General features: G+C 56.1%; 102 protein-coding genes, 1 pseudogene and 1 riboswitch. Of the genes and pseudogenes, 45 read left to right on the top strand and 58 right to left on the bottom strand.

What is annotated here, in order from left to right; all coding sequences use genetic code 11:
• Positions 1-33: 33 nt before the first annotated feature.
• Positions 34-1,449 (bottom strand): APC family permease, encoded by a 1,416-nt coding sequence (locus ACW17M_RS13680; RefSeq protein ID WP_041158713.1) that lies wholly within the window; start codon positions 1,447-1,449, stop codon positions 34-36.
• Positions 1,450-1,727: 278 nt separating this feature from the next.
• Here ACW17M_RS13680 and ACW17M_RS13675 point away from each other — a divergent pair, with 278 nt between their 5' ends.
• The 3 genes from ACW17M_RS13675 to ACW17M_RS13665 all read left to right on the top strand — a co-directional run bounded on the left by ACW17M_RS13675 (position 1,728) and on the right by ACW17M_RS13665 (position 4,666).
• Positions 1,728-3,146: an aminotransferase-like domain-containing protein gene (locus ACW17M_RS13675; RefSeq protein WP_041158714.1), complete on the top strand. Its 1,419-nt coding sequence runs from the start codon at positions 1,728-1,730 to the stop codon at positions 3,144-3,146.
• Between the two features lie 87 nt (positions 3,147-3,233).
• Positions 3,234-3,914, top strand: coding sequence for a transglycosylase SLT domain-containing protein (locus ACW17M_RS13670; protein WP_027957079.1), 681 nt, complete (start codon positions 3,234-3,236; stop codon positions 3,912-3,914).
• Between the two features lie 11 nt (positions 3,915-3,925).
• The gene (locus ACW17M_RS13665) at positions 3,926-4,666 is read left to right on the top strand and encodes a TSUP family transporter (protein WP_457547626.1); all 741 of its coding nucleotides are present in this window, start codon (positions 3,926-3,928) and stop codon (positions 4,664-4,666) included.
• Positions 4,667-4,737: 71 nt separating this feature from the next.
• Here the strand turns inward: ACW17M_RS13665 and ACW17M_RS13660 are convergent, their stop codons facing one another.
• The 5 genes from ACW17M_RS13660 to ACW17M_RS13640 form a co-directional block, all read right to left on the bottom strand.
• Positions 4,738-5,289 carry a cupin domain-containing protein gene (locus tag ACW17M_RS13660; protein ID WP_041158716.1) on the bottom strand — a complete coding sequence of 184 codons (552 nt, stop codon included), beginning with the start codon at positions 5,287-5,289 and terminating at the stop codon, positions 4,738-4,740.
• 163 nt (positions 5,290-5,452) lie between these two features.
• Positions 5,453-6,907 carry a Na+/H+ antiporter NhaC gene (gene nhaC / locus ACW17M_RS13655; protein ID WP_027957082.1) on the bottom strand — a complete coding sequence of 485 codons (1,455 nt, stop codon included), beginning with the start codon at positions 6,905-6,907 and terminating at the stop codon, positions 5,453-5,455.
• 222 nt (positions 6,908-7,129) lie between these two features.
• Entirely contained in the window at positions 7,130-8,629 is a 1,500-nt protein-coding gene (locus ACW17M_RS13650; RefSeq protein WP_457547625.1) for an aldehyde dehydrogenase, read from the bottom strand.
• Positions 8,629-10,005 carry an aspartate aminotransferase family protein gene (locus tag ACW17M_RS13645; protein ID WP_457547624.1) on the bottom strand — a complete coding sequence of 459 codons (1,377 nt, stop codon included), beginning with the start codon at positions 10,003-10,005 and terminating at the stop codon, positions 8,629-8,631. The genes ACW17M_RS13650 and ACW17M_RS13645 overlap by 1 nt, the downstream gene beginning before the upstream one ends.
• A 35-nt stretch (positions 10,006-10,040) precedes the next feature.
• Positions 10,041-10,847, bottom strand: a complete 807-nt coding sequence (locus ACW17M_RS13640) for a gamma-glutamyl-gamma-aminobutyrate hydrolase family protein (protein ID WP_041158720.1) — start codon at positions 10,845-10,847, stop codon at positions 10,041-10,043.
• A 266-nt stretch (positions 10,848-11,113) separates the two neighbouring features.
• Between ACW17M_RS13640 and ACW17M_RS13635 the strand changes: the two genes are divergently transcribed.
• Positions 11,114-12,502 carry a glutamine synthetase family protein gene (locus ACW17M_RS13635; RefSeq protein ID WP_457547623.1) on the top strand — a complete coding sequence of 463 codons (1,389 nt, stop codon included), beginning with the start codon at positions 11,114-11,116 and terminating at the stop codon, positions 12,500-12,502.
• A 209-nt stretch (positions 12,503-12,711) separates the two neighbouring features.
• On the opposite strand, the gene ACW17M_RS13630 is transcribed toward ACW17M_RS13635, so the two are convergent.
• On the bottom strand, positions 12,712-14,004 hold the full coding sequence (locus ACW17M_RS13630; protein WP_457547622.1) for an NAD(P)/FAD-dependent oxidoreductase: 1,293 nt from the start codon (positions 14,002-14,004) through the stop codon (positions 12,712-12,714).
• 354 nt (positions 14,005-14,358) lie between these two features.
• Between ACW17M_RS13630 and ACW17M_RS13625 the strand changes: the two genes are divergently transcribed.
• The 5 genes from ACW17M_RS13625 to ACW17M_RS13605 all read left to right on the top strand — a co-directional run bounded on the left by ACW17M_RS13625 (position 14,359) and on the right by ACW17M_RS13605 (position 19,679).
• Complete coding sequence (locus ACW17M_RS13625) at positions 14,359-15,546, top strand: M24 family metallopeptidase (RefSeq protein WP_457547621.1); 1,188 nt, start codon at positions 14,359-14,361, stop codon at positions 15,544-15,546.
• A gap of 161 nt (positions 15,547-15,707) precedes the next feature.
• Entirely contained in the window at positions 15,708-16,079 is a 372-nt protein-coding gene (locus tag ACW17M_RS13620) for a hypothetical protein (RefSeq protein WP_190374518.1), read from the top strand.
• A 172-nt stretch (positions 16,080-16,251) separates the two neighbouring features.
• Entirely contained in the window at positions 16,252-17,646 is a 1,395-nt protein-coding gene (locus tag ACW17M_RS13615) for a YfcC family protein (RefSeq protein ID WP_457547620.1), read from the top strand.
• 18 nt (positions 17,647-17,664) lie between these two features.
• The gene (locus ACW17M_RS13610) at positions 17,665-18,366 is read left to right on the top strand and encodes a DUF1028 domain-containing protein (protein ID WP_457547619.1); all 702 of its coding nucleotides are present in this window, start codon (positions 17,665-17,667) and stop codon (positions 18,364-18,366) included.
• A 53-nt stretch (positions 18,367-18,419) separates the two neighbouring features.
• The gene (locus ACW17M_RS13605) at positions 18,420-19,679 is read left to right on the top strand and encodes an allantoate amidohydrolase (protein WP_457547618.1); all 1,260 of its coding nucleotides are present in this window, start codon (positions 18,420-18,422) and stop codon (positions 19,677-19,679) included.
• Between the two features lie 20 nt (positions 19,680-19,699).
• On the opposite strand, the gene ACW17M_RS13600 is transcribed toward ACW17M_RS13605, so the two are convergent.
• A complete protein-coding gene (locus tag ACW17M_RS13600) occupies positions 19,700-20,455 on the bottom strand; it encodes a FadR/GntR family transcriptional regulator (protein ID WP_027957091.1) in 756 nt (251 codons plus the stop codon).
• Between the two features lie 182 nt (positions 20,456-20,637).
• Between ACW17M_RS13600 and ACW17M_RS13595 the strand changes: the two genes are divergently transcribed.
• On the top strand, positions 20,638-21,756 hold the full coding sequence (locus tag ACW17M_RS13595; protein ID WP_457547617.1) for an alkene reductase: 1,119 nt from the start codon (positions 20,638-20,640) through the stop codon (positions 21,754-21,756).
• Positions 21,757-21,826: 70 nt separating this feature from the next.
• Here ACW17M_RS13595 and aguA read toward each other — a convergent pair whose 3' ends face one another.
• The 3 genes from aguA to ACW17M_RS13580 all read right to left on the bottom strand — a co-directional run bounded on the left by aguA (position 21,827) and on the right by ACW17M_RS13580 (position 25,782).
• Positions 21,827-22,957: an agmatine deiminase gene (gene aguA, locus ACW17M_RS13590; protein ID WP_457547616.1), complete on the bottom strand. Its 1,131-nt coding sequence runs from the start codon at positions 22,955-22,957 to the stop codon at positions 21,827-21,829.
• The gene (locus ACW17M_RS13585) at positions 22,954-24,300 is read right to left on the bottom strand and encodes a Na+/H+ antiporter NhaC family protein (RefSeq protein WP_457547615.1); all 1,347 of its coding nucleotides are present in this window, start codon (positions 24,298-24,300) and stop codon (positions 22,954-22,956) included. Before ACW17M_RS13585 ends, aguA begins: the two co-directional genes overlap by 4 nt.
• Before the next feature lie 75 nt (positions 24,301-24,375).
• Positions 24,376-25,782, bottom strand: coding sequence for an aminotransferase (locus ACW17M_RS13580; protein ID WP_457547614.1), 1,407 nt, complete (start codon positions 25,780-25,782; stop codon positions 24,376-24,378).
• Positions 25,783-25,936: 154 nt separating this feature from the next.
• On the opposite strand from ACW17M_RS13580, the gene ACW17M_RS13575 reads away from it, so the two are divergent.
• Both ACW17M_RS13575 and ACW17M_RS13570 read left to right on the top strand, forming a co-directional pair.
• Positions 25,937-27,184 carry a M20 family metallo-hydrolase gene (locus ACW17M_RS13575; protein WP_457547613.1) on the top strand — a complete coding sequence of 416 codons (1,248 nt, stop codon included), beginning with the start codon at positions 25,937-25,939 and terminating at the stop codon, positions 27,182-27,184.
• Positions 27,181-28,680 carry an aldehyde dehydrogenase gene (locus ACW17M_RS13570; RefSeq protein ID WP_457547612.1) on the top strand — a complete coding sequence of 500 codons (1,500 nt, stop codon included), beginning with the start codon at positions 27,181-27,183 and terminating at the stop codon, positions 28,678-28,680. Before ACW17M_RS13575 ends, ACW17M_RS13570 begins: the two co-directional genes overlap by 4 nt.
• 4 nt (positions 28,681-28,684) lie before the next feature.
• Here the strand turns inward: ACW17M_RS13570 and ACW17M_RS13565 are convergent, their stop codons facing one another.
• A complete protein-coding gene (locus ACW17M_RS13565) occupies positions 28,685-29,530 on the bottom strand; it encodes a helix-turn-helix transcriptional regulator (RefSeq protein ID WP_022521658.1) in 846 nt (281 codons plus the stop codon).
• 216 nt (positions 29,531-29,746) lie between these two features.
• On the opposite strand from ACW17M_RS13565, the gene ACW17M_RS13560 reads away from it, so the two are divergent.
• Positions 29,747-30,010: a TspO/MBR family protein gene (locus ACW17M_RS13560; RefSeq protein ID WP_230803362.1), complete on the top strand. Its 264-nt coding sequence runs from the start codon at positions 29,747-29,749 to the stop codon at positions 30,008-30,010.
• Between the two features lie 40 nt (positions 30,011-30,050).
• On the top strand, positions 30,051-30,653 hold the full coding sequence (locus ACW17M_RS13555) for a cell division protein ZipA C-terminal FtsZ-binding domain-containing protein (RefSeq protein ID WP_039857361.1): 603 nt from the start codon (positions 30,051-30,053) through the stop codon (positions 30,651-30,653).
• Between the two features lie 30 nt (positions 30,654-30,683).
• Here the strand turns inward: ACW17M_RS13555 and ACW17M_RS13550 are convergent, their stop codons facing one another.
• Positions 30,684-32,273, bottom strand: coding sequence for an ABC-F family ATPase (locus ACW17M_RS13550; protein WP_022521655.1), 1,590 nt, complete (start codon positions 32,271-32,273; stop codon positions 30,684-30,686).
• Positions 32,274-32,387: 114 nt separating this feature from the next.
• A complete protein-coding gene (locus ACW17M_RS13545; RefSeq protein WP_230803360.1) occupies positions 32,388-33,242 on the bottom strand; it encodes a sirohydrochlorin chelatase in 855 nt (284 codons plus the stop codon).
• A gap of 130 nt (positions 33,243-33,372) precedes the next feature.
• On the opposite strand from ACW17M_RS13545, the gene ACW17M_RS13540 reads away from it, so the two are divergent.
• Positions 33,373-33,945 carry a gamma-glutamylcyclotransferase gene (locus ACW17M_RS13540; RefSeq protein WP_009285951.1) on the top strand — a complete coding sequence of 191 codons (573 nt, stop codon included), beginning with the start codon at positions 33,373-33,375 and terminating at the stop codon, positions 33,943-33,945.
• 2 nt (positions 33,946-33,947) lie between these two features.
• Here ACW17M_RS13540 and ACW17M_RS13535 read toward each other — a convergent pair whose 3' ends face one another.
• The 3 genes from ACW17M_RS13535 to ACW17M_RS13525 form a co-directional block, all read right to left on the bottom strand.
• Positions 33,948-34,475, bottom strand: a complete 528-nt coding sequence (locus ACW17M_RS13535) for an HPP family protein (protein WP_022521653.1) — start codon at positions 34,473-34,475, stop codon at positions 33,948-33,950.
• A gap of 203 nt (positions 34,476-34,678) precedes the next feature.
• Positions 34,679-34,975, bottom strand: coding sequence for a YciI family protein (locus ACW17M_RS13530; RefSeq protein ID WP_022521652.1), 297 nt, complete (start codon positions 34,973-34,975; stop codon positions 34,679-34,681).
• 21 nt (positions 34,976-34,996) lie between these two features.
• Complete coding sequence (locus ACW17M_RS13525) at positions 34,997-35,290, bottom strand: hypothetical protein (protein ID WP_027957100.1); 294 nt, start codon at positions 35,288-35,290, stop codon at positions 34,997-34,999.
• A gap of 244 nt (positions 35,291-35,534) precedes the next feature.
• Here ACW17M_RS13525 and ACW17M_RS13520 point away from each other — a divergent pair, with 244 nt between their 5' ends.
• From ACW17M_RS13520 to ACW17M_RS13490, 7 genes are all read left to right on the top strand, one after another.
• Entirely contained in the window at positions 35,535-37,208 is a 1,674-nt protein-coding gene (locus ACW17M_RS13520) for an isovaleryl-CoA dehydrogenase (protein WP_039857365.1), read from the top strand.
• A gap of 116 nt (positions 37,209-37,324) precedes the next feature.
• Positions 37,325-37,426: riboswitch (glycine riboswitch) on the top strand.
• 161 nt (positions 37,427-37,587) lie between these two features.
• Complete coding sequence (locus ACW17M_RS13515; protein ID WP_027957102.1) at positions 37,588-38,850, top strand: D-amino acid dehydrogenase; 1,263 nt, start codon at positions 37,588-37,590, stop codon at positions 38,848-38,850.
• Between the two features lie 67 nt (positions 38,851-38,917).
• The gene (locus tag ACW17M_RS13510; RefSeq protein ID WP_009285954.1) at positions 38,918-39,844 is read left to right on the top strand and encodes a LysR family transcriptional regulator; all 927 of its coding nucleotides are present in this window, start codon (positions 38,918-38,920) and stop codon (positions 39,842-39,844) included.
• Between the two features lie 126 nt (positions 39,845-39,970).
• Complete coding sequence (gene dctP / locus ACW17M_RS13505; RefSeq protein ID WP_009285955.1) at positions 39,971-41,005, top strand: TRAP transporter substrate-binding protein DctP; 1,035 nt, start codon at positions 39,971-39,973, stop codon at positions 41,003-41,005.
• 122 nt (positions 41,006-41,127) lie between these two features.
• Entirely contained in the window at positions 41,128-41,643 is a 516-nt protein-coding gene (locus ACW17M_RS13500) for a TRAP transporter small permease (RefSeq protein WP_035538735.1), read from the top strand.
• On the top strand, positions 41,640-42,914 hold the full coding sequence (locus ACW17M_RS13495) for a TRAP transporter large permease (protein WP_022521647.1): 1,275 nt from the start codon (positions 41,640-41,642) through the stop codon (positions 42,912-42,914). The genes ACW17M_RS13500 and ACW17M_RS13495 overlap by 4 nt, the downstream gene beginning before the upstream one ends.
• 49 nt (positions 42,915-42,963) lie before the next feature.
• Positions 42,964-43,725: a M15 family metallopeptidase gene (locus tag ACW17M_RS13490; protein WP_197029743.1), complete on the top strand. Its 762-nt coding sequence runs from the start codon at positions 42,964-42,966 to the stop codon at positions 43,723-43,725.
• A 29-nt stretch (positions 43,726-43,754) separates the two neighbouring features.
• On the opposite strand, the gene ACW17M_RS13485 is transcribed toward ACW17M_RS13490, so the two are convergent.
• The 4 genes from ACW17M_RS13485 to ACW17M_RS13470 all read right to left on the bottom strand — a co-directional run bounded on the left by ACW17M_RS13485 (position 43,755) and on the right by ACW17M_RS13470 (position 46,768).
• Entirely contained in the window at positions 43,755-44,522 is a 768-nt protein-coding gene (locus ACW17M_RS13485) for an amino acid ABC transporter ATP-binding protein (protein ID WP_022521645.1), read from the bottom strand.
• Positions 44,515-45,180 (bottom strand): amino acid ABC transporter permease, encoded by a 666-nt coding sequence (locus ACW17M_RS13480; protein WP_022521644.1) that lies wholly within the window; start codon positions 45,178-45,180, stop codon positions 44,515-44,517. The genes ACW17M_RS13485 and ACW17M_RS13480 overlap by 8 nt, the downstream gene beginning before the upstream one ends.
• A 23-nt stretch (positions 45,181-45,203) precedes the next feature.
• Positions 45,204-45,845, bottom strand: coding sequence for an amino acid ABC transporter permease (locus ACW17M_RS13475; protein WP_022521643.1), 642 nt, complete (start codon positions 45,843-45,845; stop codon positions 45,204-45,206).
• Positions 45,846-45,910: 65 nt separating this feature from the next.
• Complete coding sequence (locus ACW17M_RS13470; protein WP_027957105.1) at positions 45,911-46,768, bottom strand: transporter substrate-binding domain-containing protein; 858 nt, start codon at positions 46,766-46,768, stop codon at positions 45,911-45,913.
• Between the two features lie 301 nt (positions 46,769-47,069).
• On the opposite strand from ACW17M_RS13470, the gene pdxR reads away from it, so the two are divergent.
• A complete protein-coding gene (gene pdxR, locus ACW17M_RS13465) occupies positions 47,070-48,572 on the top strand; it encodes a MocR-like pyridoxine biosynthesis transcription factor PdxR (RefSeq protein ID WP_035538833.1) in 1,503 nt (500 codons plus the stop codon).
• A 21-nt stretch (positions 48,573-48,593) separates the two neighbouring features.
• Here the strand turns inward: pdxR and ACW17M_RS13460 are convergent, their stop codons facing one another.
• The gene (locus ACW17M_RS13460) at positions 48,594-49,940 is read right to left on the bottom strand and encodes an aspartate aminotransferase family protein (protein ID WP_202606157.1); all 1,347 of its coding nucleotides are present in this window, start codon (positions 49,938-49,940) and stop codon (positions 48,594-48,596) included.
• A 223-nt stretch (positions 49,941-50,163) separates the two neighbouring features.
• Between ACW17M_RS13460 and ACW17M_RS13455 the strand changes: the two genes are divergently transcribed.
• Positions 50,164-50,925, top strand: a complete 762-nt coding sequence (locus tag ACW17M_RS13455; protein ID WP_022521639.1) for an SDR family NAD(P)-dependent oxidoreductase — start codon at positions 50,164-50,166, stop codon at positions 50,923-50,925.
• Positions 50,926-51,054: 129 nt separating this feature from the next.
• Here the strand turns inward: ACW17M_RS13455 and ACW17M_RS13450 are convergent, their stop codons facing one another.
• Together ACW17M_RS13450 and ACW17M_RS13445 are read right to left on the bottom strand one after the other, a co-directional pair.
• Entirely contained in the window at positions 51,055-54,162 is a 3,108-nt protein-coding gene (locus ACW17M_RS13450) for an efflux RND transporter permease subunit (protein WP_457547611.1), read from the bottom strand.
• Complete coding sequence (locus tag ACW17M_RS13445; protein ID WP_009285962.1) at positions 54,149-55,309, bottom strand: efflux RND transporter periplasmic adaptor subunit; 1,161 nt, start codon at positions 55,307-55,309, stop codon at positions 54,149-54,151. Before ACW17M_RS13445 ends, ACW17M_RS13450 begins: the two co-directional genes overlap by 14 nt.
• 100 nt (positions 55,310-55,409) lie before the next feature.
• Between ACW17M_RS13445 and ACW17M_RS13440 the strand changes: the two genes are divergently transcribed.
• Positions 55,410-56,078, top strand: a complete 669-nt coding sequence (locus tag ACW17M_RS13440) for a TetR/AcrR family transcriptional regulator (protein ID WP_457547610.1) — start codon at positions 55,410-55,412, stop codon at positions 56,076-56,078.
• A gap of 13 nt (positions 56,079-56,091) precedes the next feature.
• Here the strand turns inward: ACW17M_RS13440 and ACW17M_RS13435 are convergent, their stop codons facing one another.
• The 10 genes from ACW17M_RS13435 to ltnD all read right to left on the bottom strand — a co-directional run bounded on the left by ACW17M_RS13435 (position 56,092) and on the right by ltnD (position 66,308).
• Positions 56,092-56,964 carry an NAD(P)-dependent oxidoreductase gene (locus ACW17M_RS13435; protein ID WP_041158739.1) on the bottom strand — a complete coding sequence of 291 codons (873 nt, stop codon included), beginning with the start codon at positions 56,962-56,964 and terminating at the stop codon, positions 56,092-56,094.
• Positions 56,965-56,992: 28 nt separating this feature from the next.
• Complete coding sequence (locus tag ACW17M_RS13430) at positions 56,993-58,450, bottom strand: aldehyde dehydrogenase family protein (protein WP_342584066.1); 1,458 nt, start codon at positions 58,448-58,450, stop codon at positions 56,993-56,995.
• A gap of 63 nt (positions 58,451-58,513) precedes the next feature.
• Positions 58,514-59,791: a TRAP transporter large permease gene (locus tag ACW17M_RS13425; RefSeq protein ID WP_027957114.1), complete on the bottom strand. Its 1,278-nt coding sequence runs from the start codon at positions 59,789-59,791 to the stop codon at positions 58,514-58,516.
• Complete coding sequence (locus ACW17M_RS13420) at positions 59,788-60,351, bottom strand: TRAP transporter small permease (RefSeq protein ID WP_009285964.1); 564 nt, start codon at positions 60,349-60,351, stop codon at positions 59,788-59,790. Before ACW17M_RS13420 ends, ACW17M_RS13425 begins: the two co-directional genes overlap by 4 nt.
• Positions 60,352-60,411: 60 nt before the next feature.
• Positions 60,412-61,431, bottom strand: coding sequence for a TRAP transporter substrate-binding protein (locus ACW17M_RS13415; RefSeq protein ID WP_051430582.1), 1,020 nt, complete (start codon positions 61,429-61,431; stop codon positions 60,412-60,414).
• A 104-nt stretch (positions 61,432-61,535) separates the two neighbouring features.
• Positions 61,536-62,498, bottom strand: coding sequence for a D-erythronate dehydrogenase (gene denD / locus ACW17M_RS13410; RefSeq protein WP_457547609.1), 963 nt, complete (start codon positions 62,496-62,498; stop codon positions 61,536-61,538).
• 77 nt (positions 62,499-62,575) lie between these two features.
• On the bottom strand, positions 62,576-63,373 hold the full coding sequence (gene otnI, locus ACW17M_RS13405; protein WP_457547608.1) for a 2-oxo-tetronate isomerase: 798 nt from the start codon (positions 63,371-63,373) through the stop codon (positions 62,576-62,578).
• A gap of 43 nt (positions 63,374-63,416) precedes the next feature.
• The gene (gene otnC, locus ACW17M_RS13400; protein WP_027957118.1) at positions 63,417-64,076 is read right to left on the bottom strand and encodes a 3-oxo-tetronate 4-phosphate decarboxylase; all 660 of its coding nucleotides are present in this window, start codon (positions 64,074-64,076) and stop codon (positions 63,417-63,419) included.
• A complete protein-coding gene (gene otnK, locus ACW17M_RS13395; protein ID WP_027957119.1) occupies positions 64,073-65,371 on the bottom strand; it encodes a 3-oxo-tetronate kinase in 1,299 nt (432 codons plus the stop codon). Before otnK ends, otnC begins: the two co-directional genes overlap by 4 nt.
• Before the next feature lie 4 nt (positions 65,372-65,375).
• Complete coding sequence (ltnD, locus tag ACW17M_RS13390) at positions 65,376-66,308, bottom strand: L-threonate dehydrogenase (RefSeq protein WP_027957120.1); 933 nt, start codon at positions 66,306-66,308, stop codon at positions 65,376-65,378.
• 182 nt (positions 66,309-66,490) lie between these two features.
• On the opposite strand from ltnD, the gene ACW17M_RS13385 reads away from it, so the two are divergent.
• Positions 66,491-67,540 (top strand): LacI family DNA-binding transcriptional regulator, encoded by a 1,050-nt coding sequence (locus tag ACW17M_RS13385; protein WP_027957121.1) that lies wholly within the window; start codon positions 66,491-66,493, stop codon positions 67,538-67,540.
• Positions 67,541-67,553: 13 nt separating this feature from the next.
• On the opposite strand, the gene ACW17M_RS13380 is transcribed toward ACW17M_RS13385, so the two are convergent.
• The 6 genes from ACW17M_RS13380 to ACW17M_RS13355 all read right to left on the bottom strand — a co-directional run bounded on the left by ACW17M_RS13380 (position 67,554) and on the right by ACW17M_RS13355 (position 73,434).
• Positions 67,554-68,954 (bottom strand): amidase, encoded by a 1,401-nt coding sequence (locus tag ACW17M_RS13380; RefSeq protein WP_027957122.1) that lies wholly within the window; start codon positions 68,952-68,954, stop codon positions 67,554-67,556.
• Positions 68,955-68,977: 23 nt separating this feature from the next.
• Positions 68,978-69,445 carry a RidA family protein gene (locus ACW17M_RS13375; protein ID WP_027957123.1) on the bottom strand — a complete coding sequence of 156 codons (468 nt, stop codon included), beginning with the start codon at positions 69,443-69,445 and terminating at the stop codon, positions 68,978-68,980.
• Positions 69,446-69,485: 40 nt separating this feature from the next.
• The gene (locus ACW17M_RS13370) at positions 69,486-70,760 is read right to left on the bottom strand and encodes a TRAP transporter large permease (protein ID WP_027957124.1); all 1,275 of its coding nucleotides are present in this window, start codon (positions 70,758-70,760) and stop codon (positions 69,486-69,488) included.
• A gap of 15 nt (positions 70,761-70,775) precedes the next feature.
• Positions 70,776-71,297, bottom strand: coding sequence for a TRAP transporter small permease (locus tag ACW17M_RS13365; protein WP_022521622.1), 522 nt, complete (start codon positions 71,295-71,297; stop codon positions 70,776-70,778).
• A 62-nt stretch (positions 71,298-71,359) separates the two neighbouring features.
• Positions 71,360-72,361, bottom strand: a complete 1,002-nt coding sequence (locus ACW17M_RS13360) for a TRAP transporter substrate-binding protein (protein ID WP_138799256.1) — start codon at positions 72,359-72,361, stop codon at positions 71,360-71,362.
• Positions 72,362-72,438: 77 nt separating this feature from the next.
• On the bottom strand, positions 72,439-73,434 hold the full coding sequence (locus tag ACW17M_RS13355; RefSeq protein ID WP_342584062.1) for an asparaginase: 996 nt from the start codon (positions 73,432-73,434) through the stop codon (positions 72,439-72,441).
• Positions 73,435-73,710: 276 nt separating this feature from the next.
• Here ACW17M_RS13355 and ACW17M_RS13350 point away from each other — a divergent pair, with 276 nt between their 5' ends.
• Positions 73,711-74,409: a FadR/GntR family transcriptional regulator gene (locus ACW17M_RS13350; RefSeq protein WP_249362061.1), complete on the top strand. Its 699-nt coding sequence runs from the start codon at positions 73,711-73,713 to the stop codon at positions 74,407-74,409.
• Here the strand turns inward: ACW17M_RS13350 and ACW17M_RS13345 are convergent.
• A complete protein-coding gene (locus tag ACW17M_RS13345) occupies positions 74,406-75,311 on the bottom strand; it encodes a LysR family transcriptional regulator (protein ID WP_342584061.1) in 906 nt (301 codons plus the stop codon). The genes ACW17M_RS13350 and ACW17M_RS13345 overlap by 4 nt on opposite strands.
• Before the next feature lie 110 nt (positions 75,312-75,421).
• Between ACW17M_RS13345 and ACW17M_RS13340 the strand changes: the two genes are divergently transcribed.
• The gene (locus ACW17M_RS13340; protein ID WP_041158746.1) at positions 75,422-76,060 is read left to right on the top strand and encodes an NAD(P)-dependent oxidoreductase; all 639 of its coding nucleotides are present in this window, start codon (positions 75,422-75,424) and stop codon (positions 76,058-76,060) included.
• 458 nt (positions 76,061-76,518) lie between these two features.
• Positions 76,519-77,364: an alpha/beta fold hydrolase gene (locus ACW17M_RS13335; RefSeq protein WP_190374487.1), complete on the top strand. Its 846-nt coding sequence runs from the start codon at positions 76,519-76,521 to the stop codon at positions 77,362-77,364.
• 117 nt (positions 77,365-77,481) lie between these two features.
• Here ACW17M_RS13335 and ACW17M_RS13330 read toward each other — a convergent pair whose 3' ends face one another.
• Complete coding sequence (locus tag ACW17M_RS13330) at positions 77,482-78,375, bottom strand: LysR substrate-binding domain-containing protein (RefSeq protein ID WP_027957129.1); 894 nt, start codon at positions 78,373-78,375, stop codon at positions 77,482-77,484.
• A gap of 186 nt (positions 78,376-78,561) precedes the next feature.
• Between ACW17M_RS13330 and ACW17M_RS13325 the strand changes: the two genes are divergently transcribed.
• Positions 78,562-78,894 (top strand): hypothetical protein, encoded by a 333-nt coding sequence (locus ACW17M_RS13325; RefSeq protein WP_233975042.1) that lies wholly within the window; start codon positions 78,562-78,564, stop codon positions 78,892-78,894.
• An 87-nt stretch (positions 78,895-78,981) separates the two neighbouring features.
• Here ACW17M_RS13325 and ACW17M_RS13320 read toward each other — a convergent pair whose 3' ends face one another.
• Positions 78,982-81,117 carry a PhoX family protein gene (locus ACW17M_RS13320; RefSeq protein WP_141440564.1) on the bottom strand — a complete coding sequence of 712 codons (2,136 nt, stop codon included), beginning with the start codon at positions 81,115-81,117 and terminating at the stop codon, positions 78,982-78,984.
• Positions 81,118-81,309: 192 nt separating this feature from the next.
• Here ACW17M_RS13320 and hemP point away from each other — a divergent pair, with 192 nt between their 5' ends.
• From hemP to ACW17M_RS13280, 8 genes and pseudogenes are all read left to right on the top strand, one after another.
• On the top strand, positions 81,310-81,492 hold the full coding sequence (hemP, locus tag ACW17M_RS13315) for a hemin uptake protein HemP (protein ID WP_141440563.1): 183 nt from the start codon (positions 81,310-81,312) through the stop codon (positions 81,490-81,492).
• A 119-nt stretch (positions 81,493-81,611) separates the two neighbouring features.
• The gene (locus tag ACW17M_RS13310) at positions 81,612-83,588 is read left to right on the top strand and encodes a TonB-dependent receptor domain-containing protein (RefSeq protein WP_457547607.1); all 1,977 of its coding nucleotides are present in this window, start codon (positions 81,612-81,614) and stop codon (positions 83,586-83,588) included.
• Between the two features lie 31 nt (positions 83,589-83,619).
• A complete protein-coding gene (locus ACW17M_RS13305; protein ID WP_233975040.1) occupies positions 83,620-84,675 on the top strand; it encodes a ChuX/HutX family heme-like substrate-binding protein in 1,056 nt (351 codons plus the stop codon).
• On the top strand, positions 84,672-85,598 hold the full coding sequence (locus ACW17M_RS13300) for a heme/hemin ABC transporter substrate-binding protein (protein WP_342584059.1): 927 nt from the start codon (positions 84,672-84,674) through the stop codon (positions 85,596-85,598). Before ACW17M_RS13305 ends, ACW17M_RS13300 begins: the two co-directional genes overlap by 4 nt.
• The gene (locus ACW17M_RS13295) at positions 85,582-86,160 is read left to right on the top strand and encodes a FecCD family ABC transporter permease (RefSeq protein ID WP_457547606.1); all 579 of its coding nucleotides are present in this window, start codon (positions 85,582-85,584) and stop codon (positions 86,158-86,160) included. The genes ACW17M_RS13300 and ACW17M_RS13295 overlap by 17 nt, the downstream gene beginning before the upstream one ends.
• Positions 86,138-86,623 carry a FecCD family ABC transporter permease gene (locus ACW17M_RS13290; RefSeq protein ID WP_457547605.1) on the top strand — a complete coding sequence of 162 codons (486 nt, stop codon included), beginning with the start codon at positions 86,138-86,140 and terminating at the stop codon, positions 86,621-86,623. The genes ACW17M_RS13295 and ACW17M_RS13290 overlap by 23 nt, the downstream gene beginning before the upstream one ends.
• Positions 86,624-86,676: 53 nt before the next feature.
• A pseudogene (locus tag ACW17M_RS13285) lies at positions 86,677-87,378 on the top strand (ATP-binding cassette domain-containing protein); the annotation flags it as partial.
• Between the two features lie 111 nt (positions 87,379-87,489).
• Complete coding sequence (locus ACW17M_RS13280; protein ID WP_233975036.1) at positions 87,490-87,867, top strand: YbaN family protein; 378 nt, start codon at positions 87,490-87,492, stop codon at positions 87,865-87,867.
• 82 nt (positions 87,868-87,949) lie between these two features.
• Here the strand turns inward: ACW17M_RS13280 and ACW17M_RS13275 are convergent, their stop codons facing one another.
• Genes ACW17M_RS13275 through ACW17M_RS13255 form a run of 5 tightly spaced genes read right to left on the bottom strand, consistent with a single transcriptional unit; the run spans position 87,950 to position 93,892 of the window.
• Positions 87,950-89,752 carry an alkaline phosphatase family protein gene (locus ACW17M_RS13275; RefSeq protein WP_233975035.1) on the bottom strand — a complete coding sequence of 601 codons (1,803 nt, stop codon included), beginning with the start codon at positions 89,750-89,752 and terminating at the stop codon, positions 87,950-87,952.
• Between the two features lie 31 nt (positions 89,753-89,783).
• The gene (locus ACW17M_RS13270) at positions 89,784-90,929 is read right to left on the bottom strand and encodes a mandelate racemase/muconate lactonizing enzyme family protein (RefSeq protein WP_240550006.1); all 1,146 of its coding nucleotides are present in this window, start codon (positions 90,927-90,929) and stop codon (positions 89,784-89,786) included.
• Positions 90,930-90,962: 33 nt separating this feature from the next.
• Positions 90,963-92,483, bottom strand: a complete 1,521-nt coding sequence (locus tag ACW17M_RS13265) for a tripartite tricarboxylate transporter permease (protein ID WP_233975033.1) — start codon at positions 92,481-92,483, stop codon at positions 90,963-90,965.
• A gap of 1 nt (position 92,484) precedes the next feature.
• Positions 92,485-92,922 carry a tripartite tricarboxylate transporter TctB family protein gene (locus tag ACW17M_RS13260; RefSeq protein WP_233975032.1) on the bottom strand — a complete coding sequence of 146 codons (438 nt, stop codon included), beginning with the start codon at positions 92,920-92,922 and terminating at the stop codon, positions 92,485-92,487.
• Between the two features lie 37 nt (positions 92,923-92,959).
• Positions 92,960-93,892, bottom strand: coding sequence for a Bug family tripartite tricarboxylate transporter substrate binding protein (locus ACW17M_RS13255; protein ID WP_233975031.1), 933 nt, complete (start codon positions 93,890-93,892; stop codon positions 92,960-92,962).
• 355 nt (positions 93,893-94,247) lie between these two features.
• Here ACW17M_RS13255 and ACW17M_RS13250 point away from each other — a divergent pair, with 355 nt between their 5' ends.
• Positions 94,248-95,234, top strand: a complete 987-nt coding sequence (locus tag ACW17M_RS13250; RefSeq protein ID WP_052475657.1) for a LacI family DNA-binding transcriptional regulator — start codon at positions 94,248-94,250, stop codon at positions 95,232-95,234.
• A gap of 124 nt (positions 95,235-95,358) precedes the next feature.
• Here ACW17M_RS13250 and ACW17M_RS13245 read toward each other — a convergent pair whose 3' ends face one another.
• Positions 95,359-95,865, bottom strand: coding sequence for an Lrp/AsnC family transcriptional regulator (locus ACW17M_RS13245; protein WP_427769521.1), 507 nt, complete (start codon positions 95,863-95,865; stop codon positions 95,359-95,361).
• A gap of 203 nt (positions 95,866-96,068) precedes the next feature.
• On the opposite strand from ACW17M_RS13245, the gene ACW17M_RS13240 reads away from it, so the two are divergent.
• Together ACW17M_RS13240 and mgtE are read left to right on the top strand one after the other, a co-directional pair.
• Positions 96,069-97,085, top strand: a complete 1,017-nt coding sequence (locus tag ACW17M_RS13240; RefSeq protein ID WP_230803307.1) for a 1-aminocyclopropane-1-carboxylate deaminase — start codon at positions 96,069-96,071, stop codon at positions 97,083-97,085.
• 389 nt (positions 97,086-97,474) lie between these two features.
• Positions 97,475-98,830 carry a magnesium transporter gene (gene mgtE / locus ACW17M_RS13235; protein WP_230803305.1) on the top strand — a complete coding sequence of 452 codons (1,356 nt, stop codon included), beginning with the start codon at positions 97,475-97,477 and terminating at the stop codon, positions 98,828-98,830.
• A 64-nt stretch (positions 98,831-98,894) separates the two neighbouring features.
• On the opposite strand, the gene ACW17M_RS13230 is transcribed toward mgtE, so the two are convergent.
• The 9 genes from ACW17M_RS13230 to ACW17M_RS13190 form a co-directional block, all read right to left on the bottom strand.
• On the bottom strand, positions 98,895-100,019 hold the full coding sequence (locus tag ACW17M_RS13230; RefSeq protein ID WP_457547604.1) for a Gfo/Idh/MocA family protein: 1,125 nt from the start codon (positions 100,017-100,019) through the stop codon (positions 98,895-98,897).
• 75 nt (positions 100,020-100,094) lie between these two features.
• Positions 100,095-101,597 carry a CoA-acylating methylmalonate-semialdehyde dehydrogenase gene (locus ACW17M_RS13225; RefSeq protein ID WP_230803301.1) on the bottom strand — a complete coding sequence of 501 codons (1,503 nt, stop codon included), beginning with the start codon at positions 101,595-101,597 and terminating at the stop codon, positions 100,095-100,097.
• Between the two features lie 41 nt (positions 101,598-101,638).
• Complete coding sequence (gene iolE, locus ACW17M_RS13220) at positions 101,639-102,541, bottom strand: myo-inosose-2 dehydratase (protein ID WP_230803299.1); 903 nt, start codon at positions 102,539-102,541, stop codon at positions 101,639-101,641.
• Positions 102,542-102,572: 31 nt separating this feature from the next.
• Positions 102,573-104,420: a 3D-(3,5/4)-trihydroxycyclohexane-1,2-dione acylhydrolase (decyclizing) gene (gene iolD / locus ACW17M_RS13215; RefSeq protein ID WP_457547603.1), complete on the bottom strand. Its 1,848-nt coding sequence runs from the start codon at positions 104,418-104,420 to the stop codon at positions 102,573-102,575.
• Between the two features lies 1 nt (position 104,421).
• Complete coding sequence (locus ACW17M_RS13210; protein ID WP_457547602.1) at positions 104,422-106,380, bottom strand: bifunctional 5-dehydro-2-deoxygluconokinase/5-dehydro-2-deoxyphosphogluconate aldolase; 1,959 nt, start codon at positions 106,378-106,380, stop codon at positions 104,422-104,424.
• Between the two features lie 100 nt (positions 106,381-106,480).
• Positions 106,481-107,278, bottom strand: a complete 798-nt coding sequence (locus tag ACW17M_RS13205; protein ID WP_457547601.1) for a TIM barrel protein — start codon at positions 107,276-107,278, stop codon at positions 106,481-106,483.
• A 9-nt stretch (positions 107,279-107,287) separates the two neighbouring features.
• On the bottom strand, positions 107,288-108,178 hold the full coding sequence (locus ACW17M_RS13200) for an ATP-binding cassette domain-containing protein (protein ID WP_457547600.1): 891 nt from the start codon (positions 108,176-108,178) through the stop codon (positions 107,288-107,290).
• 1 nt (position 108,179) lies between these two features.
• Positions 108,180-109,310, bottom strand: coding sequence for an ABC transporter permease (locus ACW17M_RS13195; protein ID WP_009285992.1), 1,131 nt, complete (start codon positions 109,308-109,310; stop codon positions 108,180-108,182).
• Positions 109,311-109,367: 57 nt separating this feature from the next.
• Entirely contained in the window at positions 109,368-110,318 is a 951-nt protein-coding gene (locus ACW17M_RS13190) for a sugar ABC transporter substrate-binding protein (protein ID WP_138799222.1), read from the bottom strand.
• A gap of 238 nt (positions 110,319-110,556) precedes the next feature.
• On the opposite strand from ACW17M_RS13190, the gene ACW17M_RS13185 reads away from it, so the two are divergent.
• From ACW17M_RS13185 to ACW17M_RS13170, 4 genes are all read left to right on the top strand, one after another.
• Positions 110,557-111,420 carry a MurR/RpiR family transcriptional regulator gene (locus ACW17M_RS13185; RefSeq protein ID WP_190374469.1) on the top strand — a complete coding sequence of 288 codons (864 nt, stop codon included), beginning with the start codon at positions 110,557-110,559 and terminating at the stop codon, positions 111,418-111,420.
• Between the two features lie 43 nt (positions 111,421-111,463).
• The gene (gene iolG, locus ACW17M_RS13180; RefSeq protein WP_457547599.1) at positions 111,464-112,459 is read left to right on the top strand and encodes an inositol 2-dehydrogenase; all 996 of its coding nucleotides are present in this window, start codon (positions 111,464-111,466) and stop codon (positions 112,457-112,459) included.
• Between the two features lie 86 nt (positions 112,460-112,545).
• Positions 112,546-113,352, top strand: a complete 807-nt coding sequence (iolB, locus tag ACW17M_RS13175) for a 5-deoxy-glucuronate isomerase (protein ID WP_457547598.1) — start codon at positions 112,546-112,548, stop codon at positions 113,350-113,352.
• Positions 113,353-113,406: 54 nt separating this feature from the next.
• On the top strand, positions 113,407-114,198 hold the full coding sequence (locus tag ACW17M_RS13170) for a sulfite exporter TauE/SafE family protein (RefSeq protein WP_457547597.1): 792 nt from the start codon (positions 113,407-113,409) through the stop codon (positions 114,196-114,198).
• Positions 114,199-114,543: the final 345 nt, after the last annotated feature.

Genomic DNA, 114,543 nt, shown 5'->3' with positions numbered 1-114,543 from the left:
AAAAGCTTAAGTCCAGAAATCTCGTAGGACGGCTTACAGGTCCACTTGCATATGGCGATCGCTGTAGTCACGCCCGTAGGTGCGCAGCGCATGCACGTAAAGCACGATGCCCAGCACCGCCCAGCCAGCAAAGATAGTCCACTCCGCGACGCTCAGTGCCGCCGGGCTACCGGGCAGGTAGAGGCACGCCATACCGAAAGAAAGAATGATAGCGAGGGTGCCGCACAGCTTGCCGTTACTTACCTTGAATGGGCGGGGCATATCCGGCTCGCGCACCCGTAGCACCACAAAGGAGATCGCCACAAACAGGTAGGCCAATACGATGCCCAAGCCACCCGCATTAACGATCCACACCAATGCTGGGCGGCCAAAGAAGGGCGCCAAACAGGAGAGAAAGCCCATCATAAAGATGGCATTAGTAGGGGTTCTGTAGCGAGGATGCAGCTTGGCAAACGGCGCAGGTAGCATGCCTGCTTTAGCGAGGGCATAGATTGCCCGAGAGCCGCCGATATAGAAGGCGTTCCAACTAGTAATAATGCCCGCAATACCCGCCATGACCATTAAGTTGCTGGCCCACGCGGCGTTAAACAGGCTTCCCATGGCGTCCGGCACACTCAGTGAACTGGCCGCCAGTTCAGTGCTGTTGAGCGCCAGGCTGGTCGCCAGAATAATCAGCGCATACCACACCACCGCCAGAATCACCGACATCATCAGCACTTTGCCGATGGCCTTATAGGGCAGATTGATCTCTTCAGCGGCCTGGGGGATAACGTCAAACCCCACAAACAGAAACGGCACCATGACCAGCACCGCTACAATGCCTGCGAACACGCCGGTGTCGGCCTGGGTGAAGAGCGGCATCATATTGATGGTTTCGCCTTCAAACAGCGAACCGGTGACAAACATGACCCCCACCAGCAGAATTAACCCAGTCACTACCTTTTGCAGCAGCGCAGCGGTGGTCACACCGAAGTAATTGATGATCATCATGACCAACGAGCCACCTACACCTACCGCTACCCAGGTGGCTTTAACTTCCCAGCCGGCAATCGTCCACAGATGACCGACGGCATAGTTGGGCGCCAGATGTTCAATCACTGTGGGAAGTGCTACCGCTTCAAAGGCCACCACGCTTAGGTAGCCTAGAATAATCGCCCAGGTGCACAAGAAAGAAGGTAAGTGGCCCAAGGCGCGGTAGCTGTAGACGTGCTCGCCACCGACTTTGGGCATCGCAGCGGCAAGTTCAGCATAGGTAAGGCCAACCAAGACAATCGCTAAACCGCCGATAATAAACGCTATAATGGCGCCTAGGCTGCCAGCGGATTGAATGGCGGTACCGGTGAGTACAATCCAGCCCCAACCGATCATGGCACCGAAGGCCAGCGCTAATACATCGCCACGGGCGAGTACCCGGACGAGCCCTTCCTGTTCTGATGAGGATGTGGTCATTTGAAATTGTCCTGCGAGTTATTGGATGTTGTCGTAGGCGCTCAGGGGCGCAGTATCCTGATCCTGTTTTAACAGCCTTTCTTTGAATAGGCATGTTTTTAACGGTTTCGCCAAACAGGATGGCCACACGCTAGCAGGCGGGAGAGAAAACGCGAACGCACCACTTTTGCGTTCGACTAGACCACTTTTCATGCGCACCGAAAGGGTGCACTATTTTCATACGGCTTTCGTCTAAGTGCCCGCCGTTAGCGGGTTAAGCGGGATTAAGGGGTGTTCAAATGGATCGTAAGGAGGTCGTGCACCAACTTGTACAGCTTTATGCACTCCAACCGGAACGGTTGAGTAAGCAGGTGCGTATTGAGCAGGCATTGCGACAAGCCATTACCCAGCAGTGGCCTGCCGGGCTGCGGCTGCCCTCCCATCGCCAGTTGGCGGATGCCCTTGGCGTTGCCCGCCAAACCCTGGCGCTGGCGATCCATACGCTACTCGAGGAGGCACTGCTTAAGACCGCCCACGGCCAAGGCACCTGGACGTGTCGGCCCGTTACGCCCAGCCTTTCCTTGCATGGCAATGCACAGCTCTCATCACGCGCCCAGCGGGTGCTGGATGGCCCAGGCGCTAGCATGATCCAAAGCGGCGCCTTCGTGCCCGGCATTCCCGATATCGCCCAATTCCCGATGCGTAAATGGCGGCAGCTCTACGCCAGCGTAACGGTGCCGCAAAACGCCCTGCTGCTCTCCTACTCCACCGGTGGCTACGGCCCATTAAAGCGCGCGATACGCGATTTTCTGGCGCGCTGGCGCAATATTAGTTGCGACACGGAACAGATCATCATCACTGACGGTACCCATAACGGCATTGAGCTATGCGCCGTGGCGTTGGCTGATGTGGGCAACACTGTTGCCATGGAGTCGCCCTGCTACTGGGGAGCGCGCAACGTCTTTACCGCCGCAGGTTTGGAAATCGAACCGGTGGCGTGGCTGCCAGGTCAGGGGCACATGCTTCCGCCTGCTCCTGGCCCGGTCAAGCTGGCCTACTTGACCGGCTCGCACCATTACCCGCTCAGCGTGCCTACCAGTGCGGTGGATAAACAGCGCTTATGCGATGCCCTAGCGCCCGCGTATATTGTCGAAGATGATTACGAGTTTAACCGCGACGACCACTCCAATCTGCTCTTTGACCCGCACTCGGAGCGCCACTTGCTGGTGGGCTCGTTTTCCAAGATGATGTTTCCAGGACTGCGCTTAGGCTATTTAGTGGTACCGCGTCATTTAGCGGGGCCAATGAACCGCTTGCGCAGTGAACTATTCCGCGAAGGACGCATGCTGGATCAGGCCGTACTAGCACAATTTATTTTTGATGGTGATTTGGATGCCTGGTGTCGGCGCATTCAACGCGACTACCTAGGGCGCCAACAGGTGCTGCATGATCAACTACATTCGCTGCCGCAGGTGCGCAGCGTTTCGCCACCGAGCAGTGCTATTAGCCTTTGCGTCGAGTTTGAGCCGGGCGTTAACGATGTGGGAATCGCTCAGTCACTGCTGAAAGAGCATTTAATTGTGCGTCCATTAAGCCCAGTGTGTGCACCAACCGATCCGCGCGTCGGCTTAGTAATGGGCGTCGGCATGCTATCAGGGGAAACGCTGGTGCGTGAAGCACAGCGCCTGCGTCGCAGCCTGGAAGCACTGCTGCGCTAGGCGTTATTAATAGTGCACAGGTAAGGAAGGAAGTGTTTCTCAACACCTTATCCACAAGCTTTGAACGGTTTATACACAAGGACTTTTATGCGTCACCCTGTTGATAATTTCATCGTCGCCTCTTCGGCTGCTTTCGCTAGGCTTCGCCTCTGGGCATCACTAAGTCTTGTGCTCCTGCTCTCGGGCTGCGCCACCTTTGCGCCCAACCCGCCTCAGGATCAAAGCAATATCTGCGAGATCTTCCGCGAGCAGCCCAGTTGGTACGACTACGCCCAGGAATCAGAGGAGAAGTGGGGCACACCGATCGCCACCCAGATGGCGTTTATTCAGCAGGAGTCTTCGTTTCGTAGCCATATCCGCCCGGATCGCAAGTACTATCTAGGCTTTATCCCCGGCCCCCGGCCCTCTTCTGCCAAAGGCTACGCCCAGGCCCAAGACCCCGTTTGGGGGGAGTATGAGGATCAAGCGGGCAGCCTGTTTGCCCGGCGTACTCATATGAAACACGCCACGGACTTTATTGGCTGGTACAACCGTCGTTCCCAGCAGCAGGCGGGCATATCGCTCAGTAATCCCGAGCACCTCTACTACGCCTATCACGAAGGCGCGGGGGGCTACCAGCGGGGTTCTTACCGCGGCAAACCACAGGTATTGAGTGCGGGGAGACAAGTAGCTGCTCGCGCTAACCGTTACCAAGCCCAGCTCAATGCTTGCGAAGCGGAGTTTCAATGCCGCAAGTTTTACCAGATCTGGCCATTCTGTCGTAGTTAAGGAAGCTGACGATGTCACTATGGATGGGTGCTGCCCTGGTTAGCGTGGTGTTTTTTACCTCGATGCTCTCCGGGGTGTTTGGTATGGCGGGCGGATTGGTACTGCTATGGTTTCTGCTGCTGATCTTTCCCGCCGGCACGGCGATGGCCGTTCACGGGGTTATTCAACTCACGTCTAACGGTTCGCGGGCGTGGCTGTCACGGCGCTATATTGTCTGGCGCATTGTCGCTTTTATGACGCTGGGTGTACTAAGCGCCGCGGGCCTGCTTCTGCTGTTCAGCTACAGCCCCAATGCCGCCAGCGTCTCTATATTGATTGGCCTAATGCCGATTTTGGTATGGCTGCCCAAGCGCTGGTTTCACCTGGATGCCAACCGCGCCAGCCACGCACTGTGCTGCGGCATCGCCTCTGGCGGTTTGACGATTGCCGCAGGGGTTTCCGGGCCGCTAATCGATATCTTCTTTGTCCGCTCACGTATGGATCGCCGCCAAGTCGTGGCGACCAAGGCAATGATTCAGGTAGTGGCTCACAGCATTAAAATCATCTTCTATCTCGGCGCCGCCATGGCGCTTAGTACCGGCGAATGGGGCATTGTGCTGCTAGCGGCGCCGTTTGCGATCTTTGGCACCCACACCGGCAACCGCATTTTACACCGCCTCACCGATGCCAACTTCCGCACCTGGACGCGCTGGATCGTGACCGGTATTGGGGTTTTCTATTTCATTCAGGGAATATTCCTACTCACCCGCTAGCGTTGAGGCAGTGCCCAAACGATTTGCACGACATCAATGCGACAATTGCCGCACAATACAAACCAGTAATATCAGAACGCCTTACCTGGCGTAGCGCAGCTAATTATCTTGCAGGGAACATCGCCAATGTTTCTGAAACGGTGCGGAGTGCTTGTCTTGAAATAGTATGATTCACCTGGCCCTAAGCGCCTCGTATTACTTCCAACAATGATTTCAATCTCACCTTCCACGACAAAACCAGCCTCTTCACCATAGTGAGTAATCATGGCTTGCCCAGTATCAGCACCCGGTAAATATCGCTCAACCATAAAAGCCAAGGCACGGTTAGGACGATTTGCCCCGACAAGCTTGAAGGAAATATCACCGGAAGCAATATCAACTAAATCATCCGCCGAATAGAAAACCTGCTCCTGACTATCAAGATCCATCGTAAAAAAATCACCGACGCTCATAGAGAATGCGTTTAGGATTTTCTTCAGGGAACTGACGGATGGGCTAACTTTTCCTTGCTCTATTAGCGAAAGACTTGAGTGGGTAACCCCACACAACTTTGCTAGTTCTCGCTGCGAAATCCCTCGCTGCTTGCGCAGGGAGCGCAAGCTCGCACCCACGTCATCCGACATGCTTTTTTTCACTCCCTATCAATAAGTAAATTACGTTGTTGGTCTATTGACGGGCACATAATAGCGCAAAAAAAACCCCACGGCTGTGGGGCAAAAACTTAATTAAATGATCGCTTTCTACAAAAGATAATTCGCTTAGTCGGTGTGCATCGTCGTGGTCAGCTCAAGTACTTCGAGCATCAGCCAATCCCACGACCACTTCAGCCTCTTGCGGCTCGTCTTCGTAAGCAATTCGGAAGCCGGTAAAGCCGTAAAGAATGGCAAATAACGGACTAAGCAGCGCTAGAAAGGCATAAGGCGCGTAACTGAAAGCACTGACGCCCAGCGTGGCAAACATAAAGGCACCACAGGTATTCCAAGGCACCAGAGGCGACGTCATGGTGCCAGCATCTTCTACCGTGCGAGACAGGTTTTTCAGTTTCAGCGAGCGACGCTTGTACTCGCTGGCATACATGCGGGCAGGAAGAATAATACTTAGATACTGATCGCAACCCACTACGTTAGCAGCCATCGATGTCGCCACTGTAGTAGCAATCAGGCTGCCAGTGGTCTTGGCCAGTTTGAGCAGACTTTCCACGATGGTACGAAAGAACCCCGCCGACTCAAGAATCCCGCCAAAGCTCATCGCGATAATGATCAGCGAAACAGTCCACATCATGGCGCTAACACCGCCGTTGGTCAGCAGGTCGTCCACCGTGGCGTTTCCAGTGTCTACCGCGTAGCCTTCCACAAAAATAGTAAAGCTATCACCTAGAGGTACGCCCTGAACCACAATCGCGCAAACAATACCCATCAACGAACCAACAGAAAGGGCAGGAATGGCCGGCACCTTCTTGACCATCATCACGATAACTGCCGCAGGCACCAGCAGCAGCCAGGGACTGATCATAAACAGTTCATCTAGACTCTGCTGCAACTCGGCTACTTGTGCCGCACCATCACCTGAAGGCGTCATGTTCAGGCCAATAATGGTGTAAAGCACTAGCGCCACCGCGAGCGCCGGAACCGTGGTGTAGAGCATATAGCGAATGTGTTCAAACAGGTCGACACTGACCACACCTGGCGCCATGTTGGTAGTTTCGGAAAGCGGAGAAATCTTGTCGCCAAAATAAACCCCAGAGATCACAGCACCTGCTACCATCGCCGGATTAAGGCCTAGCCCTTCACCGACGCCCATCAGGGCGATACCAATAGTGCCTGCCGCCGTCCAGGCGTTACCACCAGCCAACGATACCAAACAGCAGATCAAGCACGCCGCAACCAAAAAGTAGTCTGGTGCCAAAATGCTCAGCCCGTAATAGATCATGGTGGGCACAATCCCACCGGCAATCCAGTAGCCAATAATGGTGCCGATAATGATTAGAATCACAATCGCCTGTGTGGTCAGGCCTATGGAACGTAAAATACCCGCTTCGAGATGCTTCCAGCGGCTACCCGTCGCAATAGCCACTATCGTCGCTACAATCGCACTCAAAAAAAGTGGCAAGTGCGGATCCGTCTCGAAGTAACCAATAAATACGCCCAATGATGCCGCCATAAACACAATCGGTATCATGGTCGCTTTTAAACTTGGGCGGGGAGTTTCTTGGTCTTCCTTAGCAGTGTGGTCAGTCGACATAATGTTCTCACTTAATGTTTGATTATTGGTCGTCGTATTTCCGTTAGGAAATCATTGCAGTGATGGCGACTCCGATCATTGTTATGCTTGTTTTTATTGTTTTTTCAGGCACAAGGCCCCCTCGGCGAGGGGGCACGGCATTTGCCGTGACACCTAGCGCTATTGAATCGAATCAATAAAGGGTGAAGTACCCAGGCGAAGCTCGTTACGAACTTCGATGGTTCAAACGCTTAGCGACATCCACACCGTCTTCACTTCGCAGTATTTCTCCTGCGCGTGAAGCGATTTATCGCGCCCATTGCCCGACTGCTTCACGCCGCCGAAAGGCACTGTCTGATCGATACCCGCCCAGTTATTCACGTATACCTGACCGGATTGCAGACGCCGCGAGACCCGTATAATGCGGTCAATATCCTGGCTCCAAACGCCGGCAGCGAGGCCAAAGTCACTATCATTCGCCAGTGCAATCGCTTGCTCTTCGCTGTCGAAACCGAACACACTCAGCACGGGCCCAAAGATCTCTTCGCGGCCAATGCGCATATCGGGGGTTACGTCATCGAAAATCGTCGGAGACAGGAAATATCCCTGGGTGTGATTGGCTTCGCCCTCTAGCGTCAGGGTGGCGCCTTCGCTCTTTCCTTGGCGAATATAATCAAGTACCCGCAGGTACTGCGCTTCATCGACCATGGCGCCCATAAAGCTATCCGGGTCGAGCGGGTCTCCTGGCTGCATGCGCTCAGCAGCTTTCACCACGCGGGCCACAAAATCCTTGCGAATACTGTTTTCCACCAACAGTCGCGAACCGGCAATACAGACTTCGCCTTGGTTGTGGAAAATAGCTTCCGCAGCGCTTTGGGCGACGGCATCGAGATATTGGCAGTCAGCGAAAACGATATTAGGGCTTTTGCCACCGCACTCTAGAAACACGCGTTTCAGGTTGGATTGTCCAGCGTACTGCATGAGCTGTTTACCCACAGCCGTGGAGCCGGTAAACGCCAGACAATCTACCTGCATGGAGAGCGCCAGAGCTTTGCCCACCGTATGGCCGTAACCGGGTAAAACCTGAAATACGCCGTCAGGAATACCGGCTTCCTGGGCAAGATGCGCCAAGCGCAGCGCTGATAAAGGCGATTTTTCCGACGGTTTGAGAATGACGCTATTGCCCGCGGCCAGTGCTGGGGCAATCTTCCAGGACGTCATCATCAGTGGAAAATTCCATGGCACAATGGCCGCCACGACCCCCATGGGCTCGCGTAACACTAACCCAAGTGCGCTATCTCCCGTGGGGGCCACTTCGCCATAAAGCTTGTCGATACACTCCGCCTGATAGCGTAAGCAAGCGACAGTGCCTGCCAAATCCCCTAGTGAGCTGGAAATCGGCTTACCCATATCGAGCGTATCGAGTAACGCCAATTCATCGCGGTGTGCCTCGACCAAATCGGCCAGGCGCAGCAGCACGCGTTTGCGCTGACTCGGGTGGCAACGTGACCAGACACCACTTTCAAAGGTTGCACGGGCTGCTTGCGTTGCACGCTCAGCATCTAGCGCATCGCAGCTGGCCACTTCCGCAAGCACGCTTCCGGTAGCAGGATTGATACTGGTTAGTGTGCTGCCAGCGACGGCGGCCACAAACTCGCCATTGATAAAAGCGCGCGTTTCAAAGCTCAGTGACGCTGCTTTTGCTTGCCAGTCGGCTAGGATTTTCGTGTTATCTACCGCCATTATGCACTCTCCATGGGGTGTGTTATCGCCAGCTTTTCGGCTGTTTTGTCCAGTGCCAAACGCGCTTTGCTCACCAGTTCATCAATTTCACTGTGCGTGATGATGAGCGGCGGGGATATCACCATGGTGTCGCCCACTGAGCGCATCACTAGCCCGCTTTCGAAACACAAATCACGGCACAGATTGCCTACGGAAAGGGATTTATCGAAGCGCTCGCCAGTGCTCTTGTCAGCGACTAGTTCCAGTGCGCCGATCAAGCCTAACGAACGCACCTCACCCACCAGCGGATGTTCAGCCAGTTCCTGCCAGCGTTTAGCCAGATAAGGGCCCAGGTCATTGCGAACGTTGTCGACCACTTGCTCACTTTCCATCAGTTCGAGGTTTTTAAGCGCAACAGCCGCACAGACCGGGTGGCCGGAGTAAGTAAAGCCGTGGAAGAACTCACCGCCCTCTTCTATCAATGTATCGGCCACGCGATCTCCCACCAGCACCGCGCCAATGGGCAGATAGCCCGACGACAGCCCCTTGGCAATCGGCATCAGGTCAGGTGTTAGCCCATAGTGAGTACTGCCAAACCACTCGCCTAAACGCCCAAAGCCGCAAATGACTTCGTCGGCAATCAGCAAAATATCGTACTTAGCCAGAACTTCTTTCACCGCAGGCCAATAGCTGTCCGGCGGAATGATCGCACCACCTGCGCCCTGCACCGGCTCGGCAATAAAAGCCGCTACGTTGTCTTCACCTAATAACAGGATTTTCTCTTCTAACGCTTGGGCACACTGCTTGCCGAAGGCCTCCTGACTCATGTCGCGACCATCCCCAAACCAGTAAGGCTGGCAAATATGGGTAATTCCCGGCACACAAGGGCCACCTTGATCATGCATCGGCGCCATGCCGCCAAGGCTCATACCCGCCACGGTAGAACCGTGATAACCATTTTCACGCGAGATGATCCACTGCTTTTCCGGCTTGCCTTTGATTGCCCAATAGCGGCGCACCATGCGCAGCACGGTATCGTTGGCTTCGGAACCGGATCCGGTGAAGAACACATGATTGATATGCTCGGGTGCCAGCTCACTTAGCTTGGCGGCCAGCTTCACTGCCGGTGGGTGGGTGGTTTTAAAGAAGTTGTTGTAATACGGCAACTGCTGCATCTGCTCGGAGGCAGCCGCAACCAACTCCTGACGCCCGTAACCGAGATTTACGCACCAAAGTCCCGCCATACCATCAAGAATGCGATTGCCCTGGCTATCGTAAATGTATACCCCTTCGGCATGAGTGATGATGCGGCTTCCCTCTTCACCGAGGGATTTAAAGTCGGTGAAGGGATGAAGATGGTGCTGGCGATCCAACGCCTGGTAATCCTGGGTCTGCATAAATCAGTTCCTGCTCAAATCGTTGCAACAAGCGTTCAGCCGACAGCAAGCTGGGCGGCACGTTGGGTACGACGCTGACGGCAGGCCGTCGCAAATCCCTGGAACAGTGCGTCATAGAAAGGATGTTCTTTAGGGCGCCACTCTGGATGCCACTGAACAGCCAGTGCAAACGCGGCGGCGCCGCGCACGGAGACCGCTTCGACTAACCCATCCGGTGCCCAGGCTTCTGCTTCCAGCCCCGGCGCAAGCCGATCGATCCCCTGCTGGTGCAGTGAATTTACCTCAGCATGTTCATCGCTATAGAGCGCAGCCAAGGCCCCATTAGCGCGAATTTTTACCGCGTGGGAGGGTGCATAATGGCCCGCCATGTCGTCAGCAGGCGGCTCACGGTGGTCGAGCATGCCTGGTAGCGTTTGTACGGCTTGGTGAAGCGTGCCCCCAAGGGCGACGTTCATTTCCTGAAAGCCACGACAAATGCCAAATAAAGGTAACGCCTGGCGTAACGCCTCATGCACCCAGCAAAGCGCCGCTTCGTCACGCCGTGCGTCGTCACGGGTATTCTCCGGGGCGCGTTCAGCGCCATAGCGATCAGGCGAGACATTGGTGTAACTGCCGGTGAGCATCAAGCCATCCAGGCTGCCCAACAGATCGACAGCCTGCTCTGCGCGCTGCTCGGGCGACGCTATATCAGCCACCAGCACCGGGAGAACCACCGGCGTAACGCCATAGTGATAGAGCGCCTGAAGAAATTTATCGGTCACCATTTGGGCAGGATGACCTTCCACCTCTCGGCAGCAGGCGATAACCCCCACCAGGGGGCGCGGAGAATGCGTTGCTTGCATAGTCAAACCACTTTGTCGGTTGTTATGTTTTATTCAACACTCAATTCAACATAGCGTGACTCATTTTATTTTCCAAGCGCAAAATGCCTTTTTTGCCAAAAAACACACCAAGCAACTGAAAAACAACGGATTAAGAAACAAATTTATAATGAAGGATAATTTTTTATATGCTTTTTGTTATTAAATAATTGACAGAAACGATCGACACCGCAAGGATACTGTTAGTAGAAACACAACTAACACGGCATAAAAATAAGGTACAACGTATGTCCTCTGCCAATGACACAGACGCTCAAAACGTAGCCTCGGACTTTCTCGACCAGCACCCAGACATCACCACCATTGACCTGTTGATCAGTGACCTTAACGGTGTCATCCGAGGAAAGCGCATTCCTTGCGACAACCTCGCCAAAGTGTTTGAAAAAGGCATTTATTTGCCGGCTTCGGTCTTTGCGTTGGACATCAATGGCAACACCGTGGAAGAGACCGGACTTGGGCTTTCCAGCGGTGACGGTGACCGCGTCTGTCGCGCCATTCCCGGCACACTTAACCCGGTCACATGGATGGATAACAACCAGTATGGCCAGCTGTTAATGACCATGGAGGAAATGGATGGCTCGCCGTTTTTTGCCGACCCTCGCCAAATACTCCGGCGCATTCTTAAGCAGTTCTCCGACCGTGGCTTAACCCCCGTCGTCGCCCTTGAGCTAGAGTTTTATCTGGTCGACCGCGTACGTGACGAAGAAAACTTAATTCAGCCACCTCAGTCCCCCTCCAGCGGCGAGCGGGCCACTCAAAGCCAGCTATATTCGGTGCTGGAATTAGATGAGTACGCTGAATTTATCAATGACTTGCAGTGTGCCGCCCAGGCGCAAGGTTTGCCGCTGGATACGGTATTGAAAGAGTGCGCACCAGGTCAATTTGAAGCCAACCTGATTCATACAGATGATGCGTTAAGCGCCTGCGACCACTCGGTACTGCTCAAGCGCCTCATCAAGGGCGTTGCATTAAAGCATGGCTTTGAAGCTACCTTTATGGCCAAGCCATACGGTTCAGAAGCCGGTAGCGGTACCCATGTTCACGTCAGTCTGATAGATAGCAACGGACATAACATCTTTGCCGAAAACGGCGACGACCCGTTGCAGAGCGCAGCACTACAACACGCTGTAGGAGGGTTGCTGGAACTGATGCCAGACTCCATGGCACTGCTGGCCCCTAACCTCAATTCGTTTCGCCGTTTTCAGGAAGGGCTCTATGTGCCCATGGCACCTGCCTGGGGGTACGACAACCGCTCCGTGGCAATACGCGTACCCGCTGGCCCGAAAGAAGCACGACGAATAGAGCATCGCGTAGCGGGTGCCGACGTAAACCCCTACCTTTTACTGGCTACCGTGCTGGCATCCATCCACCATGGCCTAACCCAGCAGATTGCACCTGCCGAACCCATCATCGGCAACGCCTATGAGCAAATTGCACCTCAGCTGACTAACAGCTGGGCACACGCGCTGCACTTGCTAGGTAACAACCACGTACTCGGCGAACAACTTGGCGAAGACTTTCTTGAAGTGTTCATTGCCAACCGTCAAGCAGAGCGCGCCGACACCATGCGCGAAGTCAGCTCCATGGAATACGATTGGTACCTGCGCCACGTATGAGTGGTTAGATCGTTGATAGAACAGGTTGATAAAACAGAGAGAGGCGCTGCTCGCCGTCTCTCTCTTTACTTATGCCTGCCTTACCCTGCTATCCCGTCCTTCTATTAGCTTTTTATGCCGTGTTCTCCGTGAGCATCCGTGGCAAATAAAAACGGGCTGACGAACGTATTCGCCAGCCCGTTTTCAAGCCATCATCAAACTAATCAGCACTAGACTGCCAGCCGGTCACGCATCGCGTAGAACCACGCACCCATTGCGGAAAGCGGCACACGTAACAGACGCCCACCGGGCATGGGCAGGTGGGAAATCTGCGCAAAGGCTTCGAAACGCGCTTCTTCACCGCTAATCGTTTCTGCCACTAACTTGCCAGCCAGATGGGAGCACGTTACCCCATGGCCAGAGTACCCCTGGGCGTAGTAAACGTTGCTATTAATGCGGCCAAATTGCGGCAGGCGGTTGAGTGTTAGCAAGAAGTTACCGCTCCAGGCGTAATCGACACGAACATCGCCAAGCTCAGGGAAGGTAGACAGCATTTTTGGTCGAATAGCTGCCTCAATACTGGTGGGCTCTTGCCCGCCATAGTTCACGCCTCCGCCATACAGCAAACGGTTATCGGCGGTTAAGCGATAGTAATCCAAGAGGTAATTACAATCCTCGACCGCTTTATCGTTAGGCAGTAATCGCGTGGCTAACACGGCAGACAGCGGCTCAGTGGTAATGATCTGGGTGCCGCAAGGCATCGCTTTGCTTTCCAGCTTGGGTAGCAACCCTTGCAAATAGGCATTGCCAGCCATGATCACTCGCTGAGCGGTCACTCGGCCCTTGGGGGTATGCAGTATTACCGGTTCGCCGTGTTCCACGTTTGTCACGGGGGAATGTTCAAAAATCTTTCCACCCAACGACTCCAGCGCCGCCGCCTGCCCCAGCACCAGATTGAGGGGATGCAAATGCCCACCAGAGTGATCCACCAAGGCGCCCACATAGCGTTCGCTGCCTATCTCTCGCTTGACCTCTTCGCCTTCCAGCAGCTCAAGCTGCTGATGGCCATAGCGTTCCCATAAGCTTTTTTGATCCTTTAAGCCTTCCCACTGTTTCTTATTACAGGCGGCAAAAAGGTTGCCATCTTTTAGGTCGCAGTTGATCTGATACTTTTCAATGCGCTGACGGATAATTTGGTTACCCTCGAATGCCATAGCCCCCAGCGCTCGGGCGGTTTCAGCGCCGTTTTGTTTTTCGATAACATCCATATCACGGCTATAGCTATTAACGATCTGCCCGCCATTGCGACCGGAAGCTCCGAAGCCTATCGCAACACTTTCCAGCACCACCACTCGGTGACCGCGTTCCGCCAAATGCAGCGCTGCTGAGATACCTGTAAATCCAGCCCCCACGACACAGACATCACACTCCACATCCCCCTCCAGCATGGGCCTTTGTGACGTGGAGTTTGACGATGCCGCATAGTAGGAAGCCACATGACCAGAAGAAGTTTGAGGTTGCATTTACCACCTTCCTTTTGTTGATTATTTTAACCAATATGATCATATAGATCGCTGACATAATGCGCAAGCATCAGCATATACAGGGCTTGCAGAGGAAAAACACTTTTCACCCCACAAGAAAATGTTATTAATAAAGCAACACTGACTCTTAAAAAAGACGCGACCATTACACTGGAAAAAGTTACCTCTCGTTTTTATATACAGCCCTTATGAAGGCGAGCTTTCAAGCTAACCGGTTGCGCCGTTTTCTACTTTTCGCAGGAAACTTTCCCGTTCACCCGCTAGCGTTGAGTGAGATAAAAGCGAGCTTAAAGCAAGTGCCTATACTGACCTTACCTATTGATGGAGGTCGCTATGGATTACCACCACTACCGCACAGCCCTTGCGGAAACGCTCGCCCAGAGTGAACTGCCCTTTCCCGCTGCCGAATACCAAGCGCGCATGGATAAGGTGCGCAATGCCATGACAGAGCATGGATTAGATGCGCTGCTGCTGACCGACCCCGCCGATATCAATTACCTCACCGGCTACCACACTTTTGAAGTCTCGGTGCACGCTTGCCTAGTCTGCACCCAAGCGCGGCTAGTGCTACAAGTCGCCTCGATTGAAACCGGTGCGGCAGTAGTTACCGCTCGGGTCGATGAGATCATCGGTTACCGCTGGGAAAATTTGGATGAAATCATCACGCCGCTGGCAGACCTGCTTTCTCCTTGCCAGCTAATTGGTATTGATGGCTGGAGCAGCGGGCTGCGCTTTGGGGTGATTGATGCGCTGATGCAGACTATCGGCCGTGAGCGTTTTAGCGAAGCAGGCGTGGTGGTTGATGCGATTAGGATTGTCAAAAGTCCTGCCGAACTTGAGATGCTGCAAGAGAGCGCACGAATCACCGCTCTCGGGTTAGAGACCGCGATACAGAGTATTTGCCCCGGCATGACCGACAACGATATTGCCGCCGTGGGCGTCAAAGCGCTGCTCGAAAACGGCAGCGAGTTTATGAGCCTCCAGCCAATTGTGACCAGTGGGCACCGTATTGGTGTGATTCACGTCAACCATAAGCGGCGTGTCATACAGCCTAACGAACCGGTTTTCCTAGAGTTCGGTGCCGCTTACCAACGCTATACGGCACCCATGATGCGGACTGCCGTGACGGGTGCTCCAAACCCGGCTCTCTCCGCCACTCGGGATCTTTGCCGCTCACTGTTTGAAGCGCTCTGCGACGCCATGCGTCCAGGCAATACCTTTGATGCCGCGGCCCAGGCGGCTGATGCCCTACTCGCTCCCCAGCGTGACCAGTATTTTTTCTCCGGTGTCTTTGGCTACGCCGTGGGCGCTCAGTTTCCGCCTAGCTGGGTGGAGGGCACCGGCTTTATCGCCAAAGGGCAGGCCCGCACTTTTGAAACCAACATGGTGTTTCACCTGCCACTCTGCCTGCGGGTGACCGGCCAGTGGGGCGTTGGCATAAGCGACACCGTGGTGGTGACTGAAAATGGAGCAAAACCACTGACCAATAACGACTGGCAGCTGTTTGAGGCGGGCTCATAAGCTACTGCGCCTTATAGCCATAGCATTGACAGGTCGATGGAGTAGCGCTATCGTCAACAAAGATGCAAATGAGAAACACTCTCTTTACTTCAAATAGTAGATGGTCGGGTCTATGCCCACATTATGCCCACAGGAAGCAACCAGTGTGAGGGAGCAGTGGAATGACTAGCGAGCAGCGGCAACTTCGCCAAACGGTCATATTTTTGCGCACCTCTTTTGAAGCGGTACAGCACTCTATTGCCGGCCGCCTGGAAGACCCGCTGCCCTGCTGGATGGATACCAGCATGCTTTCCATGCTGTCGCGGGAGCTCACTCGCTGCTGCCAGCAGTCCAAGCCGCTGTTTGCCCCAGCCGTCACCGAACAGCTCTATATCGCCTCACAACAGTGCGAGCTGCTACTCAAACAGTGCCCAGGGGTACTCAGCAGCGCGGTCTGCTATCGCCAGTTGGGAGCCATTATGCTGCCACTCTCTAGTGCGCTCCAGCAGATCGACACTCCTGCCAAACGGCGCTGGCCTTGGCAACGACGTTAATTCCCTTTTCCACAAACAAGCGTGCGATTAAGGCCTCCAAATCGGTCTAATCGGCGCGTTCCTGGCGTTTGAAAATTCAGCCTTGCTTGACCCTGCTATTTATCATGATAAATTCAAGATAAGGCGCCAACGAGCGTCAACGCTGAGACACATCACAAGACAGGGTATCCTCATGGCTGAACAACAAACCGCGGCAGCCTCTGGCTCGCGTAAAAAGTGGTATCAGGCGGTTCCCGACCCCATGGTGCTAATCTTTATTATTCTGGTTGCTACCTATTTTCTGACCTTCATTATCCCCGCCGGTGAATTTGAACGAGTTACCCAAGATGGCCGAACGGTGGTGGTGCCGGGCTCTTTTGACTATTTAGAAGACGTTGCCAACATCCCACTCTTCAATATTTTTGTGGCGATTCCTGAAGGGCTTATCTCCGCCTCGCAGTATCTATTTATCGTCTTTATCGCCGGAGGTCTGTTTCATATTCTGCAAAAGACCGGCGCGTTAGAGAACGCGATCGGCGTAGCGGTTAATCGTGTTGGCGTTGAGCGGCGTAACGTGATTATTGTCGTCGGTACCTTTATCTACGGCTTTTTTGGTGTCGCCGTCGGGTTTGAAAACAACATTGCATTAGTCCCCATTGCGGTTCTCATCGCCAGCGCCATTGGCTGCTCCAGTTTGGTGGGTACTGCTATGGCCGTTGGTGGTATTGGGATTGGTTTTGCGCTCTCGCCCATCAATCCCTATACCGTGGGGGTTGCTCAAGGGATCGCGGAACTGCCGACCTTCTCTGGCGCTTGGCTACGTACGTTGCTGGTGCTTTCGTCACTTGCACTGCTCTCGCTGTATATCTGCAAACGCGTCGTCAAAATGGAGTTTGAAGAGCCGGATAACGCGGAAGCACTGAGCAAGCCGCTTAGCGAATACTCTCTCACCAAACGCAACATTCTTACGATGGTCGTGTTTGTGGGTGGACTAGTCGCTATGCTCATTGGCGTGTTCACTCGCGGTTGGTATATCAATGAAATTGCAGGCACGTTCCTGCTGCTGGCGATCATCATTGGCGCCTTAAACGGCCTATCGGCGAACGGCATTGTTAAACAGATGATGGAGGGCGCAGCCAGCGTGACCGCAGGCGCGCTGGTGATCGGGGTGGCAGCCTCTATTCAGGTCATCCTTGAGCAAGCAGTGATTATTGACACCATCGTTAACTCGCTGAGCGCTATGATCGACGGCATTCCGTCAATATTTTCCGCGATTATGGCCAGTGTGGTGCAGGGTATTATCAACCTCTTTATCCCTTCCGGTTCTGGTCAGGCACTGGTGACAATGCCCATTCTGATTCCAGTGGCGGATCTTGTGGGTATGAGCCGTCAACTGATGATCACTGCATTCCAAGTCGGTGACGGCTTAACGAACCTGATTGTTCCCACGTCTGGCGGCACACTCGCCATGCTGGCGTTGGGGCGCGTCTCATACGCCCAGTGGTTGAAGGCGATTATGCCCTTTATGGCGTTGGTGTATGTATTAGCCTGGGTAGGGTTGGTGATTGGCCATCTCGTGGGTTACTGAACAACATAGGAAACCGCGATGACGCTTTCACTTGTTCATTGCAATCCTGACACGGGCACCGTCGCTACCATCACCGCTACAGGCGGAGTGGCGGTGGGAGGCTATGTACATCACTGTTGGCGAGGCATTGGGGCATGCGCCACCCAAGGGCGCTTTACCAACCCGTGGTACCCAGCTCGGATATACGAAGCACTTGCCGCGGGCGCCAGCGCCCGGCAGGCGCTTAGAGCCGCCGTAAGCGAGGACAACGACTCGGGATCGCGCCAATGTTTGGTGATGGATTCTCAGGGCCGCACATCAGCACATTCAGGTGCAGAGAATGTGCCGGAAGTGGCTGAAACCTGCTTCCCTAGCGTCGCTGCCGCTGGGAATATGCTGCAGAGCACCGAGGTCGTGAGGATTTTTGCAGAGCAATTTTTACGCCTTAGCGCCACTAATAGCAGCGCTGCCATTCAGCGCGACGAGTCGCCCCGCTTCCCTATTCATCACGACCAACATCTGCTTACGCATCTGATTGATGCTCTTGATGCTGCTCTATCAGCGGGTGGCGATAAGCGCGGTGTACGCTCGGCCGCACTGCGTATCGAGTCGTTTCATCAAGCGCCTATCGATTTGCGCATCGACTGGTCGGAGGACGTCGTCGGCGCATTGCGGGCGTTAGTCGATGAGTTTATGGCCGAGAACTTTCAAGCCTTTTGGCATCAACTGCCGCTGCGCTAAAAGAACGCCTATTCTGTTGCTGGCACCCCGTGCCAGCGCCTATTGGAGAGTTTATGACCAACACGGTTGCTCACACTGCTTTTAATCAAGGCGAGCTGGGAAAGGCATTAATTGATCGCCTGGACGAAGCTGCCCAATACTCTGAGCCAGGCCCCGGTGTCACGCGACTGTTCTGCTCCCAGGCGCATCGTCAGGTACTGCCGTTAATCAGTCGCTGGATGGAACACGCGGGGCTTACTCCCCAACTGGATGCCGCAGGCAATCTTGTGGGTCGCTGCCCCAAGGCTCAAGCGGGTGAGAAAACCTTCATTATGGGATCTCATCAAGATTCAGTGATAGAAGGCGGCAAATACGACGGCATGCTGGGCGTGGCCCTACCGCTATTGGCCTTGGAGGCACTTAAACGCGAAGGCGTGACGCTGCCATTCGGGATAGAAGTGGTCGCGTTTGGCGACGAAGAGGGCGTTCGCTTCCCTACCACGCTGGTCGGCAGTAAAGCGCTGGCTGGGAGCGTGACACCTGACCAACTGGAAGCCCAGGATGCCGAGGGAATCTCTCTGCGAGAGGCATTAATAGCCTTCGGTTGCACACCTGAGGATATCCCCGCTACCGCCCGCGACCCTGCCAACACCTTGGGATTTTTAGAAGTACATATTGAACAAGGGCCAATCCTGGAACAGCGCGATCATGCCGTGGGGATCGTTACGGCTTTAACAGGCATTGAACGCCACCAAATCACGCTAAGCGGCAAGGCCGGACACGCAGGCACTACACCGATGGGCATACGTCATGACGCGCTAGTCGGCGCGGCGGAAATGGTGCTTGCCATCGATAGCGTACTGCAGAATACCGATGAGTTGGTCGGCGTGGTGGGCAGGCTCGATGTCCACCCCAATGCGGTCAACGTTATACCTGCTCAGGTAACGTTCACGATAGAGCTGCGCTCACCCAAAGCGAGCATTCGCCATCAAGGGCGAGACGTCGTAACAGCCGCCTTAACGGAAGTCGCCACTCGCCGCGGATTAACCATTAATATTGAAAACACTTACAGCGCCGATGCGGTGGCCTGTGCAGACTGGATGATGACCGCCCTCGAACAGGCGTGCACCCAGGTTGGCCAACCGGCAGAGCGAATGTTTAGCGGCGCTGGGCATGATGGCTTAGCGATGCAGGCATTAACCGATATCGGCATGCTGTTTGTACGCTGTAAAGATGGGCTTAGCCACCACCCAGACGAAGCTATTACCGCCGAAGACGGCGAAGTCGCGACGCGAGTGATCATGGCATTTTTACAGCAGCTGCCACGTCCATAGCGTTTTCCGCCCTCAGCCCGTTACGCTAGTGGCTCAGGTAAAAAGCCTCGGCGTACCTGAGCCTCCTGCTGATTCATCACTTGTTGGGCATCAAGCATATGCTCGCGCATGATGTTATAGGCGCTTTCGGCATCGCCAAGCTCAATGGCATCCAAAATTTCTGCATGATAACGACAGCCAGTCTGTCCTAAATCGTGGGTAACTGGCTCATAGAGACGGTGATAAATCGTCAGATCTGAGAGCACCTGTATGGTGAAGCGGATAATAAATGTCAGCAGTTGATTGCCACCGGCCAGTTCAGCGAGCATTAGGTGGAAATGCAGCGAATCAAGATGTTGCTGACGCTCAGTCTCACTATCGTCCGCAGGGTCTGCGTAACTATGCAGGCTTTCACGTAAACGCACCATATCACTGGCAGCCACTTTACCGGCTAACGAAGCGGCTAGTTCAGGCTCTAACGCCAAGCGTATCTGGTAGATATCCTTGATTGATATCTCTTTGAAAAACAGGTAATTACTTAATAGCGATACCGCTTTGGCCTCGCTCATCTCACGCACAAAAGCGCCGCCTCCGGGCCCTGTGCGAGTTTCGACCAACCCCTGGGCTTCCAGTACTCGCGTACTCTCGCGCACTGTCCCTTTCGACACCTGCAGGGTCTCCATCAGTTCCGACTCGCTAGGTAGCCGGTCACCCGGCTTTAGGTGCCTGTCCACGATCCAGCATTTAATGGTTTCCGCCACCTGATAAGGGCGGCGCTGAGGGGCGTTTTTTAACATGCTATCAACAACATCCTTGGTAATAAGCAGCAAGAGTACCAGAGAGATCGCGAGTTTGGATGCCACATAAAAGGTTATCTAGCGCATAAATACGTTTAAAAATATCTGGCTGGCACTAACTAGTAAACTGGTCTATTTTTGTGCGTACTATTTCATCGAAGCATTCAAAAGGAGCTTAATTAATGGCTTTCGCAACACTGTTTACTCCCCTCCAACTGGGCAGCCTATCGATTCCTAACCGGGTTGTTATGGCGCCGCTGACACGGGCGCGTACACCCGATAGCGTACCGGGTGAACTTCAGGAAGCTTACTATGGCCAGCGCACAGGAGCGGGGCTAATCATCAGCGAAGCCACCAACATATCTCCCACTGCCCGTGGCTACGTGTATACACCCGGTATTTGGACGGATGAGCAGAAAACAGGCTGGAAAGGCGTTGTTGACGCAGTACACGCCAAAGGTGGCCGTATTGCTCTGCAACTGTGGCACGTTGGGCGAGTTTCTCACGAAATGGTTCAACCTGACGGCCAACAGCCGGTAGCACCGAGTGCCTTGAAAGGCGAAGGCGCCCAGTGTTTCGTAGAGTTTGAAGATGGCACCGCGGGTCAGCACCCCACCAGCACACCACGTGCGCTGGAAACCGACGAGATCCCTGGCATTGTTGCCGACTATCGCCAAGCGGCCGAACGCGCCAAGCGTGCCGGCTTCGACATGGTCGAAGTCCACGCCGCGAACGCCTACTTGCTTAACCAGTTCCTGGCGACGGGCACCAACAAGCGTACCGACCAGTATGGCGGATCGCTGGAAAACCGGGCTCGCTTCCCGCTGGAAGTGGTTGATGCGGTGATTGACGTTTACGGGGCTGACCGGGTCGGCATCCGTATGACGCCATTTATCGAGTTGTTTGGTTTGACCGACGATGAGCCGGAAGCGATGGCATTTTACATGGCCGAGCAGCTTTCCAAGCGCGGCCTTGCCTACCTGCACCTGAACGAACCCAACTGGGCCGGTGGCGATATCACCTTCCCCGATGGTTTCCGCGAGCAGATGCGCGAACGCTTTAGCGGCAGCCTGATCTACTGCGGCAACTACGACGCCGAGCGCGCCGATAAACGCATCAGCGAAAACACCACTGATGCCGTGGCCTTTGGCCGCCCCTACATCGCCAACCCCGACTTGCCGGAGCGCTTCCGAGTTAACGCACCACTCACCGAGCCGAACCACGAAACGTTCTATGGCGGTGATGAGAAGGGATACACCGACTATCCATTTATGAATAATGGCTATGACCGTATTCAGTAACAGCCAAAGGTAGCTTTACCCCGCGCCCTGTTCAGCCTGTGACTGAACAGGGCGTTTTTCCTGCGAAACGCTACACGCGTGGTTGCTGCTGTGTGATGCAGTGAATGTTCCCGCCGCCAAGCAGTATTTCCCTTGCCGTAACGCCGATCACCCTCTTCGTGGGAAATAACCGGGATAGAATGCCTTTGGCCTGTTCATCGTAACGAGGATCCAGCAAGGGCATCACAATGGCCGAGTTACTAATATAAAAGTTGACGTAAGACCCCGCCATTCGATCCCCAGGTAACCGGGGATGCGAGCTGTTGAGGCGGTCAAGTCCACTGGCTTCATCGTCGGCAATATAAAGTGGGCCTGGCTGCGGCAGCTTATGGATAGTGAGCCGCCTGCCTTGAGCATCCGTAGCGGTTTCCAGCACACGCAATGCTTCACGACAAATAGCGCCCTGAGGATCTTGCTCATCCTCACACCACGTTAGCGCCACATGGCCTGGCGCAATAAAGCAGCACAGGTTGTCTACGTGACCATCGGTCTCGTCTAGATAACAGCCACGCGGTAACCATATGATATGACTGACGCCTAAATACTCCTGCAGCCAGTGTTCGATCGTGGCGCGGCTCATCTCCGGATTACGGTTAGGATTCAGCAAGCACTCTTCCGTGGTGATCAGCGTACCTTCACCATCCACGTGAATGGCTCCGCCCTCTAGTACGAGCGGGGCCTCGAAGCGTTGGATACCCAGCATTTCACTGATTTTACAACGAATCCGTTTGTCTTTGTCCCATGGGAAGTAGAGCCCCTCCTTCAACCCGCCCCAGGCATTGAACTCCCAGTCCACCATGGCGAGTCGCCCATCGGGATGGGTAATGAAGGTGGGGCCGACATCGCGCATCCAAGCATCATTGCTGGACAACTCAACCACCCGAATATGCGCAGGCAACTGGTTGCGGGCATTTTCATACTGCTCATCGTTAACCCCCACGAAGACCGTCTCGCTCTCAGCAATCGCCACAGCCACATCCACAAAGGCTTGCTGAGCGGGCTTCGCACCGTAGCGCCATGTATCGGGGCGCTGGGGCCACAGCATCCAGCAGGCAGAATGGGGGGCAAACTCCGCCGGCATCGAAAAGCCTAGTGCACTGGGTGTTGGCTCACCTGTCAGAGGTTCGGTGGCCGTTGTAGGAAAGGTCGTCGCGTGTTTCATATATTCCCCACCACTATAAAGAAGCCCGTTGCCACGACAGCGGCTATTAAGACATAGGGAAGTTGCGTTAACGCATGAGCCATTGGCGTACACCCCGCCCCTTGGGCAGAAAGGACGGTAGAATCACCGTAAAAGCAGGCGTGGCTGCCAAAGGCACTGGCGGAGATTAAAGCCCCCACCACGAGCGGCATATGCGCATCCATACTACTGGCAAGCGGTAATACGATAGGCATCGCCACGGCAAACAGTCCCCAGAAGGAGGCGGTCGCAAAAGCGAGAAAGGCCATGGTGACGAAGACAACCGCCGGTAGCATACCCGCGGTCATTAAAGGCTGAACGCTCTCGATCACATAGTTGGTTAAGCCAAGCAGGTCATTCACCTCCTTAAGCACAAACCCAGCCACCAACGTGCCGAGTGGCATAATCATGGCTTTGAAGCCATCCAGCGCGGTGTCAAACGTATCGTTGAAGCTTAACAGCCGCTGCACAGCGATAAGCACTAGCGTCACTGCAAGCGCCACCATCACCCCGCGCAGCACATCAATCTCAAAATACCAGGTGAAGAAAATCAGCGTCGCAATGGGAAGCAGAAAATTGAGCAGATGAGGGCGTTTTTTGCCTGTATCTTCTATTTCCAGCGCGCTGTCATCAGCGCCATCGGGCTGCGGCTGGCCAGCTTCAGCGCGGGCTTCCGCTGCTCGCATCGGGCCAAGATTGGGGATAATGCCCAGTGCCACCAGGGGCACCAGCGCCGCCGCTATCCAGGCGTAAAACATAAACGGTATGGCTTGGATGTACAGCGCCATGCCGTTACCAGCGACATTGTTCTCTTCCAGCAAACCTGCAAAGAACACAGCCCAGGTGGAAAACGGTACGAGAATACAGATCGGCGCTGCAGTGGAGTCAACGATATAGGCCAACTTCTCACGGGATATGTTAAAGCGATCAGTGATTTTCTTCATGGAAGCGCTTATGGTCAGCGCATTGAGATAGTCATCGACAAAGATTATTAGCCCCAGCCCCCAGGTAGCTAACAAGCTTTGTCGACGGGTATGGATGCGTCGGGTAACGGCATCACCAAAACTTAACACACCGCCCGTTTTTACCAGCAAGGCAATCAAACTACCAAATAGACCGCACACCAGAACAATCCACGTCACCGTGTCATTACCCAATACCGATAGCAGTATATCCGACCCTTGGGTAATGACATTGAGAGGTTGAAACATTAATAAGCCTACCAGCGCGCCTGCCAGAAGAGACTCAATCGTGCGTTTGGTAATAATCGCCATGACTAACACCACTAACGTGGGTATAAGGCTTAAAATCCCATACTCTTCCATTGGTTATTCCCCTTTTTTCGTTGTCGTAGGTCACTACTGAAGACGGGCGCTAACGCCCGTCCCGAATAGCAGTGTTTATAGGTAACCATCCGCTTTAAGTGAGCGTGTGGTGGCGGCAAACGCTTCGTCGAGAATAGCAACGACGTCGTCGACTACTTGACGCGTCCAGATCAGGGGCGGCGAGATGATATTGAGATGACCAACCGGCCGAATAATCAAACCACGTTTCTGTGCTTCAGCGGCCACGCGGTCACCTACGCGCGCGTCAACGGGGAGTAATTCTTTGGTTGTTTTATTAGCCACATTTTCAATCGCCATCATGAAATGACTGCCACGTATATCACCTACCGTTTCATGAGAGGCGAGCGTTTTGAGCTTGGATTCAAGATAGGGGCCAACTTCGCGAACATTCTCACAAATGCCTTCATGCTCAATGATTTCGATATTTTTAAGCGCTGCAGCACAGCTCACGGGATGCCCGGAATAGGTGAAGCCGGTGCTCAATACCCCGCCGGGGCCTTGAGGAGTACTTAGTACCGCATACAGGGCGTCAGATATCAGCGTTGCACCTAATGGGGCATACCCAGATGAAAGCCCTTTCGCCACATTGATAATATCGGGCTGGGTTTCAAACACGGCTTCTGAGGCAAAGAAGTGCCCTAAACGTCCAAAGCCTGTCACCACTTCATCAGCAATGAACAGAATATCGTTGGCACGGCATATGGCCTGCACGCGGGAATGGTAGCCCTGTGGTGCCACCAATACGCCCCCCGCGCCCATGATTGGCTCAGCAATAAAGGCCGCTATGTTATCCGCCCCTAGCCGGTCAATGGTTTGCTCGAGTTCATCGACCAGGTGATCACAATACTCGGCCTCACTCATCCCCTCTGGGCGGCGATAGCAGTTGGCTTCGCTCAGATGGGTCACCAGATCAAGTGTATCGAACTGCCAGTTATTGCTGGCGATACCGGTCAGGCTCGCCGCCATGTAGGTGGTGCCGTGGTAGGCATTGGTGCGCGACAAGATCCGCTTTTTCGAAGGCTTGCCCAAGCGATTGAAGTAGTAATGCACAAGCCGGATGGTGGCATCGTTTGCCGTTGACCCGCCGCAGCTATAAAACACATGGTTCAAGTGGGCAGGCGCAAGCTCTGAGAGCTTGGCCGCCAGCTCGGTGGCCGGGGCATTGGAGAGATTGTTAAAAGTGGAAAAGTAGGCCATGCGTGTGGCTTGCTCGGCCATCGCCTGGCCAATTTCGGCACGGCCGTGGCCCACATTGACACACCACAGGCCGGCAATCCCATCGATAAAGCGGTTGCCGTGTGCATCTTCGACATAGATACCATCACTGTCGGTAATTAAGTCACAGCCATTTTCGTGGAACACACTGAAGTCGGTAAAGGGATGGATAAAGTGATTTTTATCTTTTTGCCAAAGGTCTTGCGCGTCGTAAGAGCCTTTCGCCTGCTGTTGAGTCATCGTCATACCCTCGCTTATTAGGAAGCCGTTGTTGAGGTGACTTCACAGGCTAGCGGGGAAAACAGTGTCGGGAATATATCCCCATTGGGGTATATCGGCTGCGCGAAAGGCCTCCTATGGTGGATCTCCTTAACCCAACAAACACAACAGGAGACACGCCATGCAAGTGTCCATTGATGGCCAGCGATTGTGGTCAAGTTTAATGGCCATGGCAGAGATCGGCGCTACCACCAACGGCGGCAGCAACCGCTTGGCACTGACCCCCGAAGATACCGCCGGTCGGCAGCAGTTGATCGAGTGGTGCGCCGATATTGGCTGCCATGTTCGCAGTGATGCCGTGGGGAACCTTTTTTTCCGCCGCCCCGGTACACGTGACGACCTTGAGCCCGCCGCTGTCGGCAGCCACCTGGATACACAGCCCAAAGGCGGTCGTTTCGACGGCGTGCTGGGGGTTCTCGCGGGTCTGGAAGTGTTTCGCACCCTACACGACCAGCAAATCGTTACCGAACGACCTCTGGAACTGATCGTTTGGACGAACGAGGAAGGCAGCCGTTTTGCCCCCGCGATGATGGCTTCCGGCACCTATGCGGGGGTGTTTACGGTGGATGAGACCCTGGCTCGGCAGGACGAAAAAGGGATCAGTTTTGGACAGGCCCTTGAGGAGACAGGCATGAAGGGCAGCCTGCCCATTGGCGAGCCTCGGTTAGCCAGTTTTCTGGAACTGCATATCGAACAGGGGCCGGTACTTGAAGAGGAGGGCTTAGATATCGGTGTGGTCACCGGTGTGCAAGGGATGCGCTGGTTTGACCTGACGATTGAAGGCAGCGCTGCCCATGCGGGCACCACCCCCATGGCATATCGTCACGACGCCCTGGCCGCTGCCGCCCGGCTCATTGATCGGCTATACGCCATCGCCGCCACCGACACCAGCGGTGACAGCAAGGTGACCTTTGGCTGCCTGGAGATCGATACGCCTTCTCGCAACGTGATTCCTGCCCGGGTCACCCTGACTGTCGACCTTCGTCATGTGCACGACGATCAGCTAGACACGCTGGAGGCCCGCTTCTATAGCGAGCTGGATGCCTTGGTAGAGACCTTTGGTGTCGTGGTAACGCCGCAACACCTCTGGAACTCCCCGGTGGTGGCATTTAACGACCAATGCATTGCATCCATCGAACAGGCCACAAAGGCACGCGGCATCGCTTACCGCCGAATGCTCAGTGGGGCGGGCCATGATGCGGTTTATGTAGCACGGGAGGCACCCACCGCGATGATCTTTATTCCCTGCCGCGATGGCATTAGCCATAACGAAGCCGAGTACGCAACGCCGGAGCAATGTGCACTTGGCACCCAAGTGCTTTGCGACGCGCTACTGCACAACGCTAACGATCTTGAGGTTACCCAATGAGTACAACTGCCCCAACGAACCAGGCCGAGTGGCAATCACTGGCAGACACACTCTCCTTTGAAACCCGCGCCTATATCAACGACACCTTTGTCGATGCACAGCGTGGAGCTACACTTACCACGGTGAACCCAGCCACCGGCGAGGTGTTAGCCAAGGTCTCCAGCTGTGATGACGCTGATGCCGAGCTCGCTACCCGCGCAGCTCGGCAGGCCTTTGATCAGGGAGAGTGGTCGCGCCGCGCGCCCGGTCAGCGCAAAACCACGCTGCTTGACCTGGCGGCGTTAATGCAGGCCCATAGGCACGAGCTTGCCCTGTTGGACACTCTGGATATGGGGAAACCGATTACCAGTGCGCTGGGAGATATTGACGGCGCCATCGGCTGCCTGCGCTATACCGCCGAAAGTATCGATAAGCTCTACGGTGAGGTGGCCCCGACGGGAGACCAACACCTGGGCTTGATCGTGCGCGAGCCACTCGGGGTGGTGGTATCCATCGTCCCCTGGAACTTCCCACTCATGATGACCGCCTGGAAGATTGCACCGGCATTGGCGGCAGGTAACAGCGTTATTCTCAAACCGTCAGAAAAATCGCCGTTATCGGCGCTACGCCTTGCCCAACTAAGCCAACAAGCGGGCCTGCCCGCCGGGGTGTTTCAAGTACTCCCCGGCTATGGCCATACCGTGGGTAAAGCGCTAGCCCTGTCGATGGAGGTCGACTGCCTCTCCTTTACCGGCTCCACTCCCGTGGGCAAACAGCTTATGCAGTACGCAGGCCAATCCAATTTGAAACGCGTTTATCTGGAGTGCGGTGGCAAAAGCCCCAACATCATCTTTGCCGACTGCAAAAATCTAGACGCCGCAGCTCAGCACGCGGCCGCGGCGATTTTTCATAACCAAGGTGAAGTCTGTATCGCTGGCTCGCGGCTATTGGTGGAAAACAGCATTCGCTACGCTTTCGTCGAGAAAGTGGTGGACGCTGCGGCTGCCATGCAACCAGGCGATCCACTCGACCCGCAAAGCTTTATGGGGGCGATGGTGGATGACACTCAATACCAACGAGTGCTTGATTATATCCGTCAGGGGCAGGAAGAGGGCGCCACGCTACGCTCGGGCGGGCAGCCGTTAGATGGCCCTGGACTCTTTATTCCCCCTACCGTGTTTGACGATGTCACCCCAGCCATGACGATAGGTCGCGAAGAGATCTTCGGGCCGGTGCTGTCTGTCTTTGGCTTCGATACCGAAGAAGAGGCCTTGGCACTTGCCAACGACAGCGACTACGGCTTGGCTGCCGCCGTCTGGAGCCAGGACATTGATCGTATTATGCGCGTCTCACGCAAGCTGCACTCCGGGCAAGTCTACGTTAACAACTGGGCAGGCCCGGACATGACAGTGCCGTTCGGTGGGGTTAAGCAATCCGGTAATGGGCGGGATAAATCGCTTCACTCGCTTGACGAGTATACCGAGATCAAAACCATCTGGATGGCGCTACAAACCTAGCACCTTAGCCTCTCAACTGCCGGGAAATGAGGGCCACGTGTTCAAGAAATAGCTGGAACAACTGCGATTGACTGGAGACATCCAGACGCTGGTAAATATGCTTGCGGTGTACCTTCACAGTGCCATCGCTGATATCCAGTTCCCGGGCCGCCGATTTGGTGGAGTGCCCTGCGAGCAACAGACGAACGATTTCCTGTTCACGTGCCGTTAAAACCTCTCGGCCAAAGCTTACGAAGGCAGCTTCCACCGGGGCGTCCTTTTCCAAGGTCGGCTGGAAGAGGACGCCCTGCCATTTCCAGAACTCCATCAACAAGGTTTCGATCATCGGCACCACATTCTTCAACACCTGCAATGCACGTCGTTTCAAGGGAGCTTCTGCCTGAAAGCCCAGCGATACCACCATCAAGACATCATCCCCCACACGTGCGAAGAGACCCACCTCATCCGCTAATCCTAACGCACGATAATAGTGAGCATAGTAATCACTGGATTCAAAACGATCAGGGGCTAGCTCCCGCAACCGGTGCACACCGCTATCCAGGCCACCACTCATGGCGGTAAAAAAAGGATCCAATAAATACGCACCGCTGAGGTAGCGATCTATCGCTTGAGGGCGATTTTCTGACGGGTAATCGTCGTGAATCAGTAGTGGTCTATGACGCCCTTTGTAGGTATTGATCAGAATCGTATCGAAACCGGTTAGCGCGCGCAGCACTTGCTCCAGACGAACGGGGAAATCGCGCTGTCCCGATGAGCGTACCAAGCTCGCCATATGCCGATGCCAAGCTGCACTTCCCGCACTTGCCAGAAAGGTACTATCGATATCATCGGTTGTTGAGCAGTATTTCATGAGTAGCGCTTCATTAGGTTGTTTGACAAAACAATACTGCCTTGCGCGAACACGGTAAACTCAGGCAATACAATTGACTCATTACGGCTCGTGATTACTTTGTGTTGAGCCTCTTGGATAAACGCTGCTAGGCTATTGATTCTTTCGTTTGAACATACAGGTAATGAATGCTTGCTTCGCTATTAGCGCTGCTGGTGTCTCTACTGCTCGTCGGCCTTGCCGCCACGACTGGGTGCGCACTTTCGGCCTGATGGTTGGTTCCGCGAACTAAGTAAGCCAAGCTGGACACCACCGAATATCGCTTTCCCCTTCGCTTGGGGCATACTGTATTTGTTGATGGCTATCGTCGCTTGGCGTATTTATATGGCGGATGACTCAGTATGGCGCTCAGCAAGCTTAGCGGCTTACGCGCTGCAGCTTATGGTCAATGCCGCGTGGTCGTGGCTGTTCTTTGGGCGTAAACAAACTGTCGTCGGCTAAATAAAGCCTGAGCGCTGATTAAAAAAAGGATTCTGAGAGTATGGATCGCACCACTACTATAATAGTACTCGCCTTCGCATCGCTGGTATTAGGCGCAATGGCAACAGCGATATTTATATATGTCATTGTGCCCTGGCGCCGCCGACGGCGCGCAGCGAAAGCGAAAGCCGCTGCGCCTCGTCCGGTACAAGCAGACAACTCTGAAAAAGCTCAAGAACCTGACACCCCTGCACCCTCAAAGCAAACTAAAAAAGTTAAGCAGCATTCGCTTTTTATAATCTTTGATCAACCCAGTGAAGATTCAGACGAGCGCCTTACCCAGTGGCTGCGGGAGAAAGACGCTCACTACGACGCGCTTAAGAAGATATTTTTAATCGACGGCCAACAGCCTTCCAACCCAGTCACTATCGCCAACGCCTTTCCACCGGGGGAAATGCCTGACCTGCTGCGCGGGGAAACCCATGAGCCCATCAAGGGTATTAGCTTATTAGTGAAACCACCGCTACGTAAGCGACGTAATCAACAAATGCATGTCTACGTAGAACTCGCCAAAGAGATGCAGACGGTGTTTAGCGGCAAAATGCTCAATGACGAGCGCGAACTCGCCACCGACAGCACCTTTGAGCAAATTATCGGCGAATAGATTTACAGAGCTATGCTGACAAAAACAACGTCACACGACCCCCTGGCTGCGCAGGTAGTCATCGTAGCTGCCGCTGAAATCGACAATGCCTTCCGGCTGCATATCAATAATGCGCGTGGCCAGTGACGAGACGAACTCACGGTCGTGGCTCACAAACATCAGCGTGCCGGGGTAGTTCTCCAGGGCCAGGTTCAACGCCTCGATAGACTCCATATCCAGGTGGTTAGTCGGCTCATCCATCAGCATTACGTTGGGCTGAGTAAGGATTAACTTACCAAACAGCATGCGCCCCTGCTCGCCACCGGAAATGACCTTCACCGATTTTCCAATATCGTCGCTGGAAAACAGCATCCGCCCCAGAGCACCGCGAACCACCTGCTCGCCACCTTGAGTCCATGCTGACATCCACTCAAACAACGTGGCATCGACGGCAAAGTCGTCGCTGTGATCCTGAGCAAAAACCCCCACTTCAGCGGCTTCGGTCCACTTCACTTCGCCCGCGTCCGGGTGTAACTCGCCCGCCAGGGTTTTCAGCAGCGTGGTTTTGCCGATGCCGTTGGGGCCGATAATAGCAATGCGCTCACCGGCTTCCACAGTCATGGAAAGACGCTCGAACAGCGGCTTGTCGCCCTCATAGCTCTTGGTAATGCCGTCCACGTTGACGGCATTACGGTGGATTTTCTTCGCCTGATCAAAGCGGATAAAGGGGCTTACGCGGCTGGAAGGCTTGATATCTTCCAGTTTGATTTTATCGATTTGACGCGCTCTAGACGTAGCCTGCTTAGCTTTCGAGGCGTTAGCGGAGAAGCGGCTCACGAACTGCTGCAGCTCGGCAATCTGGGCCTTTTTCTTGGCGTTATCCGAGTGCTGACGCTCGCGAACAGCGGTGGCGGCGGTCATGTAATCATCGTAGTTACCCGGGAACAGGGTGATTTCACCGTAATCCAGATCCGCCATATGCGTACACACGCTGTTCAGGAAGTGGCGGTCGTGGGAGATGATGATCATGGTGCTGCTGCGCGCTTTAAGAATATCTTCCAGCCAGCGGATGGTGTTGATATCCAGGTGGTTGGTCGGCTCATCCAGCAACAGTACATCCGGGTCAGCGAATAGCGCCTGGGCGAGCAGCACGCGCAGCTTCCAGCCGGGAGAGACTTCGCTCATCGGGCCCGTGTGTTGCTCAATGGGAATGCCCAGGCCTAGCAGCAGTTCGCCTGCGCGGGGCTCAGCGGTGTAGCCGTCCAGCTCGGCGAAGCGCACTTCCAGGTCAGCGACGGCCATGCCGTCCTCTTCGCTCATCTCTGCCAGGGAGTAAATGCGTTCACGCTCAGCGGCGACCGACCAGAGCTCTACATTGCCCATGATGACGGTATCGATCACCCGCTCATTTTCAAACGCAAACTGATCCTGACGCAACTTACCCAGCCGTGTACTGCTATCCAGCATCACCTGGCCGGAAGTGGGCTCCAAATCGCCACCGAGAATTTTCATAAAGGTGGATTTGCCGCAGCCGTTCGCGCCAATCAGGCCGTAACGGTTGCCGTTATTGAATTTAACGGAGACATTTTCAAACAGGGGCTTGGCCCCAAACTGCATGGTGATATTGGCGGTAGCGATCACAAAAGGAGCCCTGGTTAGCGCATTGTCAGTAACGACGACAGCTTACAACGAATAGAAAGGCTCGCGATTCTACGCGCTATTAGGCGTGTATTCACCCATCAAACCCTAGTGGCGTCAGGCGCTTGCCGGGATATCGAGTAGAAAGCGTTCATCATCAAGCGCTTGGCGCAGCCGCGAGTGCAATATATCAACGATCCCTTGATGCTCCCCCACCAGCTTCGTCGTGGTAACGGAAAGCCCTGGATACTGCTGTTCAGCCGCTGCACAAATCTCGGCAATATCGCCGCCCTCCCCGGCGTGGCGCCCCGGCGAAAGAAACAGCATCGCCAGGATCACCGAGCCTATCTTAAACTCGGGTAGCGCCAGCAAGTTTTCCAGCAGTGGCTCATTAAAGCGGTACTCATCGCCCTCGCGCCGCTCCATGGAGGCAGCGGCAACACACGCTACGTCATCGGCTAGCAGCACGCTGAGCTGCCCCGCCAGGCGGTTGCGTACGGCGGTAACCTCAGGAATCGGGCTGCCGTGATCCACCAGCGCCACATGCGGTTTAGTACCTGGGCGAAGCTTGTCGCGCACGTTATCGGCCAGCAGATGGGCTAAACGCAGGTCGTTATCGCCGAACTCATCCACTAAGGGCTGGGCTACCCGCACCTTAACGTGGGGAAAGCGCTCCTGCAGCGTGGCCATGCGCTCGGGGAGATAACCCGTCAGCGCTTTGCTGGGGCCAAAAAAGAACGGCAGCACGATAATCTCCGTTGCCCCCTGTTCGGCACTGCATTCAGCGGCGGGGCCAAGGGTAGTGGCGGGAATACCTCCCACCTCATCCGCAGGAATCTTATTGGAGTGCAGCAGCGAGGCCGCCTGCACGGTTTCGCCTACAAGCCCGCTAAGCGAAGCCGCCACGCGGCGTAAATTCAGCGTTGCCTGCGCTCGTAGCGAGCCGTTATCCACCAGAAAAATCGCGCGCATGGCTGCCTCCAGTCGTGGTCTTGGCAATCGTGTGGGTGATCAACCGTGACATGTTAAGATGGTGGTTTTACACCGTCGTTGGCCCCCATGTTACTTGAAAAATGTGCCTTAAAAACGCTGCCTGATACCGATGCTTGATACCACTGCACTTAACCAGCAAAGAAACTTCTTCGAAGGCCATGCGGCGATATGGCTATTCGGCTACGGCTCACTGATTTGGAAGGCTGACTTTGCCTACCTGGAGCGCCGCCCGGCGTATATACACGGCTGGGAGCGGCGATTTTGGCAGGGCTCCCATGATCACCGCGGCACGCCTGAAGCGCCTGGGCGGGTGGCAACGCTGATCCGCGCCAAAGATTCGATTTGCCACGGCATGGCCTACCGCATTGCCCCGGAAGTGCTCGCGCCGTTGGATGTGCGGGAGAAGAACGGCTATTTGCGGGAAAAAGTACCGCTGACGTTTATGGACGAGAAAGGCAACGGAACCGAACAGAGCGAAGGGCTTATTTATCTGGCCAGCGATGACAATCCGGCCTTTTTGGGCGACGCGCCGCTTGATGAGATCGCCCAGCAAATTGCCAACGCCCATGGGCCCAGCGGCCCCAACCGCGACTACTTGGTCAACCTCGCCGTGGCGCTGCGGGAACTAGGCGCCAAAGATGCCCATATCTTTGCTCTGGAACAACAGCTGAGTCAATTTTAACATTACCAGTAGCGCGGATAACGGCGGTGACGGGCAAGGTTATTGACCAATATGGCGATTACCAGCATCACTATACTGCCCGCTCCGATTGGCAAAAGAGGATACCACCACCCCAGTTGATGAACGCTGGCACCCCCGCCTACCGCAATCAGAGCCGCCGCGGCTCCTGGTGGGTGAACCGTATGGGTTAGCTGCATACCCAGCACCGACAGTGATACGGCCAGAGCCATTGAGAGGGGGGTCGCTCCCAGCAGTTGGTAGCAAGCAACGCCAATACCCGCGGAGAGCACGCTGCCAAAGAGTACATGGCTGGGCTGGGCAAAAGGGCTTTCAGGTGCTGCGTAGATGAGCACCGAGGTTGCGCCGAAGGAGCCTACGATGAGCAGTTGTTGTGACAGCCACGCCGAGCTTAACCAGCAAATGACCGCCATACCGGTAAAGGCCCCGACCCATGACCAAAAAGCATCCTGCCAGCCTACCCGGGCACGCTTGACTGGCTGCCCCCGCATCTTGCCAAGATAAGTTTTCATTACACTCGCTTTGCACAAAATGAGTGCAAATGATGCCAAAATGCACCAAATAAGCAAATGACAATCTATCATGCCCCTGATGAAACTGACTCAAGGGCAACGCGATTGCTCATCATCAGTGTATGGGGTGTTAACCAAGGAGAGAAACGGGGGCATTATTTTATGACATTTTTTATAAACAATACCCGAGCTCGTTCGTCATACTATATAGAGGGATCAAACAGCTTAACTTCGCGTATATCGACCTGCTCCCAGACACGCTCAGTCATATAAGGCTCTTGCGCCAGCCAAGCCTCTAAATCTTCTCGAGTAGCAAATCTGAAATGTGCATTTGAACCGATCATTTTACCTTCATCGTTCAGCACTACCCCACCACTTACGAAATTACCCGACCGATAGAGATTACGCAGTCCTTCCAGGTGCAGCTCGCGACAAGCCAGGCGGCGGTTTAAGGCCCCCTCATCGGTGTAATCATAGGCGATCAACGCAAACTGCTTCATCTACTCCTCCTCTCAGTGTGTCTACATCATCAACCACGAAAGAATAAACAGCCCCAATACGGTACGTACAATACCGCCGATTATCGAGCCTCGCAGAAAAGCGCGCAAACCGCCCCACAGAATCAGCAGCCCAATCACTAAGACAGCAATGCTGAAAAAGGAATCACTGATTCCCAGCGAACGCGTCAGGCCATCGATGAAATCGCCGAACGCACCGAAGAAGTTGGTGAAAATGCCCAGCAGAAACTCCACCACCACGCGGATGGCTTCACCGATAGTTTCGCCAATTTCGTCAAAAAAGCCGTTTGTCTGCATCGCGTTTGCTTGCATCGATAGTACCCGTGACTGAGAAGGATAAGCGGCATTGTCGGTTAAATACGCTGACTGAGCAAAGCAGGATCCATCCCTCCCCCTCTTCGCCTTCCGTTTTTAGCGACTTTTCCGTCCAGCAACTACTCCGTCCAGCAACTATGCTCTCATAAACGCTCCAAAATATATGAGCCGTAAAACGTTCGTTTAAACAATCACCCTTATCGTCGTTACGCGCTAGGTGCCTGCCATGAACCATCATTACCCCCTGGCCGATCAACTCCAAGCTAGCACTCACCAGGTAGAAAACCAGCCGCCACCGCTGGAAAGCTACAATAGCTACACAGCTGATCGCGTTCTTCAGGAAGGCGTTAACCGTGAAAGCGGGTCTGACGACGATGCCCCACTCAAGACGTTTGGCCAGTGGGCGGGCTCTGCTGAGGCGATTGCCTTGGGGGTTGAGGCCAACCGTTACTCCCCCCAGTTAGTGACCCACGACCAGCAAGGCCATCGGGTCGATTTGATCGAGTTTCATCCCGCCTATCATCAGCTTATGCAAACGGCGATAGAGCACGGCTTGCATGCTAGCCCCTGGCGAACCCCTCGGCCCGGTGCGCATGTTTATCGGGCCGCCAACTACTTTTTACAGGCCCAGGTAGAAGCGGGCCACGGCTGTCCGATTACCATGACCTTTGCAGCCCTGCCCGCACTGCGCCATCAACCCAGCCTGCTTGAGAGCTGGGGCGATAAAATCACCGCCCCACATTACGACCCGCGCAACGTCCCCTATTTCGAGAAACAGGGCCTCACTCTGGGCATGGCAATGACCGAAAAGCAGGGCGGCTCCGATGTGCGTTTGAACACCACCCGCGCCTACCCGATTGATCAAGGCGGGCCGGGGGAAGCTTTTGAGCTGGTGGGGCATAAATGGTTTGTCTCCGCGCCAATGTGCGATGCATTTCTGGTACTCGCCCAGGCGCCCAGTGGCTTGAGCTGTTTCTTGCTGCCACGCTGGCGGCCCGACGGCAGTAAGAACCCGCTTCATATACAGCAGCTAAAACGTAAAATGGGCAATGTATCGAATGCTTCCAGCGAGACCGAGCTGCGGGGCGCCTTTGCCTGGATGGTGGGCGATGAAGGCCGCGGTGTGCGCACCATCATCGAGATGGTCGCCATGACCCGCTACGACTGCATGATTGGTTCAGCTGCCGGAATGCGCCAAGCCACCGCCCAGGCCATTCATCACGCCTCTCATCGGCATGCCTTTGGGAAGCGGCTCAGCGAGCAGCCGCTGATGCAAAATGTGCTCGCTGACTTGGCTATTGAGAGCGAAGCCGCCACCACCTTAATGCTGCGTATGGCCCGCGCCATGGATCATCAGGACAACGAGCATGAGCGCCTGCTTTCGCGAATCGCCACCCCTGTGGGCAAGTACTGGATATGTAAACGCACGCCCCACCACGCATACGAGGCAATGGAGGTGATTGGTGGAAGCGGCGTCATGGAGACCCACATAATGGCGCGCCTGTTTCGCGAGTCGCCCATCAACGCCATTTGGGAAGGCAGCGGAAATGTGCAGTGCTTGGATATCCTGCGCGCGATTGAAAAACAGCCCGAAGTACTCGACGCCTACTTCGCCGAACTCGGCCTTTCACAGGGCGCCAATGGGCATCTTGACCGTTTTATCCACCAATTACAGCGGCAGATGCAGGATACTCAAACGCTCCAGTACCGCGCCCGCCAACTGGCGGACGGCATGGCCCTAGCGTTACAGGGCGCCCTGCTGGTTCAGCACGCCCCCGCTTATGTGGCCGATGCATTCTGCGCTGGTCGGCTTGCCGACCGCAGTGGCCTCAATACAGGCACGCTACCTACTGGTCTGGATTGCGCGGCAATCATCCAGCGTGCCCGGCCCGTGGAATAAAACCCTTGGAGTGAGTCCTTGGAATAAGCGTTCACGACTATGGTCGTCTTCCATGCTAAAACTGATCGCGTAAAACTAATCACATTAAAAAACTATTTACATTAAAAGCCAGCAACAACGTGATAGTGGGAGAGCTTGGTGCATCACTCGTCGATGACGCCAGCGCCGAAGGAGCAACAGCCCCGGAAACTCTCAGGCAACCGGACCGCTATTACCTTAACTTTCCGAAGAGCGGCTGATGACTGCGTCACTCAGCCCACCGAAGGAGCAAGCGCACCCAACGGATGCGTGAATCTCTCAGGTTCCATGACGGAAGGGGTACGCCAACAGCTACGCCGTTAGGTGGTATTCCCGACGCTCATACAACCTGGAGAGAGTTATGCAACGTATTGCCGTTATCGGTGGTGGTATCACCGGCATTACCAGCGCCTACGCCCTGGCCAAACGTGGCTATGACGTCACCGTCTTTGAAAAGCATCGTTACGCCGCCATGGAGACCTCATTCGCCAACGGCGGTCAGCTCTCGGCCTCCAACGCCGAAGTGTGGAACCACTGGCCAACCGTGATCAAGGGCCTGCGCTGGATGCTCAGAAACGACGCCCCGCTACTGGTTAACCCCCGCCCAAGCTGGCACAAGCTCAGTTGGTTTGGCGAATTTATCGCCTCGATACCCCGCTACGCTGCCAACACCACCGAGACCACGCGGCTGGCCATTGCGGCCAGAGAGCACCTGTTTCAGTGGGCAAAAGACGAGCAGATCGGCTTTGACCTCAAGCAGAAAGGCATTCTGCATATCTACCGCGACAAAGCGGGTTATGACCACGCCGCCAAGGTCTCCAAGCTGCTCAGCAAAGGCGGCCTGGAGCGCCGAGCAGTCACCCCTGACGAGATGCGCACCATCGAACCGACGATGGCGGGCAACTACTACGGCGGCTTCTATACCGAAAGCGACGCCACCGGCGATATTCATAAGTTTACCCACGGCTTGGCTCAAGCCGCCGAGCGCCGCGGCGTAACGCTTAAATATGGTCACAGCGTCCAGGATATCGGCGCCGATCAACAGCACGCCTGGATCACCGCCACGCTTGAAGGCGAGGCTGACGGTGACCCGGTGCGCGAAACCTTTGATAGCGTGGTGGTATGCGCCGGGGTGGGCAGCCGTGCTCTGGCTGCCAAGCTAGGCGATCGGGTCAATATCTACCCGGTCAAAGGCTACTCGATCACCGTGCAGCTCGATGACGCTGCCTCCCAACAGGCAGCGCCCACCGTTAGCCTGCTCGATGATGAGACCAAGTTAGTGACCAGCCGCCTGGGCGATGACCGCTTCCGTATTGCGGGCACCGCTGAGTTTAACGGCTATAACCGCGATATCCGCGACAACCGTATCCGCCCGCTAATCCGCTGGGTGGAAGAGTGCTTCCCCGGCGTCAGCACTCGCCGCGTAGTACCTTGGGCAGGCCTGCGCCCGATGCTCCCTAACATGTTGCCCAAAGTCGGCCGCGGAAAATTACCCACAGTGTTTTACAACACCGGTCACGGCCACCTGGGCTGGACCCTCTCTGCCATCACCGCGGATATGCTCGCAGATGCGGTAGAGGATAAAAACGCCCACTCTCAGCAAGCCACCCAACCGCTAATCTAATCCCAACCGTGACATGTCCGGGCAGGCTTCCGGTAAGATATAAAACACTCCACCACAGGCGTGTTTTATGCTTAACCAGCGTGCATTAACCTACCTCAATGAAGTGATTCGCCGCGGCTCGCTCAGGCGTGCCGCGGCCCACCTGAATGTCGATGCTTCTGCCGTTAGCCGCCAACTAAAAGCACTAGAAGAAGAGTTGGATACCCAGCTATGCGAGCGGCACGGAAGAGGGATGCGCGCAACCGCAGCGGGCCAGCTCCTGGTGCACCATTTTCATGCCCAGCGGGCTTCAGAAGAAGCGGTGCTCTCCCAGCTAATGGCACTTCAAAGCCTAACGAAAGGGGAAGTTCGTATTGCCGTGGGAGAAGGGTTTATCGCTGACCTGATCGCCGCACCGTTAGGCACTTTTATGTCAGCGTTTTCCGGTATCAATGTCGAAATTCGCATGGCGGGTGTCAACGAAGCGATGTCGTTACTCAAAGATCGTGAAGTGGATATAGCGCTACTTTATGCACCGCCGGTAGACCCGCAACTTTTCTGCCACGTGGAAACGCGCCAGCCGCTCGATGTGATTGTGCCCCCCAATCACCCACTAAGTGATCTTAACCGCCCGGTAACCCTGCATGACTTAAAGGGGTGGCCCCTGGCGTTAATGGACAATCCTTTTGGTATGCGGCAAATGGTCAATATGGTGGCCCACCAGGAGCGCATTCATCTTGAAGCACGCCTGCACACCAACTCTGTTTCGGTGTTAAAGAATTTCGTCCGCTCAGGCATCGGCGTTACGTTTATGCCCGAACTCACCGTAGCGGATGAGATTGAGCGCGGTGAGATCTTCACACTACCCATGCAGTACCCGGTGATGAACGGTACGCGGGCACAAATTGTTAGCCTGAAAGGGCAGGAACTCCCGGTCGCCTCAATCACTTGCATCGATCATTTGCACAAAGGCATGCGCTTTTTCTCCGCCGATGCACCACGACTGTTGCAATAAAAGCCACAGTTTAGGTATTGCATAGTCAACACCTCAATACATAGTCTTCTAGTAAGCACTCCTTATAAATCCAATAACGCGCCCTTAGCGCCTCATAGCTCACGACAATAAACCAGGAGACTTACGATGTTTACTCAGCACTTTTCACCCAAACGACTCATCTCGGCTTGCCTGATTGGCTCTGCCATGATGGCAGGAAACACTCTTGCAGCCACCACCATTAATCTGAGTTACAACGGTGCCCCAGATCCCGAAAAGAATGCTGTCCACGTCTTTGCAGAGAACCTTAAAACGTTGGTAGACGAAAAAACTGACGGTGAGATACAGCTTGAGCTCTACCCGAATAGCATGCTGGGTGATGAAGAGGAGCGCATGGAACAAACCATGAATACTCCCATGCTCAACGTGGCGTCATTTGCAGGCGTCTCTCCTCTCGTTGATGAGATCTTCGTCAGCGCTATTCCGTTTCTGTTCGACGACTTTGCGGCGGCGCGTAGCTTCTTCGATGAAGGAGAGTATTGGCAGGAAGTCAGCAATGCTCTGCAGGAGCGTGCCGGTATCGATATGCTGGCGGTCGTCGAAGAGGGGGGCTTCCTGGCATTCACCAACAATGAACGGCCTATCAGCCACCCGGACGACTTCGAAGGGCTGCGTTTCCGGGCCATGGATCCCAGCCAGGTAGCCCTCTATGAATCCTTCGGTGCCTCCGGTACTCCCATTCCCTGGACAGAGACCTACATGGGACTGCGTACAGGAGTGGCCGACGGCCAGATGAACCCGCCGATGTATATCATCCTGGGCAGCCTCTACGAAGTGCAGGACTACCTGACCCTAGCCAATATCCAATACTCCGATCAGTTCCTGGTGGGCAATAGCGACATGATCGCAGGTTGGGACGATGAGCTTCGCAGCACCTTTATGGAGGCCGTCTCCGAAGCTAATCACAATGCCCGTGAGCACAACGAGGAACAGGTTGAGGCACGTATCGCCTACCTGGAAGAGCAAGGTATGGAAGTGATTCGCCCTTCTGAAGAGGAGCTCACCGCTTTCCGCGACATTGGCCAGCCCGCCTATCTTGAGTGGCTCGAAGAACGTGATATCGAGCAACGCTGGATCGATATGGCGCTGGAAGATGCAGGCATGAGCGAACTGCTCGACTAACGGCTGTTAACACCGTTGCAAAACAGGGGCTGGAACCTTACCGGCCCCCTATTTCCAGTACTTAATATCCCAGTACTGAATGTTCTAGTGCTTAACGTTTCTGTGCTTCCTGGAAGGCTGCCATGTTTAATACGCTTCGATCCCGTCTATTGGCGATCAGCCGCCCGGTGTCCCTAACCCTGGCGGGCGCGCTGCTATCCCTCAATGTTGCGGCCATATTGTATGGGGTGTTTGCCCGCTACATCGCCGGTGGTGCCCCCATTTGGACAGATGAGATATCGCGATTTTTGATTATCGCCACCGTGATGCTCGCGGCTGGCACCGTCTGGTCGGAAGGGGGTCACATGCGCGTTGGTCTGTTGGAGAAGCTACTGCCACCCCCTCTCGCGCGTTTGCTGAATGTATACCAGTGGCTACTCACCCTACTGATTGCAGCGGGGGGGGCTTGGGTCAGCTATCGCTATGCACTCTCGGTCAGCATGTTTACCACCTCAGGGCTTGGCATTAGCCGCACGGTGCCCCTCCTCTCGCTACCCGTTGGCTTTTTATTACTGGCTTGGCATGCGCTTCTCTATGGCCCCGCGCCACTTAAAACTGTCGAGGACTCTCCATCCACAACCGTTGAGGACTCCTTATGATTGTGACGATGCTGGTGGTTTTCCTCGGCCACGTTTTGCTTGGGCTTCCTCTGTTCATCGCGCTACTGACCACGGCGATAGTAGGCTTTCTGTTTGTCGACCCCTCGATGATTCCACGTATGCTGCCCCAGCAATTCTTTGGCGGTATCAATGTGTTCTCCTTGATGGCTATTCCGTTATTCATCTTCGCTGGCAACCTGATGAACGTCAGCGGCTTAACCGAGCGCCTGATGGGGTTCGCCCGCCTGATAGTGGGGCACTTGCGGGGCGGTATGGGCCACGTCAACGTGGTGTCGAGCGTTTTCTTCGCAGGCGTCAATGGCTCAGCGGTGGCGGATACCTCGGCACTGGGGTCGCTGTTAGTACCTGCCATGGAGAAGGAGGGCTACTCAAGGGCTTTTGCCGCTGGGTTGACCGCCGGTAGCTCGCTGATCGGCCCGATTATTCCACCCAGTATCTTTATGATCCTCTACGCCTCACTGACCAACACCTCAGTAGGCGATCTATTTCTGGCGGGCGTAGTACCAGGTCTGCTGCTGGGGGTTGCCTTTATGGGCATGAACGCCTGGTATGCCTGGCGCCACCGATTACCCAAAAGTGGCCAGTTGCCCTCAATCGGCCAACTTGGCATAGCCTTCGCGGCCGCTCTGCCCGCGCTTATCGCTCCCTTTATTATTGTTGCTGGCATCGTGCTGGGCTTTGTGACGCCTACAGAATCGGGCGCGTTGACAGCGCTGTATGTGGCCTTATGTGGCTTTGTGCTGGGAGGGTTACGCTTTAAAGAGTGCTGGCAAGCCATCCTTGATACGGCACGCTTAACCTCGGCGATTTTTCTCATCATGGCGGCCTCGGCGACGATTAGCTGGCTGCTCTCCTATGCGCAAGTACCTGCGCAGTTTGTATCCCTGCTATCACCCTACGTGGACAATAGCGTGGTTATTTTATTACTGCTTAGTGCAATCACCTTCATCACGGGCATGTTTATGGAGGAGGTGTCGGCATTGATGCTACTGACGCCGATCTTTGCGCCGGTGGCTATGATGGCGGGTATAGACCCCATTCATCTGGGCGTCATCATCACACTGAACATTACCATTGCATTGATCACGCCACCGCTGGGCGCCTGTGTGTTCGTGGCCGCCGCGGTTAGTCGGCTTGAGATAGTGTCGCTATTTAGAACCATTTGGCCCTTTGTGCTGACGGCGATTGCGGTGCTTATTCTATTAATCCTTTTTCCATCGCTGACGCTGTGGCTGCCTACTCAGTTTTGACAACTAGTTTTAATAACCAGCTTGGATAACACTCTGCTTGGATAACATAATGCCTTTGAGCACACTATTGAAGGCCTTGCCGCCTATACCCAGCCATTCAGCTCCCTGCTGGGAACAGCTGCGCCGCGCGCCTATTGAAGATAACGGCGAGCGCTTGGTACCGATGAGCCTCGCCCCGGCACCGGTCAGCGTGTTCCCCGCCTATGCTCGGCTGGGTATTCCGGGTGCGGTGCCGGAGTGTTTCGTTCGTGAGGGGGTTTATCGGGCGCTGCTCGCTGCGGCACGTAGCTTACCCGAGGGCATCGGGTTGATCGTACTGGATGGCTGGCGGCCATGGCGGGTGCAGCAGTACTTGTTTGATACCCTGCATGAAGCCATCCACCACCACCATCCAGACCTCAGCGAAGCGGAGCTATTGGAGCGTACAAGAGAGTTCGTATCGGTACCCAGTCGCGACCCTTTAGCCCCCAGCCCGCACCTCACCGGCGGCGCCGTCGATGTCACGCTTTGTGATGCCGATGGCCTGCCACTGGATATGGGCACCCTGTTTGACGAGGCGCTTCCCGCCTCCCATAGCGACTATTTCGAAAAGCTGGAAATGCTTACCCCGCAGCAACATAAGGCGCGGGATAACCGCCGCCTGCTCTATCACACCCTGCAACAACAAGGCTTCACCAACCTGCCCAGCGAGTGGTGGCACTTCGATTATGGCGATCAATTATGGGCCTACTACGGGCCGCATGATCATGCGCACTACGGCCCGGCAGAGCTGGATACCATAGAGAACCGCTGGCGCAGGCAGTTGGGGTAATGATCTAGCCAGCGCCAGATTCAGTGTGCTCACACCGCAGGCGCTTCAAGTTCCAGAAAGCGCCGTACTCGGTCGGTTTTAGGGTTCTCAAAGAACTCGCTGGGGTGGGATTTTTCAATGATGATGCCTTTGTCGAGAAAGACCACTTGATCGGAGACTGCCCGGGCAAACTCCATTTCGTGGGTCACCAGCACCATGGTGTAGCCTTCTTTGGAGAGGTCTTTGATCACCCCAAGCACTTCCCCCACCAGCTCGGGGTCGAGGGCTGAAGTGGGCTCATCGAACAGCATCACCTTAGGCTGCATGGCGAGTGCCCGCGCAATCGCTACCCGCTGTTTCTGACCACCAGAGAGTGTGTAGGGATATTGTTCACGCTTGTCGGCCATGCCGACTTTTTCGAGCAGCGCCATGGCCCGCGCGTCAGCCTCGGTTTTGCTTAGCCCCTGAACATGAATAGGCGCCTCGGTGACATTGCGCAGCACGCTTAAATGAGGCCAGAGGTTAAAGCCTTGGAACACCATGCCCAAGCGCGCGCGCATGCCTGCCAGCTCACGGCGCGACATGTGTTTTCCAGTGTCACTCACGCCAATGCGATCACCAGCAATACGGATGTCGCCCCGGTCGGGTTGCTCAAGCCAGTTAATGCAGCGTAGCAGGGTAGATTTACCCGAACCCGATGAGCCCAAAATACTCACCACTTCGCCGGGCTGAACTTCCAGCGATACATCCCGCAGCACTTCGGTGCCATCGAAGCTTTTGGAAAGGTTACGAATACTAACAGCGGCGGTCTCAGGCATTTTCGAATCCTCGCTTGGCGCCAAAACGGCCAATCATTTTGATAAATAGTTCTAAACCAATACTGATCAGCCAGTAGAAGCCGATCACCACGATGAACGCTTCCATGGGAATGAAGTAGGTGCTCGACAGGCTGCTCGCCGCCGCGGTGAGTTCGCGCACGGTGATGATCACCAGAAAGGCGGTGTCTTTGAGTAGGATAATCAACTGATTACCCAATAAGCCGCGGGTTTTCAAAATCAGCTGCGGCAAGATAATGCGCATAAACATTTGGGGCTGCGAGAACCCTTGGGCGATTGCTGCCTCTACCTGCCCTTGGGCGAAGGTAGCGCGGCAGCCGCGCAGAATCTCCGCGAAGTATGCGCCATGGTAGATCACCAGGGCGATAATCCCGGCCGTCCAGGCACTCATGCGGATGCCTGCACTAGGTAAGCCGTAATACAGCAGGTAGGCCAGGATCAAAAATGGCAGCATACGCATGCCATCGATAAAAATCCGCAGCGGAACCTTTAACCGTGGGCGGGAACCCTCCAATAAAAACACCATGGCGCTGCCCATTAAAAAAGCCAAGACAGCGGATAAACCAAATAGCTTTAAGGTGTTATAAAAACCACTTAAAAACACATCGTAAGATGACCAAAGAATTTCCCAGTTGCTCATAGAGACTCCCTAAAACGACCACCTTAAACGGCCAGCCGGCTGGCTTTACGCTCAGCCACACGTTGAAACCACACCAACAGACTGATAATCAGCATATACAGCGCCGCAGCCGCTAAAATGGGTGGCAGTGGGTCGTAGGTCACCGCCGAAATACGGTTGGTCACACGGGTCAGGTCGACGACGCCGATGACCGCAATAGCGGGGCTGCCTTTAATCAGAAATGACATTTCATTCACCAAGCCCGGCAGGCTGGTAATGGTGATTTGTGGCAGCATAATACGGCGGAAATAGACCCACGGTGTCATACCGATGGCCAGGGCCGCTTCACGCTGCTCTTTGGAGAAGTTGTTAAAGGCAGAGCGCCAGATTTCAGCGTTAAAAGCAGTGGTATTGAGGGTTAACGCGATAATACCGGCCACATTGCGGTTGAGGTTAACGCCCATGGTCGGCGCGGTTAAGAAGATAAACAGCACCAGCGTCACCAGCGGCGTTGCCCGCGCCAAGCTAATGTAGACGCCTAGCAATTGATGCAAAACGGGAATTTTGGCCACCCTAAGCAATGCAATCAAAAGCCCCATTACCACACCGATGGCAATGGAGATGCCGGATATCCAAAGCGTTGTCCAGGCGCCCTGGATGAGAAGCCCCCATGCGCTACTGTCCATGCTCACCCCCTAATTCGCGATAAGAAAACCGCCGCCCAGCCTGGGCGGCAGGCGAATGTGATGGCTTACATACCGGCCATTTCGTGGAACTCTTCCACTGAGGTGATAGGGGTTGTCGGCAGGTCATCAAAGGACTCGCCAAACCACTTTTCCTGCAGCTCGGCCAGGCGGCCAGAATCACGCAGGTGGCTCATAAAGTCGGTGATATAGGCCAGCAGTTGTGGGCTGTCTTTAGGCATCGGCCAGGCAACATAGCCAGGACCGGAGACCGCTTGACCGGCTTCAAATACGTCAGGGCGTTCACTGATCAGGTCATTAACCGGCACGATGGAGTTAATCACGTAATCGACACGACCGTTGGCCAGGTCAGCGTAGATTTCTGGATAGGCCTCATACTGCATTACGTCGCCCAGCTCGCCACCACTCTCTTCCAGCATGACCTCCAACTCTGGCAGGCGCGATAGCAGTGCACTGCCCGCCTGAACACCCAGCGTCATACCACTTAAGTCTTCAATGCTGTTGATACGGTCATCACCTGCCCGCTTAATGTAAAAGTGCTGTGCCGATGCAAACGGCGGCGCGTAGTTAAACACCCGCAGGCGTTCGTCGGTCACCGACGCGCCGGTAAGTGCCATGTCGTATTGGCCCGATGAAACCGAGGCCAAAAGCCCCGTCCAAGGCAAAATATCCTGGCGGACTTCAAAGTCAGCGTACTCCTCAAGCTCAATCAAGATGTCTTTGATAAATCCATCGGGGTCGCTGCCACTCATAAAGTTAAACGGCGCGTAGTTATCTTCGGTGGCCACGCTCATATAGCCACGGCTCTCTATTTCATCTAAATCCGCAGCGGAAACGGTCAGTGACGCACTTAAAGCAAGTGCGCCGATGCTTATTGCGGAGGCTAAGGCAGTTACTTTTTTCATCGTCTGATATCCCCTAGGTTTTCAAAAATACGCTTTTAAAAAATACGTTTTAGAAAAAGCAGTCAAAACATCGCTCGCCTTTGCGTTTGCAGCGGGTCTGCAAACAGTTGGGCGATATGCAGAAGCTGACTTCACCCTAGATTTTTATCCTCTCTGCGATTAGAGCCAGTTAGCGCAAATTAAAAGGACAGTTACCGATAGCCGCTGCCGACAACAGAACTGGCACGAAAGATGCTTTTGTTTAAGGAGAGATGCTTGAGTGAATGGGCTAGACGGCCAGGGTTTTGAAGAGGAGATGTGCATGACATCGCTGTGTCTTGAGGTCGACCCTAACGCTGGCGCCTGCCTTCAAGAACAACTACGCAAAACGCTGCTGGAAGCGATTCGTATGGGCAGTTTACCCAGCGAGGACGCGCTGCCCTCCTGCCGCAAGCTTTCACAACAGCTGGGTATTTCGCGTAATACGGTGGCGATTGTTTACGAAAAGCTGGTCGAGGATGGCTATTTAATAAGTCGCCCTCGTAGCGGCTACTATTTACACCCTGATTATAGCGACCCTCAATCAACGCTTAGTTCATCACTAACAGCGTTAACCGAAACCAATAACGGCGCAATAAGCGCACCAAACTGGCACAAACGCATTGCTCAGCGCCCTACTAACTACCAAGGAATCCTCAAGCCCGGCAATTGGTCGGAATATGCCTACCCGTTTATTTACGGCCAGTTAGATACGCGACTTTTTCCGTTAGCCCAGTGGCGAGATGTTTCTCGGCGCTTATTAAGTTCGCAACGCGATAAACCCTGGCTGCGCGACCGTATTGACCAGGACGACCCGCTTCTGATTGAGCAATTGCGCAAACGTATTTTGCCGCGCCGGGGAATTTTTGCTCGCTCAGAAGAAATTCTGATCACCATGGGAACGCAAAATGCACTCTATTTGATTGCCCAGTTGCTCTGCCATCGGGGCACCCGAGTGGCCCTGGAATCTCCCGGTTACCGCGAGGCAATGAATGTGTTTGCTCAGCGCCGAGCCAGTCTGCAGTTGCAAACCGTGGATACGGAAGGCATGCGTCTTGAGGGGTCTCAGCAGTGTGACTATCTGTACGTCATGCCCAGTCATCAGGTGCCCACGGGCGTCACCATGAGCCGCGAGCGACGCGAGACTTTGCTGGCCCAGCTACCCCATCGCGACCAAATCGTGATTGAGGATGACTACGACGCCGAGATTCATGGCGACCAGTTCGCACTGCCAGCCCTCAAAGCCAGTGCGCAGAGCGCGCGAATTATCTACATGGGCAGCTTATCCAAAGCGCTCTCGCCTGGGCTGCGCATGGGTTATGTCGTGGCCGATGCTGAAGTGATTGACGAGCTGCGAGCGCTGCGCCGCATGATGTACCGTCACCCACCCGCCGCGTTACAGCACCAGCTGGCACAGTTTATTTCACAAGGCTATTACGAACGCTACCTCAAGCTCCATGTGGAGGAGATCGACCGGCGGCGCGACACGATGCGGCTCGCTATTGATCAGGCATTGCCCGGCTGCCTCAGCCACAGCAGCAGTCGTTCCAGCGCCTTCTGGATGGAAGCGGATGCGGGCATCGACACTCAGCGGCTAGCCTGGCATGCCGCCCAGCGGGGTGTGCTCATTGAACCCGGCTTCCAGCACTTCTTCGATGCCGCCCCGCCGCGGCGCTTTTTCCGGCTAGGGTTTGGCGCCATCGAGAGGGAGCGTATCGACCCAGGCATACAGCGCCTGGGCCTCGCCTACGATAACGCCCTGAGTACTTTAACAACGGGCACTTAAAACGGGCATTTAAAAACCAATCTAGCGTGATGCCGTATAGTTTTTCAACACGCGATCCAAGATGGCTAAACCCTCCTCTACTTCAGCGGCCGTTACGATACACGGCGGAACCACATGGATGCGGTTCTCAACGGTAAAGACCAGCAGTCCGTTTTCCATTAATTGCTGCTTGAGTTGCAACACTGCCGCCCCTGGCAGTGGTGTTTTGTAAACCGGGTCGCTGACGAGCTCTAAAGCGTGAAACACTCCAACGCCCCGCCAATCTCCAATGATGGCGTATCGCTCGGCAAGCTGTTGCAACCCTGCGGCTAACGGGCCATTACCCACCGCGTCAGCGTTTTTAACCACGCCCTCTGCTTCCATCGCATCCAGGGTCGCGACTATCGCCGCCATTGCCAGCGGGTGGCCGGAATACGTCAGACCGCCGACAAAGAAGTGGTCATCGAAATAGCGTGAGATGGATTCAGAGATAATCACGCCCCCGGCAGGCACATAGCCCGAGTTCACCCCTTTGGCGAAGACGATTAAGTCCGGCGCCATGTCGTAGTGTTCAAAAGCGAACCAGCGCCCTGTGCGACCAAAGCCAGCCATCACTTCATCTAGAATCAGTACAATACCGAACTCATCGGCGAGTTTTCTAACGCCCTGAAGATACGCCTTCGGAGGTAACAGTACGCCAGCCGTACCGGGAATGGTTTCCAGCAGGATGGCCGCGACCGCATTAGCACCTTCGCACTCAATTACCCGGCGCAGGTGTTGCAACGCCCGCTCACACTCCTCCTCTTCATTGCGCGCCCAAAACTCACTGCGATAAAGGTAAGGGTTGAAGAAGTGCACATGGCCGCTGGCATACTCATTGGGCACCCGCCGCCAATCACCGGTGGCAGCAATCGCTGAACCGGTGTTGCCGTGATAGGAGCGGTAGGCGGATAGTATTTTGCTTCGCCCGGTATAAAGACGCGCCATACGAATGGCATTTTCATTGGCATCCGCGCCCGCATTGGTGAAAAACACCTTACTAAACCCAGCGGGCGCTTTGGCGATAATGCGCTTGGCCGCTTCGCCCCTAGCCAAGTTGGCATGGGCGGGGGCAATGGTACATAGGCTCGCGGCCTGGGCTTGAATCGCGCTCACCACTTTGGGGTGCTGATGGCCGATATTGGTATTGACTAACTGGCTACTAAAATCCAGATACGAGCGCCCCACATAGTCCCATACGCGACACCCTTCAGCCCCTGCAATCACCATGGGGTCTAAACTGCCTTGCTGTGCCCAGGAGTGGAACACATACTGGCGATCTAAGGTGTGTACATAAGTATTATCCACACCGCTTTCGGGTGGATGTGAAGCGGCAATATTGGTATTCATAGCAAGCACCTTAAGTAATCCGTTAAGAAATAGCGTGCTTGCCAGCCTAGTGAGTCAACCGTTTAGGCTGTAGGGCCAGTCGTTACATACCAGAGGGACAGACGAGTGATGTCACAGTAACGGGCACGAACTGGCTCTAAAGGCTTGAACCAGCGTTGCTTACAGTGATGTCAGAACTCGCCCCATCGCCTTTTAATCATTTAAATAACGTGGAGAGATTGCAATGCCTAGCGTACTTATTACCGGAGCGACGTCAGGGTTTGGTAAAGCGGCTGCCCAGCGCTTTGCCAAAGCGGGCTGGTCATTGATTTTAACCGGGCGACGCGTAGAGCGCCTCAAAGCACTTGAAGAGGAGCTTTCCAAGCAGGTTCCCGTGCTAACGCTGGCGCTGGATGTCCGCGATAGTGACGCGGTGACTGACGCCATTAGCAACTTACCGGAAACGTTTCTGCCGCTGACGTGTTTAATCAATAATGCGGGGTTAGCCCTGGCACCGGAACCGGCGCAAAAGGTGGCGCTGGAGGATTGGCACACCATGATCGACACCAATATCACGGGGTTGGTCAATGTGACACACGCGGCGCTGCCGCTGCTGCTGAAAACCGGTAAAGGCGCGAGTATTCTCAATCTCGGTTCCGTAGCGGGACAGTGGCCCTATCCAGGCGGGCATGTGTATGGCGCGTCGAAAGCCTTTGTTCAGCAGTTCAGCTACAACCTACGCTGCGATCTGTTAGGTACTGGCGTGCGAGTCACTGACCTGGCGCCCGGCATGGCAGAAACCGAGTTCACGCTGGTCAGAACTAAAGGCGACCAGGCCGCTTCGGATGCACTTTACCGGGGTACGACGCCACTTCAAGCAGAAGATATCGCCGAGCAGCTTTACTACTTGGCCACGCTGCCCGCCCATATCAACATCAATCGCTTGGAAATTATGACCGTTCGTCAGGCATGGTCAGCGTTTGCGGTTGATCGCGACCCGGCTTAAGCCTGCTGCGCCGATTTTAATAGGCCACCCGTTGAAACGCGATACCGCCCTTGCTCTTTGACTAGATAAAGGGCGTTATCCACTCGCTTCATTACGCTTTTGACCGATTGTTGATACATTCTATTTTACTCATCCTTGTAAAATAGTCGTGCGGTCATGAGGCTCAACGTCAGCCGATCTCGATACCCACAGCCGATAAAGCGCAGGGGTAAAGAAAAACGACACTAGCGTCGCTAAGAGCAGTCCAAAACCAACGGTTTGCGCGAATGGTGGCCATAGCCCACCGGTAGCCAACATCAGCGGAATTAAGCCTGCAAAGGTAGTGACCGTGGTCGAAACAATATGCCGACTGGTGGGGCCACTGATCACCGCCAGCATGGCATCGATATCGCCTCGGCGGGCGGCTTCATCGTCATCAAAGGCAGCAATAATGATAATAGTGGCATTAATCGCTACCCCTACCAGCCCCATAATGCCGACGATAATCACAAAGCCAAACGCATGCCCGCTTAGTAGCAGCGCCACAATGCCCATGCCCATCGCCTGGGCGCCGGCAATAAACACGATGGCGGCCCGCCGAAAGGAGTTAAATGCCAATACCACGGTGGCCACCATGGCTATGACCAGCAGCACCACCGAGGCAAGCAACTTGCCCACGGCATCATCTCGCTCGGCGGCTTCACCACCGGTTTCGATTCGGTAACCAGGGGGCAATTGAAACGCCCCCGACGCCAACGCTGCCTGAAGCTTGGCATCCAACTGAGCCATGGAGACCGCCGGAAGAGCGTCGGCCACCAGGTACCCTTGTACCAACTGCATCCGTTCAGCGTTACGGCGGGTAATCACGCTCCAGGCAGGCGTGAGTGACACCTCTGCCACCGCCGCCAGTGGCAGTCCCTCAGCTACTTGATCGCTGACCAGGCGCAGCGCCGCCAGCTGTTCGGCGTTAGTGCGCCACTCATCGGCGTAGCGCACCCGCACCGGTAGTTGCTGGGTGTCCTCCAGCAACATGCCTGCCGATTGCCCCGAGAGCGCGGCCCCTACTTGTTCCGCTAGCCGCTGCGGCGCTAGCCCCGCATCACTCAGTGCGGTGTGGTCGATATCCAGGGTTAACCTGGGCAAATCACGCTGCATGCCAGCGCGCACATGGGTCACCTGAGGCAGTTGATGCATTAAGCCCGCTAGCTCAAGTCCCAGCGATGACAGCACTGATAGATCATCACCATAGACACGTAGCTCAATCGGGGCTTTAAACGGCGGCCCCTGCTCATACTTGCGCACTACGCTTTGGGCCTGGGGGAAATGCCGATCAAGCGCCTGCTGTAAGGCGGGCACCCGTTCATTAGTGATTTGTAAAGACGCTGTGTCCACGATTAGGTGCAAAAATGCCGGGTTGTTATCCTCATTGGTAAGCACGTTGTAGTACATCATTGGTGCGCTTTCACCGACAAACGCCGAGACGCGGGTGATGCCCGGCAGCTCACGAATCATGGCATCGACTTCATGGGCCAGTGCTTCGGTGTTGGCCATACTGCTGGCGGGGGGCAGGCGCACCTCGATGTGAAACTGGTCGCGGTCTGCGGGAGGAAAAAACGCCACGTCCAGCGTGGGCATCAACGCCATGCCACCCACGGGCACACACAGGGTGATGATCATGGCGGCCCAGGGGTGACGCAGCGCGCTGCGTACCGTACGGCGGAAGCCGCGCTTGAGCATCCCACTGACGCCGTTATTTCGAGGCGTTGGAGGTTTATCAGCGACCCTGGCTAACAGCATGGGTGACAGCGCAGGCACCAGCAGCAGCGAAACCAGATAAGAACTTACCAGTGCGACCATCACCGCCATGGCCAGGGGCCCCACGAACTCCCCCGCAGGGCCTGGCATCAACACAATCGGCATAAACGCCAATATGGTGGTTAAGGTGCTGGCCAGCAGCGGCACCGCTAAGTGGCGTAATGTGTCCCGGGTAGCGGCAAGCGCTGAATCACCTTTCAAAAAGCGCTCGCGCAGGGCGTTGGTCATCACAATGGCATTGTCGACCATCAGCCCCAGCGCCACGATAATACCGGTAATGCTCATCTGGTGAATATCGATACCCAGCGGCTTGAAGAACGCCAGGGTGAGCAGAGCCGTGGCGGGGATCGCCAACCCCACCGTCACCGCCGAGCGCCAGCCCATGGTGATGAACAGGATCGCTACCACCAGCGCTAACCCCATCAGCAGACTGCCAGCCACGTCACTTAAACGCTGGTTGGTGTAACTGGCCTGTTCGAAAACCTCTTCAACCGCGATACCGACAGGCAGCTCATCGGCGAACACCGCCAACTGCTCTTGTGCTTTTTCCACCCAGCTATCAATTCGCTGGCCGGGCGCCATGCGTGCGCCGACATACACCGCTCGTTCGCCGTTAAGCAGTGCCACTGCGGCGGGCGGGTCTTGCACGCCCCGGCGTAGCTCAGCCAACTCGCCAAGTCTTACGGTGTGCCCCTGCCGAGTCGTCACTTCTATCTCGCGTAGCCTATCGAGCGCATCAAACTCACCGCTTAGCCCCACTGTCAGCCGGTGGCCGTCGGTGACCACTTCACCAGCGGTACGTCGTCCATCGCTTGCCTCAATAGTGGCCGCTAATTGCCCGACGGAGAGCCCCAAGGCGTTCAGTTCAAGCGGGTTAACCCTCACCTCAACCTGCTCCCCCGCCACGCCAAAGCGGTGGGTATACTCTGTGCCAGGGACGTTTCTAAACGCTGCTTCCAAACGCTCGGCGTAGCGCTCCATCAGTTGGGGATTGGGCGGGGTATCCAGTGTCCAGCGCAATGCGGCCACGATGCTAAATGCGTAGCCCCGATCATCCAGCAGTTCCGGCGTTTGCACGCCGTCAGGCAGGGTAGGGGCGACATCGGCCAGCTTGTCGCGCACGCGGCTCCACACCGGCGTTACATTGGTCACGGCATCCTCAAGCTCAAGGCTAATCACCGCAATGCCCTGGCGTGAGGTGGATTCCAGCACGTTAATCTCAGCGATGGTGCGTAGCTCATCCTCAATGGGACGCGCCACTAAAGCTTCGACCTGCTCGGGGGTGGCGCCAGGAAAAGGCGCAAGCACGGTGGCCATGCGCGCCACCAAATGGGGGTCTTCCGCGCGTGGCAGCGTTTGAATGGCCGACAGCCCGGCGACAACGAGAAGGCCCAGGGCTAGCGCTAACAGTCGACGGTTAAATAACCACTCAAGGCGCTTCATAGGCCACTTCCTCGCTTAGCGTGACCTGCTGACCTGGCGTTACACGGTGGGTGCCACCGGTAATCAGCCGCATGCCCGACGCCAGCGTGCCGCGTACAAAGGCCTGGTCTCCTTCGCTATGCAATAGCTCCACGCTGGCCTGGGCCACACGGTAGTGATCGTTCTCTAACGGCTCGGCCACCAATACGTTCCACAGGCCACGGTCGGCGGCTTGCAGGGAATCCAACGGCACCCAGTATCCGTTTGCGGGCTCTGTGATCTTGTAGCGCAGCTCTGCCAGATCGCCGGGCACGGCATGGTCTGGGGTTTCCAGCGACACCACCAGCGTCTGGGTGCGACTGTCGCTATCAACCTGGGGGAGCCGAGCACGTACCTTACCGCTGACTTCCTCACCATTCACCATCAGCTCAACGGCTTCACCTGGCGTAAACGTCGCGGCCAGCGCTGCGGGTAGGCCAAGATGCGCTTCTAACTGCTCGACATCGATAAGATCGAAAGCGGTAGTGCCGCTACTCACCAAGCTGCCGACACTGACATGGCGCTCGATCACTCGTCCGCCGAAGGGCGCTTTTAACGTGCTGTCATCCAAATCGGCGGTAAGGCTATCGCGCTCGGCTGCCAGCGCCGCCAGGCGAGCCTGGAGGGTCAGTCGATCTGTCCGGGCCTGATCCAGCGCCGTGCGGCTGGCAAAGTTATTCTGGTTTAGCTGCGCTTCACGCTCCTCCTGGCGCTGAGCCAGGGCGAGGCTGGCACGGGCTTCTTCACTGCGTGCAGCTACCTCTGCTAAGCGGCTTTCCAATCGACGGGTATCCAGCGTGGCAAGCACATCCCCCTGTTCAACAGCATCGCCTCTGTCTGCTGACACAGCACTGACCCGCCCCGCGGGTTCGAACGCCAGCGATACCGACTGGCGCGCCACCACACGTCCGGTTAAGCGCACATCGCGTTGCAGTTGCTCGGCTTGCTCCAGGGCCTTGGTCGACACCTGTAACAGGGCGTTATCAGCGCCTTGCTGGCGGGTCTGTTGAGCACTGCTGTGCTGACTGGAGAGAGAAAACACCGTCGCCAGTGTGCCACCTACCATCAACAGCGCCGCCAGCGTGCCGCGAAACCGGTGGTTCCAGGAAGTTTTTAGAGGAGTGCCCATGTTCGCCTCGAAATGGTTTATTCTTGAACGATACCGTTCACTATAATATTTGTACGCTCACGTTCAATATTTATTTACTCAATAGCCCGGATTGCACCGAATGACAGAGCCCCAACATACATCGCCTGAACCAAAGCGCCGCGCTGGACGACCCAAGGATATGGCTAAACGGGATGCCATGATGGATGCGGCGACGTGTCTGTTTTTTCGCCACGGTTTAGAGGGGGTAACGATGGAAGCCGTTGCCCGGGAAGCGGGGGTTTCCAAAGTCACAGTCTACGGCCACTTTGTGACCAAAGAGGCACTGTTTGGCAGTGTGATACGTCGCGAAACCGAAATCATCCGCAGGGGATTAGATAAACTGCCCGACACCCACGAGGGGGTTCGCCAATCATTGATCGAAGTCGGCATGAGCTTAGTGCACTTTTTGTTGGAACCCCATGTCTTGGCGGTTGAGCGGGTGATGAACACTCAGGGAGAGCAGCACCCTGAGCTGCTACAGGCTTTTTTTGAGGCAGGCCCTTGGGCCACTAAGCAGTGGCTGCAGGAGAAATTGGAGGGACTAGCCCAAACCGGGCATTTAACGCTTGGCACACCCACGCTTGCCGCCAGCCACCTGTGCAGTATGTGGCAAGGCATGTTGGTCACAGAAGTCCGCATGGGCATTCGCCACCTCCCCAGCGATGAAGAGCTGCATCATCAGGTCAGTAGCGCCGTGGATGTGTTTTTGGCGGCGTATGGGACGCCCTGTAGAGATAATAACGGTTGAGTCACCCTCTACCTTAACGCTGCTCAAGCACACCGATTAGTGCGGGTATTGGCAGGCTTTGATCCTCTACCGATTTATACAGGTTGCGGACGGCTTCAGCGATACCTCCCTCCACGGCAAGGTCTTCGGTCATCGTGTGGTAATAACCAAGATCCTTGCTGGCATTGGCAACGCTAAACTTAAAGCCTGAAGGGTCATTATCAGCGATATAGGGGCGCAGCCGCTCGAGTACTACCCCACCGCCACCACCTGCGCCAAGCACTTCAAGCAAGGCGGTATCGCTGATGCCTGCTTTACGTGAAGCGACAGTGGCCTCCGCCAATACCGCAGAAAACCCAAGCGAAACAAAATTATGCAGCAGTTTAAGGGTATGCCCCGCGCCCACATCGCCCGCATGGGCAATATTTTCGGCAAAGCCCTGCAGCAGAGGCAGCGTTTCATCGAACAGTGCCTTCGGCGCACCGACAATCAAGTTGAGCCGCCCTTCAGCCGCTTCTTTGGGGGTGCGCGTCATGGCGGCATCCATAAAGCGCCCGCCAGCCTCTGTGACTCTGGCAGCGACCTTTTCTGTTGAACTGGGCAGCGCAGTGGAGCAATCCACCACGACACAACCGGGCTTTAACCCCGCTAATACGCCGTCGGGTTCAAACAACACGGCTTCTACTTGAGGCGAGCCGGTGACGCATAAAATCACCACCTCAGCACTCTGGGCCACCTCTCGTCCTGTATTCAACGCGATGGCACCGGCTGCCAATAGCTCATCTGCTGGCTGGTTACCGGAGTGGTTCAGAAAACTGACCTGATGGCCTGCGCGTAGCAGGCTACTCGCAATCCCATGGCCCATGAGGCCCACGCCGACGATGCCTACTTGGCTGACTGATGTCATTGTTATCACCTTAAAGCTGGTTCGTCCGTTAATGTTTAATCGCGATAGTTTTAATCTGTGTGTAGCTTCGCAGGCCCTCAAAGCCTTTTTCCCGACCGTGCCCGGAACGGCCAACACCACCAAATGGTAGCTCTACACCACCGGCGGCACCGTAGTTATTGATGAATACCTGACCGCTGCGAATCCCTTTGGCCAAACGGAGCTGGCGGCCACCATCGCGCGTCCAAATACCGGCACAGAGTCCAAAATCGGTGGCATTAGCCAGCGCCAGAGCTTCCGCTTCGTCCTCAAACACCTGCACCACCAGCACTGGGCCAAACAGCTCTTCTTGAAGCACTTCATGCCCTTCGGGAATATCGGTGAGTAGTTGAGGCACGACGAAGTGGCCGCCACTTGGCGCGCTTGCCGCTAACTGGCCTTTTGCCGCCACGCGAATACCGTCGGCTTCGGCGGCCGCCAAGCGCGCTTCCAGCTTGGCTTTTTGACGCGCATTGATCAGTGGGCCACAGTCAGCGTCCGCTTCGCCGGCATCACAGCGCAGGGCAGCGAAGCGCTCGCTGAGGTTAGCAACCACGCTTTCTGCGATCTCCCGCTGCACCAGCAAACGGCTGCCTGCAGAGCAGGTCTGTCCGGCATTCTGGATAATGCCTCGCACCACCGCAGGAAGCGCGGCATCAAGATCCGCATCAGCAAACACTAACTGAGGAGACTTACCGCCAAGTTCCAGGGTGACGGGTACATGATGCTGCGCGGCCGCCTGAGCGACATAGGTGCCGGTCTCTGGCGAGCCGGTAAAGGAGAGATGATCAATGTTTGGGTGGGCAGCGAGGGCAGCACCCGCTTCAGCACCAAGCCCTGGCACCACGTTGAGTGCACCCGCCGGAAGGCCATGATCCACTGCCAGTTGCGCTAAACGCAGTACGCTTAAACAAGCATCCTCCGCGGGCTTGAGTACAACGGTGTTACCCGCGGCCAGCGCCGCCGCTACGCAGCGCCCGAAGATCTGTGAGGGGTAGTTCCAGGGAATGATTTGCGCACACACGCCGTAGGGCTCACGCAGGGTCATGACCGCGAAGTCGGTCTCAAAGGGGATGGTTTCACCGTGAAGCTTGTCCGCCGCCCCGCCATAGAAGCGAAAGTAGCGCGCGCAGGCACCAATATCGCCTCTGGCTTGAGTCATGGGCTTCCCGGTATCAGCACACTCAAGCTGTGCCAGTTGCTCGTGATGCGCCTCGATAATATTTGCAAAGCGTAGCAACCATTCGCTGCGCTGCCGGGCAGACCAACTCGCCCACTCGCCCAATTGGCCGGAAAACGCCTGGTGTGCCGACTCAACGGCTGCCTTTACGTCACCCTCCTGGCTACGTGCTATACGTGCCAAAGGCTCACACGAAGCTGGTGCTTCTACTTGTAAGGTAGTGGCCGTATCAACCCACTCACCACCAATCAGCGCCTGCTGAGGCGGTAACACTAATGCATCTTGCATATCGCACTCCTTTAATTGTCATTGTTCGGGTAATGCTAAAAAGCGACAGGATTCAGGAAAACATTAACCGTAAAAAGCAGTCACCAGCCCCATGGAAATCCACGGCATATAGGTAATCGCCATTAGGCAGGCCAGCACCACCAAGACAAAACGCAACAGCCATGGCAGCATTTGATCGATCGATATTTTGGCGACCGCACAGGCAGCAAAGAGGTTTACGCCTAGCGGCGGCGTAATCATGCCAAGCGCCAGATTAACCACCATCACCAGCCCAAAATGAACGGGGTGGATACCGAACTGAATGGCGATGGGCGTCAATATCGGTGCCAACACCAGAATAGCGGCGGAAGTTTCGATAAACATGCCGACAACCAACAGCAATGCATTGACCACCAGCAAAAACATCAGAGGATCATTGATGGTGTTGGTGACCAGAGTGGCAATTTGCGCGGGCAGCCCCGTTCGGCTTAGCAGAAAGCTGAAGAGCGAGGCGGCGGCAATAATCAGCATGACGGCAGCTGTTGAGACAACGCTCTGGCGCATAATCGGCCACAGGTCATCGACCTTCAGTTCACGGTAGTAGAAACCGCCAACGATCAGGGCAAAAAACACCGCCACGGCGGAGGCTTCAGTCGGGGTAAATATCCCGCCATAGATACCGCCAATCACGACCACCGGCATCAGCATCGCCACCCAGGCACGCTTTACCGAGATCATAAAGCCGGTACTGTCTTTATAGTCGTCCTTGCCGTAACCGCGGACTTTGCAGAACAGGTAGAGAAAGAGTATCAGCGCGCTGCCAATCAATATGCCGGGGCCAATGCCGGCGAGGAACAGCTGACCAATGGACGTATCGGTACTCACGCCATACAGAATGAGAGGAATCGACGGGGGGATAAGCACACCCAGCTCAGCGGATGACGCCTGAATGGAGGCAGCCAAGGGCTTAGGGTAGCCATGTTTTACCATCGCCGGAATCAAGATGGCGCCAATCGCAAAGGTGGTGGCCACACTGGAGCCTGACACCGCCGCAAACATCATGCAGGTCAGCACACAGGACATCGCCAAGCCACCCTGCACCTTCCCCACAATAGATTTGGCTAAGTCCACCAAGCGCTGGGAAATGCCCCCTGCGGCCATCAAATTCCCGGCAAGAATAAAAAACGGGATCGCCATCAGCGGGAATTTATCGATGCCGATAAACATCTGCTGCGGCACCAACAGCAGCGGCAGGCGAGTAAAGAATTCGATGCCGATAATTGACGCCAGGATAATCGAAATCGCGATCGGCACGCCGAAGGTGAATAGAATGATCAGCGACAGGCCAATAACCATATTCATGACTGCGCCCCTCCTTTAGGGAGATGGCCATCTTCAACCAACGCCTTTTCAGGGGTAATTTCGCTATTCTCCGGCCCTACCTTTTCACGTCCACTGAGCTGCGCTAAAAGCCGAGCCGCAACAGCCACAATGGCAAAACTTGAACCCGTGGGAATCGCCGCATAGGCCCACGACATCGAAATATTCATTCCCGACATGGTTTGATTGCTCACCCGCATCGTCATTTGGATGCCGTAATGGATCAGCACCCCAAGCACCAGCAGGCAGCACACCACAATGAGCACCTCTAAAAGAGTGAGAAAACGCGCAGGTACCACTTTATAAACGACCTCCACCGCCATCATGTAACCGCCCCGAAAGGTGGCGGCAGCGGCCATAAATACGCACCAGATCATGGCAGCGCGGGAGGCGACTTCCGTCCAGGTAGAAGGGGCGTTAAACACAAAGCGGGTGAGCACCTGATAAAAGCTGAGGGTTACCGATATCGCCAGCATCACCACTGCAATCAGCATTGCAAGCCGGGTTAACTGATGCTCAAAACGAAGAAATACCGCTAGCATAAGAGATCACCATGCCAAAGCGGCCTCCGGCGTTTCCGGAGGCCGAGGAGGGAGAAGCGCTCAGCAACTGCTGGCTTTTTCCTGAACACGATCCAGCATTTCCGTGCCGTACTCAGAGGTAAATATCTCATAGGCGGGCTGTACCGCTTCCTGGAAAGGAGCAACATCGATATCGGTTTTTACCGTCATACCGTTCTCTTCCAGCAGCGCCACACCTTCACGCTCTAGCCGCGAGACCTCTTCACGGGTCGCTTCAGCAGATGCGACAGCAGCTTCCCTAAACCAACCACGCTCTTCATCGCTTAAACCATCCATCAGAATTGGCGACCCCAGTACGATGGCCGGCGAATAGACGTGTCCGGTTAGCGAGAGGTAATCCTGCACTTCCCAGAAGTTGGTCGCCACGATGACGGTAATAGGGTTCTCCTGGCCATCGACGGTGCCCTGCTGGAGCGCGGTAAACAGCTCCGGGAAGGCCATCGGCGTTGGCCGAGCGCCCATTTGGCGGAATGCTTCCTGATGCACTGCGTTCTCCATGGTGCGCACGCGCAGGCCCTCGGCATCTGCGGGTGTGGCGATTTCTCGCTGGCTATTGGTCAGATGGCGGAAGCCATTCTCTGTCCAAGCCAGGCCGATCAAATCGTGATCAGCCATTTTTTCCAGTAGTTCGTCGCCAAGCTCACTATCCAGCACGCAGCGCGCCTGGTCGTAGTTTTCGAACAGGAACGGCAGGTCGAGCACATAGGTTTCGGGAACGAAGTTACCTAGTGGACCAGTGGAGGTAATCACCACATCGACGGTGCCGATTTGCAACCCTTCGATCATCTCCCGCTCGCCGCCCAGCGACCCCGAAGTGTGCTCGGTCACCGTAAACTCGCCATCAGACAAACGCTCCAGCGCCTCTTTAAAGGCATCTGCACCCACTGAGTAGTGGGAGCTATCAGAAAGGGTGTGCCCCAGGTTCACTTCCGTCGCCGCATGGGCTTGTAGTGCAATGCCAACGGTAGCAATACCGCTAATCGCCGCCACCAGGGCATGGCGTGTAATTGTGGGTGTCTTTGTAGAGTGTTGCTTAGTCATTGAAGTGCCCTCTTTATGTTGTTGTGAGGGTGGAGTGTGGAGCGACACACGCTATTGGTAGCGTCGCCCCAGGCTTTTGCCTACCTCGGGTGGCAGGCCGGAACTCACGACGGTTCAGTAACGAACGCATCAATAATCTGTTTAAAGTTGTCGTCGCCCACAAAACCAAGCTGCTTGGCTTTCGCGGTTTCAAAACGCGCAGGCCAGCTCGCCACAATGGCTTCAATGCGCGGGTCAGGCTCATGGCGTACCAGCGAAAGCGCTTTCTCGCCGGCCACATCGCGCAGTGCTGCCAGCATATCGGCTACCGTGACGGTAATGCCGGGTAGCATAAAGGCGCGAAAAGAGGCCAGGGCTTCGCTCGGCACTTCCGCACCATGAATCAGCGCCGCCACCACTTTGCCCGGTGACATCACAAACATCGGCAGCTCGGTAGGCACCGGGCAAACCGCCTCTTCGCCCTTGAGCGACTCACGTAGGATGCTGGAAGCAAAGCTGGAGGCCGCAGCATTAGGGCGGCCGGGTCGAATCACAATCGTCGGTAGGCGCAGCACTAAACCATCAATGAGCCCTCGGCGGCTGTAATCGTTGATGAGCAGCTCGCACATGGCTTTTTGTGCACCGTAGGAGTTTTGCGGATGGAGTGCCGTCATATCATCCAGTACCTCCGGCAACTCACCGCCGTAGGCCGCCACGGAGCTGGCCATAATCAAGCGAGTATCGGATAGCTCCTGCTCCCGGCAACCTTCCAGCAGCGCCCGTGTGGCATCGAAGTTAACCCGCATACCGAGTTCCAAATCGGCTTCTGCGGCGGAGCTTACGACCGCCGCCAGGTGGTAGATCACATCAGGTCGCTGCTCTAACACGCTATCCAGTGCGTCGGGTTGGGTAATATCCAGCGCCACTGATGTCACAGCAACACTTCCCGCTGCAGGCTGCGGCGCTTCGATCTGGTCAATCAGTGTCAAGCGCGTAATAGGCTGCTGGCGAAGCTCACCACGTTCAAGCAATTGCTTGACTAAACGCTGGCCGAGAAACCCAGCAGCACCGGTAATGGCAATATGCATCGTGAGGATCCTGTTGTAGTGTTATTATTGTTCATTCAGTTGGGGCCGATCAGTGGGAGTCGAGCAGATAGTGCCGATCAGTGTGTGGTTAGGCCCCACACCTCGCCCCACCCCAGCCCCGCGCGAGTGTCGGCCTGGGGGCGATACTCGCAGCCGATCCAGCCGCTATAGCCCAGCGCGTTTAAGCGCTCGAAGATGGCCGGGTAATGCACCTCCCCCACATCCGGTTCGTGGCGCCCGGGTACGCCTGCGGCTTGAATATGCCCTATGGCGCTGAACTGGCGCTCAAGGTGGCGAATCAAGTTGCCGTCCATAATTTGGCAGTGGTAGAGATCAAACTGTAGCTTTAGATTTTCTGCCCCAACCTCTTCCAATACCGCCATGGCCTGGGCCTGGCGAGAGAGAAAAAAGCCGGGCATATCGCGCGTATTAATCGGCTCAATCAGTATGTCCCGACCAACCTTGGCCGCTTCACTCGCAGCAAAGCGTAGATTGCGGATATAGGTAGCGTGGTGTTCAGCCTGGGTCGCGGCATCGGCATCTTCCGGTAGCAGGCCCGCCATTGCATGCACCCGAGGACAGTTGAGCGCTTCAGCGTAACGTAGCCCTTCAATCACCGAGTCACGAAACTCTCCTTCTCGACCCGGCAAGCTCGCCAAGCCTCGTTCACCTGCATCCCAATCGCCTGGCGGCAGATTAAACAGCACTTGCTCCAGTTGGTGCTTGTTCAGCGCATCTCTTAACTCATCGGCGGCATAGGCGTACGGGAACAGGTACTCAACGCCTTTAAAGCCCGCCTTCGCAGCAGCGGCAAAGCGATCCATAAAGGCGTGCTCGTTAAACAGCATGCTGAGGTTGGCGGCTAATCGAATCATCGTGGTGCTCTTGTTGTTCAGTACGTCATTGTTAAGTACGTCGTTAATCCCGTGGAAAGCGCGCTTCCAGCTCCGCCACCTGTTCCGGCGTTAGCCCTCGCGGGTTTTCACCCCGTAGCAGCAGGTAGAGCTTGGCGGTTTCTTCCAATTCTTCGGTGGCGTAGATCGCTGCCTCGAGGTTTTTACCCGCCACCACCGGGCCGTGGTTAGCCAGCAATACCGCGCTGTGTTTGCCCGCTAACCCCCGCACTGCATCGCCCAGTTTGGGGTCGCCAGGAATGTGATACGGCACCAGCGGCAGTTTCCCCACCCGCATCACGTAGTAGGCAGTGAGTGGTGGTATGCAGTCGCAGGGATCTACGCCCGGCAGGCAAGAGACCGCCACCGAGTGAGTGGAGTGCAGGTGCACAATCGCGCCGGACTGCGGGCGCTCCTCGTACATCGCCATATGCAAAAACTGCTCCTTGGTAGGCTTATCGCCACTCAGCAGTTGGCCGCTGTTATCCAGATGGGAGATCCGCGCAGGATCCAGCCGCCCCAAGCATGCGTTTGTGGGTGTCATCAGCCAGCCGCCATCGTCCAGGCGCACGCTGATATTACCGCTAGAGCCCATGGTCAGGCCGCGGTCAAACAGCGATTTCCCCAGAGTGCTGATCTGCTCACGTAAACTGTTCTGGGGATGGCGATGCAAGTGGATGCTCATACCAGCACCTCAAACGCCCGAGTAAAAAAGTCGACGCCACCAAAGTTGCCAGATTTCAGCGCCAGCGACAGCGGCGCATTGCGACCGGCTAGAGGGGCTTGGGTCCAGGGTACGCCGGGGTCGATCTGCTCGCCGATGCGCAGGGTGGTAATACCCAGCGCCGAGACCACCGCGCCGGAGGTTTCGCCCCCGGCGACCAGCAACCGGCCCACGCCTTCGTTAACCAGCGTCACTGCCAGTTGGCTCAATGCTTTTTCCACCAGCGCACCCGCATGCGCAACGCCAAGAGCTTGCTGGGCGGCGTTAACCTTTTCAATATCAGCCGAGGCATAGAGCAGTACCGGCGCCTCTTGAGATAAGCGCTTGCGGGCAAAGGCCAGCGCCTCTTCCTGCTGTTGTCCTCCTTCAGCCAACGCCAAGGGATCAAGGGCGAAGCCGCCATCAGGGTGCTTGGCCAGAAAATCCGCTACTTGTGCCAGCGTGGCACGGGAACAGCTGCCGGAGAGCACCAGTGCACCGCCCGAGGCAGGCGATAAACGCCCCGGCTCATTGATCGTGCCCAGCCAGCCCTGTGCGCGGTACTGAGCAGGCAGTGCCTGCCCCAGACCAGAACCGCCGGTAACTAAGGGCATCGCAACGGTAACTTCAGCCAGAATATCCAGATCCTGTTCGTCCAAGGAATCACAGATCACGTGGCGAACCCCCTGACCTGCCAGCATCGTTAAGTGAGTGCGGGTCGCCTCTACGCCTTGAACCAGCACCGTGCGGTTGGCTAAGCCCACCGGGTGCGGCGTTTGGCGAGCGAGTACTCGCACGAGATCCGCGTCCTGCATGGGGTTCAGTGGGTGGTGCTGCATACCGCTGTCGTTGAGCAAGCGGTCGCCTACGAACAGATGGCCCTGGTAGACCGTACGGCCGTTAATCGGGAAGGCGGGAACCATCACCGTTTGGTGCGCCCGCAGAGCATCCAGCAGCGCATCTGCCACTGGGCCGATATTGCCCTGGTCGGTGGAATCAAAGGTGGAGCAGTACTTGAAGAACAGCTGCCGGGCGCCCTGCTGGCGAAGCCACTCAAGGGCAGCCATTGAGTCCGCCACGGCTTCGTCTACCGGGCAGGAACGCGATTTCAGCGCCACGACTACCGCATCGATATCAGTGAGGTCGACCTCTTGCTGAGGCACGCCAATCACCTGCAGGCAGCGCATACCGCCGCGCACCAGGTTATTGGCAAGGTCGGTCGCTCCAGTGAAGTCATCGGCAATGGCGCCCAGTACGATGTTCGCTCCCATTCCCATTTTATTAGGCTCCCTGGGCGTCGTTGGCAGCTTCTGGCAACGCGATGCCCGATAATCGCTGGTAGACTTTAATCACTGCCGAGTCATCTTCGCGACCAAAACCTGCACCGCTGGCAGCGGTAAACTGCTGCAGAGCGCTGGACGCTACCGGTGTTGCCAATGCCAGCTCGCGGCCGGTTTGATGCACAATGTTGAGATCTTTGACGAAGATATCCACCGCCGAAAGCGGCGTGTAGTCACCACTCAGGATATGCGGCACGCGGTTTTCGAACATCCAGGAGTTGCCCGCCGAGTGGGTAATGACGTCATATATCACCTCTGGGTCGAGCCCCATGCGAATGCCCAGCGCCATGGCCTCAGCAGCGGTGGCGATATGCACACCTGCCAGCAGTTGATTGACCAGTTTCATACTTGAGCCAACGCCAGGCGCATCGCCAAGGCGATAAACCTTGGCAGCCATGGCGTTTAGCACCGCTTCGGCGTAGGTAAATGCCTCCGTTGCCCCGGATGCCATTACCGATAGTTCACCACTTTTGGCTTTAGCAGCACCGCCGCTAATCGGCGCATCCAGCAGCAGCAAGCCCTCTGCCGCCACACGCTCACCAAGCTGTTTGGCCTGACTGGGCGCCACCGTGGCGCACTGTATGATCAGACTGTCTCGAGCCAAGTGGCTTACCACACCCTGCTCACCGAACAGCACTTGCTCAACCTGCGCCCCGTTAACGACAACCACCAACACGATATGGCAGTGAGCAAGCTCGGCAGGAGTGGCTACGCTTTGCCCCCCTGCTGCCACGAAGGCATCGCGTGCCCCAGCGGAAATATCACACCCGGTCACATTAAAGCCCTGCTTGAGCATAGCGGTGGCCGTACCCATGCCCATGGCGCCCAGGCCAATAAGACCTACTTGAAGTGATTGCTTATAGTGTTGGCTCACCTAACGGCACCTCTTTGTTGTTGAGACGGCTGTTGAGACTGTTGCTGAGATCGTTGTTGTGTTTGTTGCTCTCGTCGCAGTGCAATTAGAAGCTAAATGGTAGCGCTGTCATGATAGCGCTACCATTCGTTTTAGATTATTGTTGGCGTTACGACAAGCTGAAAATCAGGGACGTGCGACCAATGTCTAAAGACTCGCCCAACGCTGCCTCTCCCAGCCCTGCCAGGCAGCGCCGAAGCTCCGACCAAGTCACGCTCAGCCAAGTGGCGCAAGCGGCAGGGGTATCACCGATTACCGCATCTCGAGCACTGAACAACCCTGATAAGGTCAGCGATAGTGCACGCCTGAGTGTTCTACAAGCCGTAGAGAAACTGGGCTACGTACCCAACTTGGTAGCCGGTAGTCTGGCCTCATCCCGATCACGGCTGATTGCCGTGATCGTGCCGTCACTGATCAATAGCGTGTTTGTGGAAGTCATCAAGGGGCTGCAGGAGACGCTGGAAGCCGAGGGCTACCAGATACTGCTAGGTAACACCGACTACGATCTAGACCGCGAGTATCAGTTGGTACGTACTTTTCTGGGCTGGTCATGCTCTGCACTGGTCACCGCTGGGCTGCGCCATAACAAGGCGTGCCATACGCTGCTGGCGAACTGGGATCACCCCATTATGGAGGTGATGGAGCTGGGCAAAGGCATGGATCTTAACGTTGGCCTGGATCACGTGGCGGCAGGCCGCTGCATGGCCGGCCATCTTATCGAAAAAGGCTACCGCCAGATTGTTTATGTAGGCGCCCGGCTCTCGCAGGATTATCGCGCCAGCATGCGTTACGAAGGCCATAAAGCGGTACTAAAGGAGAAAGGAATCGACGCCCCACTACTGGAACTAGATACCCTGGGCAGCCTACAGGCGGGCGCTGAAGGACTGGCCCAAGTGCTCGCGCAATACCCTCATACCCAAGCCATTCACTTTGCCAACGACGACCTGGCGGCAGGCGCCCTGCTGGCGGCTCAACGTCAAGGGCTAAGCGTGCCAGGGGATATCGCCATTGCCGGGTTTAACGGCCTGCCCCTTGGTCAGCATGTAACTCCTCAGCTCACGACCATTCTTTCACCCAGAGAAGAGATGGGCCGCTTAGCCGCCAAAGAACTCATTCGCCGGCTAAGCGGCAAGAACGTCTACCGCCGCCAGCACGATGTGGGCTTTACGCTCCAAACCGGCGGGAGTACTTAGGCTACCTCAGCGCTCATATCGCTGGCGGTTGACCAAGAATCTCCAAGCCTGATCCCAGCTCGTTTTCAATTGCCTGACCGATTGCCAGCAGGCTGGCGTCTTGCCACGGCCCGGCCAGCACTTGCAGGCCAACGGGCATACCGGCAGCGTCCTTCCCAACCGGCAGCGTTAAGGCACACAGGCCTAGGAAATTAGCGATCACCGTGTTGCGCAGAGCATGCATGTTGGCTTTGGGATAGGCGCCTTCTGGCTCGAGACTTTCGATAGTGGGCGGGGTAATCGCTACCGTGGGAGTAAGGACTGCATCTACATCGGCCATGCGAGCGGCAGCAGAGGCGGCAAGCGAGTCCAGCACCGTGCGACGACGCACATACTCCCAGGCAGGCATGTCATCTGCCGCTTTAACGCGGGCGGCGACGTTAGGATCCAGGGAGTCAATCATCTCGGGTAGCTCGGTGTTTAGAAACGCTGCCAATTCCGGCGCAGCCACACCGCCCAGCTTGAAGAGTTCGTACGCTTCGTCGATGCCGGGCAACTCGAGGGTCACTATTCGCGCCCCGGCGGCTTCCAGCTGCTTAATGGCACCGCGTACGGTTTCCGCGATACCTGGACTGCAGTCGTCCCAGAAAAACGTTTCTGGTACTCCAAAGGTCAACCCGGCAAGCGTCGGTGTTGCTGGCATTCGATCATCCTGACCGCTAAGGCCGCCATCCAACGCATCGAACGCAAAGGCAAGGTCATCGACCCGCAGCGCCAGTAACCCTGGGGTATCCAGCGTGCTTGAAAGCGGTACGATCTGCTCGGTCGACCAGCGCCCGGCGGTGGTTTTCAGGCCGACTACGCCGGTCATTGAGGCGGGAATACGCACTGAACCGGCGGTATCGGTGCCTAATGCCAAACTTGCCGTACCGCCCACCAGTGAAACACCCGCCCCGGAGCTTGAGCCGCCAGGCGTGCGGTGCTGATGTGCATCCCAGGGGTTGCGTGGTGCTCCCCAATGGGCATTGGTACCCAAGCCGCCAAAGGCAAACTCAACGGAGTGGGTTTTACCCATCACAGAAGGCAGCTGTTTCAATAGTGTGCTCACCACCGGGCCGGGGCGCTCCCAGCGCTTCGGCAGGCGTTGGGAAGAGCCCGCATAAGTCGGCAGCCCCGTCACGGCGTAGATATCCTTGATCGATACCGCCATACCCATTAGCGCCCCCGCATCACCACCCTGGGCAAGCACCGCATCGGCAGCTTTTGCCATTGCCAGTGCCTGCTCACCGTTCCAGGTGAGGTAGGCGTGGTCGTGTTTGCCGCGCTGCTGATAAGCAGCGATTGCCGCTTCGGCCAGCGCGGTAGCGGTCAGCGTGCCCGCCCGCAGCCGCTCGCGCTGCTCACGCAACGGTAGAAAAATGGGTGAATCCTGCATGCTTTACGTACCTCTGTGGGTGCTTAACGCACTTCAAAAATCGCTTCGACTTCCACCGCCGCATTGCCGGGTAGTGTCGCTACCCCAATGGCGGTTCTAGCGTGACGCCCTGCATCGCCAAATAGCGCGACAAAAAGCTCGGATGCCCCGTTGATCACCAGTGGCACATCGTGAAAGCCCGGCGCCACATTGACGAACCCATTCATGCGCACGCATCGCACCACGCGGGAAAAATCGCCATCAACGGCATCGCTGAGCGAGGCCAGTAGATTCAAGGCACACGCCTGGGCCGCCAGCTTGCCGGTTTCAAGATCGAACTCAGTCCCTACCTTGCCGGGATAGAGAACATCACCCCCACGCTCACAAATCTGCCCAGCTAAAAACAGCTGGCTACCCAACTGAGACCAGGGCAGAAACATGCCACGCGGCCTTGGAATCGCCGGTAACGTAAGGCCCTGCTCCGCCACCGCTTGTTCAATCGTTTTGCTCATGGTTCGTTGTCCTTATTGTTTAGCTTCATTAAACCAGCTGTTAATAGATTAACGAGGGCAGCCAGGTACTCAGCCACGGTATATAGGTGATGATGATCAGCGCTAACAGCATCAAGCCAATCAGCGGCAAACAGGCCTTGAACACTTCCTGCAGCGACATCTTGGAGATCGACATAGCGACAAACAGGTTCAACCCTACCGGCGGCGTAATCATCCCCACCGAGAAGTTGATCAGCGTGATCACCCCAAAATGCACCGGGTCCACGCCTACCTGGGCCGCAATCGGTTGCAGCAGTGGCGAGAGCACAATGATGGCCGAGGCGCTATCGAGGAAGAAGCCAGCAACGATCATCACGACATTAAACAGCGCCATGACCTGAAACGGATCGTCTGTCCACGACAGCACCTCACCTGCCAGTTGGCTAGGCGTACCGGTAATGGCGAGCAGCCAAGAGAAAGCAGAGGCACCTGCGGTAATCAGCAGCAGCGTCGCGGAAATCAATCCAGAGCTTCTTAGTGTTCCCACCAGTTCCGTTACGTTAATGGTGCGATAAACCGCCATGCCGACAAACAGGCCATATACGCAGGCGACCGCCGCCGATTCGGTCGGGGTAAAGACGCCACTGTAGATGCCCCCCAGCAGAATCACCGGCAGGCCAAGGCCCCAGGCAGCATCTTTAAAGGCTACCAAGATTTGCCTCAGCGAGGGGAAAGGGGCGCGCTCATAGCCTTTGATGCTGCTAAAGACGATGCAGTAGGCGATGAGAATCGAGGCAATCACAATGGCAGGCAGCAGGCCCGCTGCAAACAGCCGCCCCACCGAAGTACCGGTCACTGAGCCGTAGATAATCAGCGCAATACTCGGCGGCACGATCGGCCCCAAGGTACCAGCGGTGGCGATCAAACCAATCGCAAAGCGCTTATCGTAGCCAGCAGCGACAAGTGCCGGGAACATGATCGAACCAATCGCCACCACCGTGGCAGGGCTTGAACCGGAAATGGCCCCGAAGAAGAGACATGACAGCACCGTGGCCGCTGCCAAGCCCCCTGGCACCCACCCTACCAGCGCCTTGGCAAGGTTGATCAACCGGTCGGAAAGCCCGCCAATCCGCATCAGCTCCGCCGCCAGGATAAAGAACGGAATCGCCATCAGCGAGAAGTTATTCATGCCGGTAAACATGCGCATCGGCACGATGACCGGATTGGTAGCGCCAAAGAACTCAATGGCAAGAAACACCGCCAATGCCAAAGAAGCAAAGATGGGCAGCCCAAGCAGTAGAACGGCAAAAAAGATCGGTAATAATGCAGTAATCATGGTCGCCCTCCAGGGTTAAATGAGCTTATCCGACTCAGCCACAAGCTCTTCGGAGAGACTCACCGGAGGCTTTTTCCAGACTTCATTGATGACCCATAGATAACGCAGAATCAGCAGCACACCGGAAACGCCAATCGGCAGATAGAACCATGCCATCGGCAGGCGAAGTGCAGCGGTTAACTGTCCGCGATCCAACGTGCTGAAATAGAGAACAAAGCCGTAATAGGTCATGAAGCCAGCGAACACGATACCGATCAGTGCTGCGATCATGTGCAGCCAGCGGTTCACAGCGGGCGAGGCAATGGCATTCAGCACATCCACCGAAATATGCGTGCCATGGCGCACACCCATACTGGCACCTATAAAACTCATACAGATAATGGAGTAAATAACGACTTCTTCAGCCCAAAATAGCGAACCGCTAAAGCCGTAGCGATACACGACTTGGATGGTGGTGAGGATGGTCGCAATCGACATGAAAACGACCATCGCCACACTTTCCAAGCGATCAAGACATTTGTTGAGCGCTTCGAACATGAGATATCCACACCCTGACAGGGGTAAGAAGAGAGGAGCCAGGTCTTAGCCGACCAGGTGGATCAATACTCGATACCCACAGCGTCATAGACCTTATGCAGCAACTCCGTGGTGACGATATCTTCATACTCTTCGTGCACCGGCATGCTGGCTTCAATAAAGGCGTCACGCTGCTCTGGGGTGAGTTCGTTGATCGCAATTTCGTCTTTGATCTCTTTCATGATGGTCTCTTCGTCCTGCAGCGTTAGCGCACGGGACGCGTCTCGGCCGTTATCGAAGGCTTCCAGCATCACCGCCTGCAGATCTTCCGGCAGCGAGTCCCAGGAGTCCTGGTTCATTACCGCCGCATAGGCGTGGTAAGCGTGATTGGTCAGCGAGAGATAATCCTGCACCTCATGGAAACGCATGGTATAGATGTTGGCCAGTGGGTTTTCCTGCCCCGACACCACGCCTTGCTGCAGGCCGTTGTAAACCTCGGTGAAGGCCATTGCGGTGGCATTAGCGCCCAGGTTTTCATAGGTGGAGATGATGATCGGCGCCTGCATGGTGCGCATGCGGATACTGTCCATATCCTCGGGGGTTTCGATCGGGCGATCATTGTTGGTGATATGGCGGAAGCCCGCTCCCCAGAAGTTGACGCCGTACATGTTATGACCATTCAGGGTATCGAGGATTTCGCGACCCACTTCACCATCCAGGGTTTCCACCATGGTGTCGTAATCGGCAATCAAGAACGGCAGATCCAAAATCTGCATGCGCGGTTCAAAGTTACCCAGGGTGGCCGTTGGCGGGATACCGATATCGACCAGGCCCATCTGAATCTGCTCAATGATTTCAACGTCGCCACCCACCTGAGCGGCCGGCAGTACGTTAATCTCGATACGACCATCGGACTTCTCCTCTACCTCCTCTTTAAAGCGCAGCGCCGCCTGGCCGTTCGGTGTCTCTTCAATCAACACGTGGGCGAAGCTGAAGGTATAGTCGGCCGCATGGAGTTGAGCCGCACTTAGAGAAGCGACGGCAATAGCCGCAGAAAGGGTGGCTTTTGTCAGCGTTAGTTTCATGTCCAGCACCTTATTTAGTTATGGTGAATTGCTTTTTAGTTTCCTGTTACTGCAGTTGAGCAAGGTTAAAAGGCCGCTCACGCCATTAAGCGTTCCATCGCATCCCCCAGCGCTTCGCGCGGGGTACTACTCAGCAGCAAGGCAAGTGCAAGCCTTGCCTTGCGTGCACTGATATCGTTGAGCGCGATCACCCCAGCCGAGACCAAATCAGCCAGGCTGCCGCTAAACTCATAACTGGTGTTCACCGGCCCTTGAGCGCAACTACTCACGACCGCTACAGGGACACCTGTGCTAACCAATGCTCGTATTTCGTTCATCCAGCCAGGTGGCACGTGGCCCCGGCCTAAGCCATCGATCACCACCCCCTTCGCGCCACTCTCTACGCAGGCTTTCAACAGCGTGGGCGAAGCATCCAGATAGGCGGGCAGCAGGTCGACACGCGGCAGCGGGGTATCCCACCCTTCAATGGGGGGTGCTATCGCCGTTCCCGTGTGATAAAGCTTGAGCCTTTGCCCGTCGATATACCCCAGAGAACCAGCGCCGGGGGCGTCAAATCCATGCAACTGGAAACTGCTCACCTTGCGGGCATAGCGCGCAGCAAACAGCGACTCGTTGAACACCACGACACAGCCAAGCTGACCCAGTTGGGGGCTAACCGCCGCCACGATGGCATCGCAGATATTTTTAAAGGCGTCGGTACCTAACTGGTGAGGCGCCCGCTGGGAACCGGTGATGACACAAGGTTTATCCGCTGGCAGCGTGAGCGATAAAAAGTAAGCGGTCTCTTCCAAGGTATCGGTACCGTGGGTAATCACCAGACCGTCCACATCGGCTCGCGACAATGCTCTCCGCCCCTGGCAATGGAGTTCAGCAAGATCGGCGAGAGTGACGGCATTACTGGGTTTCTGCAGGATCGACATCACCTCTAACGTGACGTCGACACCCTGCGGCAGCGCTACCTGATCCAGCAGCTGCTCGCCGCTTAGCTCCCCTGACTGGCTTCGGCCTGAATCACTGGGCTTGCTGGCAATAGTGCCGCCCGTGGTCAATACCACGATGTGCTTTTTGGTCATTCAGGTTCTCATCTTTTATGCTTTGCGTCACAAACAACAGACATCAGATGTCTGATTTCAGACTAGACTAAAGAACAAACCATTAGCAAGGCAGTCACATAAAACAATGGAAGATAAGAATATGTCTTTTAAATATATGCAATCAGCTGTCTTAAGCCGCTAGGCTTAGGGCATTGATAAAATGCAGGAAACACCGATGAGCCACGCGAGGCCCTCATGAGTTTTAAACGCCAGCCCGAGATTAGCTCGACCCGTACAACCTCTTTTGGAGATTCAATGGATCGCAGTTCAGTTGCGCTGCAACTGCTAGAGCGTATTAAAACCGCTCTTATACGAGGCGACCTCAAGCCAGGGGATTACCTGCCCTCGGAAACGGAGCTCACTCACACCCTGGGCATTGGTAAATCCAGCGTGCGTGAAGCCATCAAGATGCTGCAAGCGATAGGGATCGTTGAGGTCAAACGGGGTCAAGGCACCATGATTCGCCGCGAGCCAGGCACGCCGCTCGTCGACCCGATGGCGTTCGGGATGATCCTGGCGCGAGGCATGACGCGGGATGTACTGGAGTTTCGCCGTATGTTCGAACCGGCTTACACGCTTCAAGCAATGAGCGGGGCAACGGCAGAGGATCATCAACGTATTCAGCAGAGTATCGACGCCATGGAAGAAGCCATCCGCGCGGGTGCTCAAACCTCCAAGCACGATATTGCCTTCCATCGCGCCATTCTGCACAGCACTCATAACCCCATGACCATCCGCGTCGGCGAAACCTTGCTGCAACTGATCGAAGCCGCACTGGAAACCTCTATGCGCTCACTACCGGAAACCGCCTTGAAGGACCATAAAGCTATCTATGCGGCCTTCAAAGCAGGCGATACCGCCGGTATTCATGCAGCGATAGCCGTTAGCAGCGAAAGCTGGGAAACCAACCTAACTTATGACAGTGACAGCGAATTAAATGCAGCACCCCGTTAAGGCTCTTCTTGTAACCAGGCGTCAAAAAAGGTCATAAATGCGCGCGCTTTGGCGGTTATGTGCCGCCCCGGCGGATAGACTGCATAGGCGCCGCCTTCCGGCAGTGTCCACTCTTCAAGTACTCGCACTAAACGCCCAGCCGCGATCTCTGGCGCCGCGGTCATATCCGGCAATACGGAGAGACCGCCGCCAGCGACCATCAGTGCGACTAAGCTCACCGTTGAGTTGGCTGCCAACCCTGCGCTCATTTGCACCTCATACCGCTCATCGCGTCGCTGGAAAGTCCAGGTTAACGGCGCTTTTAACGGCGTAAAAGCGATCCATGCATGGTCTTCCAGCGCCTTGGGGTGTGAAGGCGTGCCGTAGCGTTTCAGATAATCAGGAGCAGCCACCACATGCTGTTGAAAAGTGCCTATTCGACGGGCGCGTAGCGTGGAGTCTTTTAGCCAGCCTAGACGAAACGCTAAATCGATGCCGTCCTGCACCATATCGCTTACTTGGTCGCCGCTACGTAGTTCTATATGCAGCGCAGGGTGCAAGCGGCTAAACGCCACCACTGCGTCGCTCAACACCCCGGCGGCGTAATCTTCGGGAGCCGTGATACGCAACTCGCCGTGCAGCTGTTGGGTGTCGCTCACGGTACTGGCAAGCGCCCCCTGCAGATCTATTAACAGCGGGTGGCACTGATGGTAGAGCGCCTCTCCGGCCTGAGTGAGCTGAACCCGCCGCGTGGTGCGGAGGAACAGCGTTACACCCAGGCGCGTTTCCAACTGCCGAATTTGCAGGCTGACACGGGTTTTCGTGCAGCCTAGCCGCTCCGCTGCCTTGGTAAAGCTGCCGGCTTCCACCAGAGCGACAAAGATCGGCAAACCGTTTAAATCGAACTCGTTGGCGGTGGTCATTTATCGCCCTACTGTTATGAAATCGATAACAGTAAATTACGTTAATCGCTATTTTTCAAATCAATAAAGCGTCCGACAATGCAGCGACAACCTACTTAAGGAGAACTGTTATGAAGATTGCACTGATTGGCGCTAGCGGATTCATTGGATCCGCCCTATTAACCGAAGCGCTCTCCCGCGGCCATCACGTGACGGCGTTAGTGACTCGGCCTGAACGGGTAGCGCCACAGGAGAATCTCACTACCGTTAAAAGTGATGTGTTAAATACCGATGCACTTGCAGAGCAGCTACGCGGTGCCAAGGCCGTTATCAGCGCCTTTAGTGGCCATGCTCAAGAGGATGTTTACGGCTATTACCTCAAAGGCTTTCACTCGATTTTGTCAGCCACTCAACAAGCTTCCGTACCCAGGCTACTGATAGTGGGTGGCGCGGCGACGCTCGAGGTAGCGCCGGGTAAGCTTTTGTTAGATGCACCGGGTTTTCCAGCAGAGTACCGGGCCACGGCGGAAGGGGCGCAAACAGCCCTTGAAACGCTGCGCGGGCAAACGGCGCAAGCGTGGACGTTTCTCTCTCCCGCCGCCGAGATTTTCCCCGGCGAGCGCACGGGTAGTTTCCGGCTTGGCGGCGATACGCTACTCACCGATAGCGAAGGCAACAGCCGTATTTCCGTGCAGGATTACGCCATCGCCATGATTGATGAGCTGGAAAACCCACATAACACCAACCAACGTTTCTGCGTCGCGTACTGATCAAGTCGCTATTTAAGTCGTTATGCCCCTCACTGGAGATAGGTGAGGGGTTGCCTCTTTCTTCTATTCCCCCCCCCTTTTCCCGTTACCCTCATCTATTTACTCTTTCACCTTTTTGCTGAACTTATCGTTCATCGCCGTAAAACCATCAGTCATATTTAACAATGTTAATTAATCCAATCTCACTTGACCACACATTACTTAACAACTGTGTATTAAAAAATTACTTATAAGACATTTCTTACATAAATATAGCGAATCTCTTACAAATGCTGTCAGCAATATCCTACATACGCAGTCGCCTATACCTTCAACAATCAGGTAAACACAAATAAAGAAATACTAAAAAACTTGCACACTTGTGACAGCTAATGAACTTATTAGGTTCAGAACCCATTACGCAGACATGCACGCACTAGACTCGCATTAACTGACCCAATTACTGCAAGGAAAACATCATGAAAGCCAACACCGAGCTCGTTAAGATAGGCAATCATTGCGTGCATGTAGAAATCTATCAACAGCCACAAAATACTGAAAGTATTATTATGGTCAACGGCGCGCTAGCTACTACCGCCTCTTTTACCAACTGTGTTAAATATTTGAGTGACGGGTTAAACGTTATCCTGTTTGACTTGCCTTTTGCTGGCCAGTCAAAACCACATAACCCTGTGGGTGGCATCATTACCAAGGAGGATGAAGTCAATATCCTCCTAGCTCTGATTGAACGTTACCAACCAACGTCGTTACTTTCCGTTTCTTGGGGAGGCTATGCCGCCATGATGGCATTGGCGCAATCCCCCTCATCGATTAAAAGAGCAGTGCTAGCCTCATTTTCAACTCAGCTTAACGACGGCATGCTGCGCTATATCAATGGTGCTCGCCATTATATTCAAATTGGCGATGTTAAAACCGCGGCTAACCTGCTTAATGAAGAAGTGGGCAAATACTTACCCCGCTTACTAAAATATATTAATTACCGGCATCTCTCACGGTTAGATGATCAAGAGCTTCAACAGGTCTGCTTTCATATTGAACAAATACTCTCCATGAACGACACCGACTACGAGCAGCTACTGGGTAATATTGAGATACCGACGCTGTTCGTGAATGGCAAACTGGATGAGTACACAACACCAGAAGACATCCTGACCGTCGACGACTATATGCCGAAATGCGAGTTCGAAGTCGTGCCCAATGCAGGGCACTTTCTTGACCTTGAGCATGCTGACGCACGGCAGCGAATGGAAAAAATCCTGCGCGGCTTCTTGATTCCTAGCGAGTTTGAAAGTCAGGTTGCCTAACCACTTTCGTTACCCCATTACATGGCCTCACTAAGCAAGAGTGTGGTCATGTAATCTTTAGCACCATCACGCTAAAAAATCATTACCGCTCAAAAGCTAATGATAATTCATTACCACTCACCCCTCACGAAACGCCTCCACCACCCGCTCAGCCAATACCTCGCTGGCATCACCACTGCCTGCACGCTTCACCAGCGCTACTTGATAATCCCCTAGCGGTGGCAGTGACTCGTTGTGGAGACGCTTGAGCGGTGGTCGAATCAAGCTTTTTGGAAAAGCCGTCACGGCCAGATCGGCCAGCATGGCCGCTTCCTGCCCGGCACAGTGGTCGCAGGAGTAAGCGATTCGGTAAGCAATCCCCGCTTGATCAAGGGCATTAAGGGTAATTCTGCGCCACGCACACCCCTGCTGGGCCAGGGTCACAGGCAGTGGCGTTCGCTGCACGGCAACGCCATCCTCACGGCCCGCCCACACTAGCGGTTCGCTGTGGACGATCTCTCCCCGCGTCGCCTGACCAGGCCCTCCAGCCATCACCAAGGCAAGATCAAGCTCGCCCTCGTCCAACCTGGCGAGCAGGTCTTTGCTGCGTCCCACCTCGACATCAACCTGCACCGCCGGGTGCGAGCGAGCAAACTGGGCGAGTACCGTGGGTAAAATACGCCCTACCACGTCATCCGTTATCCCCAGCCCTACACGCCCCTCTATGGTAGGGGCTAAAAACTGGGTCACGGCTTCTGCATTGAGTTTCAGTAGCCGCCGCCCATAACCCAGCAGCACTTCCCCCTCAGCAGTCAGGCGTACGTGCCGCGCCTCGCGGACAAACAGCGTCTGGCCGAGGATCTCTTCCAGGCGTTTGATCTGCATACTCAGCGCGGAAGGGGTGCGAAATAGCTGCTGGGCGGCGCGGGTGAAGCTGCCGCTTTCGGCAATGGTCACAAAGGTGCGCAGCACCTCGCTATCCAGTAGCGGCAAGACGGCCCGGCTGGGAGCTATGCTAGAGAGTTGATTCATTACACCCACCTTTCAGAAAAACTTAACTCACAGTGTAGTTCTTTTCGTTTGATTGATCCAAGGTAAAGCGCCAAGCTGATAACCAGAGGTCGCGACCCTCCACTTATTAATCACAGGTCACATCGGTTCAGTCGGTGCCCAGGCGCCGCTTACTGTACAGCTGTTGTGAATAAAAGGAGGTGCGCGATGAAGTGTGAATGCCCAGCCCAACATGCCCATAACGCCTGGGAAAAAGCTCGCCAATTGGCGCCGCCGCCCAAGCCACCAGCACTACATTTTTACATGCCTGCCATGCCGCCGATGCGGCTAATTCGTGCGCTCGATATGGCCTGGTGGCGTTACCGGCGGCGTTGGCTTTTCCGCCGCCATATACTGCCGCTACTGGCCCACGACGACCAATTACTGCGGGATATTGGTCATAGCCGCGAAGATATTCTCTGGGCCAACCAGCTCCCATTGAAGGTCGATGCCATTCACGCGTTAGAAACTCGGCAGAAAACGCGTCAGGCTCATCACTAGAATAAAAAAGCTTCGAACCTAAGAGAGGTTCGAAGCTTTAATATAGTGGCGTCTTATCGCGGCAGCGCTTTGCCTCAGCGCGTGATTTTAAACCCCTATCGGCCCGCCATCGCGTTTCTGAATGACAACGGTCGACGCCCGAGGGCGTACTTGGCCGCTGGCTGCAACAGTGGCGTCTTGCACTAGCTCGCTACCATCAGCGGGCCAGTTACCAGGATGCTGGATGTTAATAAACAGCGCTGTTTTATCCGGTGTGGCAAAAATACCCGTCACTTCGCAGCCGTTCGGCCCTACCGCAAAGCGCTTAAGCTGTTGCTGGTTGCTGCTGTTAATCACCGGGCCGGTGCCTTGAATATCGTCGAGCCCGTTAGGTACCACGGCAAGCAGTTGGTCGTTGGTGTACTCGGTTACTCCATCATAACCGTTATCGGTTTGGATCCAGAGGATACCCTGACCGTCCTCTCGCTCGTCGAACCAGAGCCCATCGGGGCTGGCGAACTGATTCATTTCTGTCAGGCCCGAGTGATTATCCGCATCGTCAGCGGCCGCGCCAAACACAAACACCTCCCAAGTAAAGGCATTGGGCAACCGGCTTTCGCGCCAGCGAATAATATGCCCTGCTTCGTTATTGGCGCGAGGGTTGGCGGCATTGGTGGGCGCTAAATCGTAACCAACACCTACTTGTTCCAGATGCTCACCGTCATTAGTGTAAGTTGGGGTTGTCTCTTCAGCGGTACGCTGAGTGTTATTGGTTAGGGTGAGATACACCTCGCCGGAGGCAGGATCGACGGAAGCCCACTCAGGGCGGTCCATTGGCGTGGCACCCAACAAATCCGCTGCATCACAGGTGTTGATGATGATACCTGCCGCATCGTCGTCGGCTAGCCCCAACGCCGCCGCCAGCGTGCGACCATCGCGCGTTTGAGCACTAGGCGTTAGCGGTAGCCACTCACCGCTGCCATCGGCATGGAAACGAGCCACATAGAGGGTGCCGTTATCCAAATATTTGTTGCCAATAGCAAGACGATCGTACTCTTCACCTGGACGGTTGGCATCGGCGGGATCCCAGGCAGCATCAGAAACATATTTATATACGTACTCGTTGCGGGAATCGTGCCCCGAGTAGTAAACCACTGGCTGACCGGCTTCCAGCTTGCCTAACCAACACCCTTCATGGCGGAAACGGCCAAGTGCCGTACGCTTAACCGCCAATGCATCACTATAGGGGTCGACCTCCACCTGGTAGCCGAACGTGCGTGCTTCGTTGCGATAATCATCTTCAGCACGCTCGCCGCGCGGGGTAATGTCGAAGCGAGCAAATTCGTCATTCTGTTCAGAGGCGTCTCCCGCCGAAGTATCCCAACCATAGCGGCTTTTAGCGGTGGGAATACCAATCCGCGCGTCGTCCTGGAAGCGTTCGCCATGATTAACGAACACATTGGGCCAGTTCTCTTCACAGGCAATATAGGTGCCCCAGGGCGTTACCCCGTTACCACAGTTATTGTTGGTACCACGGGTTTGGGTACCCTCAGGCGAAAAGCGCGTTTTGACGTAGTCACTGCCCGCCACTGGCCCGGAAAGTTCCATCACCGTCGCACTGGTGAGGCGACGGTTATAACGCGAACCCGGCACATGCGCCCATTGGCCGCTGGCGTTCTTTTCGACCTCAACAAGGGTGACACCGTGAGCGTTGATCTCAGTGCGCGACTCAGCTGCTGGCCGCTGGCCCTCATCCGCATTAGTGGGGCCTCCTTGCGGCGCCCATAGCGCGGCTTGGTCGATATACTCATTGTTGAGCGCCAGCACAAAACGGCGCGAGGCGTTGTCGGTATCCAGGGCAAAACCGGCCATGCCGTCATGGTGCATGCCCACACTCTCCGCCTGACGCTCAGCGGTCATCGGCTGTTCAGGCTGCCAGGTAACATTTTGGTTCAGCGGAGTGCCCCACGGCACCAAGACTTGGGCCACATAACCTTCCGGCACCACCACGGCATCGGTGCGTGATCCTTGAACCGCCTCAAACGCCAGTGTCAGGGGTGTTTTTTGGCTGCTGCTTGAGGCAAGCGCTTGAGCAGCGCCACCAAAACTAAGCATCGAGGCAGCCGCCATGCTCAAACCACCGCGCATCACATCACGCCGGGATACATGACGCGCCAATACTTCCGCGAAAGGTTGGTTGCCGCTGTGGTTAAACAGGCGATGATCTTCGATCTCTTTACTCATTTTGGTCTCCCCTGATCGTTTGTAGGTCAACGATTGAACGTTAGGAGACACTAAAGAAGCTTAATGACAGCACGATGACGGAGCGCCTGCATTTAGATGAAGAAAGGTCGAATGTTAGGACCTGTTGAGGAATGCCTGCAACTCTGCTAAATTAACGCTAATAGTTATCATTAACATAGGAGTTACTCTCTCATGCAGTTACCCGCTAAGGGCACTGGCCAGGGAGATACGTCGGCCTCGACGACCCGCGAGGTGGCCCACGAGGTGAATAGCAAAGAATTACTTGGCAACTCAGACCAGTTGGTTATCCACCATGAACAGCGCCGCTATGTGTTGCGCCGTACTAAAAGCGGCAAGTTAATTCTTAACGCCTAAAGCTCTTAATATTTCAGCCCCTGATTAATTTAAAGACTTATACAGCAAAGCCAGCCAGGTAGCCCATCGCACCCAGCCAGCGACCTCTTCCACTTATCCCTGTTGGAAATCTCTGGCTTATGAACCACACACGCGCTTTTGGTGGCCTCTTTTTAACGCTGCTTCCACTGTTAACCGCCCAAGCAGACGACGCCGAGCTTAACCCAGTGACGCTCACCGGCACCCGAGCGCCTACGGACCTTTCACGGGCACCGCTGATTATCGATATTATTGATCGTGATGATGCTGTGCTGGCCACCGCCAGCCGGGTTGAAGACGTGCTTAGCCGCCAACCCGGCCTGCATGTGGCTGGCCAAGGGCGCCGAAATGGCCAAACCTTAAGTATGCGCGGTTTTGGCAGCAAAGGTGTGCTGGTACGTTTGGATGGCGTTCGTCAGGATATCTCCACCGGCCACATCGGTAACTTCTTTCTCGACCCTGGCTTGATTCAAGAAGTACAGATAGCGCGCGGTGCGCTCTCCAGCTTGTACGGCAGCAATGCCATGGGCGGTGTCGTCAGCTTCACCAGTGTGAATGCCAACGACCTGCTTGCCCCCGGCGAAAATAGCGGCGTACGCCTTTCCGTAGGCGGTGCGACGGCCAGCGACGAAATGCGGGGGAGCCTGACTGGCTTCGGCCGCCGCAATACCGCCAACGGCCAGGTGGATGGCCTGTTTTCAATCGGCCGCAGTGAATCCGGCGATATTCGCCGCGCGGGGGGCGATGAAGCCGAAGAGGATGCCTCCCTCAATAGCCTGCTGCTAAAAGGCGGTTGGGAGACAAGCGACGACCAGCGGCTATTTATCAGCTGGCAGCACTACGACGAACGCGCCACCCAGCCCGCCAACCCACAGCAGCTTTCAACCGATGCCAGCAATCCGCTGCGCGATCGCGATGTGGAAAGCAACAACGTCCAGTTGGGCCACCGCTGGCAGCCCAGCGCTGCCACCGAAGTCACCTCGCAGCTTACCTTTAGCCAGCAGGATATCGACGAGCCCCAGGCCAACCGTACCCTAGAGCGGGCCGGTCTTCAGAGCGACGGCTTCCACACCATGGATCACGGCTGGCTTTCGCAAACGCTGGTGTTCGGCGCCGAATTGGAGCAGGCCCGCCAACGGCCAGATGGCGAAGCGAATGGCTTTCCTAAAGCCGATATCGATACCCAGTCAGCCTATCTCGACACTACTCTTACCGCTGGGCGCTATTTAGCCGATGGCGGCGCCGGGCAGTTTGATATTGGCCTGGGAGCCCGCTACGACCGTTACGACGCCAGCGGCCAAAATGAATCCGATAGCGTCCACGACCAAGTGTCACCGCGCTTTCGTCTTGCCTGGCGGCCCGATGACGCCTTGATGCTGTTTTCGGGCTACGCTGAGGCCTTCCGCGCTCCTAGCCTATCCGAGCTTTACGCCAACGAGCGCCACTTTGCCGGTTTCTGCGCCGGGCCAGCCTTCTGCACACCGGACAATTACTGGATTCCCAACCCTAGTCTCTCGCCTGAATCTAGCCACACCTGGGAAAGCGGCGTGGTCTGGCATCAGGGCGACTGGCAGGTTCGTGCCAGCTACTTCGATACTCGCGCCGACGATTTTATCGACACTCACGTCGACATCATGGCGGGCACCACCCAGGCAGTGAACGTTCAGCGCGCCCAGCTATGGGGCTATGACGCCCGGGTGACCTGGCAGCCCAGCGCCTTCCCGCTTCTTACAAGCTTTGTGGGTCTTTCGGAAGTCTCCGGTAAAGACCGCGATTCTGGCGAGCCCCTAGGCAGTCAAACACCGTTGGAAGCCACCCTGGGAAGCGAGGTGGTTCTGTATAACAGCGATATCCGCCTGGGCTGGCAAGCGCGTTTTGCCCAATCTTTCGATAAGCAGGGCGATGACGAGCGCCTGCCCGGCTATGGGTTGCACGATGTGCATCTCGCTTGGCAAATCACCCCGGCCGTGGATACCTCGCTGCGCCTTGCCAATATTGGCGACAAGGTGTGGTACCGCCCCGACGGCAGCCTGGGCGATGGGCGCAGCCTGTTCGCCACCCTCAACTGGCAGTGGTAAATCCACGCAGTCAACCCGATAGAGGTGCGTCATGATTACATCCCAACAGATCGCGATTATCGAAGCCTTTGACGCGGCGCGCGCCGCGCAGCCGCGGCTACCTGCGATTGAGATTGCCGAACGCTTATCGATCAGTGAAGGCGAGCTGCAGGCCGCTCGTTTAGGGCGCGACGTATGGACGCTGCCGCTCTCGCCCAGCGATATCGCCGCCTACCTGCCCCAACTGGGGCGGGTTAAAGCGTTGACCCGTTCCCGGCTGGCCGTGCTAGAGCAAACCGGCGACTACCCTGAACTTAGCGGCGGGCCACAAACAGGCCTGTTACTCGACCCAGGTGGCCTGGATCTACGCTTGCTCTATACGAGCTGGCACTGGGCCTGCCTGATTCGTGATTCTATGCCTGCCACCAGTACTCAAGAGGCGCAGTGGCGCTGGAGCCTGCAGATATTCAATCAACATGGCTGCGCCGTTCACAAATGCTTTGCCCTGGAGAACCCACTGCCGCGTCCCTGGGGTGCCTTAGCGGCCTTGGGCACTCGGGATACGCCAGCGTTTACCCAGAGCATGCCTCGCTTGAAGCGCCCACTGCCCGAAGCGCCGACCCTCGCTAGCGAGTGGGGCGCGATGCGCGATGTGCACCAGTTCTTTGCCCTCCTCCAGCGCCATCATCTGGAGCGTATTGAGGCCAACCAGTTAATGGAGGGACGCTATACCCAAACGCTGCCCGTCAATGCCCTGGAAACGGTGCTTCAGCACGCCAGCCTTCGCGCGCTGCCGTTGATGCTGTTTGTCGCTAGCCCCGGCTGCGTGCAGATCCGCACCGGCACATTGCCCACCCCTCAACGCGCCCACGGCTGGCTGAATCTATTTGGCGAGCAGTTCACCCTGCACCTTGATGACACTGCGATTGACCAAGTATGGCAAGTCAGCAAGCCCAACCGAGACGGCGGCGTGACCAGCATTGAAGCCTTCGATGCCGAAGGCTCGCTAGTGCTGCAACTTTACGCGGAACGCCAGGAAGGCCGCGTTGAGCGTCGCGAGTGGCGGCAATTGCTGGATGAACTCGGCAGCCAAGAGGCGGTGGCATGAACGCAAAACGCCTGATGCGCCGCTCACTGGCAGTACTGCTGATGGGGTGGCTAACCACCGGGGCCGCATTGGCCAGCGAACGCTGGGTGGTGCTTGGTGGCGATATCGCGGAAACCCTGGCCGCGTTAGATGCCGATATCAATGTCATTGCTCGGGATGACACAGTCGTGCATCCACCCGCCATGGCGGAGCTGCCCTCGGTGGGTTACCTGCGCCAGCTCTCCGCTGAAAGCGTCCTGTCGGTTAAACCTGACCAGGTGTTAGCCACCGGGCATGCAGGCCCCAAGGAAGTGCTGGAGCAGCTGGCGGCTGTCGGTGTCAGCGTAGAGATTATCAACGCCTCACCCACCCTCAATGCCATCGCCGATAAAGTCCGCGCCGTCGGCCGATTAACTGACCGTCGCGACGCGGCAGAGGCCTTAGCAGACGCCTTGAACGAGAAACTTGACCGGCTAGCCAACCTGCCCGCCCTACCGACGACCCGCGCTATGTTTATCATGCAGCATAGCGGCTTAACCCCCCGTGCGGCGGGCAGCGACACGGCAGCGCATAGCGCGCTCGAAGCGGTGGGCCTGGCAAATGCCTTCGCCGAGATGCAGGGCTACCACAACGTGGGTGCCGAAGCCCTGGCCCGGCAAGCGCCGGAGGTTGTGATTGTCTCCGAGCGGGGCCTGGCAGCAATGGGTGGCGAAGCCGCTCTATGGCAGTTACCCGGTATGGCGTTAACCCACGCAGGCCGAGAGCAACAGCTGATTGTCATTGATGACCAAGCGCTGCTTGGCTTTGGCCCGCGCACGCCCGATCAGCTACTCGCCCTGCGCCAGGACGTTGAAGCGCTATTGGGCGCACCGACTAGCGCCCAGGCTAATTCTGTCCAAAACAGTACCGCTCAAAACAGCTCAGCCCATGATAGCCATTTTTAACACTTACCGTTTCCGGGCGCGGCTGCCGGTTAGCCGCACTACCCGCGTTCTCGTCGGATTAACCGCTGCGTTGCTACTGGCTTTAGGCTGGGCGGCCTCCTCTGGCGCACTGGGCATCTCCCCTTGGGGAGTACTCCGCGGCCAAGCCGATCCACTCAGCGTGCAGGTGTGGTGGCAGCTGCGCCTGCCGCGCTTACTGCTGGGCGTGGCCGTGGGAGCGATGCTTGCCGGTAGCGGCGCCGCCATGCAGGGGCTGTTTCGTAACCCGCTGGCCGACCCGACCCTGCTCGGCCTTGCCAGTGGTGCTGGGCTTTTCGTAGCAGTGTGGATTGTGCTCTTTCAAGACAGCAGCGCAGGCAGCCTTTACGGTCAGTTTGCGGCAGGCTTTTTAGGCGCCTTATGCGTCTGTTTGATTGTCTTTGGCATCGCCAAGCGTCAAGGCGGCGGCAGTGCCGCTGTGATGACCCTGTTGCTGGCTGGTTTGGCCATCAATACTCTCGCCGGGGCTAGCGGTGGGGTTTTAGCCTTTATCGCCAGCGATGAGCCAGCTTCGCCAGCTTAGTTTATGGGGCATGGGCACGCTGACTAACGCCCTGTGGCGCACCACGGCGCTCGCCCTGGTACTCATTGCCGTTGCCCTGTGGCTGTTAATGCGTAGCGCTCGTGAACTTGACCTGCTCCAGCTAGGCGAAGCGACCGCCCATGCGGCGGGGCTGGATGCAAGCCGCTTAAAACGCCGGGTGGTGGTCGCGACCTCGCTGGGCGTAGGTTTGTGTGTAGCGCTCACCGGAGTAATTGGCTTTTTGGGCCTGCTGGTACCCCACTGCCTACGGCTTTGGCTAGGGCCTGGCCATCGGCTGCTGCTGCCCGCCTCAATGCTCGGCGGCGCGCTGCTTCTGGTCGTTGCTGATACGCTAGCCCGCACCGTCGCTGCCCCGGCGGAAATCCCCGTTGGGCTGCTAACCAGTCTGCTTGGCGGCCCCTACTTCCTGTACCTACTGATGCGCAGGAACCGAGCATGCTAACTCTCCATCAGGCTGGTTTAACCACCACCCCCGCTATCGCCCCACTAGATGGCACGATTCGACCCGGCGAGCTGCTAGCCATTGTCGGCCCCAACGGCGCGGGCAAGAGCACTCTGCTCAGCATGCTGTCGGGGTTTCGCGCTGCCGAGCAGGGCGAACTACACCTGGATGGCAAACCCTTGCGCGAATGGCCCATCGCCGAACTTGCCAACCGGCGTGCGCTGGTCGCCCAGCAGGAGCTCCCCGGCTTTGACTGGCAAACTGACGAACTGTTGAGTCTAGGCAGTAATCCGGCCAAATCACTGGTCGCAGCGCTACTGGACGACCTGGATCTAACCCACCTCGCCAAGCGCAGCGTGCTCTCGCTTTCCGGTGGCGAACGCCAGCGGGTGATGATCGCACGAGGCGCCTGCCAACTACTCTCAAGGGGCTCTCCCACCGCCAAGGATGGTGGTATTTTATTGCTGGATGAGCCGACCAGTGCCTTGGATATCGGCCAGCAGCAGCGCTTGATGCGGCAACTACGCGGCTGGGCCGCACAGCACCGCATGGCCATTGTTTGCGTGCTCCACGACCTTAATCTCGCCAGCACCTACGCTGACCGGGTATGGTTGCTGCATCAAGGGCAGCGTATTGACCACGGACTACCCAGCCAGGTGCTTAACCCCGCGACCATTGCGAAGATTTACGCAGCCGAACTTCAGCACATTGAGGGCGGCCCCCATGGCAAGCCTCTGCTCGCCCTGGCGCCTTAAGACAGCTTTCAGCAGCCAACGAGTCGAGTGGCAAAGCCCTCATATAAGTCCATACTTATCCATACGTAACGGGCAATATATGCATCACCGTGTGCCAATTGGGGAGCAAGAATGAGACTGATCAGCCTCATGTGGGTCGTGTTGGCAGGGATGAGTTTTAGCATCGGTGTGTTAGGCATTTTCCTGCCCCTGCTGCCGACCACCGTGTTTATGCTAATGGCTGTTTACTGTGCCTCCAAAGGCTCACCGCGCTTTGAGGCCTGGATCCGCTCCCGCCACTATGTCGGGCCACTGCTGGTTACCTGGGAGCAAGAGCGCGCCATCCCCCGGCGCGCTAAGTTGGCGGCTGTTAGCATAATAGCGTTGAGCGCACTGATCACTGCTTGGTCACTCGGCCCCGGCTGGACACGCTGGGGGGTGATCGCTCTACTGATGCTGATTGCCGTTTGGCTGGCTACTCGGCCAGAGCCTTCGTCTTCTAATGAGTAAAGCTTGGCAGTGGTGGCTAACACGGCTTTAACGCCGCAAAATTCTGCGCTGTTAACGCCTAACATTTCGCGGCAGCGGCCTGCTATCTAACGTCTCCGTCTAATAGCGCATTCAGCGGCATGCCATCGAGGGTGGTGGTGTCTAGCCCCAGCAAGCGTGCGAACGTGGCCCCGGCATTGTCCATTCGCTGGATGCCGCGTTGGGTATCGAAGGGTAACCTGGAGCCAGGCAGTATTCCTTCACCGTGCAGGATCGCCAAACCATGATTGGAGGCGAATGCGGTGCTGGCGGACGGTACCTGAGGGCCATGGTTGGCTCCGGCACTTTCAACGGCAGCCACGGTATCGCCACGTCGGTTAACACCCCAAACGAACCCCGAGGCGTAGGCGAACAGCACATCCCCGGCGTTGTCGCCCCAGTACCCCAGTACACTGGCATCCTGTTTCTTGAGGGCAAAAGCGACCACGTTACGCTCGCCTTGAGGGGTATCGATGTACCACGTGCTTAACGCCTTGAGGATTCGCGTCTGCACCTCGGCCGCATCAGCCTCGGAAACGATTCCCTCGTCCAGGATGTCTCGATTAACAAAGACCTCCAGGCCGCCGCGCTCATCCTTAAGGAAGGCCTGGCTACGCTGACGTATTGGTCGACCATTTTCATCGAGTGTACAGAGCCCAAACGCAGCCAGTCGCCGGTGGATATCACACAGGTAATGGTTCGGCACGTCGCCATGATCCGAAGCGAGCACGATCACGGTGTCCTCGCGGCGCCCAGCCAGCAGGCGACCCACTGCATCGTCGAGCACTTGGTACGCAGTGCGGATGGTGTTCAAGTAACGTTCTTGTCCATCGGAAGTGAAGAATGGAGATTCCGGGTCGCAATAGGCCAGACAGGTATGATGGGTTTCGTCATTGAGACGGAACACCGTGGCGAACAGGCGGAAGTCCTCCTCGTTCAGCAAGGTCAGGGCGCTATCGACGAGCCACTCCAGTTGATAGCGCCCCTCTTCGAAACTGGTTTCATAATAGGGCGAGTCGGGATCCGCTGACACGGTCCACTTGGAGATGAATGGCCCATGGCGTTGTGTCAGCTTCTTGGCCAGGGCCAGGTGGTTGCCCAACTGCTCGGGCATGGTTATCTGCGATTGCAGCAGATCTACGTGTCCCCGCTCGGCATCGTAGGCCAACAGCTTGAAGCGCACATGCCCCCGCTCGTCTCCGGCCTCGACGGGCAACCAGTCGCTCCATTCGCCTACGCCCAGTGTCGCCGCGCGCTCGTTTAGCGTCAGTTGGAGCCGCGTGTCGGTCGCTGGGCTCAAGGTCACTGCTAGGCTATCGCCGGCATTGAGCCGGATAACGGCGTGATAGCCATCCTCCGAGCGCTCGATTGCGTGACGGTTGTGCTTCTGGTGATGGGCCAGGCTACCGCTCGGTGGCCAGCCCAGCGCCTCGTTCTGGGCAGCGTCGGGCCACTGGGAAAGATCCGTGCTATGCACGCCGGCCGGGGCCATCTCCATGGGGGCCGGGCCTTTACCGCTCCAGAACGGCGCCAGACAGAGATCGTTCTTGCCGGTGGGCTTGAGTGACTCGGGGAAGTGCACCAGCGCACAATTTTGTCCCGCTTCGGCCATCAATTCCAACAAGTGCCGCGTACCGCTGGGAGAGATGCGCTGCCCCACCCAGCTGTTCCCTGGTGCCTGCCCGGTTAGAAAGTTAACAAAGTTGGTATCTCCCCAGGTCGAGATATAGGGCATAAGCCGTGTTGTTCCACCCTCGCGACGCAATCGATCGATATGGGGAAGTACACCTTCATGGCAAAACCTATCGACCAACTCGGGAATCAGACCGTCGACGCCCAGCACCAATACTTTTTTCGCGTTGTACATACATTGCTCCCTTGGCTAGAACGTGCGTGCTTCAGAGTCGATAACGGTCGATGACGTCTCGGTCGATCTCGATACCTAGCCCGGGCTTGTCGGGGACCTCCACATAACCCCGTGCGTTGAGCGCGAATTCACCACCAATCAGTTCCTGACGGAAGGGGTGCGCTGATTGGTCGTACTCGAGTATCGGTTCGTCCGGGTTCAGCGACAGCGGCTGTGGCGGCAGTGTGGCAATGAACTGCACGGCAGCGGCAAGGCCGATACCGGTGCCCCACACGTGTGGAATAAGCGGCACGTGCCAAGCCTGGGCAAGCGCGGCGATCTTGCGGCACTCAGTGAATCCGCCGGCGGCTCCTAGATCAGGCTGGATAATATCCAGCGCCCCCTCGCTGATCAGCTCGCGATAGCCAAACTTGGTATATTCGTTCTCACCAGCAGCCACGTAAGTGCGCGATACACCCTTGAGTTCGCGGTAACCATGACGATTCTCGGGGCTGAGCGGTTCCTCGAAGAAGTGCACCCGCGTATCTTCGAGCTCCATAAGGATTCGCCGTGCCGCCGGCACGTTATAGGCGCAGTTGGCATCCATCATCAGCTGGACGTCGTCACCGACCGCTTCTCTCACGGCGCGCATGTCGCGAATGTCCGAATCGACACCGAAACCAGTCTTGATCTTCATCGCCCGATAGCCGTTGGCTTGGTGGCGCAATGCCTCTTCCACGATATCCTCGGGGTAGCACCCGTCTTTGCGACGATAGAAGCCCGTCGCATAGGGGCGGATCTCTCGTCGAAACGCGCCGCCCATGAGCCGATGAATCGGCTGCCCCAACGCTTTGCCGAAAAGATCCCATAGGGCAATGTCTATCGCTGCTATGCCAAACAGCGCTGCCCCTTTCTGCCCGTAGGGCCGAGTGTGGTTATACATCTCCTCCCAAAGCACCTCGTGATCGAACACAGAGCGACCAATTAGCAAAGGTTTTAGAGCATACTCCACGACGACCTGGGCGACCTGCGGCGGCTGAAGGCCATGATTGATCGACTCACCCCAGCCGATCAGACCATCTTCTGTATGAACCTCAACCAGCATGGCGGTGCGCTGATGAACCCACCCTTGCGAGAAGGCGAAGGGTTGTTCGAGCGGGGCGGAAAGCACGTGTGTCTTGATGTCGGTAATGATCATGTGGCGTATCCAGTAACGAATTCGAAAAGGGCCTTACTTGGCTGAGTTGCTCTCGGCATGCCGAGAGGCGGTCGATGCCTGGCGCTGCTGGGCGATGCTCGACCACACGGTCCAGACGATAAACAGCGCGAGCAACGAAAACAGCACCATGGAAATCCCGCTATGGGTGAAAAATTCCAGGAAGTCGCCGCGCTTGATCAGCAGGCCGCGACGCAACGAACTCTCCAGCTCTGGGCCCAGCACCATACCTATTACCAGTGGCGCCATCGGATAATCAGCGCGGCGCAGGGCGTAAGCCAGGATGCCGGTTAAAACGGCCACTACTAGATCGAGCGGGTTGCCGCGTACCGTCGCGGCACCAATAAAACTGAAGATCACAATGGCGGCCATGATGTAGCCCTGGTGCAGCCGGAACAGGTAACGAAACAGGCCGATAGAGGGCTTGCTCAGGATCAGCATGGCGACATTGACGATGATCAGCACAACGAACAGGGAGTAAACCGTCTGTGCTTGATCGACCATCAATCTCACACCCGGCGTGATGCCATGGATCACCATCGCACCCATCATCATCGCCGTGACGACATCTCCGGGAATGCCTAGCGCCAGTGTGGGAATGAACGAGCTGCCGGTCACCGCGTTGTTGGACGACTCCGACGCAATGATGCCATCGGGCTCGCCCTTGCCCAGGCGATGGCGGCGTGGGGAGAGCTTTTGCGCTGTGGCATAGCTGATGAATGCAGCAGCGGCTGCCCCGGTGCCCGGCAATGCGCCGATGAAGCTGCCGATCAAAGAGCCACGCACCAACTCCACCAAGCGCTTGAACCACTCACCGAACTTTGGAAAGCGCAAGTTGGCCTCAGGGATCTTCGCACTCGGGTCGTCTCGCGTGGCAAAGCGCATGAAGATTTCCGAGAGTGCGAACGCACCAACCACTACCGGAATCAGCGTCAGCCCCGAAGACAGAGCGTAGCTGCCAAAGGTGAAACGGTCGGCTCCGGTGATGGGATCCGACCCCACCATGGAAAGAAAAAAGCCGACCATGCCACAAACCAGCCCCTTCATGACGCTACCCTTGGACACGCCCACGATGCACATCATCGCTAGGCAGATGAGCGCGAAGACTTCTATCGAACCGAAGTTGACGGCGAACTTGGCGAGTTGCGGCGCGCAAAAAATCAGTATCACGCATGAAAGTATGCCGCCGAAGAAGGACGCGAAGGTCGCCCAGCCCAGCGCCTCGTCGACGCGCCCCTGCTGGGTCATGGGGTAACCATCGAAGGTGGTCGCCGCCGACTGGGGCGTGCCAGGGGTGTTGATCAGAATGGCGGTAATCGAGCCGCCGTAAACGGAACCGCAGTAGACACCGATCAACAGCGCCATGCTGGTGATGGTGGACATCCCGAACGTGAAGGGAAGAAAGATTGTCAGCCCCACCACCGACCCTAGACCCGGAAGCCCTCCGATGATTATCCCCGCCCAGGTACCGATGACGATGGCGAGTAAAGCCTGCCAAGTGAAGGCATCGCTCACCGCGGCAAGAATGATATCCATGTCACAGCGCTCCGCTGTTTAAGAGTGTCGGCAATCGAATCAGCAACACATGGTGAAACAGGAACCACAGGCCACCGGCGATCACCAGCGTGCCCACCGCCAACGGCAGTGGGCGACGCAGTCGAAACATCCAGAGGGTCAGGGCGACGAGCGGCAGCGAGGGGATCAGAAACCCCAGGCTCGCCACGGCGATGGCAGCGATGAGTACGGCCGCCATCAATACGGGGAGTGTCGACAGCGACCCGCTGCCCAGCCCCGATCCCCGTGAAAGCTCGGCGAGCGTGATCGCCAGGGCGATCACGCACCACAAGGTCAGGACAATGCGCGGAACCAGCATGGCATCCGAGGGACCGCCCCAGGCATGGAACGCTAGCACGACACCGATCAGGAACAGTCCCAGAGCCAGCAACACCCTGGGGTGGGCCAATCTCGCAACCATGATGCTTACCTCGCTAAATCGTTATGCCTTGGTCGTTTCAATCAAGCAGGCCTGCATCACGCAGCACCTGCTTGTTGGCCTCGAAGCGCTCCTTCACGAACGACTCGAAGTCGTCCGGCCCGAGGTAGGCAATGTTGACGTTGGCCCGTTCGGCAAAGCTCTTGAACTCATCTGACTCCATGGTGGCCTTGCACGCCTGAGTAAACTGTTCGGCACGCTCCTGGCTGATGCCCTTGGGCGCCACGACACCCTGCCAAACGGAGAAGTCCATGTCCGGCACACCCTCGAGTTCGCCGATGGTCGGCACATCGTCGTAGCCTTCCAGGCGTTGCTCCGAGAAAACGGCTAAGGGGCGGAGGTCATAGTTTCCGAGAATGGTCTCGGTATCGGCCATGACTTGGATCTCGTTGCCCGCCAGCGCATTCATCGCCGGGCCGGATCCGCTATAGGGCACATGCTCGGCCTGCAGTTCGCTGTTGATCACCAGTGCTGCCAGTGCCAAATGCGGCAAAGTGCCTGGGCCTGAAGAGCCATAGAGCAGCGGCTGCTCCTGAGAGGCAGCAACAAGCTGGTCGAAGTTTTCGATGTCAGACGACTTAGACACCATCAGAAACATCGGGTTGGACGTGGTTCGGCAAACATAAGTGAAGCTTTCCGGCCCGTAGGGAAGGTTTTTCAATGAGGGTTGAATGCTGAGTGCGCCAGCCGGTTCGTAACCGATAATATTGGGATTGCCTTCACTTTTGGCGACCTCGCTGGTGCCTACCGTGGCGCTTGCGCCAGCAAGGTTGCGTATCACAGAGGTGACACCAAGCTTCTCAGAGAAAATCGGTTCGAAACTGCGCGCGACAATATCCGTGGCGCCGCCCGCCGCGAATGGGACAACAATTTCTAAGGTCTCTTGGGCTTGAGCGGCATGTGAGGCCCCGACGAGAACCATCAGAGCCAGAGAGTGGCGTATAGGCTTCATTATTGTAATCTCCTTTTCGTATCGCTACGAAATTTTGCATGTCTGATGCTTTGATTTTGAATTGACCATCAGTTTATGTCATTGATGTACTTTCCACGCCTTAATCGTAGCGCTACGATATGAGAGGTCAATGATGAAATGATTGTCCATTGGTCGAATAGCTAGCTATCGGGTTATCACTCAAGGTCTGCGCTAATACCGCTACCGGCACGTGTTTTATTCAGCATGATCAATTATGAATTCAACGCTGTGGAATAACTGTTCAGCCTAATCGAAAGCATGCAAGGATCTGTTTCAAAAAAACGGGTAGAGAGGGAAAGTGAAAAAACGCAAACGAAGTTCACAACGAGCCACCATGAGCGAAGTCGCACAGCTCGCGGATGTTTCTCCAAGTACCGTATCGCTGTATTTGCGTCGTCCCGATGAGGTCTCTTCTCGTAGGGCCGAGCGGATCCAAACGGCAATTGATAAGCTGAGCTATCTACCCAATACGATGGCTGGTGGTTTGGCCTCATCGCGCTCCAATATTATTGGCGTGATCGTTCCCACGATTACCTTCTCCTTCTTTTCGGAGACCCTTGAGACTCTGGAAAGAAACCTTCGCGCAGCCGGCTACCAACTATTAATAGGCAACACCGAGTTCGATGCTTCGCGTGAGGAGGAACTGATCCGCTCAATCCTAAGCTGGAATCCTTCGGGACTCGTACTAACTGGTTTTTCGCATAGCCGAAAGTCAGTCTCACTGCTGAGCAATAGCGATATTCCAATCATTGAAATGTGGGATTACGGTCAGGAAGGATTGGACATGGTTGTGGGCTTTTCGCACCGCACTTGTGGGCGACTGGTGGCGGAACACCTCATGCGTAGCGGATATCAGCACATGGCTTTTTTGAGCACCAACTTCCAGCGCGACATCCGTGCTAACGAGCGTTATCTAGGCTTTCACGACGCGATCGCCGCCGCTGGCGGCTCGGTGCTAGTTCGAGAACTTACCGGGCGAAGTAATACCGCAGAGGCTGGCCAATTGCTATGCACTCTTGTCAACGACCATCCTGAGATTCAAGCAGTGTTCTGCTCCAATGACATGGTCGCCCTAGGCGCAATGCTTGAATGCCAACGACAAGGCTGGTCGATACCCGAGCGCTTGGCTATTGTGGGATTCGGCAACCAAGACTTCACTGACAGCACAGTGCCGCCAATGACCACGGTGGATCCCCCTCGGCAAGAGATCGGCACGCATATCGCACGGTTGTTACTCGAACGTCTCAAAGGAGATGACACAGCAAATATGGACACGAGGGTAGATCTAGGCGTAAGACTTATCATTCGAGAGAGCGCTTGATATATAGTCCTTTGCCTGAACAAACAGACGACCTACTGGACTGCCGATCAGTTAGATCATAGCAATACCGTTATCCACACCCACGACGACGGATCAGGATTATTTGAGCGTAACTCCGACACGCTTAAACCAGCACCTTATGGGTAGAGACCACCTGACGCAGTCCCATAAACGAGCGGATCTGACGCACGCCGGGCAGGTAGAGCAGTTGTTCAGCGTGCAGCCTGTTGAAGCTTTGGCTGTCCCGGGTGCGTACCAGCATAAAATAATCAAACTCCCCCGTTACTACGTGACACTCCATACAGCCAGAAACCTTCTGGGCCGCCTCTTCAAAGGAGGCGAAGGATTCCGGCGTCGAGCGATCCAGCACCACGCCAATCAACACCACCATCCCCGCTTGTAGCTGCTCCGGGTCTAAATGCGCCACCACTCTGCTGATTACCCCATCCCGCTTGAGCCTTTCCACCCTGCGTAAGCACGCCGCCGGGCTCAAGCTCACCTGCTCTGCCAGCGCAACATTGGATAGCGTCGCGTCGTCCTGGAGCAGTTTGAGAATACGCCGATCGGTTCGGTCTAGTTCAGCCGCCTGATCATCAGGCTCAGGGCGTGAACGGGAGATTTTTGCGCGCACTATTATTTACCTGATTTACCAATAAACACCACTTAAACCCTTATATATCATTTTTTACCATCTTTTATTGTCTCAAACCAACTAACTTTGCAACACAAAAAAAATAGCTAACACTTACTATAAATAGCAGAGATCACGCCAATTGTTCACAACAACCTTAGCCGCCCTATATCGCACCCAATGATTTAAATCTGGAGATTGCTATGAACCTCGAACGCTTCCCACGTTACCCACTCACCTTTGGCCCCTCTCCGATTACGCCGCTCAAGCGGCTAAGCGAACATTTAGGCGGCGACGTAGAGCTCTACGCTAAGCGTGAAGACTGCAATAGCGGCTTGGCCTTTGGTGGCAACAAGACCCGCAAGCTGGAGTACTTGATTCCTCAGGCACTGGAACAGGGCTGCGATACGCTGGTATCGATTGGCGGTATTCAATCCAACCAGACCCGCCAAGTGGCCGCGGTGGCCGCTCACCTGGGTATGCAGTGCGTGCTTGTTCAGGAGAACTGGGTTAACTACTCCGATGCAGTGTATGACCGAGTGGGCAATATCGAGATGTCGCGCATCATGGGCGCCGATGTGCGCATGGATGACGCGGGGTTCGATATCGGCATTCGCCCCAGCTGGGAACAGGCGATGGAGGATGTTCGCCAGCGGGGCGGTAAGCCCTTCCCGATTCCCGCTGGCTGCTCCGAGCACCCATACGGCGGCTTAGGCTTTGTAGGCTTTGCTGAAGAGGTGCGTCAGCAGGAGAAAGAGCTGGGCTTTACGTTTGACTATATCGTGGTGTGCTCGGTCACCGGCAGCACCCAGGCGGGCATGGTGGTGGGGTTTGCCGCTGATGGCCGTGCCCAGAGAGTGATTGGCATTGACGCCTCTGCCAAGCCTGAGCAAACCCGTGAACAAATCCTGCGCATCGCGCGCAATACGGCCGAGCTGGTGGAGTTGGAAGGCGGTATTAGCGCTGACGATGTCATTTTGGATACCCGCTACGGCGGCCCCGAGTATGGCCTGCCCAACGAAGGCACGCTGGAAGCCATTCGCCTCTGTGCCCGTCTGGAGGGTGTGCTTACCGACCCGGTTTACGAAGGTAAATCCATGCACGGCATGATCGACATGGTGCGCAACGGCGAATTCCCGCCCGGCTCCAAAGTACTCTACGCCCACCTAGGCGGCGTACCTGCGTTAAATGCCTATAGTTTCCTGTTTAGAAATGGATAAGGAATAAAATACCTGCCTCAAACCGTCTGATACAGCGCCTCAATGACGTCGGTCAGACGGTTACTGCTGTACAAATAAAGCACACCCTTTAGTCTTGGCGTATAAGATGTTCACGGATACGCCATGTCTTCAACGCTTCCCGCACACCTCCCTCACCCTTGACGAACTTGTCCAGTACCCAGCGCCGCTGGATTTCACCCACGGCACGCCGACCTGGGCCGGCGCCGATGATGAGATGACTAACACCGACATACCGCCCGTTTTGCCCAGCAGCGCATAGCCTAGGGTGTTCGCGTGGCGTTCAACCATACCTGTCTATAACATTCATAAAGCGAGCCGCCAGGAGTTTGCACCTCTTCAACACTTAGCTTCCAACAAGGACGGACTCTATGCGCGATGATGAAAAGTACACCAATTCCGAAGAGCAGCTTCTCTACCTTCAAAACCTGCTAGATGACCCAGACGCAGCGGCACTAAAAGCGCATTTCTCTGAACTCGATATTTTAGACATTGCGCGAACACTGGAATCCTTCCCGGCCAAAACGCGAGATTTTCTTTGGGAGTATGTTCCCGACGATTTAATCGGCGAGGTTCTCGCTGAAGTTGACGAAGACATCCGTGCTGACTACATCGAAGACTTATCGGCCAGCGATGTAGAGGAAATTGTTAAAGGCTTGGATGCTCAAGAAGTTGCTGAAGTTTTAGATGTTGCCGATGAAGCCATAAAAACCAGCGTTTACGCCAGCCTAGAGCAAGAGATCCGCGCCCAGGTTGAGAATCTTCACGCCTATGAAGATGACGTGGTTGGCCGTTACATGGATCCCGAGACAGTCAATGTAAAACAGGGCGTGTCGTTAGAGGCCGTGCAGCGCTATATCCGCATCCACCATCTTCTCGACGATGAGTCGCAGCAGATCATGATTACGGATAAAGACAAACGCTTACTCGGCACTTTGACCCTGATTGATTTAATCAAACAGCCGCAAGATGCCGTGGTTGATGATTATATGGATGACTTTTTCACCCTAAATGATCAAATGAAAGTCAGTGATGCAGCGGCGTTATTGCGCTCTAAAGAGCTACACTTTGTGCCCGTGTGCGATAGCAATGGGTTATTGGTAGGCCAGCTAAACGCCGCCGACGTACTTGAAATCACCCAAGACGACGCTGACATGACGTTAAAGCATATGTCCGGCGTCAGTAACGAGGAGGAAGTCTTCACGCCCGTTTTACGTAGTGCAAAAAGTCGTGGCATTTGGCTGGGTATTAATCTGTTAACGGCTTTTTTAGCCGCCTTCGTTATCGGGCAATTCGAAGCGGCATTAGATCAAATTGTAGCGCTGGCCATTTTGATGCCGGTGGTAGCGAGCATGGGGGGTATTGCGGGTAGTCAAACCCTCACCGTGGTTATACGCGGCCTGGCGCTAGGCCAACTTGCGGGCAACAACGTTCGCTGGCTATACAATAAAGAGATGTGGGTGGGGATGAGTAACGGCCTGGTTTGGGCATTAGTGGTCGGCTTGATTTCCCATATCTGGTTTGGCGACGCCATGATCACGCTGGTGATCACCCTGGCTATATTTATCAATATGAGTCTCGCCAACTTATCCGGCGTACTCATCCCCATGGTGTTGAAAAAGCTCCAGATCGATCCTGCGTTATCCGGTGCGGTGATCTTGACGACCGTGACCGATGTGGTTGGCTTTTTATCATTCCTTGGGCTCGCGACGCTGATTATTCTGTAACTTTTTCCTCCCGGCAGGCGCCTGGGCGTTTATTGAAAAGCCCAGGCGCTCAAGGCAGAAGCAACTACGATACCGTCACCCACTGCCCCATCCGATCTGACGCTTCGATGGCCTCAATAAGCCGATTAACCCGCGCGGCTTCGCGGAAGTCTGGATAGAGGGGACGGTCGTTGATGATGCCTTCCACCAGATCGCGCACCTCGATAATCTTCTGATCGTTATAGCCCAGACCGTGCCCTGGCGCGGGGCTGAAGGCGGCATAGTCGGGATGTTCGGGGCCCGCTAACAGGGTGGTGAAGCCACGCCTGCCGTGGGCATCGCCGTGGCGATATAGCTGCAGTTCGCTCATGCGTTCCTGATCAAACACAATGGCGCCTTTGGTGCCCGTTAGCGTGTAGGCCAAGCCCATTTTGCGGCCAGCCGCCACCCGGGAGGTTTCGATATTACCGATTAACCCCTGGTCAAACCGCAGCATGGCCTGGGCTTGATCGTCGTTTTCCACCGCAGCCATCCCGCTACCGTTAGCATTGGGACGCATGGCAATGACGGTTTGTAGCTGGCCGCAAACCTCAGTAATGCGCTGCCCGGTTAAAAACTCGGCCATATTGAGAATATGCGAGCCCACATCGCCTAACGCACCGGCGCCTGCGGTCGCTCGCTTGGTATGCCAATCGTGGGGCTTTTCCAGGTCGAGCAGGTAATCCTCGTTGTGCCGACCACGAAAGTGGATCAGCTCTCCGATGTCGCCGCTGGCAACAATCTGGCGGGCCAGCTGGGTGGCGGAATTGCGAATGTAGTTAAAGCCCACCAGGGTTTTGACACCCGCCTTTTCAGCCGCGGCGACCATCTCGTCAGCGTCTGCCGTACTCAGCGCCAGCGGTTTTTCAGCGTAAACATGCTTGCCCGCCGCAATGGCGGCTAACGCCATCTCTTTATGCAGGAAATTGGGCACGCAGATATCCACCACATCCACGTCACTGTCGGCCACCAGGGCACGCCAGTCGTCGGTGGCGCGGGCAAATCCCCAGGCCCGCGCTCGGCTCTCTGCCGTGGCGAGGTCGACATCCGCCAGCAGTTCGCAAACAGGCTTGGCGGGCAGTTCAAAAACGCTGGACGCCGCATTAAAGGCAATGGCGTGGGCTTTGCCCATAAAACCGGTGCCGATTAGGCCAATCTTGAGGGTTTTCATTGTGGTTATCCCTGTTTGAAAACAATAACGCCGGGCTGGGCCCGGCGTTGAATGATGTCGTGCCCCGTAGACTGCTTACATGGTCGGCATGGTGAAGTGGTTGGTCTCTTCACGAATGCCGCTGGGCCAGCGCTGGGTGATGGTTTTCATACGGGTATAGAAACGTACACCGTCTGGGCCATGCATATGCAGCGGACCAAACAGCGAGCGCTTCCAACCGCCGAAGCTATGGAACGCCATAGGCACCGGAATTGGTACGTTAACGCCGACCATGCCGACCTGAATCTGCTCACAGTACTGGCGTGCAGCATCGCCATCGCGGGTAAAGATCGCCGTGCCATTACCGTATTCATGGGCGTTGATCATAGTGACCGCTTCGTCGAAGCTCGCCACGCGAGCAATCGCCAGCACTGGGCCAAAGATCTCCTCAGAGTGAATACGCATGCTGGGCGTCACATGGTCAAACAGGCTACCGCCGATAAAGTAGCCATCGCCTGCGCCATCAACCGTGGTCTGGCGACCGTCTACCACGAGTTCTGCGCCTTCATCCACGCCGGTTTGGATATAGCCCGCCACTTTCTCAAGATGCTCGCGGGTGATCAGCGGCCCCATATCGTTATCCGGGCCATCGACCAGACCAGGCCCGACCGTCAGTTTCTCCAGTTCGGCCACCAGTTTTCCACGCAGGCGGTTGGCGGTTTCTTCACCCACGGGCACCGCCACCGAAATCGCCATGCAGCGCTCGCCTGCCGAACCATAGGCCGCACCCATCAGGGCACCCACGGCTTGGTCGAGATCCGCATCGGGCATGATTACCATATGATTTTTTGCCCCGCCCAATGCCTGAACACGCTTGCCATGCTTGGATGCGGTAGCGTAGATGTACTCGGCGATTGGGGTAGAGCCCACAAAGCTCACCGCCTGAACACGCTCATCGGTAAGCAGCACATCCACCGCTTCTTTATCGCCATTGACGACATTAAAGACGCCATCCGGCAGGCCCGCTTCTTTAAGCAGCTCGGCTAGGCGCAGCGGCGTGGAGGGATCTTTTTCTGAAGGCTTCATGACGAAGGTATTGCCGCAGGCCAGGGCGATGGGGAACATCCACATGGGCACCATGGCGGGGAAGTTGAACGGCGAGATACCTGCGCACACGCCCAGCGGCTGCATCATCGAGTAACTATCCACCCCGGTGCCGACGTTCATGGAGTGCTCGCCCTTCTGCAGGTGGGGAATGCCACAGGCAAACTCGACCACTTCCAGACCGCGGGTCACTTCGCCTTTGGCGTCTGAAAACACCTTGCCGTGTTCGCTGGAGATCAGGCGCGCCAGTTCATCGGTGTGCTCCTCGACCAGCGCCTTGAACTTGAACAGAATACGCGCGCGCTTCAGCGGCGAGGTTTTTGACCAGCTGGCGAAGGCCTCATCGGCGATGCGCACTGCATCACGGGTCTCGTCGGCACTGGCCAGCGCCACCTGGGCGCACTGTTCACCGGTGGCCGGGTTGTAAACCGGCGAAGTGCGCTGGCTCTGACCAGCAGAGAACTGACCATTGAGATAGTGGGATAGCGTCTTCATACAAGCTCCTGATTAAAAGGCGTCACTGGCGCTGTTTATGTTTAGCTGGCAACGTCAAAACCTGCCTGCTCGGCAAGTTGGCGTAAGTTGCGGAAACCCAGGCGGGCATAGGTCCGCGGATGGGCGACTTCCGGGTCTTGTTCGGCTTCAACCACTAACCACCCCTGGTAGCCCTGTTCGCACAGGTGGGTTAAGGCGGGTAGAAAGTCCACATTGCCATCCCCCGGCACCGTAAACAGGCCGTCTAACACGCCGTTTAAAAAGCTTTTGTCGCGGTTGCGTACCGCGTCCAGCACTGGGAAGCGCAGATCTTTGCAGTGCACATGATGGATACGCTGGCTGTAGCGTTTGGCGATGGCGAGCGGATCACCGCCAGCGCCGCATAGATGACCAAAATCAAGCAGCAAACCCACGCTTTCGCCGGTGTTGTCCATCAAGCGTTCAACGTCGGCCTGGCTTTCGATCACCGTGCCCAGGTGATGGTGATACACAAGCTGAATGCCCTGGGATTTCAGGTAGTCACCCACCACCTCCAGGCCATGCAGCAGGCGCTGCCACTCTTGCTCGGAGAGATGCGGGCGCTGGGAGAGCGGGCGCTCCTGATCGCCGTGTACACAGTGGGTAACTTCACACAGCACCATCACCTTGGCACCGCACTGTTTGAGCAGGTTCATGTGATCCTGAATGGCATCAATCTCTTCTTCAGGAGTTCGCACCAACAGCTGCGCGGAGTACCAGCCCGACACAAGCGCCAGGTCGTGGGCGCTAAGCACCTGGTTCAAGGCGTCAGGCGTGCGGGGAAACTTGTTACCTAATTCAAAGCCGCTAAACCCCGCTTCGCGGCCCTCTTGCAAGCAGGTTTCCAGCGGTGTTGCGCCGCCTAGGCTGGGCAAGTCGTCGTTGGTCCAGGTGAGCGGATTGATGCCTAAAGTAACCGTTGGCATAGCGTATTCCTTGTGATTATGTTTGTTGGTATTAATGGCGTTGGCGCTGCTTGGCTTCGCGGTACCCTTGATAGGCTTTATTGACCGCTTCACGCTCGGAAACCTCGGGCACGGCCACCTCCCACCAGGCGCCGCCTTCTTGGGTGCTGGGTAACGGGTCGGTGTCCAGGGCAATCACATAGGTCGAGGTGGCGCTGCGAGCACGCACCAGCGCCTGCCCCAATTCCGCAATACCGGTCACCGATTCAGACTCACAGCCCAGAGATTTGGCATGGGCGGCAAAATCGGTTTTCGGAGCGCCCGCCTCGACAGCGCGGCAATCTTCCAGCAGGTTGTTGAACCCCGCCCCGCCGGTGGCCTGCTGCAGGCGGTTGATACAGCCATAGCCGCGGTTATCCAACACGACCACAATCAGCTTGTGTCCCAGCATCACCGAGGTCGCCAGCTCTGAGTTATGCATCAGGTAGCTGCCGTCGCCGACCATCACCACTACCTCGTTGTCAGGCTTGGCCATCTTGACGCCCAGCCCGCCTGCTATTTCATAGCCCATGCAGGAGAAGCCATACTCCACGTGGTAGCTGCCGGGGCCCGAGCATTGCCAGAGTTTATGCAGCTCGCCGGGCAAGCCACCGGCCGCGCATACCACAGTGGTATCGTTGCCAGCCTGGCGATTGACGGCGCCGATCACCTGGGCATCGGTGGGCAGCGCCAGCCCTTGGTCGGCGGTCACGTTGCGCACTATTTCGGCCCATTCGTGTTTGAGCGTTCCGGTTTGTTCGCGCCATTCATCGCTGCCGCGCCATTCGCCCAGCGCTGCGTCGAGTTGCCCCAGCCCGACCAAGGCGTCGCAGCTTAGCGGCAGCGCTTGATGCTTCAGGCTGTCGAAGCGGCCAACGTTGAGGGCAATCAGCGTTTTTTCGCTACCTTCAAACAGCGCTCGGGAGCCGGTGGTAAAGTCCTGCAACCGCGTGCCTACCGCCAGAATGACATCCGCCTGCTCCGCCAACTGGTTAGCAGCTGCACTGCCGGTCACCCCAATGGCACCCACTGCGCAAGGGTGGCTATCGGCCAACGCGCCTTTGCCGGCCTGGGTTTCGGCTACCGGGATGCTCCGCGCTTTAGCAAACTCTGCCAGGGCATCGCAGGCAGCGGCGTAATGTACACCGCCACCGGCGATAATCAGCGGGCGTTTAGCCTGTTGTAGCGCGGCGATGGCTTGACGAAGCTCGTAAGCATCCGGTGGCGAGCGGCGAATGCGATGTACCCTGGGGGCAAAAAAGGCTTCCGGGTAATCGTAGGCAAAGGTTTGCACATCCTGGGGCAGCGCCAGGGTCGCCGGGCCGCAGTGCTCGGGATCAAGCAGGGTGGCAATCGCCTGGGGCAGGCTGGTCAGCAACTGCTCGGGGCGACTAATGCGGTCGAAGTAGCGCGACACCGGGCGAAAACAGTCGTTGACGGTAATGGTCGGGTCACCAAAATGCTCCACCTGCTGGAGTACCGGATCGGGTTCGCGGGTGGCAAAGGTGTCCCCCGGCAGCAGCAGGATCGGCAAGCGGTTGGCGTGGGCGAGCGCCGCGGCGGTGACCATATTGGTCGCCCCTGGGCCAATCGAGCTAGTCGCGGCCATTAAGCACTGGCGATTATTGGCTTTGGCAAAGGCAATCGCCGCGTGGGCCATGGACTGTTCGTTGTGGGCGCGAAAGGTGGGCAGCGTGTCTTGCACGTGGTAAAGCGCTTCCCCCATTCCGGCCACATTGCCATGACCAAAAATCGCAAACACGCCTTCAAACAGCGCCACTTCTTGGCCATCCACCTCTATACGTTGTGCAGCAAGGTACTTGACCAACGCCTGGGCCATGGTGAGTCGAATGGTGCTCATTTTACGCCTCCTCCGTGTGGGCCTGCGTTTGCGGCTCCGCCTGCCTTAGTTGCCGCCACGCCTTTATCAGCTCGGCATAGTTCTGGGCGACCCGCTCTACCAAGCGGGCATCGTCGATACGCCCGGCTAGCCAATCACGACTCGCGCTGGCAAATAACGTGCGCCCAACGGTGAAACCCTTACAGCAGGCATGATTGGCCGCTGCTTCGAAACCGCGTTTCATGTCGTCCATGGGGGCGTCTAGCCCAAGCAGCACAACCCCACGGCAGTAGGTATCTTCCCGCTCAATGGTGTCGCCAACCGCCTGCCAGGCAGCGTCTGACATGGCAGGTAGTTTCCACCAGTCTGGGCGAATGCCCAGGTTGTAGAGCCGCTGAAGGCTGCGCGGCAACGTGGTATCGTCATTGGGCATGTCGGCGGGCGGAATGACTTCAATCAGCAGCTCCAGCCCATAAGCACAGGCCGCCTGGTAGAGCTGACGCAGACGCTCCTCCTGCTCCAGGCGCAGCGAGAGTTCATCGTCGGGATGATAGAACACCAGACATTTAATGATCTGCTCTCTAGGCCAGTTGCGCAGGCAGGCACCTAAATCATCGCCATGCTGGAAGCGCAAAGGTCGTGAGCCAGGAAGCTCCACCGGTCGACCAATCCACCAGCCTTTTCCACTGGCTTGATTGAGCGCGTCCTGACCCAGCACATCGTCTACCAGGATTGCGGGCGTGGAAATACCGCCCAGTTTGGCCCCCTCTTCCGCAGCCGAAACCAACAGCTTCTTAAGCTTGGGCAGTCGCGCACTGTCGGCATACTCTTCGCGTGCCATATCGGTGAGCTGGCGGCGGTGGTCAAATGCCAACCCCAATACTTCGGGCCACTGAACGGGCACTCGGGTAGTGACGCGGTGTAAATGGTTCAGGCGTTGATCGATATCCGGACGGGAAACCTCGTCGCGGCGCGCCAGATAATCAAACAACTCGTCTTCGGTGGGCATGGCCGGCGCACAGCCGTGGCGGGAGACCACCAGTGCACCACAGGCATTGGCGTAACCCGCGCTGGTTTGCCAGGGTTCATTGCGCAGCCAGCCTCGTAGCAAGCCACTCATAAAGGCATCCCCGGCACCCAGCACATTGAGCACCTCGACCTGTACGCCCTTAACTAAAATACCGTCTTCAATACGGTCAGGAATGGCGCCTTCGAACACCACACAGCCCATGGGCCCCAGCTTGCATACCAGGGTAGCTTCGCTAACCTCACGTACCGCGCGCAGGGCCGCTAAGGTATCCGTGCTGCCGCCGGCAATATGAAACTCCTCTTCGGTACCTACAATCAGGTCAAAGTCCGGCAACCAGCGTTGAAGATCTGTAGTGACTTTTTCATCGGCGATAAAACGGGTTTCACCATCGCCGGGATTGGTCAGCCCCCATAGTACGGGGCGATAGTCGATGTCCAGCACCCGCTTCACGCCATAATGGGCGGCGGCGTCCAGTGCCTTGCGGCACGCCCGGCGGGTGGTATCGGTAGAAAGATGGGTGCCGGTAATCGCCAGCGCCTTGGCCCGTGCGATAAATTCAGGGTCGATGGCCTCGGCGTCGATGGCCATATCAGCACAGTCGCGGCGGTAAAATAGCAGCGGGAAGCTTTCACGGTCTTTTAAAGCCAGCAGAACCAGGCCGGTGTGGCGCTCGGGGTCGGTTTGAAGCGCGGAGGTATCCACGCCCACCCGCTCCAGCTCTTCGCGCACGAAGTTGCCCATCTGCTCGTCGCCAACTCGCGAGAGCATGGCGGATTTTAATCCTAGGCGCGCAGTGCCGTAGGCCATATTACCCGAGCTCCCTCCTAGGTACTTGGCAAAGCTGGCCACGTCTTCTAAACGGCTGCCAATCTGCTCGGCGTAAAGATCGACCGCCACGCGTCCAAGACAAATCAGGTCAAGCGGTCGGTGTTGACTATTGTTATTCAGCATAAATGTCTCCCCACGTCACAAATTCGTGGTACTAGTCATAGGATGGCACTGGGCATAAAAGCGTCTTGGCTGGCAATCGATAAGGCTTATCAACCGTGGATTAAAGTGTGAAGGCGGCACGGAATCGGTCGAGCGCGAGGTCGTCATCCCCAGAGGCCCAGCCTTCCAGCCCTATGGTGCCGCGGTAGCCCATGTCGTTAAGCGCATTGGCAATGGCCGGATAGTTAATCTCGCCGGTTCCGGGTTCGCAGCGTCCTGGCACATCAGCCACCTGCACTTCACCTATGTAGGGCCCACAGCGGCGAATCAATTCAATCAAATTACCTTCGCCAATTTGGGCGTGATAAACGTCCAACATAATGCGCAAGCTGGGCCGACCAACACTTTCCACCAGCGCTAGAACATCTTCCAAGCGCGCAAACGGCACACCTGGGTGATCAACGTCGGTATTGAGGTTTTCAAGCACAAAGGTGACGTCGTTCTGCTCGCCCAGATCCGCCAGCCGATTGAGGGTGTCGCGTGCTTTTAACCACATCGCGCCGGTCATCTGTTGGCAGGGTTTCACGGGAAGACCTTCGCCATCCAACCCTGTGCCGTGCAGGTTGAGACGTGGAATACCCAGTCGTTTGGCCACCTCAACCGACTCAGCAGCGGTGCGTAGCAGTTCATCTGCACCGGCGGCATCCGCCAGGGTGCCGGTGACATAGCCGGTCATGGATGAAAACGTCGCCCCGCTATTGGCCAGTGCCTCGATATCGTGCTTAGTCCAGTCCCAGATTTCGACCTGAAAACCCAGCTCAGAAATACGCTTAACACGCTCCAACACGGGCAAGTGGCGGAACACCATTTCAGCGCAAACGGCCAGCGTGAACGGGGATGATGGGGTAGGTTTATTCATCATGGCTCCTTAATAGCCGCTCGCCGTTCGCGGTGAAGGGGGTTCAGTGCTGCTTGTTTCATCCGATGGTTGAGTGTCTTGTTCGGCTAAGTTGGCCTTCTTGGCTTTATCGTCACGCTGGAATTCCGCAAGCTCTGCATCCAGGCTTTCAAGCTCAGCGCCACCCGCCATCATATTGAGCACTTCTTCGCGGCTGACTTCCTCTTTGCGGAAGGAGCCCAAACTGCCGCCGCGTGACAATAGGGTGAACGCATCGGCCACTGGGTAAGCATGGTGAACATTGTGGGTAATAAAGATGACCGCAAGCCCATCCGCGCGGGCTTTGGCAATGTAGCGCAGTACGACGGAGGCCTGCTTGACCCCCAGCGCTGAGGTGGGCTCATCAAGAATCAGCACTTTGGCGCCAAAATAGACGGCACGGGCAATCGCCACACACTGGCGTTCCCCACCAGAAAGCGTGCCCACCGGCTGACTAGGGTCGCGCACATCGATACCGATTTTAGCCATTTCCTCTTTGGCAACCCGGTCGGCATATTTCCAATCAATCCGCTTTAAAGGCCCCCAGCCCACCGTCGGTTCGCGGCCCATAAAGAAGTTACGGGTAATCGACATCAACGGCACCATGGCCAGATCCTGAAAAACGGTCGCGATACCGGCGTCGAGCGCGTAAGCCGGGGACTTGAAACGAGCGGGCTTGCCATCCAGTAGCATCTCGCCATGGGTGGGCTGGTGAACACCGGAAAGGGTTTTAATCAACGTTGACTTGCCGGCACCGTTATCCCCCAGCAGGCACATAACTTCACCGGAATAGACCTGCATCGAGATATCACTGATGGCGATGACGCTGCCGAAGTGTTTGCTGACACTGCGCATTTCAATCATTGGAGTGCGTGTAGTCATGTTATTTAGCCTCCATCGCCTTTTTGCGCATGTAATTGTTGAATAGCACCGCCACCAGCAACATCACACCCAGGAAGACCTGGAACCAGTCGGTGTTAACACCGGTGTAGAAGATCCCCATCTGCACCATGCCGAAAATCAGCGCACCGAGGGCCGCACCAATGGCAGATCCATAGCCGCCGGTCAGCAAAGCGCCGCCAATGACCACTGCGATAATGGCCTCCAGCTCTTTTAACAGGCCGCGAATGGTGTCCGCCGAACCGGTATCCATGACCTGTATGCAGGCAAAGATGGTGGCTGAGAAAGCGGTGAACATGAACAGTGAAATCTTGACGCGATGGACGGGGACGCCCGAATTACGCGCCGCATTGGCATCGCCACCGCTGGCGAAGATCCAGTTGCCGTAAGGCGTGCACAGCAGCACCCAGGTCGCTACAGCGGTTAAGCCCAGCCACCAGACAATCGAGACAGGGATACCGGTGACCGTGGGGTTGCCCGCAAAGTTGGTCGCCATCCAGCCATTTGCCGCCATCCAGCTAAATAGTCCCGTAGCGACTTCTCCAGAGAAAAGCGCCGCGAACCAATCTCCGGGGATATGATCCTGCACTCCACCCACCTGAGTACGTCCCGTCAACAACCGGCTAGTACCGATAGCCAAACCACGCAGAATGAACAGGAAGCCCAGGGTAACGATAAATGACGGCAACCCCGTTTTATTGACCAGATTACCGTTAATCCAGCCCACCAGACCCGCGCAGGCGAACGCCAATAAAATTGCGGCCCACAGCGGCCAGCCATACTCCACCGCAGGGATGGCAATCAGAATGCCTGCCAAGCCAATCATCGAACCTATCGAAAGATCAAACTCTCCGCCGATCATCAGCAACGCAGCCGCCGTGGCGATAATGCCGAGCTGAGCGGCGACTTCAAGAAAATTAATAATACCCGCTGGGGTAAACATCCCGGTGCCGCTGGAAGCAGCGATAAAGAAGGCAAGCACCAACACGGCACCGGCCAGCGCCCCCAGCTCCGGGCGATTAAGCGCCTTCTTCCAGAAAGAGACTCTCTGGATACGCTCATCTTGAGGAGCGGTTGCTGGCGCAACCGACTGTTTCGTTTCAGTAGAATTCATGGCGATCGACCCCCAAGGCTCGACACCGCGCCGAGCCTTTTTCCGATTAGGTAGTTATCAACGGATGCCCTGGCTACTCAGCTCAATGACCTGTGCAGCGTTTTCTTGAGTGACAAACCCTGGGCCGGTGGCAACATCCCCTGCGGGTAGCAGTCCGTTCTTGACGAACTGATCGAGGAACATGACGGGCAAGTAGCCTTGCATGTACTGCTGTTGGTCGATCGCGAAGTCCAGCTCACCCGCATCCAAGGCTTCCAAAATGCCGGGTGAAAGATCAAAGGTACCGAGGGTGAACATATCGGTTGCCCCCTGCTCACGCATGGCTCGAATCATTGGATCAGCGGCCAATGCACCCAAGGTAAGCACTCCACGCACGTCACTGTTCTCGTTGAGGTAAGCGACAATGGCATTGCGAATGTTGGTAGGGTCATAGGTGGTCGCTAGCTGCTCGGCATTGCCGTCGAAACCCTCGACAAAGCCATCACAGCGCTGATCAAGTCCCTGGTTGCCTTGCTCATGGTTAACGCAGACGCCTTTCTCAACGCCCAGTTCCTGCATGCGCTCGGCGGCCTGTTTGCCCGCCTCGTATTCACTCTGCCCGACGTGCAGCCGGGCACCATAATCCCTCGCCACGTCGCCACCGGAGTTAATGGTGATCACTGGGATGCCGTTATCGACAGCATTTTGGACAGCGCCGCCCAGGGCATTTTCGTCAGTAAAAGAGAGGATCAAGCCATCCGGATCCGATGCCACCGCGGCCTGTACGAGTTGCTGCATCTTGGCCATATCAAAGGTCGATGGTGCACGGTACTCCAGCTCTGCGCCTACGAGATCAGCGGCTGCCTCTGCGCCGTTTTTCACCACTGACCAGAAAGGATCAGAGGGAACACCATGGGTCACCATGACGAAACGGCTCGCTTCTTGTTCCGGTTCTTGTGCTTGTGCGGCACCCGCCATTAATGCCGTGGTGGCGGCAGAGGCTAGAAGCCATTGAGATAGACGTGCCATAAATAATTCCTCATAACGTTATCGTTGTTGGTAGGGAAGTGGCATTAAATGCCTTGGCGCTATGAAATATAGATTCCAAATAGCAATTATTGCAAATTATTTATTCCATACTTTGGTATAAATGGAATATTTATTTCAATCAACTAGACTGCATAACAATCTGCCACTTTGCTCAGTGCTACAGCCCAGTTATGCATGAGTAAATGAGTGGTACATAAGTTAACGCTAAGGAATTTGTATGCCGCAGCCCCCACAAAGCTACCGCGAGCTGGAAACGCTGATCACCGCCGAGTACGCCACGCTAAGCAAACGTTTGCAGCAAACCGCGCGTTTTGTGCTTGACCACCCTCAGGAGGTTGCTCTGGCAACCGTGGCCAAAATTGCTGAGCAGGCAGATGTCACTCCATCCACCTTAATCCGCTTGGCCAATAGCTTGGGCTTTAAGGGTTTTTCCGAAATGCAGCAGCTGTTTCGCAGCCGCCTAGTCGATGAATTGCCTAACTACACAGAACGGATTCGCGCAGTACGTAGCGCCACCGGGGAAACACCCGACAGCACCCAGCTGTTGTGGGAGTTCGCCGATGCTAATCGCGCTGTTTTGGAGCAGCTTCCCAGCCGTATCGATCCCGAGAGCCTAGAGAAGGCGCTGGATATTTTTGAAAAGGCCCATGCGATTCATGTGATGGGGGCACGGCGAAGCTTTATGGTAGCGAGCTACATGACCTATGCCCTGGCGCATGTGGATAAACCTGCGCTGCTGGTCAATGGTTTGGGCGGGATGTACGGCGAGCAGCTGCGCGCCATGAGCCAACACGACGCTCTGCTAACGATTAGCTTTTCTCCCTATGCCGAAGAGAGCCAAAAAGCCTGCGAAGACGCCCACCAGCGCGGTCTACCTATTGTAGTGATTACCGATTCGAACCTCAGCCCGCTGGCCCGTTTCGCGGATGTCGTCTTCGTTGTCAACGAAGCTGAAGTAAAAAGTTTCCGCAGTTTGACCGCGTCGCTCTGCTTGACCCAGACCTTGGCAATTGCCCTGGGCGTGCGGCAAGACAAAACACGCGACAAAGAAAAGGGCCGTGACAAAAAACGTAAGGCCTAAACACCAAAAGCAAGCCAACAGCAAAAACAAAATAGGAGAGCTTATGAAACTCGCACTCATCGGCGCAGGACGCATCGGCAAGGTGCATGCCCAGGCCATTTATTCACACCCAAACGTTACCCTGGCCGCCGTGGCCGATTTTCATCAGCCGGCCGCAGAAGCGTTGGCCGAGCAGTACGCCAGCCGAGCGGCCTCTGTGGATGAAATCTTCGCGGATGACACCATTGACGCCGTACTGATTGCTTCAAGCACGCCCACCCATGCGGAGTATCTGGAGCGTGCCGCCCGCGCGGGCAAGGCGATTCTGTGCGAAAAACCCATCGCCCTGGATTTAGCCCGCACTCGCGATGCCCTTCAAGTGCTTAGCGAACATCCGGTGACCTGCGCGTTAGGCTTTAACCGCCGCCACGATCCTCAGTTTTCGGCACTGAAAAAAGCGATTACCGAAGGGCGTATTGGCGCACTTGAAACGCTGACGATTATTAGCCGCGACCCCTCTCCCCCGCCCGCTGAGTATGTGGCTGAGTCCGGCGGCCTGTTCAGGGACATGATGATTCACGATCTGGACATGGCGCGCTGGCTACTTGATGAATCCATCGAAAGTGTTTTTGCCGTCGGCAGTAGCATTATCGACCCAGCCATTGGTGAAGCAGGTGATGTGGATACCGCCATGGTCACCCTTACCACAGCCAGTGGAAAACTGTGCCAGATCAGCAACTCAAGGCGCGCTTGCTACGGCTACGATCAGCGTATCGAAGCCTTTGGCAGCCAAGGCATGCTGCAGGCCCAAAATGAGAGCGACACCCGGCTGCGCTTCACCGGTGAAGCAGGCCAAGTGGAAGACAAACCCAAGTGGTTCTTCCTAGAGCGTTATGCCCAGGCCTATCAACTTGAAATTGGTGATTTTGTCGCCGCTTGGAAAGAGAAACGTGCGCCACTCGCCGGTGCCCAGGATGGCCTAGAGGCGTTGCGCTTAGCCGATGCAGCGGAGCGTTCATTGCGGGAAGGTCGCAAAATTCTGCTTGACGCCTCGGTCTAATTAGACGCAAACGGGTCTGTGGAGACCCTTCATATCGTAAACGGCTAGCTGCCAACATAGCAGCTAGCCATCAGAAGGAGCGACATATGGCTTCCCTAATGGTACGCCCCACCGCCCCAGATGCCCAAGGCACCGTGATTGACGTGACCCCTGAATCGGCTGGCTGGCAGCATGTCGGCTTTCGGGTGCATAAACTCGCCAAGGGCCAACGCCTGGAGGTCAGCAGCGATGATCAGGAAATCTGCCTGGTGCTGCTCACCGGTCGCGCCACGGTAACCTGCGGCGAGCACCGCTTTGAAGATATCGGCCAGCGCATGGATATCTTTGAACAGATCCCGCCCTATGCGGTTTACCTGCCTGACCATGTTAGCTACGCGGTGGAAGCGACCACAGACTTAGAGCTAGCGGTGTGCGCCGCCCCTGGGCATGGCAACCATGCCCCACGGCTCATCGCGCCTGACAACATCAAGCAAAGCACCCGTGGCCAGGGCACCAACACCCGCCATGTTCACGATATTCTGCCGGAAACCGAGCCCGCCGATAGCCTATTAGTAGTCGAAGTATTCACACCTGGGGGTAACTGGTCGAGCTACCCGCCCCACAAACACGATGTGGATAACTTACCCCACGAGTCGCTGCTGGAAGAGACCTACTACCACCGCATTAACCCTGAACAAGGGTTCGCCTTCCAGCGCGTTTACACCGATGACCGCAGCCTTGATGAAACCATGGCGGTGGAAAACGGCTGCTGTGTGTTGGTTCCCAAGGGTTACCACCCGGTGGGCGCCTCCCATGGCTACTCGCTCTACTACTTAAATGTGATGGCGGGGCCCAAGCGGGCATGGAAATTTCACAACGACCCCGACCACGAATGGCTGATGAACGCTGGATAGATCGACACTTCGCCCGCTAACGTTTATCTAATGTTATGCTAATGAGCCCCGCTAATGCGGGGCTTTTTTGTGGTTCATTTTTTTGCGTATCCAGAGGCCTCAATGCTCCCCGACTACTCCGTCATCGCCTGGTTGTTAATTGCGTTTTCCGTTTACCTGACCGGCGTTTCAAAAGGTGGCTTTGCGGGTGGTTTTGGCACGCTCTCGGTACCGCTAATGGCGCTGGCGATCAGCCCCGCCCAGGCAGCGGGCTTACTACTGCCGCTACTGCTGGTGATGGACGTGTTTGCGGTGAAAGCATGGTGGGGCAAGCAGGACGCCACTGAGGTCTGGCGCTTTGTGCCAGGGTTATTTATCGGCGTGACGGTAGGGACGCTACTGTTTGGCAGTTTGAGTGAACAGGGCTTACGCCTGACTCTCGGCGTGATCACCCTGCTGTTCGCCACTTACATGTTGCTTAAGCCCGTTGCCAAGAAACCGATCTCCACCCGCTGGGCATTGCCAGCGGCAAGCGTCTGCGGCTTTACCAGCTTTATGGCTCATGCGGGCGCGCCGCCGCTCAACGTTTACCTACTGCCGCGCAAACTATCGAAAGAGACGTTTATTGCCACCTGTGCAGTGACCTTTGCCGTAGTCAACGTGATCAAGCTAGCGCCCTATATGTGGCTTGGCGAAATCAACGTTACCAGCGCCTGGGCATCACTACTGCTAGTGCCCATCGCCTGGATCGGTGTACGCAACGGCTTGTGGCTACAAAGCCGCGTCAACGAAGCACTGTTTTACCGATTGGTGATTTTTGCCATGTTTTTAGTCGGTTTTAATCTGATTTGGCAGGCGCTGAAATAGGGCGGCATTCAGTACAGAGTGCAGCTCATTTTTCATACAATCATCCTTTAAGCGTTTAAGCTGTAAGACATCGCTTAAAATTTTGTAAGAGATCTCTTACAAACGTGTAAGAGATCCCTGTCACTTGCCTTCCAGGCCTTGCTCTCTGGCCCCGGCCCGCTACCCTGATCGTTTCTCATTTACTTGATCCAAGGAGCGGAGCGATGGCGGACAAAACGGGCCTGCAATTTACCCTGACCCTACCCGGGGCCGATGACACCGCCGTGGTGCGCTTTACCCATCGTGAGGCGCTGTCTGAGCCGTTTTCGCTCTCGGTTGAGTTTGCCAGCCGCACCCACGACCTGT

It is taken from the genome of Vreelandella sp. 2A-K22, from assembly GCF_054065485.1.
Note: the sequence above shows the minus strand (reverse complement) of the source record. Positions and strands in the feature narration are given on the sequence as shown.

Bases quoted from the DNA above. Each gene is read 5' to 3' on its own strand.
- ACW17M_RS13680 (WP_041158713.1), bottom strand. From the start codon at position 1,449: ATGACCACATCCTCATCAGAACAGGAAGGGCTCGTCCGGGTACTCGCC.
- ACW17M_RS13675 (WP_041158714.1), top strand. From the start codon at position 1,728: ATGGATCGTAAGGAGGTCGTGCACCAACTTGTACAGCTTTATGCACTC.
- ACW17M_RS13670 (WP_027957079.1), top strand. From the start codon at position 3,234: ATGCGTCACCCTGTTGATAATTTCATCGTCGCCTCTTCGGCTGCTTTC.
- ACW17M_RS13665 (WP_457547626.1), top strand. From the start codon at position 3,926: ATGTCACTATGGATGGGTGCTGCCCTGGTTAGCGTGGTGTTTTTTACC.
- ACW17M_RS13660 (WP_041158716.1), bottom strand. From the start codon at position 5,289: ATGTCGGATGACGTGGGTGCGAGCTTGCGCTCCCTGCGCAAGCAGCGA.
- nhaC (WP_027957082.1), bottom strand. From the start codon at position 6,907: ATGTCGACTGACCACACTGCTAAGGAAGACCAAGAAACTCCCCGCCCA.
- ACW17M_RS13650 (WP_457547625.1), bottom strand. From the start codon at position 8,629: ATGGCGGTAGATAACACGAAAATCCTAGCCGACTGGCAAGCAAAAGCA.
- ACW17M_RS13645 (WP_457547624.1), bottom strand. From the start codon at position 10,005: ATGCAGACCCAGGATTACCAGGCGTTGGATCGCCAGCACCATCTTCAT.
- ACW17M_RS13640 (WP_041158720.1), bottom strand. From the start codon at position 10,847: ATGCAAGCAACGCATTCTCCGCGCCCCCTGGTGGGGGTTATCGCCTGC.
- ACW17M_RS13635 (WP_457547623.1), top strand. From the start codon at position 11,114: ATGTCCTCTGCCAATGACACAGACGCTCAAAACGTAGCCTCGGACTTT.
- ACW17M_RS13630 (WP_457547622.1), bottom strand. From the start codon at position 14,004: ATGCAACCTCAAACTTCTTCTGGTCATGTGGCTTCCTACTATGCGGCA.
- ACW17M_RS13625 (WP_457547621.1), top strand. From the start codon at position 14,359: ATGGATTACCACCACTACCGCACAGCCCTTGCGGAAACGCTCGCCCAG.
- ACW17M_RS13620 (WP_190374518.1), top strand. From the start codon at position 15,708: ATGACTAGCGAGCAGCGGCAACTTCGCCAAACGGTCATATTTTTGCGC.
- ACW17M_RS13615 (WP_457547620.1), top strand. From the start codon at position 16,252: ATGGCTGAACAACAAACCGCGGCAGCCTCTGGCTCGCGTAAAAAGTGG.
- ACW17M_RS13610 (WP_457547619.1), top strand. From the start codon at position 17,665: ATGACGCTTTCACTTGTTCATTGCAATCCTGACACGGGCACCGTCGCT.
- ACW17M_RS13605 (WP_457547618.1), top strand. From the start codon at position 18,420: ATGACCAACACGGTTGCTCACACTGCTTTTAATCAAGGCGAGCTGGGA.
- ACW17M_RS13600 (WP_027957091.1), bottom strand. From the start codon at position 20,455: ATGTTAAAAAACGCCCCTCAGCGCCGCCCTTATCAGGTGGCGGAAACC.
- ACW17M_RS13595 (WP_457547617.1), top strand. From the start codon at position 20,638: ATGGCTTTCGCAACACTGTTTACTCCCCTCCAACTGGGCAGCCTATCG.
- aguA (WP_457547616.1), bottom strand. From the start codon at position 22,957: ATGAAACACGCGACGACCTTTCCTACAACGGCCACCGAACCTCTGACA.
- ACW17M_RS13585 (WP_457547615.1), bottom strand. From the start codon at position 24,300: ATGGAAGAGTATGGGATTTTAAGCCTTATACCCACGTTAGTGGTGTTA.
- ACW17M_RS13580 (WP_457547614.1), bottom strand. From the start codon at position 25,782: ATGACGATGACTCAACAGCAGGCGAAAGGCTCTTACGACGCGCAAGAC.
- ACW17M_RS13575 (WP_457547613.1), top strand. From the start codon at position 25,937: ATGCAAGTGTCCATTGATGGCCAGCGATTGTGGTCAAGTTTAATGGCC.
- ACW17M_RS13570 (WP_457547612.1), top strand. From the start codon at position 27,181: ATGAGTACAACTGCCCCAACGAACCAGGCCGAGTGGCAATCACTGGCA.
- ACW17M_RS13565 (WP_022521658.1), bottom strand. From the start codon at position 29,530: ATGAAATACTGCTCAACAACCGATGATATCGATAGTACCTTTCTGGCA.
- ACW17M_RS13555 (WP_039857361.1), top strand. From the start codon at position 30,051: ATGGATCGCACCACTACTATAATAGTACTCGCCTTCGCATCGCTGGTA.
- ACW17M_RS13545 (WP_230803360.1), bottom strand. From the start codon at position 33,242: ATGCGCGCGATTTTTCTGGTGGATAACGGCTCGCTACGAGCGCAGGCA.
- ACW17M_RS13540 (WP_009285951.1), top strand. From the start codon at position 33,373: ATGCTTGATACCACTGCACTTAACCAGCAAAGAAACTTCTTCGAAGGC.
- ACW17M_RS13535 (WP_022521653.1), bottom strand. From the start codon at position 34,475: ATGAAAACTTATCTTGGCAAGATGCGGGGGCAGCCAGTCAAGCGTGCC.
- ACW17M_RS13530 (WP_022521652.1), bottom strand. From the start codon at position 34,975: ATGAAGCAGTTTGCGTTGATCGCCTATGATTACACCGATGAGGGGGCC.
- ACW17M_RS13525 (WP_027957100.1), bottom strand. From the start codon at position 35,290: ATGCAGACAAACGGCTTTTTTGACGAAATTGGCGAAACTATCGGTGAA.
- ACW17M_RS13520 (WP_039857365.1), top strand. From the start codon at position 35,535: ATGAACCATCATTACCCCCTGGCCGATCAACTCCAAGCTAGCACTCAC.
- ACW17M_RS13515 (WP_027957102.1), top strand. From the start codon at position 37,588: ATGCAACGTATTGCCGTTATCGGTGGTGGTATCACCGGCATTACCAGC.
- ACW17M_RS13510 (WP_009285954.1), top strand. From the start codon at position 38,918: ATGCTTAACCAGCGTGCATTAACCTACCTCAATGAAGTGATTCGCCGC.
- dctP (WP_009285955.1), top strand. From the start codon at position 39,971: ATGTTTACTCAGCACTTTTCACCCAAACGACTCATCTCGGCTTGCCTG.
- ACW17M_RS13500 (WP_035538735.1), top strand. From the start codon at position 41,128: ATGTTTAATACGCTTCGATCCCGTCTATTGGCGATCAGCCGCCCGGTG.
- ACW17M_RS13495 (WP_022521647.1), top strand. From the start codon at position 41,640: ATGATTGTGACGATGCTGGTGGTTTTCCTCGGCCACGTTTTGCTTGGG.
- ACW17M_RS13490 (WP_197029743.1), top strand. From the start codon at position 42,964: ATGCCTTTGAGCACACTATTGAAGGCCTTGCCGCCTATACCCAGCCAT.
- ACW17M_RS13485 (WP_022521645.1), bottom strand. From the start codon at position 44,522: ATGCCTGAGACCGCCGCTGTTAGTATTCGTAACCTTTCCAAAAGCTTC.
- ACW17M_RS13480 (WP_022521644.1), bottom strand. From the start codon at position 45,180: ATGAGCAACTGGGAAATTCTTTGGTCATCTTACGATGTGTTTTTAAGT.
- ACW17M_RS13475 (WP_022521643.1), bottom strand. From the start codon at position 45,845: ATGGACAGTAGCGCATGGGGGCTTCTCATCCAGGGCGCCTGGACAACG.
- ACW17M_RS13470 (WP_027957105.1), bottom strand. From the start codon at position 46,768: ATGAAAAAAGTAACTGCCTTAGCCTCCGCAATAAGCATCGGCGCACTT.
- pdxR (WP_035538833.1), top strand. From the start codon at position 47,070: ATGACATCGCTGTGTCTTGAGGTCGACCCTAACGCTGGCGCCTGCCTT.
- ACW17M_RS13460 (WP_202606157.1), bottom strand. From the start codon at position 49,940: ATGAATACCAATATTGCCGCTTCACATCCACCCGAAAGCGGTGTGGAT.
- ACW17M_RS13455 (WP_022521639.1), top strand. From the start codon at position 50,164: ATGCCTAGCGTACTTATTACCGGAGCGACGTCAGGGTTTGGTAAAGCG.
- ACW17M_RS13450 (WP_457547611.1), bottom strand. From the start codon at position 54,162: ATGAAGCGCCTTGAGTGGTTATTTAACCGTCGACTGTTAGCGCTAGCC.
- ACW17M_RS13445 (WP_009285962.1), bottom strand. From the start codon at position 55,309: ATGGGCACTCCTCTAAAAACTTCCTGGAACCACCGGTTTCGCGGCACG.
- ACW17M_RS13440 (WP_457547610.1), top strand. From the start codon at position 55,410: ATGACAGAGCCCCAACATACATCGCCTGAACCAAAGCGCCGCGCTGGA.
- ACW17M_RS13435 (WP_041158739.1), bottom strand. From the start codon at position 56,964: ATGACATCAGTCAGCCAAGTAGGCATCGTCGGCGTGGGCCTCATGGGC.
- ACW17M_RS13430 (WP_342584066.1), bottom strand. From the start codon at position 58,450: ATGCAAGATGCATTAGTGTTACCGCCTCAGCAGGCGCTGATTGGTGGT.
- ACW17M_RS13425 (WP_027957114.1), bottom strand. From the start codon at position 59,791: ATGAATATGGTTATTGGCCTGTCGCTGATCATTCTATTCACCTTCGGC.
- ACW17M_RS13420 (WP_009285964.1), bottom strand. From the start codon at position 60,351: ATGCTAGCGGTATTTCTTCGTTTTGAGCATCAGTTAACCCGGCTTGCA.
- ACW17M_RS13415 (WP_051430582.1), bottom strand. From the start codon at position 61,431: ATGACTAAGCAACACTCTACAAAGACACCCACAATTACACGCCATGCC.
- denD (WP_457547609.1), bottom strand. From the start codon at position 62,498: ATGCATATTGCCATTACCGGTGCTGCTGGGTTTCTCGGCCAGCGTTTA.
- otnI (WP_457547608.1), bottom strand. From the start codon at position 63,373: ATGATTCGATTAGCCGCCAACCTCAGCATGCTGTTTAACGAGCACGCC.
- otnC (WP_027957118.1), bottom strand. From the start codon at position 64,076: ATGAGCATCCACTTGCATCGCCATCCCCAGAACAGTTTACGTGAGCAG.
- otnK (WP_027957119.1), bottom strand. From the start codon at position 65,371: ATGGGAATGGGAGCGAACATCGTACTGGGCGCCATTGCCGATGACTTC.
- ACW17M_RS13385 (WP_027957121.1), top strand. From the start codon at position 66,491: ATGTCTAAAGACTCGCCCAACGCTGCCTCTCCCAGCCCTGCCAGGCAG.
- ACW17M_RS13380 (WP_027957122.1), bottom strand. From the start codon at position 68,954: ATGCAGGATTCACCCATTTTTCTACCGTTGCGTGAGCAGCGCGAGCGG.
- ACW17M_RS13375 (WP_027957123.1), bottom strand. From the start codon at position 69,445: ATGAGCAAAACGATTGAACAAGCGGTGGCGGAGCAGGGCCTTACGTTA.
- ACW17M_RS13370 (WP_027957124.1), bottom strand. From the start codon at position 70,760: ATGATTACTGCATTATTACCGATCTTTTTTGCCGTTCTACTGCTTGGG.
- ACW17M_RS13365 (WP_022521622.1), bottom strand. From the start codon at position 71,297: ATGTTCGAAGCGCTCAACAAATGTCTTGATCGCTTGGAAAGTGTGGCG.
- ACW17M_RS13360 (WP_138799256.1), bottom strand. From the start codon at position 72,361: ATGAAACTAACGCTGACAAAAGCCACCCTTTCTGCGGCTATTGCCGTC.
- ACW17M_RS13355 (WP_342584062.1), bottom strand. From the start codon at position 73,434: ATGACCAAAAAGCACATCGTGGTATTGACCACGGGCGGCACTATTGCC.
- ACW17M_RS13350 (WP_249362061.1), top strand. From the start codon at position 73,711: ATGGATCGCAGTTCAGTTGCGCTGCAACTGCTAGAGCGTATTAAAACC.
- ACW17M_RS13345 (WP_342584061.1), bottom strand. From the start codon at position 75,311: ATGACCACCGCCAACGAGTTCGATTTAAACGGTTTGCCGATCTTTGTC.
- ACW17M_RS13340 (WP_041158746.1), top strand. From the start codon at position 75,422: ATGAAGATTGCACTGATTGGCGCTAGCGGATTCATTGGATCCGCCCTA.
- ACW17M_RS13335 (WP_190374487.1), top strand. From the start codon at position 76,519: ATGAAAGCCAACACCGAGCTCGTTAAGATAGGCAATCATTGCGTGCAT.
- ACW17M_RS13330 (WP_027957129.1), bottom strand. From the start codon at position 78,375: ATGAATCAACTCTCTAGCATAGCTCCCAGCCGGGCCGTCTTGCCGCTA.
- ACW17M_RS13325 (WP_233975042.1), top strand. From the start codon at position 78,562: ATGAAGTGTGAATGCCCAGCCCAACATGCCCATAACGCCTGGGAAAAA.
- ACW17M_RS13320 (WP_141440564.1), bottom strand. From the start codon at position 81,117: ATGAGTAAAGAGATCGAAGATCATCGCCTGTTTAACCACAGCGGCAAC.
- hemP (WP_141440563.1), top strand. From the start codon at position 81,310: ATGCAGTTACCCGCTAAGGGCACTGGCCAGGGAGATACGTCGGCCTCG.
- ACW17M_RS13310 (WP_457547607.1), top strand. From the start codon at position 81,612: ATGAACCACACACGCGCTTTTGGTGGCCTCTTTTTAACGCTGCTTCCA.
- ACW17M_RS13305 (WP_233975040.1), top strand. From the start codon at position 83,620: ATGATTACATCCCAACAGATCGCGATTATCGAAGCCTTTGACGCGGCG.
- ACW17M_RS13300 (WP_342584059.1), top strand. From the start codon at position 84,672: ATGAACGCAAAACGCCTGATGCGCCGCTCACTGGCAGTACTGCTGATG.
- ACW17M_RS13295 (WP_457547606.1), top strand. From the start codon at position 85,582: ATGATAGCCATTTTTAACACTTACCGTTTCCGGGCGCGGCTGCCGGTT.
- ACW17M_RS13290 (WP_457547605.1), top strand. From the start codon at position 86,138: ATGAGCCAGCTTCGCCAGCTTAGTTTATGGGGCATGGGCACGCTGACT.
- ACW17M_RS13280 (WP_233975036.1), top strand. From the start codon at position 87,490: ATGAGACTGATCAGCCTCATGTGGGTCGTGTTGGCAGGGATGAGTTTT.
- ACW17M_RS13275 (WP_233975035.1), bottom strand. From the start codon at position 89,752: ATGTACAACGCGAAAAAAGTATTGGTGCTGGGCGTCGACGGTCTGATT.
- ACW17M_RS13270 (WP_240550006.1), bottom strand. From the start codon at position 90,929: ATGATCATTACCGACATCAAGACACACGTGCTTTCCGCCCCGCTCGAA.
- ACW17M_RS13265 (WP_233975033.1), bottom strand. From the start codon at position 92,483: ATGGATATCATTCTTGCCGCGGTGAGCGATGCCTTCACTTGGCAGGCT.
- ACW17M_RS13260 (WP_233975032.1), bottom strand. From the start codon at position 92,922: ATGGTTGCGAGATTGGCCCACCCCAGGGTGTTGCTGGCTCTGGGACTG.
- ACW17M_RS13255 (WP_233975031.1), bottom strand. From the start codon at position 93,892: ATGAAGCCTATACGCCACTCTCTGGCTCTGATGGTTCTCGTCGGGGCC.
- ACW17M_RS13250 (WP_052475657.1), top strand. From the start codon at position 94,248: ATGAGCGAAGTCGCACAGCTCGCGGATGTTTCTCCAAGTACCGTATCG.
- ACW17M_RS13240 (WP_230803307.1), top strand. From the start codon at position 96,069: ATGAACCTCGAACGCTTCCCACGTTACCCACTCACCTTTGGCCCCTCT.
- mgtE (WP_230803305.1), top strand. From the start codon at position 97,475: ATGCGCGATGATGAAAAGTACACCAATTCCGAAGAGCAGCTTCTCTAC.
- ACW17M_RS13230 (WP_457547604.1), bottom strand. From the start codon at position 100,019: ATGAAAACCCTCAAGATTGGCCTAATCGGCACCGGTTTTATGGGCAAA.
- ACW17M_RS13225 (WP_230803301.1), bottom strand. From the start codon at position 101,597: ATGAAGACGCTATCCCACTATCTCAATGGTCAGTTCTCTGCTGGTCAG.
- iolE (WP_230803299.1), bottom strand. From the start codon at position 102,541: ATGCCAACGGTTACTTTAGGCATCAATCCGCTCACCTGGACCAACGAC.
- iolD (WP_457547603.1), bottom strand. From the start codon at position 104,420: ATGAGCACCATTCGACTCACCATGGCCCAGGCGTTGGTCAAGTACCTT.
- ACW17M_RS13210 (WP_457547602.1), bottom strand. From the start codon at position 106,380: ATGCTGAATAACAATAGTCAACACCGACCGCTTGACCTGATTTGTCTT.
- ACW17M_RS13205 (WP_457547601.1), bottom strand. From the start codon at position 107,278: ATGAATAAACCTACCCCATCATCCCCGTTCACGCTGGCCGTTTGCGCT.
- ACW17M_RS13200 (WP_457547600.1), bottom strand. From the start codon at position 108,178: ATGACTACACGCACTCCAATGATTGAAATGCGCAGTGTCAGCAAACAC.
- ACW17M_RS13195 (WP_009285992.1), bottom strand. From the start codon at position 109,310: ATGAATTCTACTGAAACGAAACAGTCGGTTGCGCCAGCAACCGCTCCT.
- ACW17M_RS13190 (WP_138799222.1), bottom strand. From the start codon at position 110,318: ATGGCACGTCTATCTCAATGGCTTCTAGCCTCTGCCGCCACCACGGCA.
- ACW17M_RS13185 (WP_190374469.1), top strand. From the start codon at position 110,557: ATGCCGCAGCCCCCACAAAGCTACCGCGAGCTGGAAACGCTGATCACC.
- iolG (WP_457547599.1), top strand. From the start codon at position 111,464: ATGAAACTCGCACTCATCGGCGCAGGACGCATCGGCAAGGTGCATGCC.
- iolB (WP_457547598.1), top strand. From the start codon at position 112,546: ATGGCTTCCCTAATGGTACGCCCCACCGCCCCAGATGCCCAAGGCACC.
- ACW17M_RS13170 (WP_457547597.1), top strand. From the start codon at position 113,407: ATGCGGGGCTTTTTTGTGGTTCATTTTTTTGCGTATCCAGAGGCCTCA.